Genomic DNA, 100568 nt, shown 5'->3' with positions numbered 1-100568 from the left:
CATGTGTAAGGCATGCCGCCAGCGTTCAATCTGAGCCAGGATCAAACTCTTCAGTTCAATTCCTGTTACTGTTTTCGGTTGTTTTACCAACCGGTCGCTCACTCAACGTACTGACGAATGATTAACCTGTCCAGAGACAGGAAAACCTTCCTTTCATTACTGTGTGAGACTTGATACTTTCGCTTGTCGGCAAGCTCCGAAGAACCCACCTCGCGTCGCTATCAAGCGCCCACACTTATCGGCTGTTAATTTTTAAAGATCGATTACGCACTCACCACCGAAACCGCACCAACTTCACCTACCCGGCACCGCTTCGTTCTGCGTCGCTGCATCAGCAGCAGAGAAACGAGATTATGAAGAACTTTCGCTACTTCGTCAACAGGTTTTTTCAACTTCCTGAACCTGCCCACGTCGCCGAAAGCCTTGCCACTGCTGGCTCTCCCGCTTCTCCGCGCTCCGTTTTCCGGAACGCGAAAGAACGAGATTCTAGCGAGCCGACCCTCGCCTTGCAAGCGTTATTTTGAGCATCCCATTTACCGATGCTTGAACACTGGTTTGCGCTTCTCGACGAACGCGGCCATCCCCTCTTTCTGATCCTCAGTCGCGAACAGGGAATGGAACAGTCGGCGTTCAAAGTGCACCCCTTCGGCAAGGGTCGTCTCATAAGCCCGATTCACCGACTCCTTCACCATCATCACAGCGGGCAGCGGGAACTCAGCGATCGTAGTTGCAGCAGCCACCGCTTCCTCCACTAACGACGCAGCAGGAAGCACACGTGACACGAGCCCTGCACGCTCCGCCTCGGCCGCATCCATGAAACGCGCCGTCAAACACAGATCCATCGCCTTCGCCTTCGACACCGCGCGCGGCAACCGTTGCGTACCGCCCGCACCCGGCATGATGCCGAGCTTGATTTCCGGCTGACCGAACTTGGCCGTATCCGCGGCGAAAATGATGTCGCACATCATCGCCAACTCGCAGCCACCGCCGAGCGCGAAGCCCGCAACCGCCGCAATGATGGGCTTGCGGATCGAACGCACGGTTTCCCAGTTGCGCGTGATGTAGTCGCCCTTGTACACATCCATATATGTATAGGTCGCCATCATGCCGATATCTGCACCCGCAGCGAATGCCTTTTCACTACCCGTGATGACGATCGCCCCGATCTCGTCGTCGGCGTCGAACGCCTTCAGCGCCTCGCCCAACTCGTCCATTAGCGCATCGTTAAGCGCATTCAGCGCTTTGGGACGATTCAGGGTCACAAGACCAACCCGCCCACGGGTCTCCACCAGAATATTTTCGTAAGCCATGCAGCCTCCTTTTGTATGAAGAGTGAGTAGCGCGAAAACGCTTCGCGCCGCGATCTTAATAATGCTAAAATTCCCCAACCAACCGGTCGGTCAATTATTCGACAAGGTCTCCCCTCTAACGTTCAGCTCACCTCTCGCCATGACACATCCGCTATTTTCCAAGCACGAAGCCACGCTGCAAAAGGCGCTCGCCGCCATCGAGACGCGCGGCTACTGGAGCCCGTTCGTCGAAATGCCCAGTCCGAAAGTGTACGGGGAAACAGCGAACGCCGACGGCGAAGCAGCATTCAAAGCACACCTGCATCGGACCTTCGAACTCGATCAGCCGAGCACCGGCGAAACCATTGGCGCAGAAGTCTCGCCGTTCGGCTTCCCGCTCGACATCCGCTATCCCAAGGCCGACCCGGATACACTGCTCGCCGCGGCTGCGGATGCACAACGCGCCTGGCGTGCCGCGGGTCCGAAAGCGTGGATCGGCGTAAGCCTCGAAATTCTGGCGCGCGTGAATCGTGCGAGCTTCGAGATTGGTTACAGCGTCATGCACACCACCGGCCAGGCGTTCATGATGGCGTTCCAGGCAGGTGGCCCGCACGCCCAGGACCGCGCGCTCGAGGCCGTTGTCTACGCATGGGACCAGTTGCGCCGCATCCCCGCTGACGCGCACTGGGAAAAGCCACAAGGCAAAAACCCGGCGCTCGCGATGCATAAGCGCTATACGGTCGTTCCGCGCGGCACCGGATTGGTACTGGGCTGCTGCACCTTCCCCACGTGGAACGGTTATCCGGGGCTCTTTGCCGATCTGGCAACGGGCAACACCGTCATCGTCAAGCCCCACCCCGGCGCGATCCTGCCGCTAGCGATCACCGTACGCATCGCCCGCGACGTCTTGCGCGAAGCCGGTTTCGATCCCAACGTCGTGACCCTGCTCGCCACCAACCCGAACGACGGCGCACTGGTTCAGGATCTCGCGCTGCGTCCGGACATCAAGCTGATCGACTTCACCGGCAGCACGCAAAACGGCACCTGGCTTGAGCGCCATGCACACCAGGCGCAGGTGTACACCGAGAAAGCAGGTGTCAACCAGATCGTGATCGACTCGGCCGACGACATCAAGGCCGTCGCGCGGAACATCGCTTTTTCACTGGCGCTCTATTCCGGCCAGATGTGTACCGCGCCGCAAAACATCTACGTGCCGCGCGACGGCATCCGCACCGCGGAAGGTCAGCTCAGCTTCGAAGCAGTCGCCCAGGCTATCGCCGGCGCCGTGCAGAAACTGGTTGCCGACCCAGCGCGCGCCGTCGAACTGCTCGGCGCCATCCAGAATGACGGCGTCGTCCAACGCCTCGATGAAGCAAGCAAGCTAGGCCACGTGCTGGCCGAGAGCCAATCGCTCGAACATCCGGCTTTTGCAGGCGCACGAGTGCGCACACCGCTCGTGCTGCAACTCGACGCCGCTACCGACTCGGCAAAATTCGCCAAGGAATGGTTCGGCCCGATCTCGTTCGTCATCGCCACCGATTCGACGGCGCAGTCTCTGGAACTGGCCGGCAAGCTCGCCGCGGAACACGGTGCACTGACGCTGTCGGTCTACAGCACAGACGAGGCTGTGATCGAAGCCGCTCACGAAGCCTCGATTCGCGGCGGCGTAGCCCTGTCCATCAATCTGACGGGCGGTGTGTTCGTCAACCAGTCTGCCGCGTTCTCCGATTTCCACGGCACCGGAGCAAACCCGGCCGCCAACGCCGCGCTCGCAGATGCTGCATTCGTGGCAAACCGATTCCGCGTCGTTCAAAGTCGCGTTCATGTTGAACCGAAAGCGGCGCCGGTGGCAGTCGGCTAAACGTCATAAGACGGAAAGGGTCGATGCGTCTTAGGCCGTCTGGCCGAATGGCGCACTCGACCTGCCGTCACTAACATGAGACATCGGACCGGCATTCCAGCCCGGTTCGCCATCTGCAGGAACACAGCATGAACGACGCCTTCATCTGCGACGCGATTCGCACCCCATTCGGCCGCTACGGCGGCGCCCTGAAAGATGTCCGTGCCGACGATCTGGGCGCGGTGCCTATCAAGGCACTGATCGAACGCAACCCCGGCGTGGACTGGCGCGCGCTCGACGATGTGATCTACGGCTGCGCGAACCAGGCCGGCGAGGACAATCGCAACGTCGCGCGCATGGCTGCCCTGCTCGCCGGTTTGCCCACCGATGCGCCAGGCGCCACCATCAATCGTCTGTGCGGATCGGGTATGGACGCGGTCGGCACAGCCGCGCGGGCCATCAAGGCAGGTGAAGCGCGCCTGATGATCGCGGGGGGCGTCGAGAGCATGACCCGAGCGCCGTTCGTGATGGGCAAGGCAACTACCGCGTTCTCGCGGCAAGCGGACATTTATGACACGACGATCGGCTGGCGCTTCGTCAACGCGCTGATGAAGCGCGACTTCGGCGTCGACTCGATGCCCGAAACCGCCGAGAACGTCGCGGTCGAATTCGGCGTAAGCCGCGCGGACCAGGACGCGTTCGCCATGCGCAGCCAGCAAAAGGCAGCTCAGGCGCAACGCGACGGCACTCTGGCGCAAGAGATTGTCGCAGTCGAGATAGCCCAGAAGAAAGGCGATCCGGTTCGAGTCACACTCGACGAACATCCTCGCGAGACCTCGCTCGAAGCGCTCGGCAAGCTCAAAGGCGTTGTACGCCCCGACGGTAGCGTCACCGCCGGCAACGCCTCGGGGGTCAATGACGGCGCCTGCGCGCTGCTACTCGCCAATCAGGAGGCGGCAGATCAATACGGGCTGCGCCGTCGCGCACGCGTCATCGGCATGACCACGGCCGGCGTCGAGCCGCGCATCATGGGTATCGGCCCGGCTCCTGCAGCGCAGAAGCTGCTCAAGCAGCTCGGGATGTCGTTCGAACAATTCGACGTTATCGAATTGAACGAAGCCTTCGCATCGCAGGGACTAGCGGTGCTGCGCACGCTTGGCCTGCGCGATGACGATCCGCGCGTGAACCCGAATGGTGGAGCGATCGCGCTCGGCCATCCGCTCGGCGCCTCCGGAGCGCGACTCATCACCACCGCGCTCTATCAGCTCGAACGCGTGAACGGCCGGTTCGCCCTGTGCACGATGTGCATTGGCGTCGGCCAAGGTATCGCACTTGCCATCGAGCGGGTCTGAAGCAACCGGACCCCGCTCACACGCTTTTCAATTGCCTGCAGGAGGAGACAACCGATGTCATATGAAGCGATCCGCGTCGATTTCGACGCTTCGAGCCGCGTCGCCACCCTGACGCTGAGCCGCCCCGACAAGCTCAACAGCTTCACGCGCGCAATGCATCGGGAACTGAGCGCCGCGCTCGATGAAGTGGTCCCCGCAGGCGCGCGAGCCCTTGTGCTGACCGGCGCTGGCCGTGGCTTTTGCGCGGGCCAGGATCTTGCCGACCTCGATTTCACGCCCGGCGCGATGACCGACCTCGGCGAGTTGATCGACCAGCACTTCAACCCGCTGATTCGCCGCCTGCAGGCGTTGCCCCTGCCGGTGATCGCCGCCGTGAACGGCACGGCAGCAGGTGCAGGCGCCAATCTCGCGCTTGCCTGCGATATCGTCCTCGCGGCACGCTCGGCCAGCTTCATCCAGGCATTCGTGAAAATCGGCCTGGTGCCGGATTCGGGCGGTACATGGTTCCTGCCGCAACGTGTCGGCATGGCCCGGGCGCTCGGGCTCGCCCTTACCGGCGACAAGCTCAGCGCCGAAAAAGCCGAAAACTGGGGACTCGTTTGGCAGGTTGTCGACGACGCCGACCTCGCAGCCGTGTCGGCCAAACTCGCCGCCCAGCTCGCCCAGCAACCCACGCGCGCCATCGCCGCAATCAAGCAGGCGATGCGCGCGGGCGTCATGCAAACACTCGATCAGCAGCTCGATCTGGAGCGCGATCTGCAGCGCGAGTTAGGCGAATCCCACGACTACGCAGAAGGGGTGCAAGCCTTCATCGAGAAACGCGCGCCGCGTTTCGAGGGCCGCTAAGATGTCCGCGCACCCCGAACAAGCCGCCGACATCACACCCCGGCCGGAAGGCGGCGGCGCCCTCTCGGCCAACGAACTGGCGCGCGCCACCGCCGAAGCCATGTATGCGGCCGACGCCTGCAGCCGCGCGCTAGGGATCGAACTGCTGGAGGTCCGTCCCGGCTATGCTCGTCTACGCATGGCCGTGCGCCCCGACTTCCTCAACGGCCATCAAATCTGCCACGGCGGCCTGATCTTCACGCTGGCCGATTCCAGCTTCGCGTTCGCCTGCAATAGCTACAACATCCGCACGGTGGCAGCAGGGTGCTCGATCGAGTTTCTTCGTCCGGTACAGGGCGACGACGTACTCACCGCGGAAGCTATCGAACAAACGTTGAGCGGCCGCACCGGCATTTACGACATTCGTGTCACCAATCGCGCGGACGAAACCGTGGCGATGTTTCGCGGCAAATCTGCCCAAATAAGAGGCAGTGTTATTCCAACGGAAAGCTGAACCCGCAGCGCGCACGACACCGGTCCGGTGCCGTCGCGCACGCTGCCATCCATTCTGTAGAAGCAAGGAGACATTCGATGAACACCCCGCTCCCGCTCGAGCCGATCGAAACGGCGAGCCGCGACGAACTCGCCGCACTTCAGCTTGAACGGCTGAAATGGTCGCTCACCCACGCTTATGAGAATTCGCCGGTCTATCGGCGCAAGTTCGATGAGGCTGGCGTCCATCCAGGTGAGGTGAAAACGCTCGCGGACCTGGCCCGCTTCCCGTTCACGACCAAGAGCGATCTGCGCGACAACTACCCATTCGGGATGTTCGCGGTTCCACAGGACCAGGTGTCACGGATTCACGCGTCCTCGGGTACGACCGGCAAGCCGACCGTGGTCGGCTACACGGCGCGCGATATCGACACGTGGGCCAACGTCGTCGCCCGCTCGATTCGCGCAGCCGGCGCACGGCGTGGCGACAAGGTGCACATCAGCTACGGCTACGGCCTGTTCACCGGCGGCCTGGGCGCCCACTACGGCGCAGAACGCGCCGGCCTCACCGTGATCCCCTTCGGCGGCGGCCAAACAGAAAAGCAGGTTCAGCTCATTCAGGATTTCCGCCCCGACATCATCATGGTGACGCCGAGCTACATGCTGTCGATCGCTGACGAGCTCGAACGGCAAGGGATCGACCCGGCGCAATGTTCGTTGCGTATCGGCATCTTCGGGGCCGAGCCTTGGACCAACGACATGCGCAGCGCGATCGAGAAGCGCATGGGCATCGATGCGGTCGACATTTACGGTCTCTCGGAAGTGATGGGTCCGGGCGTCGCGTCGGAATGCATCGAGACCAAAGACGGCCCGACCATCTGGGAAGATCACTTTTACCCGGAGATCATCGATCCGGAAACCGGCGAGGTACTGCCGGACGGCGAACTGGGCGAACTGGTATTCACCTCGTTGACGAAAGAAGCGCTGCCGATCATCCGTTACCGCACCCGCGATCTCACGCGCTTGCTGCCCGGAACCGCGCGCACCATGCGCCGGATGGAGAAAATCACCGGCCGCTCGGACGACATGATGATCGTGCGCGGCGTGAACGTCTTCCCGACGCAGATCGAGGAACTGCTGCTCAAGCAGCACGCCCTCGCACCGCATTATCAGATCGTGCTGACGAAAGAAGGCCCGCTCGATGTGCTGACGCTGAACGTCGAACCCTGCCCTGAAACGGCACCCGACACGACCGCGCTCGCCACAGCAAAGCAGGCGCTGTCCTACGACATCAAGGCGCTGATCGGTATCAGCGCGGTGGTGAATGTGTTGGCGGTGAACGGTATCGAGCGCTCGGTAGGAAAGGCGCGGCGCGTCGTGGACAAGCGTAGGCTGGGCGGTTGAGAAAATTGGAGACGGGGAGCGCCGGCAAGTACGGCCGGCACCGCTGCGGCCGTAGGCGGCACGGCGAGTGCTGCGCGGGTACGCACCCGTCCCCGGACTCGCCTCCTTGCCTCGCTATTCCCGCAAAGTCACGAATTCGGCAACAGCAACCACATCCGCCCGGCCTGCTTCATCTTGCCGGCCAGATCGCCGGCGTCATCGCCCAGGCCCCAGAAGTAATCCGCCCGCACCCCGCCCTTGATCGCCGACCCAGTATCCTGCGCGAATACCAGGCGGTTCATCGGCGAGTTAGTAAGCGGACGGGTTGTCTGCAGAAACACTGGCGTGCCCAGCGGGATCGACGACGGATCGACCGCGATCGAACGTTCCGGCGTCAACGGCACGCCCAACGCGCCAATCGGACCATCCGCGCCACCGCTCGGAATAGTCTCCGCGCCCGGCATCTCGCGGAAAAACACAAAACGCGGATTGGTGTCCAGCAAGTCACCGACGCGAGTCGGATTGGCGCGGGCCCACGCCTTGATCCCCTGCATGGTCGCCTGCGCCGGCGTCAGTTCACCGCGATCGAGCAGCCATCGCCCGATCGACTTGTACGGCTGATTGTTAGTCCCGCCAAAACCGAGCCGCATGACACTGCCGTCTTCCATCACGATGCGCCCCGAGCCTTGCACCTGCAGGAAAAACGCCTCGATCGGGTCGTCGACCCAAACCAGTTCGTTGCCGTTCAGCACGCCCGAGCGCTCGAGTTGCGCGCGGCTCGGCAGTTCGCCGCCAGGACGATAACCTGCCGGCCAGCGGTACAGCGCGGTTTGATACACACCGTGGCGCGTGCGCGAACCGCGCAGCAGCGGCTCGTAATAGCCGGTCACGAGACCGTCGAGCGTGCCGTCGGTATTGGCGAACTGATACGGCGTGAAATACGCTTCAAAGAAAGCGCGCGCGCTCGTCAGATCCAGATCGTCGATCTGCGCTGCCGCGGCACAGGCGCGCTGCCAGTTCGGCTGACGGGCAAGCCGCAGGCAATTCTGCCGCAGCGCCGCCGTCGCCCCGATCAGCGAATCGTCCTGCCAGCCGGGCACCTGCTGCCACGCCACCTGTGTCAGCCGCGCCGAGGCAATCTGCCCAGGGATGATCGCGGCGCCGGTTGGCGGCCCGGAAGGCCGCACCACACCGCCGCCGCCGCACGAAGCCAGCATCACAGCGACCGAAAGCGCCCCCAGCCAGCCGGCGGCGGTGCGGACAAAACGCATACAATGTTCGTTCTTGATGGAAACCGCCATGTCTGATCTGTTCGACGAATACCCGATGCTCATCTTCGCGCTGGAATCGCTAGTCGCGCTCTTCCTGCTGGTTTTCATCGTTGTCTGGACGTCGTCCGGCAAGAAGAAAGCAAACCGCGACAAACAACGCTAAAGCAGTTTAAAGACCGCGCGCAACGCCGCCGGTTCAATGCAGTGTGCGCGGCATGCGCAGCACGAACTCGGGCACCGGCGCTTCGAACCGCTCGCCGTCTTCCGCGACGCAGAAGTACTCCCCACGCATGGTGCCGACGGGCGTCGCAATCACCGCCCAACTCGTATATTCGAATTGCTCGCCCGGTTTGAGCAGCGGCTGGTGGCCGACCACGCCCAGCCCCTTCACTTCCTGCTCGTGCTTGTCGCTATCGGTAATCACCCAATGGCGCGCAATCAGTTGTGCCGGCACCTGACCGCTGTTGCGGATGGTCAGCGTGTAGGCGAACGCATACTGCCGGCGCTCTGGGTCCGACTCGTCGGGCAGGTACTGTACCTGCGCCGCTACGCTGAATTCGTACTGGCTCATCCTGATTCCGGTCTGGTGAAACGATGTCGTCAATCGCTGCGAGAGGCCCGGGCGCCCATGCGGTCAGGCGCGCCGGTAAAGGCCCTACTATGGTTAAGCATTCTGCTTCATGCAAGGCATGCCCGCAACCGGGCAATCCCATCTGGACAAGGCCTGGCGGCCCGCAAGACGGTAAAATGAGGTTTTCCGCCTACCGCCTGCCCCTGCCATGACGCAATTCCGTATTTCCCCCAGCATTCTGTCGGCCGACTTCTCGCGGCTCGGCGAAGAAGTCCGCAACGTCGTCGCTGCCGGCGCCGACTGGATCCACTTCGACGTAATGGACAATCATTACGTGCCGAACCTGACCATCGGCCCGCTGGTTTGCGAGGCGCTGCGCCCGCACGTCGACGTGCCGATCGACGTGCATCTGATGGTGCGCCCCGTCGACCGGATCGTGCCCGATTTCGCCAAAGCCGGCGCCAATGTGATCAGCTTCCATCCTGAGGGCTCGGACCATATCGACCGCACGCTGTCGCTGATCCGCGACCACGGCTGCAAGGCTGGCCTCGTGTTCAATCCGGCCACCTCGCTGAACTATCTGGATCACGTGATGGACAAGGTCGATCTGGTGCTGATCATGTCGGTGAATCCGGGTTTCGGCGGCCAGTCGTTCATTCCCGAAGCGCTCAACAAACTGCGCGAAGCACGCAAGCGCATCGACGCGTACAACGAAAAAACCGGCCGCGAGATCCATCTCGAAGTCGACGGCGGCGTGAAGATCGACAACATCGCCGAAATCGCGGCGGCGGGTGCGGACACCTTCGTGGCAGGCTCGGCGATCTTCGGCAAGCACGACTACAAGTCGGTGATCGACCAGATGCGCGCCGAACTGGCCAAAGTCGAGCAACGCGCATGACGGCAAGCGCCACGTCGCCTTCGTCCTCATACTCGTCCTTTCCGGCGCCGGTCTTCACTGGCCCGCGCCTGCTGGCAGCGATCATCGACCTCGACGGCACGATGATCGACACCGCGGACGACTTCACGGCCGGCCTGAACGGCATGCTCGCCCAGCTCGACGCGGCGGAAACGTCACGCGAGGAAGTGGTGGGTTATGTCGGCAAGGGTTCGGAACACCTGATCCGCAGTGTGCTGGCGCCGCGCTTTGAAGCGAGCCACGCGCAGGACCGTTTCGACGAGGCGCTCGCCATCTACCAGGAAGAGTACGCCAGGATCAACGGCCGCCATACGCGGCTGTACCCTGACGTCGAAGCCGGCCTGATCGCCATGCGTGACGCCGGCCTCAACCTCGCGTGCGTCACCAACAAGCCGCACCGCTTCGCCGTGGAGCTGCTCGAGCAATATGGGCTGATCGGCTATTTCAGCGTGGTGCTCGGCGGCGACAGCCTGGAAAAAAAGAAGCCCGATCCGCTGCCGATGCTGACCGCCTGCGCGCAGTTGCAGGTCGCTCCCGAGGCCGCCGTGGCAATCGGCGATTCGGAAAACGACGCGCTGGCCGGCCGCGCAGCGGGCATGGCAACCCTCACCGTCCCCTACGGCTACAACCATGGCCAGGCTATACAAACAATAAAATCGGATGGTATAGTTGCCTCGCTGCTCGAGGCCGCCAAGGCCATCGCAGCGCACCCTACATCGACCTAACAAGTCCTTCATCCTCATGTTTCTGAACAAAAAACGGAGTCTGAGCAGCATCGACCGGGGAGCCTGGCCCTGGCGTCGCTGGTCGCGCTAACCTCTCCTGAGGTACGCTGAAGCTCGTCTTCGGCACCGTTTTTTGCTTCGCTGCGCTCACGCGCCTTTCCCAGCAGTTTTCGTCGCATCGGTTCATGCGGCCGTCGTGTACCTCGAGTACCGTGGCACGCCCGTACCTTTTACATGCTTCGCGGGAAAGCTCGCGCCGGTTGGCCTAACCTTGTCTTTAAGACGACCCAGTCTCGTCTAACCGGCCACAGGCAGCGCATCGCCCCGCTTTGTCCGTCGCACGCCGCGCACGGACCTATGAACAGGATCGGAACATGACCGAACTCGAATTCCAGTCCCTCGCGAACGAGGGCTACAACCGCATCCCGCTGATCGCCGAAGCGCTCGCCGACCTCGAAACGCCGCTCTCCCTATACCTGAAGCTCGCGCAGCCCGAGCGCAATGGCGCCAACTCGTTCCTGCTGGAATCGGTGGTGGGCGGCGAACGGTTCGGCCGCTATTCGTTCATTGGCCTGCCGGCGCGCACCGTACTGCGCACCCGCAACGGCGTGTCGGAAGTGGTGCGGGACGGCAAGGTCGTCGAAACCCACGAAGGCGATCCGCTCGAATTCATCCAGCAGTTCCAGGGCCGTTTCAAGGTCGCCCAGCGCCCGGGCCTGCCACGTTTTGCGGGCGGCCTGGCCGGCTACTTCGGCTATGACGCGGTGCGCTACATCGAGAAAAAGCTCGCGCACAGCGCGCCGCCGGATGATCTGAACCTGCCCGATATCCAGTTGCTGCTGACCGAAGAAGTGGCGGTAATCGATAACCTCGCCGGCAAGCTGTATCTGGTGGTCTACGCAGACCCGACCACGCCCGAAGCTTACACCCGTGCCAAGCAGCGTCTGCGCGACCTGCGCCAGCGTCTGCGCACCACCGTTCAGCCGCCGGTGACTTCCGCCAGCGTGCGCACCGAGATCTACCGCGAATTCGCCAAAGACGATTACCTGGCCGCCGTGCGTAAGGCCAAGGAGTACATCGCCGCCGGCGAACTGATGCAGGTCCAGGTTGGCCAACGTCTGACGAAACCGTATCGCGACAATCCCCTTTCCCTGTACCGCGCGCTGCGTTCGCTGAACCCGTCGCCCTACATGTACTACTACAACTTCGGCGACTTCCACGTGGTCGGCGCGTCGCCGGAAATTCTGGTGCGCCAGGAAAAGCGCGGCGAAGACCGGATCGTCACGATCCGTCCGCTCGCCGGCACCCGCCCGCGAGGCAACACGCCGGAGCGCGATGCCGAGCTTGCCACCGAACTGCTGAACGACCCGAAGGAAATCGCCGAGCACGTCATGCTGATCGACCTCGCGCGTAACGACGTGGGCCGAATCGCGCAGATCGGCTCGGTGACCGTCACCGACAAGATGGTGATCGAGAAGTACTCGCACGTACAGCACATCGTGAGCTCGGTCGAAGGCAAGCTGAAACCCGGCACCACCAATTTCGACGTGCTGCGCGCCACCTTCCCGGCCGGCACGCTCTCGGGCGCGCCGAAGGTGCGGGCGATGGAACTGATCGACGAACTCGAACCGGTCAAGCGCGGACTGTACGGTGGTGCGGTCGGCTACCTGTCGTTCACCGGCGAAATGGATCTGGCCATCACGATCCGCACCGGCGTGATCAGCAACGGCAATCTGTATGTGCAGGCGGCAGCGGGTATCGTCGCGGATTCGGTGCCCGAATCCGAATGGCAAGAGACCGAAAACAAGGCGCGCGCTGTGCTGCGCGCCGCCGAGCAGGTGCAAGACGGCCTCGATAGCGACTTCTGACCGGAGACAGACCATGCTGCTGATGATCGACAACTACGACTCATTCACCTACAACCTGGTCCAGTACTTCGGCGAACTCGGCGAAGACGTACGGACCTATCGCAACGACGAAATCACGCTGGACGAAATCGCGAAGCTCAACCCGGCGCGGATTTGCCTGTCGCCCGGACCGAGCAACCCGCAACACGCCGGCATCACGCTCGACGTGCTGCGCGAGTTCTCCGGCAAAACGCCGATTCTCGGCGTGTGCCTCGGCCATCAGGCGATCGGCGAGGCGTTCGGCGGCCGCGTCGTGCGTGCGCAGACCATCATGCACGGCAAGGTGAGCACCATCGAAACCGACTGCAAAGGTGTCTTCGCCGACCTGCCGAAACATTTCGCCGTGACGCGTTACCACTCGCTCGCCATCGAGCGCGAATCGCTGCCCGATTGCCTCGAAGTATCCGCGTGGACCGAGGACGGCGAGATCATGGGCGTGCGTCACAAGGAACTGGCCGTCGAAGGCGTGCAGTTTCACCCGGAATCGATCCTCTCCGAACACGGCCATGCCTTGCTCGAGAATTTCGTGAAGCAGTCGAAGCTGGTGTCCGCGCGCCGCAGCGCTTGATCAACCGAGGCGAAATCATGTCGATTACCCCCCAGGAAGCGCTGCAACGCACGATCGAGCACCGCGAAATTTTCCACGACGAGATGCTGCACCTGATGCGCCTCATCATGCGCGGCGAGCTCTCGCCGGTGATGGCGGCCGCGATCATTACGGGACTGCGCGTCAAAAAAGAGACCATCGGCGAGATCACCGCGGCCGCCACGGTGATGCGCGAGTTCTCCCGGCACGTCGAAGTGCAGGACAACTCGAACTTTGTCGATATCGTCGGGACCGGCGGCGACGGTTCGCACACCTTCAATATCTCGACGGCGACCATGTTCGTGACGGCAGCAGCCGGTGCGAAAGTAGCGAAGCACGGCAATCGCGGCGTGTCGAGCAAGTCGGGTAGCGCGGATGTGCTCGAAGCGCTCGGCGTCAATATCGATCTGCAGCCCGAACAGGTGGCGGCTTCAATTGCCGAAACCGGCATGGGCTTCATGTTCGCGCCGAATCATCATCCGGCGATGAAGAACATCGCGCCGGTGCGCCGTGAACTCGGCGTGCGGACCATCTTCAACATCCTCGGACCGCTGACCAACCCGGCCAGCGCGCCGAACCAGTTGATGGGCGTATTCCACGCGGACCTCGTCGGCATCCAGGTACGCGTGATGCAGCGCCTCGGCGCCAAGCACGTGCTCGTGGTGTACGGCATGGACGGGATGGACGAAGTCTCGTTGGGCGCGGCGACGCTGGTCGGCGAATTGCGCGACGGCGAGGTGCGCGAGTACGAGATTCACCCCGAAGACTTCGGCATGCAGATGGTGTCGAACCGCACGCTGAAAGTGGCCGACGCCGGCGAATCCAAGCTGATGCTGCTCGAAGCGCTCGACAACAAGCCGGGCGTGGCGCGCGAAATCGTCACGCTGAACGCGGGCACCGCACTCTACTCCGCCAACGTCGCGGCATCGATTGCCGACGGCATCGAACTGGCGCGCGAAGCGATCGCGAGCGGCAAGGCGCGGGCAAAGGTCGACGATCTGGTTCGCTTCACCCAGCAATTCAAGCACTAAATTCTGTATCGGGACACCTATGAGCGACATTCTGGAACGCATCATCGACGTTAAGCGCCAAGAGGTCCGCGCGGCGGAACTGAGCGCACCGCTCGAAGAGCTGCGCCTCGAAGCCTCGGCGCGCGACAAGCGCGACTTTGTCGGAGCGCTGCGCGCCAAACATGCCGCGGGTCAAGCTGCGGTGATCGCCGAAGTGAAGAAGGCAAGCCCATCCAAGGGCGTGCTGCGCGAGCATTTCGTGCCCGCTGACATCGCGCGTTCGTACGCCAAGCATGGCGCGGCGTGCCTGTCCGTCCTCACCGACGTGCAATTTTTCCAGGGCAGCACTGCCTATCTGAAAGAAGCGCGCGCCGCCTGCGACCTGCCGGTGCTACGCAAAGACTTCATCATCGATCCGTACCAGATCGTCGAAGCGCGCGCGATGGGCGCCGACGCGATCCTGCTGATCGCCGTCGCGCTCGAAACCTCGCAGATGCAGGATCTCGAAGCGTTCGCGCATTCGCTGGGGCTCGCCGTGCTCGTCGAAGTGCATGACAAGAACGAGCTGATGGAAGCGCTCACCTTGAAGACACCGCTGATCGGCATCAACAACCGCAATCTGCGCACCTTCGAAACGTCGATCGACACCACAATCGACATGCTCGAGTCGATCCCCGAAGATCGCATCGTCGTGACCGAGTCGGGCATCCTCTCGCGCGTCGATGTGGAGCGCCTGCGCCAGATGGACGTGCATACCTTCCTCGTCGGCGAAGCGTTCATGCGTGCCGAAGAACCGGGCGCGGAACTTGCGCGGATGTTTTTCTAAGCTGACTGGGAAAACAGCCGCCATGGGTATCGAACGTGAAATCAAGCTGACGCTGCCGGCTGACCAGGTCAGCGCGGCGACGCAGTGGTTCATCGCACGCGCCGGCACTGCGGGACACCCGGTGGCACTCGCCAACATCTACTTCGATACGCCGGAGTTGACGCTGGCGCGCTCGAAAAGCGCGCTGCGCCTGCGCCATACGCCGGACGGCTGGCTGCAGACCTTCAAGACTGCGGGCAATGCGACGGCAGGCATGCATAGCCGGCACGAGTGGGAAATGCCGATAGCCGGTGAGGCACTGGAAATCGATACGCTGCTGCAGGCCTGTGACGAACCCACCGTGGCCGCCGCGCTGCGTGGGGCCGCGCCGGACCTGATCGAACTGTTCCGCACCGATTTCACCCGCACGCTGTGGCAAGTGGCCAGTCACGGCGCCACGATTGAAGCGGCGATCGATCAGGGCGACGTGATCGCCGAGGTCAACGGTGAGACGCGCCGCGCGCCGATTCTCGAAGTCGAACTGGAATTGAAGAGTGGTGACGAAGCGGCGCTGTATGCGCTAGCCGACGAACTCTGTGCCCAAGTGCCTGGCCTCGCGCCGGACAACGTCAGCAAGGCTCAACGCGGCTATCGGCTGCGCGAGCAATAAAAACCACGCGGCACGACAGGCGCCAGACACCAGGCGGCTGGCGCGACGCAGCAGTACGGCCTGCCGTGCGTCTTGAGCTACGCCCCGTTTGCTGCGACACTTGCGCGTCATGACCTCTGCCTCCCGAACCCGTTCCCCGTCGTCGCAAGCCTCATTGTTTAGCGACGAGTCGTCCGACCAACCCGCTGTCGTACCGCAAACGCCGTCCGCGTCAGCCACGCCGTCGACGCCAACGCCTACCCCCTCGCTCGAAGCCCAGTTCGACGCACTGCCGCCGGCATGGCGAGCGCATCTGCGACCGTTCATTGAGAGCGACGCTTACGCGCCACTGTGCCGCTTCGTCGACGGCGAACGCGCCGCAGGCAAGACGGTTTATCCCGCGGACGTATTCCGCGCGCTTCGCCTCACCAGCCCGGACGACGTCAAAGTCGTCATCCTGGGCCAGGACCCGTACCACGGCGAAGACCGCGGCACGCCGCAAGCTCACGGGTTGGCGTTTTCAGTGCCGCCGGCAGTGCGTCCGCCGCCGTCGCTGCGCAACATCTTCAAGGAAATTGCCGCCAGTCTGGGGCACCAGCCGCCGCAACACGGCTGCCTCGATGCCTGGGCCAAACAGGGTGTGCTGCTGCTGAACACAGTGCTGACCGTCGAGCGCGACGCAGCGGCGAGCCACGCCAAGCGCGGCTGGGAAAAATGCACCGACACGCTGATCCACGAACTGGCGCTGCGCCATGACGGACTGGTGTTCATGCTGTGGGGTGCACATGCGCAGGCCAAGCGGGCGCTGCTCGGCGGTAAGGCGCATTACGTGCTGGAGGCGCCGCATCCGTCGCCCCTGTCCGCGCACCGAGGCTTTCTCGGCTGCGGGCACTTCGCGCGAGCCAATGAGTATCTGACGGAGCACAAGCGTCAGCCAATCGACTGGCGCCTGCCCGACGAAGCGCAGACGCTCGCTTAGGCTTAGACGCAACGCAAAAACAAAAACGCCACGGAAGCCCATCCCGTGGCGTTTTTTCTGCTCCGCAACGCGCGGACCGCTACCGCTCGATCCTTACGCAGCAGCGATCGCTTCGCGTGCGCCAGCCAGGGCGGCGCTAGCGGCGTCCGGGCCCATGTTCAGGCCTTCAGCGTAGATGAAGTTCACGTCGGTCATGCCGAGGAAGCCGAGGAAGCTCTTCAGATACGGCGTCTGGCTATCGTTCGGGGTGCCGAGATACTTGCCGCCGCGTGCCGAAACCACGAACACCTTCTTGCCCTTCACAAGGCCTTCCGGACCGTTCGCCGTGTACTGGAACGTGATGCCAGCGCGAGCGATGAAGTCGAAGTACGTCTTCAGTTGCGACGAGATGCCGAAGTTGTACATCGGCGCGCCGATCACAACGACATCAGCGGCTTGCAGTTCGGCGATCAGCGCTTCGCTGCGTGCAGCGATGGCGGCTTGTTCCGGGGTGCGCTGGTCGGCCGGCGTGAAGAATGCGCCGAGGACTTCGTCGTCCAGATGCGGCAGCGGTTCAGCTTGCAGGTTACGGACGACGACTTGCGCGCCCGGTTGCGACTTTTGCAGCTTTTCGGTCAGTTCGTTGACGAGCAGCGTCGAGTTCGCGCCTTGCGAGCGGGCTGCCGAGTTGATTTGCAGAATCGTGGTCATGGTTGACTCCAGTTGGGGCGCGCAGTGTTGCGCGAGTGGAGCCATTGTGTTTTTTTACTGGGCCGCGAAAAAGCCATCCAGCAGCGACGGATTGTTGCAAGGGTAGAACAATCCGCCGCCGAATCTCGGGATTTAAGCGGTCCGCACCTCGATTTGACCTGCTTTAGCCTGCCAGCCAGCGCTCGCGCCAGTTGCGCGCGGCCGTGCGCTTGTCCGTGACGCTGAGCGCGTAACGGGCCACCTCAGGCCCGTCCAGCTTGACCTGGGCGGTGCGCAACTCGTCGCGACGGAACGCGTGCACTTCCACTTTCGCGCCCGGCAGGTAACGCGAGAGCAGCGAATCAAGATTCGAGCCAGTGACACGCAGGCCGTCGATCGCCACCAGCACGTCGCCCGCCGACAGGCCAGCTTTCTGCGCCGCGCTGCCATCATGCACCGCGGCGAGCGTGCAATCCGCACCGCCACGCACGCGCGCACCCAGCGATGGCTTGGCGTTCTTGTCGGCCTCGGGCGCGAGCGAAATGCCGAACGGCTCGAGCAGCGTCTCGAGTGGCAGATCGCGCGTGCTGCGCACCGCGTGTTCGAACAGCGCACCCAACTCGGCGCCGGTTGCCTCGGCAAAAATCGCCTCGACCTCATCCTCTTCAACGCCAACCGGCTTGCCGCGATAGAAATCGCGTCCGAAACGCTGCCACAGCAGACGCATCACGTCGTCGAGGGACTTGCGGTTGTTGGTCTGCGCACGAATCGTCAGATCAAACGCCAACGCGACCAGCGAGCCCTTGGTGTAGTAGCTGACAATCGCGTTCGGCGCATTCTCGTCCTGCCGGTAGTACTTGACCCAGGCATCGAACGAGCTTTCGGCGACAGTCTGCTTCAGACGGCCGCTGCCGCGCATCACACCGCCCACCACCTTGCCGAGCAGCCCGAAATACTCTTCCTGTGTGATCAGACCGCTGCGCACCAGGATCAGATCGTCGTAATACGACGTGAATCCTTCGAACAGCCACAGCAGCGAGGTGTAATTCTCGCGCGTCAGGTCGTACGGCGCGAAGGCGGCCGGCTTGATGCGCTTGACGTTCCAGGTATGGAAGTACTCATGGCTGCACAGGCCCAGGTAGGTCCGATAACCTTCCGTGGTCTGCGGGCGGCCTTCAACGGGCAGATCGGTGCGGTTGCAGATCAACGCAGTCGATGCGCGATGTTCGAGGCCGCCGTAGCCGTCGCTGACGGCCTGGGTCATGAAGACATAGCGGTCCATCGGCGCCTTCTTCGACTTCGGCTCGAACAAGGCGATCTGCGCTTCGCAGATGCGCTTCAGGTCGGCGGCGAGGCGTTCCATATCGAGTGCCACGACGCGGCCGGCGATCACGATGTCGTGCGGCACGCCATGGGCCTTGAAGGTCGCCAGCGCGAATTCACCAAGCGTGACCGGATGGTCGGCCAGTTCGTCGTAGTTCTGCGCCGTGTACTCGCCGAAGCCGTAGCGCTTGGTGCCGCGCGCCTCCGGCAGCGCCGTGGCAACGCGCCAGCTCCGGTAAGCCGGGCCGGCCGGCTTCTGGATGTCGACCACGCACTGCACCTCCTCGTGACCCACCGCGGCGAGGAACATGCTGGTGGCGTTAAAGAAGCCAGTCGTATCGTCCAGATGCGCGGCCCGCACCGACATATCCCACGCGTATACCTCGTAGCGCAGCGTCAGTGCGCCGTTGACCGGCGCGGCCTGCCACGTCTGCTTGTCGGTCTTTTCGACGCGCACCTTGCGACCCGCTTCGTTGAACGCGCGCAGCGTCACGATGTTGCGGGCAAATTCACGCACCATATAACTGCCGGGAATCCACACCGGCAGCATGAAGCGCTGACCGGACGGATCAGGATTGGCAACGGTGACGGTGACTTCAAACAGGTGAGCGGCAGGTTGCTTCGGAACGATGCTGTAGCGGATCGGCTTCATCGGCGAGGTAGGTTATAAGAATGGGGGTCCAGAAACGGCAGGAGGCGCAAAGTGCGCCTCCTGTCTGACAGTGCGGGCAGTTTAGTGCACCGCAGCGAGTTCCTTGTCCAGCCGGTCGGCTGGCACGGCGCCCGGCAGGCGGCGGCCATCGGCGAGGAACACGGTCGGCGTGCCGTCCACGTTCATGGCGTGGCCGAGGGCGAGATTCTTGTCGATGGCAGCGGTGTCGCAGGTGCCGGCGGCGGTCGGCGCCTGATGGTCCTGCATCCACGATTCCCAGGCCTTGGCGCGATCCGACGAGCACCAGATCGACTTCGACTTCACGGTCGAATCCGGCGACAACACCGGGTACAGGAAGGTGTACACGGTGACGTTGTCGATCGACTTCAGCGTGGTTTCGAGCTGCTTGCAATACGGGCAGTTCGGATCCGAAAACACCGCTATCTTGCGGCTGCCGTTGCCCTTCACCACTTTCACCGCGTTCGCGAACGGCAGGCTCGCAAAGTCGATGCGGTTGGTTTCGGCCAGGCGCGCTTCGGTCAGATTCTTGCGGGTCTTGGCATCGACGATATCGCCGAGCACCAGGTAGTCGCCGGTTGCATCGCTATAGACGATCTGCGTACCGAGATTCACCTCGTAGAGCCCCGCGATCGGCGACTTCGAAATGCTCTTGATGGTCGCGTCGTCACCGAGGCGGGCCTGCAAGGTGGCCTTGAGTTTGTCGGTAGCCTGGTCGGCCTGCGCGGAGCAGCCAAGCGTCGCGACGGCGACGGTCAAGGCGAGCGCGGCGATTCGGAGGTGCTTTTTCATACTGTATTCCCTGGTTCATTCGAATCCGCGTTACGCGTCTTCTGTCGACCGGAGTTAGCGCTTTAGCGCTTACTCCGGTCCCATGCAAAGCTCTGTGTACATCTCGGACAGGCGTGCAGCCCATCAGTTCATCATACCCGCGCCTGGCACGGCCGGATGTCTGCCGCCTAACCCAACGCCGCCGAAACGAGCCAGCGCTTGATCAGCGGCTGTGCTCCGACGAAAGCCATGCCGGTGTTGCGCAACACGCGGGCGACCGGGCCCGGGACGGAAAACAGCTTTTGCAGACCGTCGGTGGCAACCATCAGCGCGCGGATGTCTTCACGGCGCGCCCGTTCGTAGCGGCGCAGCAGCACGGTGTCGCCGAGGTCGCGGAACGCTTCCTTGCCGGCGATCGTATCGGCGAGCGCCGCCACATCGCGCAGTCCAAGGTTCATGCCTTGGCCCGCGAGCGGATGAATCAGGTGCGCGGCATCGCCCACCAGCGCGACGCGCGGCGCGACGAGCCGGTCGACGGTTTGCAGGGCGAGCGGAAAGCCCTTCGCCGGCGTCACGCAGTCGAGCGCGCCTACCTGAGCGCCGGTCACGCGTTCGACTTCCGCAGCAAGCTGCGCCGGATCGAGTGCGAGCAGTTCGTCTGCATGCTCGGTGCGCGCCGACCAGACGAGCGACACGTGTCCGTCAGGCAGCGGCAGCAGCGCGATGATCTCGCCGTCCCGGAACCACTGGTATGCCGTTTCGCCGTGCGGCTTTTCGGCCTTGAAGTTGGCGACCACGCCGGTTTGCCTGTAGTCGCGGCGGATCACCTTCGAGCCGATCTGCGCGCGCACCCACGAATGGGCGCCGTCCGCGCCGACCACCAGATCCGCTTCGAGCACCTTGCCGTTAGCAAGCCCGATCGTCGCGCCGCCCGGCTTCACATCGAGCCCCTGAGCGCGCGAGTCGACCCATTCCAGATTGGGCTGGAAGCGCAGCGCGGCGTCGAGCGCGCGCTCGATCAGCGACGATTCCGCAATCCACGCCAACTGCGGCACGGAAGCCTGAAACGCGGAGAAGTGCAACTCGGCATGGGCGTCGCCGTAAACCCGCATGTCGTAGACGGGGCCAAGGCGCGACGTGTCGAGCGCCTGCCAGACGCGCAGGCGTTCCAGCAGGGCCAGGGAACTGGAGGACAGCGCGTAGACCCGCGCGTCGAAGGCCGAGCCGGCGGGCAGCGGAGCGCACGGTTGCGCGAGCAGCGCCACGCGCAGGCCGCCCTGCGTCAACGCGAGCGCCGCAGTCTTGCCGACGAGCCCGCCGCCGATCACGGCGACGTCAAAGGTCTGGAGGTGAGCAGTCATGCTCGCATTATAGCTGCGGGGGGTGGCGGGGCCGGATCGACGCAGGCGGCTTTTGAGCTAGCGCAGGTGGCGGCTTTCGGGGCTCGATGCGCGCACGAAATCCCCGGGATCACCCGTGGCCGGGCGCCCGCGGTGACGCAGGCCCGGCGGTCGATCGAGCCAAGCGTGCGAGGGCAGCGCCGGACAGGGTTACAATTGCGGTTTCCGGTGATCCACGTCACGCACAAGACGTGCCGCCTGCGCTGCGAGATCCGGCATTGTCCCGCTCAATCCGAGGACACTGCCCGGCGCGCCAGGCCCAGCCACAGGGGCTGTCCGTGCGCCCCGGTCGAAAAAGCACGTCACCACCTGATTTCTAGAGAAACCCCATGAGCCTCAAATGCGGCATCGTCGGCCTGCCTAACGTCGGCAAGTCCACCCTGTTCAACGCGCTGACCAAGGCGGGCATTGCCGCCGAAAACTATCCGTTCTGCACGATCGAGCCGAACGTCGGCATCGTCGAAGTGCCGGACGCGCGCCTGAAGGCGCTCGCCGACATCGTCAAACCCGAGCGCATCCTGCCGGCCGTGGTGGAATTCGTCGACATCGCCGGCCTCGTCGCCGGCGCCAGCAAGGGTGAAGGGCTCGGCAACCAGTTCCTCGCCAACATCCGCGAAACCGACGCGATCACGCACGTAGTGCGCTGCTTCGAAGACGATAACGTGATTCACGTCGCCGGCAAGATCGATCCGCTGTCGGATATCGAAGTCATCAACACCGAACTGGCGCTGGCCGATCTGGCGACGGTCGAAAAATCGCTCTCGCGTTATTCGAAGGCCGCCAAGTCCGGCAACGACAAGGAAGCGATCAAGCTCGCCGCCGTGCTGGAAAAGGTCCGTGCGCAGCTCGACCAGGCTAAGCCCGTGCGCGCGCTCGACCTGTCGGACGAAGAGCAAGTGCTGCTCAAGCCGTTCTGCCTGATCACCGCCAAGCCGACCATGTATGTGGCCAACGTGAAGGAAGACGGCTTCGAGAACAACCCGCATCTGGATGCGGTGCGCAAGTTCGCGGACGCCGAGAAGGCGCCGGTCGTCGCCGTGTGCGCGGCGATCGAAGCTGAAATCGCCGATCTGGAAGACGAAGACAAGCAAGTGTTCCTCGCCGACCTGGGCATGGAAGAGCCGGGCCTGAACCGCGTGATCCGCGCCGGCTTCAAGCTACTCGGCCTGCAGACGTACTTCACGGCAGGCGTGAAGGAAGTTCGGGCCTGGACGATTCATATCGGCGACACGGCGCCGCAAGCAGCGGGCGTGATTCACACCGACTTCGAGCGTGGCTTTATTCGTGCGCAGACGATTGGCTTCAACGACTTCGTCACCTACAAGGGTGAACAAGGCGCGAAGGAAGCCGGCAAGATGCGGGCGGAAGGTAAGGAATACGTCGTGCACGACGGGGATGTGATGAACTTCTTGTTCAACGTCTAAGGGCAAACATCGGCTGGCGTGTTGCGCCACGATGTAGAAAACCCCGTAGCGCCTGGCGCGCTTACGGGGTTTTTCTATTCAGCGACTGGTCATCGATTAGTCCACCCTGCTTTCAGCCTCGGCGCCACACCGCAACGGCAAACTGATCCCCACCCGAATCGCCGTCATCTTCGCCGGCGAGTCCGACAAAACCGCATCAATCCCCAGACAAGCCGCGGCACGATAGTCATCCGCGTTGTTCACGGCAATCGCGACGACATGCACATCCGGACGTTGCCTGAAACACGCCACCGTCGAGGGCGTCCACAGCGTCGCATTCACCTCCGAGCGCCCTTCCCCGAGCGTGAATTTCTCCACCACCGTCACCGTCCGATGCAACTCGAACGCGGCCGAAGCATGTTCAGCGGGTGCATCGACACACCCCTGCTGAAGCAACACACGCACCAGCCGGGTGCGTGTGGCATCCCGCGATTCAAAAATTTTCGCCTGCGGATACGCCGCAAAGCTGCGCTGATACTCGGCCTCGGTCGAATAAAGCGTCACCCGCGACCACGCGTTTTCCTCGCTCAACACCTGCGCCACAGCCCGGGTCTGCAGCTCCGCTGGCAGCGCCTTCATATCGAGAATGACCGGCATCGACGCCGGAATGACCCGTAAAGCTTCGCGCAGCGTCGGAATCCCCACCGGCCGGCCACGATACGGATAAGCATCCGCACCCTGAGCGTCAGCCTGGTGGAAACTCCACCCGGCATTGACCCGCGCAAGCTCAACTGCCGCGCGTGCCGACACCGGCCCCTTCGCGTCGGTAAGCGCCGAAAGATCCGCCGGCCGATACAACACAGGCACCCCATCCTTGCTTAGTTGCACCGTCAACCACATTGCATCGGCATGATGCGCAACCGCGAGGCGAATCGCCTCCAGCGTGTTCTCGGGCGCGTCGCCAGTACCGCCCCGATGCGCGATGATCTGCGGCAGTACAGACGTCGAAACATCCGCAGACGCCGACAAAGGCGCAGCACAACCCGACAACAACCCACTACAGAAAGCGAACACTAAACCAGCGCAAATCAGGCGAGGCATCTGGACTCCTGAATAGAACGGACGGGACCGGAGCGACTATCTTACGGTTCGCAGATCTCAAAACAATGTAGGGCAAACCAATCAGACAAATAAGCAGCCATCGCTCAGCCTGAAATCCAAACTGGCGGCGACCTCTACAGCTTCGCTTCTGTTTAAAATTTGCCGGTGTTAAATTGCCGCTTTCGCCGCCGCAGTGGCGGCCGCTGCCAGCACGAGGAACGATCCGCAAACGGCAACCCTCGTACCCTGGACTGTCATCGACTCAAACTAAAATCGCGCAACCCTCAAGCTGCGCCCGTCCGACCAAGGAGACCATCGATGAGTTGCACCCCGCTGTTCCGTAAGCTCGCCGTCGCGGCAGTGTTTGCCCTCTGCGTCAGTCAGGCCGCCCAGGCCGCGACGGAAATCCAGTTCTGGCATGCCATGGAAGCCGCCCTCGGCGAGCGTCTGAACGACATCGCCAACGACTTCAACGCCTCGCAAACCGACTACAAGATCGTCCCGGTCTTCAAGGGCTCCTACGACCAGACACTGGCGGCCGGCATCGCCGCCTATCGCAGCGGCAACGCGCCGGCGATCCTGCAGGTCTATGAGGTCGGCACGGCCACGATGATCCAGGCGAAGAAAGCGGTGATTCCGGTCTCCGAAGTGTTCAAGCAGGCCGGCGTGCCGCTCGACGAGAAGGCTTTCGTGCCGACCATCGCCAGCTACTACAGCGACTCCAAAACCGATCAGCTCATCTCGATGCCGTTCAACAGCTCGACGCCGGTGCTGTATTACAACAAGGACGCCTTCAAGAAGGCCGGCCTGGACCCGAACCGGCCGCCGCGGACCTGGGATGAACTGCGCAAGGACGCGCAGAAGCTGAAGGCCTCGGGCATGTCGTGCGGTTACTCGTCGGGCTGGCAGAGCTGGATCCAACTCGAGAACTACAGCGCCTGGCACGGCCTGCCGTTCGCGACGGAAAACAACGGCTTCGACGGCGCCGACGCGCAACTCGAATTCAACAAGCCGCAACAGATCGCGCACATCCAGTTCCTGCAGGACATGGCGAAGGAAGGCACGTTCACCTACGTCGGCCGCAAGGACGAACCGGTGTCCAAGTTCTATAGCGGCGACTGCGGCATCATCACGAACTCCTCGGGGTCGCTTGCCAACATCAAGAAGTACGCCAAGTTCAGCTTCGGCACCGGCATGATGCCCTACGACGCCAGCGTGAAAGGCGCGCCGCAGAACGCGATCATCGGCGGCGCGAGCCTCTGGGTCCTGTCCGGCAAGGATCCGAGCGTCTACAAGGGCGTGGCGAAATTCCTCGCCTACCTCGCCTCGCCGCAGGTCGCGGCCAAATGGCACCAGGACACCGGCTATCTGCCTATCACCACCGCGGCTTATCAGTTGACCCAACAACAGGGCTTCTACGAGAAGAACCCAGGCAGCGAGACTGCGATCAAGCAAATGCTCAACAAGCCGCCGCTGCCCTTCACCAAGGGCCTGCGCCTGGGCAACATGCCGCAGATCCGCACCATCATCGACGAGGAACTCGAACAGGTTTGGGCGGAGAAGAAGACACCTAAGGATGCGCTCGACTCCGCCGTCACACGCGGCAACGAATTGCTGCGCCGCTTCGAGAAGGCCGGCAGCTAAACGCTGGCTGGCTTCAGCATGTAGCCGGGCCAACGGCCCGGCGTTTTCTTCAGAGAGCCTTCATGGAAAAGCGATCCCGCTTCGGCGTCGGCGTCCTGCCTTATCTGCTGGTTGGGCCGCAACTGGCGATCACGCTGGTGTTCTTTCTTTGGCCGGCCGGCGTCGCGCTGTGGCAGTCCACGCAAAGCCAGGACGCGTTCGGCACGTCCAGCGAATTCGTCGGCCTCGCCAACTTCAAGCAGATGTTCGCCGATCCGCTTTACCTGGCATCGTTCGAGACCACGCTGATTTTTTGCGCGCTCGTGACGATCAGCGGGCTCGTGATTTCGCTGCTGCTCGCCGTCTGCGCCGATCGCGTCACACGCGGTGCGAAGGCCTATCAGACGCTGCTCATCTGGCCGTATGCAGTCGCCCCGGCGATTGCCGCGGTGCTATGGTCGTTTCTCTTCAATCCGAGCATCGGGCTCGTGACCTATGCGCTTGCGAAGTACGGCATCGTCTGGAATCACGCACTCAACCCGGGCCAGGCGATGTTTCTCGTCGTGCTCGCCTCGGTCTGGAAACAGGTCAGCTACAACTTCCTGTTCTTCTACGCCGGCCTGCAGGCCATTCCGCGCTCGCTGATCGAGGCGGCCGCCATCGACGGCGCCGGACCGGTGCGGCGCTTCTTCGGCATCGCGCTGCCGCTGCTGTCGCCGACGAGCTTCTTCCTGCTCGTCATCAATCTGGTCTACGCGTTCTTCGACACCTTTCCGATTATCGACGCGGCCACCGGCGGCGGTCCGGGACAATCTACGCGAACGCTGATCTACCGGATCTTCGCAGAGGGCTTCCAGGGCCTCGACATCGGCAGTTCGGGCGCGCAATCCGTCGTGCTGATGGTGATTGTCATCGCGCTGACGGTAGTGCAATTCCGTTTCATCGAGCGGAGGGTCCAATACTCATGATCGAGAATCGCCGCGGTTTCGACCTGTTCTGCCACGCAGTGCTGATTATCGGCGTCGTGCTGGTGGTGTTTCCGGTGTACGTCGCGTTTTGCGCGGCCACCATGAGCGAGCATGAAATCTTCACCGTGCCGCTTTCGCTCGTGCCGAGCACGCATCTGTTCGAGAACATCGCCAACGTCTGGGTGCACGGCAGCGGCAATGCGGCGAGCCCCTTCGGCCGCATGCTGCTGAACAGCCTTGTGATGGCGCTAGTGATCTCCATCGGCAAGATCGCGATTTCGATGATCTCCGCGTACGCCATCGTGTTCTTCCGCTTTCCGTTCCGCAATCTCGCGTTCTGGCTGATCTTCGTCACGCTGATGCTGCCGGTCGAGGTGCGCATCTTCCCGACCGTGCAGGTCGTGTCGTCGATGCATCTGTCCAATACTTACGCTGGCTTGACCCTTCCGTTGATCGCTTCGGCCACCGCGACCTTCCTGTTCCGGCAGTTCTTCATGACCCTTCCCGATGAACTGATGGAAGCGGCCCGCATCGACGGTGCCGGCGCGCTGCGCTTCTTCTGGGACATCGTGTTGCCGTTGTCGAAGACCAATATCGCGGCGCTCTTCGTGATCACCTTCATTTACGGCTGGAATCAGTACTTGTGGCCGATCCTGATCACGAGCCAGCAATCGCTGACCACCGCGGTGGTGGGCATCAAAAGCATGATCGCGTCGGGCGACACGGCCACTGAATGGCATCTGGTGATGACTGCGACGCTGCTCGCGATGCTGCCGCCGCTCGCCGTGGTGCTGACGATGCAGCGGTGGTTCGTGCGCGGCCTCGTGGACTCCGAAAAGTGAGCCTGGCGAACCTGGTCGTGAAACGGCTCGTGGGTCGAGCGCCGAGCTGATCGATCCACAGGCGAATCAACCGGCTAATGAACTGAACAACTTGGCGGCAACGCATAGCCTGCAAGGCCCGCGTGACCGCAGACGCAAACAAAGGCGGATGGAATGGCTGCATTGACGCTACAGAGCGTGAAGAAAACCTACGACGGCAAACAGTTCGTGCTGCACGGCATCGACGTGCAGGTCGCTGATGGCGAATTCGTCGTGATGGTCGGTCCGTCGGGCTGTGGCAAGTCGACCTTGCTGCGCATGGTGGCAGGGCTCGAGAGCATCTCCGAGGGCTCGATCTCGATCGACGGCAAGGTGGTCAACCGGCTCGAGCCGAAGGACCGCAACATTGCGATGGTATTCCAGAACTATGCGCTCTACCCGCACATGAGCGTGGGGCAAAACATGGGCTACGCGTTGAAGATCAGCGGCGTGGACCGTGCTGCGATCGACCGGCGCGTGCAGGCCGCCGCGCAGATTCTAGAACTCGAGCCACTGCTCGAACGTAAGCCTCGCGAGCTGTCGGGCGGCCAGCGGCAACGGGTGGCGATGGGCCGCGCGATCGTGCGGGAACCCGCCGTGTTTCTGTTCGACGAGCCGCTCTCGAACCTCGACGCCCGACTGCGGGTACAGATGCGCCTCGAAATTCAGCGCCTGCACGCTCGTCTGGCCACAACCAGCCTCTATGTCACACACGACCAGATCGAAGCGATGACGCTGGCCCAGCGCGTGATCGTGATGAACCGCGGCCACGCGGAGCAGATCGGTGCGCCCACCGAGGTCTATGAGCGGCCGGCCACGGTGTTCGTCGCCAGCTTTATCGGCTCGCCGGGGATGAATCTGCTGGAAGGCCGCGTGTCGGACGACGGCGCTACCTTCGAAGTCGCCGGCAACGGTCCGAAGCTGCCGCTCGCGGGCGTGCCGTGCATCGGCCGCGAGGTGGCGGCCGGGCGCGAATGGATCGTCGGCATCCGGCCCGAGCATATGACGCCTGGGCTGCCGGACGCGGCGCATGTCACCCTGACGGTCGACTCTTGCGAACTGCTCGGCGCCGACAACCTCGTGCATGGGCGCTGGGGCAAGCACGACGTGACGGCGCGACTGCCGCATGCCCACCGTCCCGCCAATGGTGAAGCGCTGCAGGTCGCGTTCCCCGCGCAGCATCTGCATTTCTTCGACCCGGCGAGCGGCAAGCGCGCGAACTGAGCCATTGGTTGGCGGTGCGGCTGAAGGATCGCCCGTCGGCCCGCGGCCCAGCCTGCGCCATCAGGGGCGTGCCTGATAAGCTTAGGGCATAGCGAGGCGCGGCCGTACCGAACGTTAGGCCAACGGCGCCGCCCTGCACCATCTCGTCCGACTCCACCGCCGCGCCCCGAAGTACAATGACACCTCTTCCGCCACGCGTGGCGCCGCGTCGAACGCTCGGAGCGCTTCGACGCCACGCCCGCACCGGCCGGAAACCGGCGACACCGAATTCCCATCCACCCCACGACCGCCCGCCCCCAGCGCGGCCGGCGGCGTCAACGCCCTATTGCAAGCAAAATGGCCCAATACGTTTTCACCATGAACCGGGTCGGCAAGATCGTGCCGCCCAAGCGTCAAATCCTCAAAGACATCTCCCTGTCGTTCTTCCCCGGCGCGAAGATCGGCCTGCTCGGCCTGAACGGCTCGGGTAAGTCGACGCTGATTCGCATCATGGCGGGCGTCGACAAGGACATCGAAGGCGAAGCCACGCCGATGCCGAACCTGAACATCGGCTACCTGCCGCAGGAACCGCAACTCGATCCGCAAAAGACGGTGCGTGAAGCGGTCGAAGAAGGTCTCGGTGAAGTGTTCGGCGCGCAGAAGAAGCTCGACGAGATTTACGCCGCCTACGCCGAACCGGACGCGGATTTCGACGCGCTTGCTGCCGAGCAGGCCAAGTACGAAGCGATCCTCGCCACCGCCGACGGTAGCGCCGAGCAGCAGATCGAAATCGCCGCCGATGCACTGCGTCTGCCGGCGTGGGACGCCAAGATCGAGCATCTGTCGGGCGGCGAAAAGCGCCGCGTCGCACTGTGCAAGCTGCTGCTCGAAAAGCCGGACATGCTGCTGCTCGACGAACCGACCAACCACCTGGACGCCGAATCGGTAGATTGGCTCGAACAGTTCCTGACGCGTTTCCCGGGCACGGTCGTCGCCGTGACCCACGATCGCTACTTCCTCGACAACGCCGCCGAGTGGATTCTCGAACTCGACCGCGGCCACGGCATTCCCTGGAAGGGCAACTACAGCAGCTGGCTCGACCAGAAGGAAGAGCGCCTGAAGCAGGAAGAAGCGTCGGAATCGGCACGCCAGAAGGCCATCAAGAAGGAACTGGAGTGGGTGCGCCAGAACCCGAAGGGCCGTCAGGCGAAGTCGAAGGCGCGTATTGCCCGCTTCGAGGAACTGAACAGCCAGGACTACCAGAAGCGCAACGAAACCTCGGAAATCTTCATTCCGGTGGGCGAGCGCCTCGGCAACGAAGTGATCGAGTTCAAGAACGTCTCGAAGGCATACGGCGACCGTCTGCTGCTCGACGACGTCAGCTTCAAGATTCCGGCGGGTGCGATCGTCGGCATCATCGGCCCGAACGGCGCCGGTAAGTCGACGCTGTTCCGCATGCTGACCGGCAAGGAACAGCCGGATTCGGGCGAAATCGTGCAAGGGCCGACGGTCAAGCTCGCGTACGTGGACCAAAGCCGCGACGCGCTCAACGGTTCGAAGACGGTGTTCGAAGAAATTTCCGGCGGCGCCGACGTGCTGACGGTGGGCCGTTATGAAACGCCGTCGCGTGCCTACATTGGCCGCTTCAACTTCAAGGGTGGCGATCAGCAGAAGATCGTCTCGAACCTGTCGGGCGGTGAACGCGGCCGTCTGCACCTGGCCAAGACGCTGATCGCGGGCGGCAACGTCCTGCTGCTGGACGAACCGTCAAACGACCTCGACGTCGAAACGCTGCGCGCGCTCGAAGACGCGCTGCTCGAATTCGCCGGCTCGGTGATGGTGATCTCGCACGATCGCTGGTTCCTCGACCGTATCGCCACGCACATCATTGCGTTCGAAGGCGATTCGCAAGTGACGTTCTTCGACGGCAACTACCAGGAATATGAAGCGGACAAGCGCAACCGCCTGGGTGAAGAAGCTGCCCGGCCGAAGCGTCTGCGCTACAAGCCGATCGCGCGCTAAACGCGCCTGACCGGGAGGCCGCGCCGCATCTGGCGCGGCTCGCCCGGCAGCCAGCTGTGCGGCACGGGGCTTGCTCCGCTGTCAACGGCCAGTCGCGCCTCGCGCGGCTACGAGGAGGCAAGCATGGCGATGTCGACTGGAAGACGCGTAGCCATTGCCGTCGCCGGCATTGTGCTGGTGCTGGTCGCTGTCGCCCTCGGCGGGCTTTACTTCGCGCAATACGAAGTCAAACAGCGGGTGATCGCCGCCCTCGGGCCGCTCGGCAGCGCGGAGAGCATCGACGTCGGCTTCACCTCCGTGCGTCTTACCCACGTTCGCCTCAAAGGCCCGCCTGGCTGGCCCGCCCCCGACGCGTTACGCGCCGATCAGATCACGATCATCCCCGACGTTCGCGACCTGCTGCAAAAACGTGTGCATATCCGCTCGGTCGTGGTGAACGGTTTCGACCTCTCGGTCGTGCGCCGTGCGGATGGCACCCTCAATCTGCTACCCAATCTCAAGGAATCGCTGAACCGGCCGGATACCGGCGCGAATGCTGGCGAGACGCCCCTGCCGCGAGAAAAGCGCGTCGATCACATCGCCTTCGAGCGTGGCACCTTCGAGTTCTACGATTACACCGTCAGCAAGCCGGCCTATAAGGTGGCGGTGACCCAGGCCAGTGGCAGCGTCGACAACCTGCATTTGCCCGCGCTCACCGACCCGACGAGCGTCGCGGCCAACGGTTCGATCGTCGGTCCGGCGCATACCGGCACCGTCTCCTTCGGCGGCTGGATCAAGATTGCCAGCAAGGATTCGCAGACCACCAGCACGCTGCGCGGTGTCGACGCCGCCATGCTCGATCCCTATCTGCTCAGGAAGGCGGGCGTCAAAACGCAGATCGCAGGCGGCACAGTCGACATGACGGTCGAATCGACGGTGCGCAACTATCACCTGCACGCGCCGGGCACACTGACCCTGCACCACCTGCAACTCGCCGATAACGGCAACCCGCTCGACACCTTTCTGTCGATTCCCACCAAGGCAGCGGTTGCGGCGCTGAAGACGCGCAACGGCGACATCACCGTGCACTTCGTGCTTGACGGTAATTTGCGTGACCCGAAATTCTCGGTGAACGAGAACCTGCTGAACAAGCTTGGGACCGGCTTCGCGCAGGCGATGGGCGTGAGCGTCGAAGGCGTGGCGAAAGGCGCGGGGGAAACGGTGAAGGGCTTGGGCAACGCGCTCAAGAATCTGCTCGGGCAATAGGGCGTTACTATGGGGCGTAAGTTCGGTTCGTCACTACGCCTTGACACGTCGCAAGGAAAGTTCGAAATCGGAGGAGACAACCCATGCAGGCAAAGACACCGCGCTTACGGCGCATCCAGTGGGTCGCGCTGGCGTTCCTGACGCTCGCCGGCATCGTCAATTATCTCGATCGCAGCACGCTGTCGATCGCGAATCATTCGGTCAGCGGCGAACTGGGGCTCTCCGCGTCGCAGATGGGTCTGCTGCTGTCCGCGTTCTCATTTTCATACGCGTTCTCGCAATTGCCGATGGGCGCGCTACTCGATCGCTTCGGCGCACGCCTGATGCTGGGGCTCGGCATGTTCGTCTGGTCGGTGGCGCAGTTGTTTGGCGGCTTCGTACAGAACCTCCAGCAGTTCCTGGTTGCGCGGATCTGCCTCGGCATCGGCGAAGCGCCGCAATTCCCAGCCGGCGCGAAAGTCGTCAGCGAATGGTACTCACTGCGTGAGCGCGGCCGGCCGACCGGCATTTTCACCACCTCGTCGACCATCGGCCCCGCCCTCGCACCGCCCATTCTCACTGGCCTGCTGCTCGCGTTCGGCTGGCGCTGGATGTTCATCGCGATGGGGGTGATGGGTATTGCGGTGTCGATCGGCTGGTACCTCGTCTATCGCAACCGGCGCGAAGTCGTGCTCGAAGCGGACGAAGTCACGCATCTGACCGAGGAGGAGCCGCACACACGCGCCGAGCGCCGCATGACGGGGGCCGAATGGCGCGGCCTGTTCGCCTCGCGGACCACGTGGGGCATGATCTTCGGCTTCATGGGCGTGATCTACATGGTCTGGCTGTATCTGACGTGGCTGCCCGCCTACCTCGAGCACGAACGGCATCTGTCGATTGCGAGGACCGGCTGGATCGTTTCGATTCCCTATCTGTTCGGCACGCTGGGCATGCTGTCGAGCGGCTTTGTCGCCGATGGATTGATGGCGCGCGGCGTCGCCCCGATCCGCAGCCGCAAGTGGCCGATCTGCACGGGACTGATTTTTGCAGCCGCGTTCACCGTGCCCGCGGCCTACACGCCGAATACCACGCTCGCCATCGTCTATCTATCGCTGGCGATGTACTTCATCAACATGGCAAGCGGCGGAGCATGGGCGCTCGTCAGCGTCGCCGCGCCACGGCACCTGGTGGCGTCGCTCGGCAGCATCCAGAACTTCGGCGGTTACTTCGGGGGTTCGTTCGCGCCATTCATCACGGGCGTGGTGGTCGAGCAGACCCACTCGTTCGTCGACGCCTTCCTGATCAGCGCGGGCGTATCGTTCGCCGCGGCACTCGTTTATATGTTCGTGGTGCGCGCGCCGATCGCCGAGCGCGCCGAAACCGCAGCAGCCGCAACGCTGGCCTGAGCGCCCCGGCTCTGTCAGACCGGCAAACCCAACTCGCGCAGCCTGGCTTCGGTTTGCGCCGCGCAGGTGTGATGCACGCCGTGCCAGCCGAGCGCGGTGGCGGCCTGGGCGTTCTTGAGGTTATCGTCGATAAAGACGAGTTCATGCGCTTCGATGCCGGGCAGCTGCACCTCGATGCGCTGGCGCATTTCAGCGAAGATCGCCGGGTCCGGCTTCACCAGTTTGACGCGGCCCGACACGACGATGTCGCGAAAGCGCCGCAGCACCGGGAAGTGCTCCCACGCATACGGAAACGTCTCGTCCGACCAGTTGGTGAGACCGAACAGCGGCACGCCCGCCGCGTCGAGCTTGTCGAGCGTCGCCACACCATCCTCGAGCACACCGCCGATCATCTCGTGCCAGCGCTCATAGAACGCGCGGATCAGCGCCTCGTGATCGGGAAACTGCGCGACCAGTTCGCCGGTACCCTCGGCGATCGTCTGACCGCCGTCCTGACGGATCACCCAGTCCATCGAGCAGACATGCGTGAGAAACCAGCGGCGCTCAGTCTCGTCGGGAATCAGTTGGCGGAACAGATAGTCGGGGCTCCAGTCGATCAGCACCCCGCCGAAATCGAACACCACGGCCTTGATGCTCATGCGAACTCCGTTGCCAGGACGTCGGCGAGCGAACGCACCGAGACCCGGTTGCCCGACATGGAGGAGTGCGCCCACACGCGATTGTGATGCGCGACGATCTGCTCGGGCGAGAGATGCGAGGTCTGCTGCGTGGTGTGGAGATCGGAGACGACCGTGGTCCGATAGCCGAGCAAAGCGGCACGGCGCGCGCCGGTGTCGACGCAAAATTCGGTCGCGTAACCGCAGATCAGCAGGCGCTCGATGTCGAGCCGGTCAAGCTGCGCTTTAAGCGGCGTGTCGTGAAACGAGTCGCCGACCGATTTGCGCACGAGGATATCTTCGCCGGTGCGCACGAGCGATGCGGGAAGTTGCCAACCCTCGCTGCCGTACTCGACTTCCGGGTCGCCCGCTTCATCATGCTGGACGATGAACACCGGCGCCCCTGCCGCTCTCGCCGCCGCGGTCAGGCGGTTGATGCCGTCGATCACCTCAGCGCCTCGATAAGAGGCGTTTGGGCCGCTGAAAAAAGCCTGCTGCACATCGATCACCACCACTGCCACGCCAGCCATACGCCGCTCTCCTTAGTCGCTCATTGCGGCAGAGGCGCCGTCGGAACCTCGCCGCTCCGGTTACTGACCGCCGCCTCAAACAGCCTGCGTCCGCGTCTCCAGCCACGCCTTCGCCTCACCGGACACATGCGGCGCAATCCGCGTGCGCACCATCTCGTGGTACGCGTTCAGCCATGCACGCTCGTCCTCGCGCAGCATCGACAGGTCGAAGCAGCGTGTATCGATCGGGCACAGCGTCAGGGTCTCGAACTGGAGGAAATCGCCGAACTCGGTCTTCTGCGCCGGGCGGTTCAACACCAGGTTCTCGATCCGCACGCCCCACTTGCCCGGCCGGTAGATACCCGGCTCGACCGAGGTGATCATGCCCTCTTCCATCGCCGTCCATGGCTCGGCCGGCGCGTAGTGCGAAATGATCTGCGGGCCCTCGTGCACGTTCAGGAAATAGCCGACGCCATGACCTGTGCCGTGACCGTAATCGGCCCCGGCTTCCCAGATCGGCGCGCGCGCGATCGAGTCGAGCATCGGTGAACGGATGCCGCGCGGAAACTTCGCCCGCGAGAGCGCCATCATGCCCTTCAACACCACCGTGCAATCGCGCCGCTGCGCATCGCTCAGCGTGCCGATCGGCAAGACGCGCGTGATGTCCGTCGTGCCGGTCAGATACTGGGCGCCCGAGTCGATCAGCAGCAGCCCGTCGCCTTCGATGATCGAATGCGCTGCGGCGGTCGCGCGGTAGTGCGGCATCGCACCGTTGGCGTTGAAACCGGCGATGGTCGCAAAGCTCAGCGAGATGTAGTCCGGACGCCGTGCACGGGCGGCCGTCAGCCGTTCGTCGACGGTCAGTTCCGTGATCTTCTCGCGGCCCAGCGCGCCTTCGAACCATGCGAAAAATTCGGCCAGCGCCGCACCGTCCTGCTCCATCGTCGCCCGCACGTGTTCGGCGTCCGCCTCGGTCTTGCGCGACTTGAGGAAGGTCGACGGGTTCACCGCTTCGACGATCTTCACCGTCGACGGTACCGATTGCAGCAGGCCAAACGTGATCCGGCGCGGATCGATCAGCAAGGTCGATCCACCTGGCAGTACGGCGAGCGCCTCGGCCGCTTTGCCATACGATTCGACGTGGATGCCATCGCGCGCCAGCGCTTCGACCAGCGTCTGCGGCACCTTGCCGTCGGCCACGAAGAGCGACACGCGCTCAAGCCCGATCAGCGCATGGGCGACGAACACCGGGTTATAGCTGACGTCGGCGCCGCGCAGATTCAGCAGCCATGCGAGATCGTCGAGCGTCGAGACGAAGTGCCACTGCGCGCCCTTTTCCTGCATCGCGCGGCGGATCTGGTCGAGCTTGTCGGTACGCGGCATCGTTGCGTGCGGCGCGCTGTGTTCGAAGACGGTTTCAGTCGGCAACGACGGACGCTGGGGCCAGATCGAATCGAACAGATCGAGGTCGGTACGCAGTTTCACCCCGTGGGCGCTCAACACCTGACTAAGCGAGCGGGCAGCCGCAAGACCCAGCACCGCACCGTCGACGCCGACGGTGCCGCCGGCAGGCACGTTCTGCGCCATCCAGTCGAAATGCGGCTGCGACTGCTGGCCGCCCATCATCTTCATCAATTGGACACCGGTGCCGGCCAGTTGCGCGTCGGCCTGCTCCCAGTAACGGCTGTCGGTCCATAGGCCGGCAAAGCCGTCCGTGACCACCAGCGTGCCGGCCGAGCCAGTAAAGCCGGAGAGCCATTGGCGCCCTTGCCAGCGGCCGGGCAGATATTCGGAAAGATGCGGATCGGCGGACGGGACCAGATAGGCCGCGAGGCCTTCGCGCTTCATTGCGCCGCGCAGGTGAGCGATACGCTCAGGAATAGAGGAGGTTTCGGGAAGTCGGGCATTCATCGGATTCACCTGCAAATGTTCAGCGACGGGACAACAAGCCGACCGTCACGGCAACGGCAATCAGCGCAAGAGCCGTACATACCGGCCATTCGAGCGTATCACCATCATGGAAGAGACCGGTCACGTTGCCGGCCATGCGGGCGACCGCAGCGCCCAGCACACCAGCCAGCAGCGCGACCCAGAAACGTGTGCGGCTTGCGCGCCGCAGCGGATGCAGCCACCAGCCCGCGAGGCCGATTACTGCGCCCAGCAACACGATACCGGGCCAACCCATCAGTAGGGGACCTCACTCACTTTCGGACTCTTCTCATAGGCGTAAAGCGTTCGGGCAGCTAGCATTTTTGTCTCGTTAACTATAAAGGTCAGCACGGCGCTTTCCGCGTAGCGGTTGAGTTTAGGGGCCGGGGTCACATTTAGGCAAGCCGTAAGGTTTCGCCGCCCACGCCTGCCACGCTGAAAGCGCGTCCTATGCGAATCGCCCTCATCGAGCCTGACCTCCGCCACGCGGAACTCGTGGACAGGCTAATCTTCGCCGGCGGCCATGGCTGTCGCCATTTCATCGCCAGCGCGCCGTTTCTCGCGAGCGCATACGACGAGTTCTTCGATCTCCTGCTGACCGATAGTTGGGCCGGCGACCGCCCGGCCGAAGACGTGATTCCTCGTGCCCGCAGTATCCTGCCCAGCCTGCCAGTCATCATGTTGATGTCGGCGCCGCGCGAAAGTGAGATTGTCGCAGCATTGCACGCCGGCGCGGATGATTGTCTGATCAAACCGGTTCACGGCCCCGAAATGCTGGCCCGCGTCGACGCCCTGCTGCGGCGTGCCGGCCTGCGCCGCCCGCCCAACCGCAGGCTCGACGTGTTCGGCGGTTACGTATTCGACGCCGCGCACTTTACCGTGACATTCCACGGTCAGACAGTGGCACTAACCCCCAAAGAATTCCGTTTCGCGCTGCTACTGTTCAACAATGTTTCGCGGCCGGTGTCGCGCGCGCATATTCTCGAAACAGTCTGGACCCGGCGGCGCGACGTAAGGTCGCGCACGCTCGACACGCATGCGTCGCGGGTGCGCACCAAATTACAGCTGCGACCCGAGCACGGCTATTGCCTGACGCCGCTTTACGGCTTCGGCTACCAGCTCGACGCGGTCGCCCCCGAGGGCGGCGCGCTCGCCTAAAGGTCCACCCGGACTGAAAGAATTGCGGAAACGCTATAATATTGGGCTAAACCATAGCGCCCCACCATAGCGCCCCCTATGCAGCTTCTAACGATCGGAATCAATCACCACACCGCGCCCGTCGCCTTGCGCGAACGCGTGGCGTTTCCGCTCGAACAGATCAAACCTGCATTAGCGACCTTCAAGGACATCTGGCTCGGCCCCGCAGCCAGGAGCGCGCCTGAAGCGGCGATCCTGTCCACCTGCAATCGCACCGAACTCTACTGCGCGACCGACGACCATGCGGCCCGCGAAGCCGCGATCCAGTGGTTTTCGCGGTATCACAACCTGCCGGTCAGCGAACTCGCGCCGCATGTGTACGCACTGCCGCAGTCGGAAGCCGTGCGCCACGCATTCCGGGTAGCATCAGGGCTCGATTCGATGGTGCTGGGCGAGACGCAGATCGTCGGGCAAATGAAAGATGCGGTGCGCACGGCCTCGGAGGCCGGCGCCCTCGGTACTTACCTGAACCAGTTGTTCCAGCGCACCTTCGCGGTGGCCAAGGAAGTGCGTACTACTACGGAGATCGGTGCGCAATCCGTTTCGATGGCCGCGGCGGCAGTGCGTCTCGCGCAGCGCATCTTCGACAAGGTGGCGAACCAGCGTGTGCTGTTTATCGGCGCGGGCGAAATGATCGAGCTATGCGCGACCCACTTCGCTGCACAACAGCCGCGCGAACTGGTGGTGGCGAACCGTACCGCCGAGCGCGGCACACGGCTCGCCGAGCGCTTCAATGGCCGCGCCATCCCACTATCTGATCTTCCCACCCGGATGCACGAGTTCGACATCATCGTCTCGTGCACGGCATCCACCTTGCCGATCATCGGTCTGGGCGCTGTCGAACGTGCGGTGAAAGCGCGCCGCCACCGGCCGATCTTCATGGTCGATCTCGCCGTGCCGCGCGATATCGAACCCGAAGTCGGCCAGCTCGAAGACGTGTTCCTGTATACCGTCGACGATCTCGGCGCGATCGTGCGCGAAGGCAACGCTTCGCGCCAGGCGGCTGTTGCGCAAGCCGAAGCGATCATCGAAACGCGGGTGCAGAATTTCATGCAGTGGCTCGACGCGCGCAGCATCGTGCCGGTGATCCGCCATATGCACACCCAGGCCGACCTGTTGCGCCGTGCCGAAGTCGAACGCGCGCAAAAGGCGCTCGCTCGCGGCGACGATCCCGCTGCCGTGATCGAGGCGCTCTCGCAAGCGCTGACCAATAAGCTGATTCATGGTCCGACGCATGCGCTCAATCGCGCCAGCAGCGAAAATCGAGATAAGCTCATCGAACTGATGGGCGGTTTCTACAAACATTCCGGTTCTTCGGAACGTTAGCGGCGCTGCCGCCACGCGCCGCCTGGCCACGTATTCCGGCAGGCCGGCGCCCACCTCCAGGGCTTGCGCCCGCTTCCCCAGTTACGCCGTCCTTTCCGGAGCCCGCTCCGTTACCGTCCGATGAAAACGAGCATGCAAAGCAAGCTCGACCAGCTCACTACCCGGCTGGCCGAACTGAACGACCTGTTGAGCCGCGAGGACATTACCTCGAATCTCGACCAATACCGCAAGCTCACGCGTGAGCACGCCGAGCTTGGGCCAGTGGTCGAGCATTACGGGCTGTGGCGCCAGGCCAGCAACGACGCGGCCACCGCGCAGGAACTGCTGACCGATCCGGGAATGCGCGACTTCGCCGAAGAAGAGATTCGCGCCGCCCGTGAGCGGATGGATAAGCTCGGCGCCGAACTGCAGAAAATGCTGCTGCCGAAAGACCCCAACGACGACCGCAACATCTTCCTCGAAATCCGCGCGGGCACGGGCGGCGACGAGTCGGCGCTGTTCGCAGGCGACCTGCTGCGCATGTATCTGCGCTTCGCCGAACGCAACCGTTGGCAGATCGAAATGATGTCGGCCAGCGAGTCGGACCTGGGCGGCTATAAGGAAGTGATCGTGCGGATCGCCGGTGAAGCAGCGTACTCGAAGCTCAAGTTCGAGTCCGGCGGCCATCGCGTGCAGCGCGTGCCGGCCACGGAAACCCAGGGCCGCATCCATACCTCGGCCTGTACGGTCGCGGTGATGCCGGAAGCGGATGAAATCGGCGAAGTCGAGATCAATCCGGCGGATCTGCGCATCGATACCTTCCGCGCCTCCGGCGCCGGCGGTCAGCACATCAACAAGACCGATTCGGCCGTGCGGGTGACTCACTTGCCCACGGGCATCGTGGTCGAATGCCAGGACGACCGCTCGCAGCACAAGAACAAGGACCGCGCGCTGAAGGTGCTCGCCGCGCGTATCAAGGACAAGCAGTATCACGAGCAGCACGCCAAGGAAGCCGCGACCCGCAAGAGCCTGATCGGCTCGGGTGACCGCTCAGAGCGCATCCGCACCTACAACTTCCCGCAAGGGCGTCTCACCGATCACCGCATCAACCTGACGCTGTACCGCCTCGAATCGATCATGGATGGCGATCTCGACGAACTGATCGCCGCGCTGGTGAGCGAGCATCAGGCCGAGTTGCTGGCGTCGCTCGGCGATGCGGACTAAGCCTGACCGAACATACGGGACGCACCGGCTCCATGAATAACGCCGCCGCCCTGCTGCGCGCCTCGCCGCTGCCGCCGCTCGAAGCACGCATCCTGCTAGGGCACGTGCTCGGCTGGCGCCGTACCGAGTTGATCACGCGTAGCGACGAGCCGCTCGATGCCGAGCGGGTGGGACGTTTTCAGGCGCTCGAGGCGCGGCGGGTAGCGGGTGAACCGGTGGCGCAGCTAATCGGCGCGCGGGAGTTCTTCGGGCTCGATTTCGAAGTGACGCCGGATGTGCTGATCCCCCGGCCGGAAACCGAATTGCTGGTCGAAACCGCGTTGGCGGCGCTCGAGGGGATCGCGCGCCCGCGTGTGCTCGATCTTGGCGCCGGCACCGGCGCGATCGCGATCGCGATCGCCTCGGTCAGACCCGATGCGCAGGTCTGGGCCGTCGACCGCTCGAGCGAAGCACTGGCTGTGGCCACCCGTAACGCCGCCCGCCTGCTCGATGCAACACGCCCCGGCGGCGCGGTGCAGCTTGTGCAAAGCGACTGGTACGAGGCGCTCGATCCCACCCTGCGCTTCGACGTGATCGTCAGCAATCCGCCGTACATCGCGAGCGGCGACCCGCATCTGTCGGAAGGCGATCTGCGCTTTGAACCGCGCGGCGCGCTGACCGACGAGGCCGATGGCCTGAGCGCCATCCGCAGCATCGTCGCCGGCGCGCCTGCACGCTTCACCGCGAGCGGCGGCGTGCTATGGCTCGAACACGGCTACGATCAGGCAGTTGCGGTACGCGCGCTGCTCAACGAGGCAGGTTTCTCAGCGGTGCGCTCGGAATGCGACCTCGCCGGTATCGAGCGCATTAGCGGCGGCAAGTGGCAAGCAGGTGAATAACGCCGCACTCCGGCAACGCCGTGGCAACTTCACGGCAACCCCGCCGCAAGACCGCCGCCCGCCTGTCGCAACGAAATCCGCTATCATTTCAATCTATCTCCACCACATTCCGGAACCGCAAGGTCAGTCATGGATACGCAACAACGCATCAAGCAAATCGTCGACGAAAACGCCGTCGTGCTCTTCATGAAGGGCACGGCCCAGTTTCCGATGTGCGGCTTTTCGGGCCGCGCCATCCAGATCCTGAAGGCATGCGGCGTCGACTCGCCCAAGACCGTCAACGTCCTCGAGGACGACGAAGTGCGCCAGGGCATCAAGGAATTCTCCAACTGGCCGACCATTCCGCAGCTCTACGTGAAGGGCGAATTCATCGGCGGCTCGGACATCATGATGGAGATGTACCAGAACGGCGAACTGCAACAGTTGTTCGCCGCGGCCTGAGCGCCGCCTGACGCTTCACAAGCCGAACCCCAGGTGCCGCTTGCCATGGAAACACGCGCTGCGGCGCCTCGCCGGCTGATTATCGCGATCACCGGCGCGACCGGCGCCATCTACGGCATCCGCCTGCTTGAAACACTACGCAGGCTGGGTGGCGTGGAAACCCATTTGCTGATCTCCAGCGCCGGTTGGCTCAATATCCAGCACGAACTCCAGTTGGGCAAAGAAGACGTGCATCCGCTCGCGGATGTCGTCCACTCGGTGCGCGACGTGGGCGCGAGCATCGCGTCCGGCTCGTTTGCGACCGACGGCATGATCGTCGCGCCCTGCTCCATGAAGACCCTCGCGAGCGTCGCCCACGGCCTGTCGGACAATCTGATCACCCGCGCCGCCGACGTCACGCTCAAGGAACGCCGCCGCCTCGTGCTGATGGTGCGCGAAACACCGTTCAATCTCGCGCATCTGCGCAATATGACCGCCGTCACCGAAATGGGCGGCATAGTCTTTCCACCCTTGCCGGCCTTCTACAACCAGCCCGCTTCGATCGACGAGATGGTCGATCACACGGTCGCCCGCGTGCTGGATCTGTTTGCGCTCGGCCCGGCGCTCTCACCCGCGTGGCCGGGGCTGCGCGACGCGTCGGCGGAATAGGCCAACGGCGCTGCATACAGCACACGCGCCGATTCACAACACCTGCGACGCAATCAAATCCAGTTTGGACCGTTTATCAAACGGCAGTACGACCTTATATTGGTAGCAACCCAACCTACCTGGCGCATTTGCTGCGCACTTCGCTGCCATGACCCGTTTGCCGTCGCTTTTCCTGTCCCACGGCGCCCCGACGCTGCCGATCGACCCTGCGATGCCGTCCGCCGAATTCGGCGCGCTTGCGGCCCACTTGCCGCGTCCGGAAGCGATTCTGATGTTGTCGGCCCACTGGGGTACTGCCGAGCCGCTCGCGAGCACCGCTGAACGCCCGGAGACCATCCACGATTTCTACGGCTTTCCACGCCAGTTGTACGAGATCCAGTACCCCGCTCCAGGTGCACCGGATGTCGCACGACGGGCCGCCGTGCTGCTCAACGACCACGGGCTGCTCGCCGACACCCAACCGCACGGACTCGATCACGGCGCGTGGGTGCCGATGCTGCTGATGTTCCCGCACGCCGACGTGCCGGTCGCCCAGTTGTCGATCCAGCCGCATCAGGACGCCGCCCACCACTTCCGCGTGGGCCGCGCGCTGCGGGCGCTGAAAGACGACGGCGTGATGGTGATCGGCTCCGGCCAGATCACCCACAATCTGCGCGCCGCCGATTTTTCGGCGCGCCCGGAAGACGCCGACCCGCGCGTCACGGAATTCACCGACTGGTTCGAAGCCAGGCTGGCGGCGCACGATATCGACGCGCTGCTCGACTATCGCCGTCAGGCGCCGCACGCGGTGCTGATGCACCCGACCGACGAGCATCTGCTGCCGGTGTTCGCGGCGCTCGGCGCGGCGGACGACGACTACACGCTGGCGATCCAGTCCTTGGGGACATACCAGAAGTCGCTGGCGATGACGAACTACGTATTCGGCACCGCATAAACGAGCCGAATAGGCGGCCCGCCCAGGAGAGCCGCCCCGCGCACATAACAAAAAGGCCCGCCTGAGCAACTCAGGCGGGCCTTTTAACGTCCCGGACCGACAACAGCAACGTCCGGGTCAGGATTCAGCAGCGCGACCGGTTAGTGCGCGCCCATTCCTTCGAGCACTTCGTCGTGAACATCACGTTCATCGAGGTATTCGCTGCGATAACCGGAATTCACACCCCAGTAGTAGAAAACCAGCGAGAAGACGGCCACCGTCAGCATGTCCCAGCCGTACGGCAGGATGCCATGGCCACCGAACTGCTTGCTGCCGATCAGCGAGAGGATCGCCATAATCGGCAGGTAGGCCACCAGCCACCATGCCGCCTTCAGGTCGCGGCCCCAGCCGCTGAAGCCCGACTTTGCCTGGAAGTAGAAGTACACCGGCAGCGCGACGATCATCAGGAGGATGATCTCGCCGGTCAGCGGCCACTTCGCCCAGAACAGCACCATCGACGCACAAACGAATGCGAACGGCGCAATGATCTTCATGCCCGGAATGTGCAACGGACGCTCCAGATCGGTAGCCGCACGGCGCAGCGCCATCAGGCTGATCGGGCCCGTCAGGTACGAAATCACGGTCGCGACCGAAATCACCGCAGCAAGCGAGCTCCAGCCGCGGAAGAAGAACAGGAAGATGAACGAAACCAGCAGGTTGAACCACATCGCCTGACGCGGCACGCCGTAGATCGGGTGCACGTTGCCGAACATCTTCGGCATCGTGTTGTTGCGTTCCATCGCGTAGATCATGCGGCTCGTGGTCGCCATATAGGTCGTACCCGTGCCGCTCGGGCTAACGAACGCGTCGACGTACAGCAGGAACGCCAGCCAGTTCAGGTTCAGTGCGAGCGCCAGTTCAGCGAACGGCGAAGCAAAGCTGAAGTGGCTCCAGCCCTTCATCACGTCAGCCGGGTTCACCGCGCCGATATACGCGATCTGCAGCAGCACGTAGATCACCAGCGCCAGCAGGATCGAGCCGATCACCGCGAACGGCACGCTCTTCGCGGGGTTACGCGCTTCGCCAGCCAGGTTGATCGGGCTCTGGAAGCCGTTGAACGCAAACACGATACCGCTCGTCGCCACAGCCGTGAAGACCGCCGACCAGCCATACGGCGCGAACGTGCTCGCCTCGCCGAAGTTCTCGTGGTGAAAACCGGTGGCCATCAGACCAGCGATCGTCGCAGCGGGAATCAGAAACTTGAAGACCGTGATTGTCGTATTGGCGCGCGCGAACAACTTCACGCCCCAGTAGTTGAGCATGAAATAGATAATGACCAGGACCGCCGAGAGTAATAACCCGTTTGTGGTTAATGACCCGTTGACGAACAAGGCATGCGCCCATGGATACGGCCAGGTGCTCATGTATTGAATCGAAGCTTCTGCTTCGATCGGAATCACCGAGACGATGGCGATCCAGTTGGCCCACGCGCTGATGAAGCCCACCAGCGCGCCGTGCGAATAGCGCGCGTAGCGCACCATGCCGCCCGACTCAGGGAACATCGCGCCGAGCTCCGCATAGGTGAGCGCAATCGCCAGAATCACCACCGCGCCGATTACCCAGGCGCAAATGGCTGCGGGACCTGCAATTTTTGCTGCCTTCCACGCACCGAACAGCCAGCCCGATCCGATGATCGAACCGAGACCGGTCAGCAACAGCGCGAACGGGCCGATGTTCCGTTGAATAGAACTTTTCACGTCTTCTCCTGTGTCGACCGAAGTTAGCGCTTTAGTTGTGGAGCAGAGTTCGCGCTTCAGCTGTCGGACGGAGTTCGCGCTTTAGCGCGTTACTCTGTCCCCATGCAAAGCTCGTTACTCTGGTCCCATGCAAAGCACTTACTCCGGTCCCATGCAAGCTGCATCTCAAAAACATGGCGGCACCGCGGCAATGCTTATGACGCAGGAGACGGGGTGACGGCCATGATGGGCTAGGGCTTATAGTCTGAATCAGGTGCAACCCTAGCGCGGCGCGTAGTTTAACGGTTGCACCGAAAGAATGCAGTGAAGCTAGGGTTATCCCTAGCAAGAAATTAAAGGGTCCGCAAGTTTTGTAGGCTCCTACTTCGCCTGACCCCAAAAAGCTTGTAAAGATTTGCTGAGACAGTTGACCTTCTCTCGAAATCGCCGTATAACGTTCGGGCAGGATTTCAAGCGGCGAGTGAATTGGTCTTTCGTAGTTCGCCCATCAACGGTACTCCGGTTGGTCCCATTACCCCCTTCCTTGATTTTCATGCACCCAACGGGCTTCGGCCTTATTTACCATCTTTAGGAACAAGTAATATGGAAACCGGTACCGTCAAGTGGTTCAATGACGCAAAGGGCTTTGGCTTCATCACTCCCGACGGCGGCGGTGAAGATCTGTTCGCGCATTTCTCGGAAATCCGCACGGAAGGCTTCAAGACGCTGCAAGAAAACCAAAAGGTTACGTTTGAAGTGAAGACGGGCCCGAAGGGCAAGCAAGCAGCTAACATCAAGCCGGTGTAAGCGCACGCTTCCTTCTGGACGCAAAGAAAAACCCCGCCAAGGCGGGGTTTTTTTACGTCTGATGAAAATGCCGGTGGATGGGTTGGCGGCAAGCGCGGTCCGGCAACCATCCGCGGGCGAGCACAAACACCCGCACGCAGATAGATACGCCGTCAGCCGCCTGGTTGTTTAGCCGAACAGACGCCGCGCGTGAATGCCAAGACCGGTGGCCACGCTGGCGAGACGATCGCCGAATACAGGCCGCGCGTCCGGAAACGCCGCCGACAAGGCGCCGGACAGAAACGCGAGCCCGGTTGAGCCGCCGGTGAAGTAAATCGCGCCCACGTCGCGGGGCGCTACGCCGGCAGCCTGCACCGTATCCCGCGCCGCCTGCACGATGCGCAGGGTCTCATCGTGCCCGGCCTTGATCAGTTGGGCTTCGTCGAAGGCGAGGCGCAAGTGCTCTTCCACCAGCTCCAGATCGATCACCGTCTCGCCGCCTGCCGCGACACCGATCTTCGCCTCTTCCGCGTGCGCGGCCAGCGCATGCCCCAGGCGCCGGTCAACGACCCGCATCAGGCGGTCGTGGTGCTTCACGTTGGTAAACAGGTGCCGCATTAGCGCCAGTTCGCTGACCCGCTTGGGGCCGTAGACGGTATTGATCAAGTGCCAGGTAGCGAGGTCGAAATAGACCCGGTTCGGAATCTCGCGCCCTTCCGGATCCAGCGCCTGGTAGCCCAGCTCGCGCAGGATCGTCGCGAGTTCCACGCGGCGGTCGAAGTCCGTACCGGCGACGTGCACGCCGTGGTGCGCGAGCACGTCGTCCTTGCGTTCGACCCGCTTCATCCGCTCCGGCCCGACCCGCACCAGTGAGAAGTCCGACGTACCGCCGCCAATGTCGGCCACCAGCACGAGCCCTTCTTCGCTCAGATGCGACTCGTAGTCGAACGCCGCGGCGATCGGTTCGTACTGGAAGTGAATCTCGCGCAAGCCCACGGAACGCGCCGCGGCTTCCAGCTGCTGTTGCGCAAGCTGGTCGGCGCGCGGATCATCGTCCACAAAGAACACCGGGCGGCCCAGCACCGCGCGGCTGATCGGGCCGCCGGCGCTCGCTTCGGCCGAGCGCTTCAGGTGATCGACGAAAATCGCGATCACGTCGGTGTACTTGATCGCCGAGCCGTCGCCGAGGTCGGTCGAATTTTCCGCCAGCGGTGAGCCGAGAATGCTCTTCATCGAGCGCATCAGACGGCCATCAAAGCCGTCGATATACGCCTCGAGCGCCGCACGGCCGTAGTCGCGGGTGTTTTCGTCGGTGTTGAAAAAGACTGCGGTGGGCAGCGTCGTGTAGGCACCTTCGACCGGCGCAAGCCGCAGCGCCGCGCCGTCGGGCACGGCGACGGCAGAGTTCGATGTGCCAAAGTCAATCGCGCAATAGGTCATGGCAATAAATCGCCGCTCACGGCTGGCGCGGACAGAAAGTGGACCGGCTTTGTATCACGAAAGCGCGGCGGGTATCAACTGAAGTTCCGGCAACGGATCGCCTGATGCCAGGCGATCCGAAAGAAACGAGAAAACCTGCGCTGACTTGGGGGAACGGAAATTGCTCATCCGCACAGGATACGCCATTCAAATTTCCCCACATAAGGAGACTTGCCGCAATGTCCGAGCCCGCCACCACAGCAGTACAGGAAAAACCGCGTACCGTGATCGAAACCGATCTGCCTACGCGGCTCGACCGCCTGCCGTGGGGACGGTTTCATTCGCTGATCGTCGTCGCACTCGGCGTGACCTGGCTCCTCGACGGCCTAGAGGTGACGCTGGCGGGCGCCGTCGCCAGCGCGCTGAAAGCGAGCCCGACGCTGCACTTCAGCAATACCGAGGTCGGCCTGACCGGCAGCGCCTACATCGCCGGAGCGGTGCTCGGCGCGCTCGGCTTCGGCTGGCTCACCGACCGGCTAGGCCGCCGCAAGCTTTTCTTCATCACGCTGACGCTCTATCTGGCAGCCACTGCGGCCACCGCGCTGTCTTGGAATCTGGCGAGCTTTCTATTGTTCCGCTTCCTGACTGGTGCAGGCATCGGCGGCGAGTATACGGCGATCAATTCCACGATCCAGGAATTCACCCCGGCGCGCGTGCGCGGCTGGACCGATCTTGGTATCAACGGCACGTTCTGGGTCGGTGCCGGGATCGGCGCAGCCGGCTCGCTGGTGCTGCTCGATCCGCACCTGCTGCCCGCCGACTGGGGCTGGCGGGCGTGCTTCTTCATCGGCGCGGTGCTCGCGCTAGCGATCCTGCCGATGCGCGCCTGGGTGCCTGAAAGTCCGCGCTGGCTCCTGACGCACGGCGGCGCACACGAGGCGACTACCATCGTCGAACGGATCGAAGCGCGGTTTCGCGACACCGGCCATCGTTTAACGGATGATTCATTGCGGCGCCTGCGTCTGCGTACCCGTGACCACACGCCGCTTGGTGAAGTGTTCCACGCGATCTTCATCTTGCACCGGCGCCGCGCAATGGTGGGCCTGTCGCTGATGACCGCGCAGGCGTTCTTCTACAACGCGATCTTCTTCACCTACGCGCTGGTACTCACCGATTTCTATCACGTACCGGGCGATCATATCGGCTGGTATCTGCTGCCGTTCGCGTTGGGAAATTTTCTTGGGCCACTACTGCTGGGGCGTCTGTTCGACGTAGTCGGCCGACGCCGGATGATTGCCGCCACGTACGCCCTATCCGGCATTTTGCTCACCATCAGCGGCTATCTGTTCGAACAGAATCTACTCGACGTCACCACCCAGACCATTGCGTGGATGGTGATTTTCTTCTTCGCTTCGGCGGCTGCCAGCTCTGCGTATCTGACGGTAAGCGAATCGTTCCCGCTGGAAATCCGCGCGCTGGCGATCGCCGTGTTCTACGCGTTCGGCACGGCGCTCGGCGGCATCGCTGGACCGGCGTTTTTCGGTCGTCTGATCGACACGCATCAGCGCAGCGAGGTGTTCACCGGCTATCTGGTCGGCTCGGCACTGATGGTCGGAGCGGCGTTAGTTGCCGCGATCTGGGGCGTCGACGCGGAGCGAAAATCGCTCGAAAGCGTCGCCGCGCCCCTCTCGGCGCTGGCACAGGACGAGTGAACTCGAGGCGGCGGTGATCTGCACCCGCTGGTGAAGGTCCGGTCGCGTGAACATCAGTCATCCTTATCGCTTTTGATTGCGTGCAGGGCCTGCACTGTCCTGCCGTCAAGGACACAGCATTGCGATTTTCGCGGGTACACGCCTTGCGCGATTGCAGATACTGTTGATCCTAATCTGAGACCGTTCCCAAACCGATCAACCCGTACCGCTATGATGTCTTACCAGCAACTGCTAGACCAGCGCGCCCAGCTCGAAGCCGATATCGCCGCCGCACGCGCCGCCGAGCGACGGGCCGCAATCGCACAGATTCGCCGCCTCATGAGCGAACACCACATTGCCTCACATGAAATATTGCCGCGGCGCGCGGCCCGGCGGGCTCGACTGCTGGAAGGAGAGGTGCTGTACCAGGACCCGGTCAGCGGCGCCACGTGGGCGGGACGGGGCCGACCGCCGCGCTGGCTGGCCGGCAGGGAGCGTGAGCTATATCGGGTGAATCTCGAATCGCAAGACAGTAGAGAGGGCCGCTAGTCCCGCGCCTCATGGTTGCCGCGAACGGCGTAGCGGATTCGGACGGCGGCACGGGTCAAGCGCAATAAAAAACGCGCGGCCTTCGCGGACCGCGCGTTGTTATCCAGCCGGCGAGGCCGCTGGCCGATGCGCCAGCGGATCAGTCGCCCGCCTATCCCAAGAACGGCTTCTTCCACGCACCGCTGAAGGCGATCTCGCCGAGCGGCAAACGCGTGCGCACCGACTTCTCGCGCTCGCGCAGCACCGGGTCGAGCTTGTCGACCTCGCCATAGTGGCCAATCGAAATCATGGCGATCACTTCGACGTCGTCGGGAATCGCAAACGCTTTGCGGAATGCATTGATATCCACGCCGCTCATCTGGTGCGCAGCGAGCCCCAGCGCGTGGGCCTGCAACACCAGCGCCATCGCGGCCGCACCTGCATCGTAAGACGCACAGCGGTTCACTTCACCCTTGCTGGTGAGCGTGTGCGTGGTGACGGCGATCAACACCGGCGCCGGCGCATTCCAGCCCTGATTGAACGGCACAAGCGTAGCGAAAGCGCGCTTGAACGAAATCTCGTCGCTGCTGCGATCGAACACGACAAAACGCCACGGCTGGCCGTTGTACGACGAAGGCGCCCAGCGGGCCGCTTCAAGAACCGCATGCAGGTGTTCGCGGCTGACCGGCTCGCTCGAATACGCGCGCGGGCTCCAGCGGCCTGCAATCAGTTCGTGAATGGGAACTGCGGTTGGGGCGGGTTTGTTGGTCATGCGCTTCTCTCAGTCGAAATTCATGATCGGCGGGCGGCTGCCCGGGGCACATAGCATAACCGGGCTTCGCCGCGCGCGCTGCGAAAGAGACGCATAAACACATTCGCCTAGACCGTCTGCGGCGCGACCGTCCGCTCGCCGCGGTTGATACGCAGCACGATCACCGAAGCGACGAGGCACAAGCCGCCCGAGATCATCGACGCCACCGTATAGGTGCCGAGGCTCGCGCGCAGCATGCCCGCCCCCAATGCCGCGAAAGCCGCGCCGAGCTGGTGCCCGGCGACCACCCAGCCGAATACGACCGGCGCGGCTTCCTTGCCGTAGACATCAGTGGCGAGACGCACGGTGGGCGGCACGGTGGCGATCCAGTCGAGCCCGTAGAACACCGCGAACAGCGGCAGCCCGAAGAAGTCGATGCCGAACGCATGCGGCAAGTACATCAACGAGAGGCCTCGCAGCCCGTAGTACCAGAACAGCAATACGCGGCTATTGAAGCGGTCCGACAGCCAGCCCGACAAGGTCGTGCCGAACAGGTCGAAGATGCCCATGGCGGCCAGCAACGACGCGCCCTGCACTTCGCTCATGCCGTAGTCACCGCACATGGCGATCAGGTGCGTGCCGACATAGCCGTTGGTGCTCGCGCCGCAAATAAAGAAGCTAAAAAACAGCAGCCAGAAATCGCGTGTCTTGCTGGCCATGGCCAGCGTGCCGAATGCGATGGCCAGAGGATTCTGCTTCGTGACCGCGCGGTGGAGCGGCGAGTCGGAGGGTTCGCCGTACGGACGCAGCGTCAGATCGGCAGGACGCTCGGGCAGCAGGAACGCCACCAGTGGCAGAACGATCGCCGCCGCACCCGCCACGACCCAGACCACCGGGCGCCAGCCATGATGCTCGGCAATCGCCGCTAGCAACGGCAGGAATACGAGCTGGCCGGTCGCCGAACTGGCGGTGAGAATGCCCATCACCAGGCCACGATGCGTGGTGAACCAGCGATTCACCACCGTCGCCGACAGCGACAGCGCCGCCACCCCGGTCGAGCCCCCCACCATGACGCCCCAGATCAGGATCATCTGCCACGGGTGCGTCATCAGCGACGACAGCGCCACACCGCCCGCCATCGTGCCGAGTGCGATCAGCACGGTCGGGCGCACCCCGAAGCGCTGCATCGCCGCCGCGGCAAACGGCCCCATCAGGCCGTAGAGCGCGATATTCACCGAGATGGCAAGCGAGATCGTCGCCCGGCTCCAGCCGAACTGATGTTCAAGCGGCACCATCATCACGCTCGGCGTAGCGCGCGTGCCCGCCGCTGCCAGCAATACCAGGAACACCACCGCTACGGTCAGCCAGCCGTAGTGGAAACGACCGCCGATTATTCTCGCTGCCCAGTTCATTGGATCTCCAGTCGGCGCCCGTCCGTCAGACGGCGCTGCTTCGGTTTGTTACGCGTTTGGTAAAGGACTTGTGACAGATCTGTCACAATGGTGTTGCGATGTTAGTGACTGACCGGTAACATGTCAAGCATCGACAATCGAACGTGGGACCACCATGTCACAAAGCGACACAGCCAAGCCGGCCGCACCCGGCCGCCGCAGCCGCACGCAGACCGCCGGGCCACAAGCCCAGGAGCATCTGCTGCAGGCCGCGGGCGAACTGTTCTACCGCGAAGGCGTGCGGGCCGTGGGAGTGGACGCCGTCGTCGAGCGGGCGGGCGTCAACAAGATGAGCCTGTACCGGCAGTTTTCGTCGAAAGACGACCTCGTACTGGCGTATCTGGAGCGCAAGGACACGCAATTTTTCGGCTACGTCGAAAAGAGCTTCGCAAAGCACCCTGGCGAGCCCGCCAAACAGCTTTTGCAGTACTTCGAGGATCTGGCCGAGCGCGCCTCGGCCAAGGACTATCGCGGTTGTCCGTTTGTGAATGTCGCGGTGGAGTTTCCCGATGCCTCGCATGCGGCACGGCAGTTTGTGTTCGGCAACAAGGCTCGCCTGATCGAGCGAATCACGGCGCTCGCCACGCAGGCCGGCGCCGATGATCCGGTCGCCTTGGCCAACGCGCTCGGGTTGTTGATCGAAGGCGTGTACGCCGCGAGCCAGACCTGCGGTCCAGGTTGCGGCCCAATTCTGGCCGCACCGCGGGTAGCCGCGCAATTGATTGCTGCAGCCTGCGCGAAGACCGCGGCCGGCGCCTAAGCGCCCTTCATGGCCGCAGCGGCGCCGGACCAGCACCGCGCCGCTTTCTGGTCAGAGAAGCGTGTGAACATCAACCGCGGGTCACACCGGCGCCCGTAAAATGGCGCTTTCGGTCCCTTGCCCTGCCATGCCGCCGTCCACCGATTCCCACGCCACTATCCTCTCGTCGACCCGCCACTGGCTGACCCGTGCGGTCATCGGCCTGAACCTCTGCCCGTTCGCCAAGGCCGTGCACGTGAAGGGGCAGATCCGCTACGCGATCAGCGAGGCGACCGATCTGGAAGGCGTGCTGATGGATCTCGAGACGGAATTGAAAACGCTCGAGCAGGCCGACCCGGCCGAGATCGACACCACACTGCTGATCCTGCCGCACGCGCTCGCCGACTTCCTCGAATACAACGACTGTCTGTTTTTCGCAGACCGCATGCTCGCGCAATTGCGTCTTGAAGGCGAATTGCAGATCGCGAGCTTTCATCCGCAGTACCGGTTCGAAGGCAGCGAGGCGGACGACATCGAGAACTACACGAATCGCGCCCCGTATCCGATCCTGCATTTACTGCGCGAGGCGAGCATCGAGCGCGCGGTGGAGGCGTTTCCCGACGCCGAGGATATCTACGAGCGCAATCAGGAAACGCTGCGCCGGCTGGGGTTAGCCGGCTGGCAGAAGTGGATGAGCGCGCCAACCGAAGAATGATGCACGGTGGCGACTTTCGTCATTCCACCTGACACAAACCCTCAAGCCTCCACAAAGAAGCGCTCGCGCAACTCAGCAATCCCGAGCGTCTCCATCACCTCATTGAGCCGTTCCGCCGGACGGCGGCGCGGCAGATCCTTGTATTGGGCAATGATGAGTTCGTTCTTCATCGAATGCTCCCAGCCCACCAGTTCTGTCACGCTCACCTGATAGCCGTGCGCCTCGAGCTGCAGACAGCGCAGCACGTTGGTGATCTGGCTGCCGAATTCCCGCGTGTGCAGCGGGTGGCGCCAGATCTCCGTCAACGCATTGCCAAGCGACTTGCTCTTGTTCTGGCGCAGCACCCCGGCCACCTCGGCCTGACAGCACGGCACCACCACGATGTACTTCGCATGCTTTTGCAGGGCGAAGCGAATCGCGTCGTCGGTCGCGGTATTGCACGCGTGCAGCGCGGTGACGATATCGATCTTCGCCGGCAAACGGTCTGACGAAATCGACTCCGCCACCGACAGATTCAGAAACGACATCCCCTTGAAGCCCAGCCGCGCCGCCAGCGCCTCCGAACTCGTCACGAGCTCTTCGCGCGTCTCGATACCGTAGATGTGCGATTTATCCTGCTGCTCCTTGAAAAACAGGTCATACAGGATAAAACCAAGATAAGACTTGCCGGCGCCGTGGTCGACAAGAGTCAGGTCGCCTTGGCTTTCTTTCAGATCTTTCAGCAACGGCTCGATGAACTGGAACAGGTGATAGACCTGCTTCAGCTTGCGGCGGCTGTCCTGATTCATCTTGCCGTCGCGCGTGAGGATATGGAGTTCCTTCAGCAGTTCGACCGATTGATTGGGGCGAATTTCGTGAGTTTTGCTGGACATCGTACGGACCGCCATCGATTGCACGGCGAACGTGCGACAGGCGACGGAAAAAGAGAAAAGTTGCTGCCAGTTTACCCAAAGCGCGGCACAAGTACCGATTCATTGCCGCCGACGACGCGCGAATCGCGCTTTCCTGGAACGCTTCCTGCTCTGAAATTAGTGCGCGAAGCGAAGCAAAACGGGACGAGACACGCGCAGCAAGCGAGGCATGCAGCCCGAGCCCCTGTGGCAGGCCGCATGGAGAACAAAGACACACTGCCGGCTACCAGGTCGATCAGGCCAACCGCAAGCGTGTGGGGAGGTCGGACCGGAACACGGGTCCGAACGTTACGTAACCTGCAGTGCGCCGCGATCTTAACTGGAAGCGCGCTCAGAAGAACATGAGGCGGCAATGGATACGATACCCAACGGCAACGCCGAACAGAAGTTTCAGGAACTGTTGACCAAGCTGATGGCCACGCCCGCGTGGACCGAAAAACAGCAACTCGAGCTGGAAATGGCGCGCGACATCTCCGTCGAGATGCTGCGCCTTGCCGAGCTGATGCGCGACGGCAGCATCGACCTCGAGACCTGTCTCACGATGCTCAAGTATGCGAAGGTACTCGACTTCGTGATGACCACGCTCGCCTCGCGGCGCGATATCAAGCCGCAAACGCTGCGCGTGATCTTCAAGCTCGCCGGGCTCAAGGTCGACGAGGAGTATCCGGGCTGACGCTCTAGCGCTCAGGAAGCGACGCGTGGTCACGTCGCTTCCGCCACGGCCGCACGGCGTACCGATACTACCGGTGCGTCACGCGTGCGGCGCTTCGACCGGCGGCGTCCCATCGCGGAACAGCGTCTTCAACTGTGAACGCAGTTCCGGAGAGTCCGCGTGTTTGTGAACCGTAACGGCGTGCTGCACAGCCGCCTCGAGCAGCTCGCCTTCGGAGTCGGCTGACAGCGCAACCGAGCAACCCATTTCGCTCGGGAACTCTCGGCAGTCGATGTACTTGCGAGTCATGACAGTCTCCTCAGATCAATGGCAACAATGAAAGCGCGCAAACCGCCAGCGTCGAACATGGTGCCGATCGACGGGTGTGCATGAGGGTCCGGAGGAATGTGCGCGGCGAAAGGACGCTAGGACACGTCCATTGGAAGGGATTCGAAAAGTATAGGTCGCGCATGTGGATTGCATAGCGCGATTGCGGCTGATAAGTGCAGGTGTGACCCGCACCGGACCGCACGCCACACCCAGCAGACCATCCGGGTTTGCCGCACAGCGCCGTGCGGTGTGAAAATAGCGGGCTTTGCGCCGCCGGCCGTGGCAATCTGGCCGCGAACGCCGCTGTTCTCCCGCTCACGCCCTCACTCGAATACACCGCATGCCCACCCTGCCTGATTCCGCTTGCGTCGCCGTAATCGGCGGCGGCCCCGCCGGCCTGATGGCCGCCGAGGCGCTGGCCGCCCGGCACGGCTTGCGCGTCGACGTCTACGACGCCATGCCGTCGGTCGGACGCAAATTTCTGATGGCCGGCAAAGGCGGCATGAACATCACGCATTCGGAACCACTTGAGCCGTTCCTCGGCCGCTACGGCGCGCGGTGCGAGCAGATTGCGCCGCTGCTCGACGCGTTCGGCCCGGATGCGTTGCGAGCGTGGCTGCAGGACTTGGGCGTCGAGACCTTCGTCGGCAGTTCAGGCCGTGTGTTCCCCACCGACATGAAAGCGGCGCCGATGCTGCGTGCCTGGCTGCATCGGCTGAAGGAAGCCGGCGTGCGCTTTCACATGCGGCACAGATGGGTGGGCTGGGACGGCGGGGATGCGACGAACGCCGCGAACGGAGGGGACCAAAAGGACGAAGGCGCCGCTCGACACCCCGCGCAGCAGGCACTGCGTTTCATGACGCCCAATGGCGAGCAGCAGGTGCACGCCGACGCCGTGGTGTTCGCGCTGGGTGGTGGAAGCTGGCCGCGCCTCGGGTCAGACGCAGCATGGGTGCCGTTGATGAGCGAGCGCGACGTGCCGGTTGCGCCGCTCGTCCCGGCGAACTGCGGGTTCGACGCGAACTGGAGCGACTATTTCCGCGAGCGCTTCGCCGGACAACCGGTGAAGCCGGTGGCAATCGCCTTGACCGCTAAAGACGGCGGCGTGCAGCACCGGCAAGGTGAGTTTGTCGTCACCGAATCGGGTATCGAGGGAAGTCTGGTGTATGCGCTGTCGGCGCCGATTCGCGAGCGGATCCTGGCAGACGGCGAGGCCACGATCACGCTCGACCTGGCGCCCGGGCTCACGGTGCAACGCGTGCTGGACGAAGTCACCCGGCCCCGCGGCTCACGCTCGATGTCGAGCCATCTGCAAAGCCGCATCAGCCTTGGTGGGGTGAAGCTCGGGTTGCTGCACGAAGCGCTCTCGAAAGCGGCGTTTGCCGATGCGACGCTGCTCGCACAAACGATCAAGGCGCTGCCTTTGAAACTCCTGCGCACGCGGCCAATTGAAGAAGCGATCAGTAGCGCAGGCGGCGTTCCCTTCGAGACGCTTGATGCGAGCCTGATGATCGAGCATCTGCCTGGCGTGTTCTGCGCTGGCGAAATGCTCGATTGGGAAGCGCCGACCGGAGGGTATCTGCTAACCGCGTGCTTTGCGAGCGGGCTGGTCGCCGGGCGCGGGGCGCTGGCCTGGCTAGCCGAAACTGCCGGACGCTGAGCGCCCGTTCGCCGTCAGACCATCATGGAGGCCCTCAGCGCGCCTTCAGGCGCCACAACGACGTCACTTCAGCGACGCGCGCGGCATGCAGCGGATCGGTTTCATCCGACGACTTCGGATGGCGCGGACGAATATCTTCGCGACCGACCACCGTAAGCCCGGCCTTCTCAATCGCGTCGAGCAGAAACTGACGGGTGCGCAAACCCAGATGCTCAGCGAAATCCGACAGGATCAACCAGCCTTCGCCACCCGGCGACAGATGCTCCGCGAGCCCGTTCAGGAAGCCGAGCAGCATGCGGCTGTCGTTGTCGTAGATGGCGTATTCGATCGGCGACGCCGGCCGCGCCGGCACCCACGGCGGGTTACAGACCACGAGCGGCGCGCGGCCTTCCGGGAACAGATCGGCCTCGACGACATCAACCTGCTGGGCGAAGCCGAGACGCTCGAGATTCTCGCGCGCACAAGCCAGCGCACGCGGATCCTGGTCGGACGCGACGATTTTCTTCACGCCGCGTTTGGCCAGCAAGGCAGCGAGCACGCCCGTGCCGGTGCCGATATCGAAGGCCTTGTTCAGCGACGGCAGCGGCGTGCGCGCGACCAGATCGACATACTCGCCGCGCACTGGCGAGAACACGCCGTAGTGCGGGTGAATGCGCTCGCCGAGCACGGGAATCTCCACGCCCTTCTTGCGCCACTCATGAGCGCCGATCAGACCAAGCAGTTCGCGCAACGACACCACCGACACCTCGTCGGACGGCGGACCGTACGTCTCCGCGCAAGCCTCTGCCACTTCCGGCGCGCGGCGCAACGGGATTGCGTAGGCAGCGTCGAGCGGGATCAGGATCATACCCAGCGTACGGGCACGCTGCGACTGCGCCTGGCGATGGAAATTGAAGGCATCGATCAGCGTCTCGGCCTGCTTGCGCGGCTTGCGTTCGACGCGGCGCGTCACTGCCTGCAACAGCTGGCGGGCGTTCTGGAAGTCGCCCTGCCACAAGAGCGCCGTGCCTTCACAGGCGAGGCGATAGGCGGTATCGGCCGTGGTGCGGTCATCGGCCACGATCACTCGCTTGGGCGGCGGCACCGCCGCTTCGGAGCGCCAGCGCGCGGTGCGCGGGCCGTCGGCCTCGGGCCAGGTAATGGTCGGCGCCTGAGTGGGGTGTTGCGTAGGGTGTTGGGTCATTGAGCGAGGTGGGGATTCGATATGACAGGGATATCGAATAGACGTACATGGTAACTGATGGGGCCGCCCAGGTGCGGGCAGCTAGTAGCAGTATGGTTCTTCTTGGCTTATAATAGCGCGCTGCTTTCGCCCCCTTAGCTCATTTGGTAGAGCACTTGACTTGTAATCATGAGGTGGTCTGTTCGAATCAGACAGGGGGCACCAGAAATACGACGGGCTACGTGATGTTTGCGTAGCCCGTTTTCTTTTTGCATCGGACCAAAAGCCAAAGCTTAGGCGCGCACGGAAATAAAAAACGGGCTACGCAACCATCGCGTAACCCGCTTCATCCCACTGGCGTTAGCTTGCAGCCTCAAGTCACTTGACGACCTTCAAGTGCCCGCGACCGCCGCCCTTCGACCCATCGTCATCCGGAGGCGGCGTCTCATCCGCATCCTCAGCCTTCGCGGCGGCAACAGGCTCAGCCTCAACCGCCCTCGGCCCAGTGCCGCCGGCCTTCACCGGCGCGACCGGTTCATCCACGGCATCCGCCCCGGAATCCGTCGCCTCGCCGCCCGCCGATTCGACCGGGAACGCCATCCCCTGGCCATTCTCACGCGCGTAGATCGCCAGTACATTGGCGACCGGCACTTCGATCTTGTGCGACTTGCCCGAAAACCGTGCGCTGAACTCGACCCACTCGTTGCCCATCTGTAACTGGCTGGTCGCCTCGAAACTGATGTTCAACACGATTTCGTTGTCCCGCACGAACTGGCGAGGCACCCGCGTCTGATTGTCGACCCGTACCGCGATGTGCGGCGTATAACCGTTATCCGTGCACCACTCGTACAGCGCGCGCAGCAGGTAAGGCTTCGTGGAAATCTCTTGCATCAACAGTCCTCTTACTGGGCAAGACGCCGCGCAGCGGCGCGCAAACACTCACGAGCCGCGCCCGACGCCCTCACCCTCAAGCCAAACTCAACGACGCATCACCTTTTCCGACGGCGTCAGCGCTTCGATATAGGCCGGGCGGCTGAAAATCCGCTCGGCATACTTCATCAGCGGCGCGGCGTTCTTCGACAGTTCGATGCCGTAGTGATCCAGACGCCACAGGAGCGGCGCGATCGCCACGTCGAGCATCGAGAACTCTTCGCCGAGCATGTACTTGTTCTTCAGGAAGATCGGCGCGAGTTGCGTCAGGCGATCGCGGATCGCGAGGCGCGCTTTCTCGTGATTCTTCTCGGCCGCCTTGCCCTTCTCGTTTTCGAGCGTGCCGACGTGCACGAACAGTTCCTTCTCGAAGTTGAGCAGGAACAGGCGCGCGCGGGCGCGTTGCACCGGGTCGGCCGGCATCAGTTGCGGATGCGGGAAGCGTTCGTCGATGTACTCGTTGATGATGTTCGATTCGTACAGAATCAGATCCCGTTCGACGAGAATCGGCACCTGACCATACGGATTCATCACAGCGATGTCTTCCGGTTTGTTGAACAGGTCGACGTCGCGGATCTCGAAGTCCATGCCCTTTTCGAACAGCACCAGCCGGCAACGCTGGGAGAACGGGCAAGTTGTGCCGGAATACAGAACCATCATGTTTACGTTTCCTCAAAAAGCTGAAGGGCCAGCACGCGGAAAAACCGTCCAGCAGGTCTTTCCTTGCGCCGGCCCCACGCCAGTTATGGCGTGATTATTTGATATCTTTCCAGTACGCAGCGTTCAATCGCCAGGCGAAAAAGCTCAGGATGCCGAGGAACAGCAGCACCCACACGCCAAGCCGGTGACGGGTTTGCTGAGTCGGTTCGGACATCCAGGACAGGTACGACACGAGGTCGGCCACATCCGAATCATAATCCACCGGCGACAAGGTCCCCGGCGTGATCTGCTGGAAACCGACGAATTTATGGACTTTTTCCCCGGTCCTTTCGTCGACATCGTCTTCGAACTTCGCGCTACGTTCTCCCTGAAGCTGCCACAACACGTGAGGCATGCTCACGTTTTCATACACCAGATTGTTCCAGCCGGTTGGCCGCGTATCGTCGCGATAGAAACTGCGCAGATACGTGTACAGCCAGTCGCGGCCGCGCGCCCGTGCTTCCACCGACAAATCCGGCGGCGCAGTGCCGAACCACGCTTTCGCGTCGTCGGGCTTCATTGCCACCGACATCGTGTTGCCGATTTTATCGGTCGTAAAAAGCAGATTTACCTGAATTTCCTGCGGCGAAATACCCAAACTGGTCAATGCGCTGTAGCGCATCAGGTTCGCACTGTGGCAATTCAGGCAGTAGTTTACAAACAATTTGGCGCCGTGCTGCAAAGAAGCAAAATTGTCCGCGTTATCGGGCGCGCGGTCGAGCGGGAAATTGTCGTCCGCGTAAGCCGGCGCGGCCAGCAACGCCAAGGCAAGCGTCAGCGATGCGGCCCCGATCACCGCGAGCCTCGAAAGCATTTTTCTCATCTTCGTGTCTCCTTGGCCTGCGATTAGTGAGGCTTGAAGTGCACCCGCTCGGGTGGCTGCTTGAACTTGCCAAGCGGCGTCCAGAACGGCATGCCAAGGAAAAACGCGAAGTAGACCAGCGCACAAATCTGCGCGATCAGGGTCGCGGCGGGCGACGGCGGCTTGGTTCCGAGGAACGCCAGCGTCAGAAAAGCCAGCACGAAGATGCCGTAAAACACCTTGTGGAAAAACGGCCGGTAGCGGATCGACTTCACCGGCGAGCGGTCCAGCCACGGCAGGAAGAACAGCGAAACCACCGCGCTGCCCATCACCACCACGCCCCAGAACTTCGATTCGGTGAAGAACATCGCCAGCAGCACCAGCACGGCCAGCACCGGCAGCCCCACCTTCCACTTGCCGCGCGCCCGTACCAGCGCGAACAGCCCGAGCAGCGCGATCACGATCATCAGGACGATCTTGAACGGGTCGGTGGTGGCGCGCAGCATCGCATAGAACGCCGTGAAGTACCACACCGGCGCGATTTCCGGCGGCGTCTGCAGCGGATTGGCCGGGATGAAGTTGTTCGACTCCAGGAAGTAGCCGCCCATCTCCGGTGCGAAGAAGATGATCGCCGCGAAGATCAGCAAGAACACGCTGACGCCCATGAAGTCATGCACGGAGTAGTACGGGTGGAACGGGATGCCGTCGAGCGGAATGCCGTTCGCGTCCTTCTTCGCCTTGATCTCGATGCCATCCGGGTTGTTCGAACCCACTTCGTGCAGCGCCACGATGTGCGCCACCACCAGGCCGATCAGCACCAGCGGAATCGCAATCACGTGGAACGCGAAAAAGCGGTTCAGCGTGACGTCCGACACCACGTAGTCACCGCGAATCCACAGCGACAGGTCCGGCCCGATGAAGGGAATCGCCGAGAACAGGTTCACGATCACCTGGGCGCCCCAGAACGACATCTGGCCCCACGGCAGCAGGTAGCCAAAGAACGCCTCGGCCATCAGGCACAGGAAGATCGCGCAGCCAAACACCCACACCAGTTCGCGCGGCTTGCGGTATGACCCGTATAGCAGTCCGCGGAACATATGCAGATAGACCACCACGAAGAACATCGACGCGCCCGTCGAGTGCATATAGCGGATCAGCCAGCCCCATGGCACCTCGCGCATGATGTACTCGACCGAGGCGAACGCGAGCGTCGAATCGGGCTTGTAGTTCATGGTGAGGAAGATGCCGGTCACGATCTGATTGACCAGCACCAGCAACGCCAGCGAGCCGAAGAAATACCAGAAGTTGAAGTTTTTCGGCGCGTAGTACTCGGAAACGTGCTTTTTCCACGTCGCCGTCATCGGAAAGCGGCGGTCGATCCAGCCGACCAGCCCGGTCGTCTCCACTTCGTGATCGATCGCCATTTACGCTTCTCCTTTCTCGTCCTTGCCGATCACGAGCTGGGTAGCCGACGTGAACATGTAGCGAGGGATATCCAGGTTCTGCGGTGCCGGTTTGTTCTTGAAGACGCGCCCGGCGAGATCATAGGTGGAGCCGTGACAGGGGCACAGGAAGCCGCCGGGCCAGTCGTCCGGCAGATTCGGCTGCGGGCCTTCCTGGAAGCGCGGCGTCGGTGTGCAGCCCAGATGGGTGCACACGGCAACGGTAACCAACAGGTTCTTGTGATCGGGCCGTGAGCGGAATTCGTTGTTGCAGTAATCCGGCAACGGCATCGAGAAGGGATGCTCGGTATGGGGATCGGCTACTTCGTTATCGGCTTTCTGGACGTCGGCGAGCATCCGGTCGGTGCGGTTGAGGATCCAGACCGGCTTGCCACGCCAGGCAACAGTCATCATGTCGCCGGGCTTCAGATTGCTGATATCGGCCTCGACCGGCGCGCCGGCTGCCTTGGCTTTTTCAGATGGTGCAAACGAACTAACAAAGGGTACGACAGTGGCAACGCCTCCAATGCCACCTGCTACGGTCGTCGCTATCAGCCACGTACGCCGGCCGCCGTCGACGAGCTCATCTTCTTTGTCTCGCATCACACGCCCCACTTCTGAGTTGGATTTTTCCTTCACGTCGCTTCTACCGACGCTAGTTTGCTCGAATGGAGTCGCCATTTACAAGGCCCGAATGCCAAAAACCATGCGAAGTCTTTGATATCCAAGGGTTTCCCCCCACCAATAAGAAACTTTTTTGTATCCCGTTTTAAGTGGGCCCTGTGTATTTCGTGCGTTTTAGTTCACTAATCAGACGGGATTGTGGATATCAATAAAAAGATGCTCGATATCGAACGATTCCGCCAGATGCGCGCCGAGTGCCTGCACGCCGAAACGCTCGGTGGCATGGTGGCCGGCGGCCAGAAACGCGACGCCGCTTTCGAGCGAGGTATGCATGGTGGATTCGGACACTTCACCGGTGAGATACACGTCTGCGCCGGCTTCGATCGCCGCGTCGAAATAGCCTTGGGCCGCCCCCGTGCACCATGCGACGCGCCGTATCGCGACATCGGGGTCGCCGAATACGAGCGGCGTGCGGCCAAGCGTCTGCTCGACCTGTGCGGTGAAATGCTCGAGGGTGATAGGCATGGGCAGCGTGGTCATCCAGCCCAGATCGTTCTCGCCAAACCGCACGTCGCCGATCCAGCCCATCTTCTCGCCCAGTTGGGCGTTGTTGCCATACTCAGGATGATCGTCGAGCGGCAGGTGGTAGGCGAACAGGTTCAGGTCGTTGGCCAGCAGCAGCTTCAGGCGGCCGTATTTGCGGCCGGTGATCTGCGGCGCTTCGTTACGCCAGAAGTAGCCGTGATGCACCAGCACCGCATCTGCCCCCCAATCGAGCGCGGCTTCGAGGAAAGCCAATGAAGCGGTCACTCCAGTCGCCAGTTTGTTGACCCGGCGGCGCCCCTCCACCTGCAGGCCGTTCGGGCAGTAGTCCTTGAAGCGCGCGGTTTCAAGGAGTTTGTTCAAGTACAATTCAAGTTCGATCCGATCCATATAAACCTCTATTCTTCAGATGCTTAGACGCTTTTGGCTGTTCTTTGCCCAAGCGGTGACCGTGCTGTTGGCGCTGATGTTCATCATTGCGACCCTAAAACCGCAATGGCTGCAGCGACAAGGGCAATTCGGCAAGCAGCTCTCCGAGCCGATCGTCGCACTGCGGGAGGTGGCGCCAGGCATCGGTAGCGGTCCCGCACAGGCTTCCTATGCCGACGCCGCGCAGAAGGCCTCCCCTGCGGTCGTCAATGTGTTCTCGAGCAAGGACGGATCGTTGCCGCCCGACCCTCGGGCCAAAGATCCGCTGTTTCGTTACTTCTTCGGCGACAAGAACAACAACCGCAGACAGCAGGAGCAACCCGCATCCAATCTGGGCTCGGGTGTCATAGTGAGTTCGGAAGGTTACATTCTAACGAACCAACACGTTGTCGACGGTGCGGATCAGATCGAAATCGCGCTCGCCGACGGCCGCACCACCACCGCCAAGGTGATCGGCGTCGACCCGGAGACCGATCTGGCGGTCCTCAAGGTCAATCTGACCAACCTGCCTACCATTACGCTCGGCCGCATGGACCAGACGCGCGTGGGCGACGTGGTGCTGGCGATCGGCAACCCGTTCGGCGTGGGTCAGACGGTGACCATGGGGATTGTCAGCGCGCTCGGCCGTAATCACCTGGGCATCAACACCTTCGAAAACTTCATCCAGACCGACGCGGCGATCAATCCCGGCAACTCGGGCGGCGCGCTGGTCGACGTGAACGGCAATCTGCTGGGCATCAATACGGCGATCTACTCGCGCTCGGGGGGCTCGCTCGGGATCGGTTTTGCGATTCCGGTGTCGACGGCGCGCAGCGTGCTGGAGAGCATCATCACCACTGGCTCGGTCACGCGCGGCTGGATCGGCGTGGAACCGCAGGACGTGACGCCTGAGATCGCCGAATCGTTCGGGCTCGACCAGAAATCCGGCGCGATCGTGGCCGGCGTGCTGAAGAACGGGCCGGCCGACCGCGCCGGCATCAAGCCGGGCGACATTCTCGTGAGTGTGGACGGCCAGGACATCACCGATACCACGCGCCTCTTGAACCTGATCGCGCAGATCAAGCCGGGCACGAACGCGAAGATCCATCTGGTGCGCAAGAATCACGAGATGGATCTGGATGTGATGATCGGCAAACGGCCTCCGCCGCCCAAGCAGCCCGCCGACGACAGCGACGATCAGAACGACGACGGCGGTTAAGCGAAAGCACCAAGCTGGCACGCAGACGCCAAACTAAAAAGGGCAGTCCACGAATGGACTGCCCTTTTTGCATCTTCAACCGGTAATGAGGTGTGCGGTATGCCGCAAACGCCCGTTGAGCGATGCTCAGCTCGCCGCATGCTCCTCTTCGTCGGCCACGTCCACCTGCTTGCCGACAATCAGGCGCGCCGCGATGATCCCCGCCTCATAGAGCACGATCAGCGGCACGGCCAGAATCAGCTGCGAAAAGACGTCAGGCGGGGTCACCACCGCGGAGACGATGAACGCCCCGACGATCACATACGGACGGATCTGACGCAGCTTCTTGACCGTCAGGAGGCCCATGCGGACCAGCAGCACCACGACGATCGGCACCTCGAAGGTCACCCCGAACGCGATGAACATGGTCAGCACGAAACTCAGGTAATTGTCGATATCCGTGTTCATCGCCGCGCCAAGCGGCGCATTGTAGTGCGCCATGACGCGGAAGATGGTCGGAAACACCACGAAGTACGCGAACGCCATGCCGCACAGAAACAGGATGTAGCTGCTGCCCACCAGCGGCACGACCAGCTTCTTTTCATGCTGGTACAGCCCCGGCGCGACAAACGCCCAGATCTGGTACAGCACGATGGGCAACGCAATCACGAAGGCCACCATCATGGTCACCTTCATCGGCACGAAGAACGAGCCGGTGACGTCGGTAACGATCAGCTTGCCGTCCTTCGGCAGGTTCATCATCAAGGGCCGCGCGAGCAGCTTGAAGATATCTGGCGCCCAGTAGACGAGCCCGATAAACACCACGATGACGGCAATCCCGGCGCGGATGATGCGGTCGCGCAGTTCAACGAGATGCGAGATGAAGGTCTCTTCAGTGCCTTCGGTTTGGCTTTGCTGGGGGTCGCTCACGCCGGCCCTCGGTAGGAGATTAACGCTAGGGTCATCAGAAGAAGCGCGTCGGCCGGCGCAGGCTCACCGGCGTATGACGCGCCACGCGCGCTGCGCCCGACTGCACCCGCGTACGGCGGGCAGTGGCACGCTTGTACCACGTGGGCATCGCCGTCTGCTTGACGCGCCAGTTCCTGCGCTTGGGCGCCGCGGCGGGCGTGCTGTGCCAGGACGTCGCCATGGTCGAAGAATTACCGGCAGCGCTCTCGAGCGAGCCGCCGGCGATGCTTGGGCTCACGGACGAGCCCGAATTCCACGCATCGTTCAACTCGGTCTCGTGCTTGCGCATGGTGTCGTGGACCGTGTTTTCGACATTGCTCGCGGCGGCTTCGAACTCGGTCTTCATGCGACGCAATTCGTCGAGTTCGATTTCACGCGTGACTTCGGCCTTCACGTCGTTGATATAACGTTGTGCGCGGCCGAACAGCGCCCCCGCGGTGCGGGCGACGCGCGGCAGCCGCTCCGGCCCGAGTACGACCAGTGCGACGACGCCGATCAGCGCCATCTTGGTTAGACCGAGGTCCAGCATGAATGGTGGTTCCCGTCAGTACGCGGTTGGACCGCGGCTTAGCGGTAGTCGCCCGAGCGCGGCGTTTTTTCTTTTGCGTCGACGTCGACCGTCTCGCTGCGCGGCAGTTCACGCTGTTGCGTGTCGCCCGCGGGTGTCTCCGCTTCTTTCATGCCTTCCTTGAAGCCCTTCACGGCGCCGCCAAGGTCGGTGCCGATGTTGCGCAGCTTCTTCGTGCCGAACACCAGTGCAACGATCAGCAGAACGATAAGCCAGTGCCAAATGCTAAACGAACCCATGACTACTCTCCTTAACCCCGACATCGCCGACGTCACGTTTGCACGCGGCGGCTATCTGCGCCTTACGGCCCGAATCGAGACGCGTACGCCTCATCTTTACGTTGCCGCCGCTGCGTCAGCTGCCGCCAGCGGCTTTGCGCATGATTGTGTCTAACGAATCGCGACGGCGTCATTACAGTGCAGCAGAAAACGCCCTCGCCTAACTGTCCTTCACGACGCAGCACCCAACCGGCCGGCGGAACCTTGGCGCAGCGACAGCGTTCGCGGCGCCTTGGCGCTTAACCCATGCGTTGCCACGGACGCGGCCCCGCCAGAATATGAGCATGCAGGTGGTACACCTCCTGCCCGCCGCCCGGCCCGGTGTTGATCACCGTGCGAAAGCCGGTCTCGCCGCCCTTGTAGGCCACGCCGAGCTGCTGCGCCAGACGCGCCACCAATACGAGCATTCTACCAAGCAGCGGTGCATCGCTTTCGCTGCAGTTCGACAGCGTTTCGATGTGCTTGCGCGGAATCACCAGCACATGGGTCTCGGCCGCCGGACGGATGTCGCGGAAGGCGACGAACTCTTCGTCCTCGTGGACTTTGGTTGACGGAATCTCGCCTGAAGCGATCCTGCAGAAAAGGCAATTTGAATCGTGGCTCATGGGTTTCCTGAAGCGCAAACGTGCAAGGCGGCCCAACCGAACGTCAGAACCAACCCCGCGGATTCAGCAGCGGCTTGTTATCGTACAGATACAGCCAGCCCTTGATGATACGGTACAACATCCAGATGCCGACAGCCCACAGGATCGGAATTCCGATCAGGGCAAAAATCAGTACGCCGCCGATCGCGTAGCCGAGGATGCTCCACCAGAAGGTGCGGATCTGCCACTGGAAGTGCACCTCGTACGGCGTGCCGACCACATCGGGGCGCTTCACGTAGTTGATGATGATGGCGATCAGCACTGAGATGCCACCTGTCAGCCAATAGACCGCGTAAAGCGCATACAGCACATGCGTAAGCGTGCGCAGGCTGCGCTCGCGCTCCGACTCAAGGCCGTTGCGGTAAGGCGGCGTAGGCGGTGGGTAGGCGCCTTGCGACTGTTCCATGTTTGCGTCCTCCTTCCTGATGGTACGGGGTGCAACCAGATGGGTATGCCAGCAGATTATGGCAGGCCGGACGCCTCATGGGGCTCGCCCGAACCCGCCGTGCGCAGTGCTGCTCTCAATTGGAGCCTGGTTGGCGCTCAGTCGCCGTTCTGCTCGCGCTCGCGGCTTTTGCGCAGCGCTTTCTCTTCGATGCCGGAGGTGCCTTCGCGGCGCTCGAGTTCGGCGAGCACGTCGGCGGGGCTCAGGTCGAAGTGCGACAGCATCACGAGGCAGTGAAACCACAGATCGGCCACTTCGCCGACCAGCGCAGTGGGCGCGCCGCCCTGGCGCACGTCTTTGGCGGCCAGCACGACTTCGGTCGCTTCTTCGCCGATTTTCTTCAGGACCGCGTCATCGCCTTTATGGAACAGGCGCGAGACATACGAGACGTCCGGATCGCCGCCCTTGCGGCTGTCGATAATCGCGGCGAGCCGCAGCAGAGTGTCTTGCGAGATTTGCGTCATTTGTAGATGTGTTCGGGGTCTTTCAGGACAGGATCGACCGCGATCCAGTCGCCGTCGTCGACCGTCCCTTCGAATTTCTGGAAAAAGCACGAGTGGCGGCCGGTGTGGCAGGCAATGCCCGACACCTGTTCGACCTTCAGCAGCACGACGTCTTCGTCGCAATCGAGCCGCACTTCATGCACATGCTGCACATGGCCGGACTCTTCGCCCTTGAACCACAGGCGCTGGCGCGAACGCGAGAAGTACACCGCGCGGCCAGTCTCGATCGTCTTGGCGAGCGCCTCGCGGTTCATCCACGCGAACATCAGCACGTCGTTGCTCGACGCTTCCTGCGCGATCACCGGCACGAGGCCGTTCGCGTCCCACTTCACCTTGTCGAGCCAATCCACAGCAGTAGGGTTCACCACGTCACAACCTCACCGAAATGCCTTGCTCGGCCATAAAGCGCTTGGCTTCGCCGACCGTGTGTTCGCCGTAGTGGAAGATGCTCGCGGCCAGCACGGCGTCTGCGTGACCCTGTTTGATACCGTCTGCCAGATGCTGCAGCGAGCCGACGCCTCCCGAGGCGATCACCGGAATCGACACGGCGTCCGAGACGGCGCGCGTGAGCGCCAGATCGAAGCCGCTCTTGGTGCCATCGCGGTCCATGCTGGTGAGCAGGATTTCGCCGGCGCCGAGTTCGGCCATCTTGCGCGCCCATTCGACCGCTTCCAGCCCGGTCGCCTTGCGCCCGCCATGCGTGAAGACTTCCCAGCGCGGCGCTTCGCCGCCGGCCGAGACGCGCTTGGCGTCGATCGCCACCACGATGCACTGCGAGCCGTATTTATCGGTCGCGTCGCGCACCAGTTGCGGGTTCGCCACCGCCGACGAGTTCATGCCGATCTTGTCCGCGCCGGCGTTCAACAGGCGCCGCACGTCTTCGACCGCGCGCACGCCGCCGCCGACAGTCAGCGGAATGAACACCTGCGAGGCGACCGCTTCGATGATCGGCAGGATCAGGTCGCGCCCGTCCGACGTGGCGGTGATGTCGAGGAAAGTGAGTTCGTCGGCGCCCTGCTCGTCGTAACGACGGGCAATTTCGACGGGGTCGCCCGCATCGCGCAGTTCGACGAAGTTGACGCCCTTGACCACGCGTCCAGCCGTGACGTCGAGACAAGGGATGATGCGTTTAGCTAGAGCCATGATCGTGCAAATTCTTGCCAATACCGCTGATGAGGCCGCTCTCAGGCGAGCGGCGCAATGCCGGCGCGGGTTGCCGTGGCAGCGGGGTTGCGTGGAAGGTGGCACTCACCTTCCGTGCGCACGCCGCTTCCAGCGCGGAGCCAGAATCCGCGCCAGGCCGCCTGACGCGCGCGCCGCCGCCTTCAGGCGTCGTCCGACTCGCGCAGCTTGTCGGCGAGCGTCTGCGCAGCCGCGAAATCGAGGTCGCCCGAATAGATGGCGCGACCGCAGATCACACCTTCGATGCCTTCCACTTCGACTTCGCACAGCGCTTCGATGTCGGCCATGTTCGACAGGCCGCCGCTCGCGATCACCGGGATCTTCACCGCGCGCGCCAGGCGCACCGTAGCGTCGATGTTGATGCCTTGCAGCATGCCGTCGCGGCCGATGTCGGTGTAGATGATCGACTCGCAGCCGTAGTCTTCGAACTTGCGCGCGAGGTCGGCGACTTCGTGGCCGGTCAGCTTGCTCCAGCCGTCCGTGGCGACTTTGCCGTCTTTCGCGTCCAGCCCGACGATGATATGGCCGCCGAACGCCGTGCAGGCGTCCTGCAGGAAGCCAGGATTCTTCACCGCCGCGGTACCGATGATCACATACGACAGGCCGTCGTCCAGATAGCGCTCGATCGTGTTCAGGTCGCGGATCCCGCCGCCCAGCTGGACGGGAATCTCACCACCGACTTCTTCGATGATCGCGCGGATGGCGTCTTCGTTCTTCGGCTTACCGGCAAACGCTCCATTGAGGTCGACGAGGTGTAGGCGCCGGGCGCCGCGGTCGACCCAATGTCGGGCCATAGCCGCCGGTTCCTCGGAAAAAATCGTCGCCTGGTCCATGTCGCCCTGTTTGAGGCGTACACACTGACCATCTTTCAGGTCGATGGCGGGAATCAGCAGCATAGCAATCGGGTGTTGTCAGGGAAGAAGGTTTAAAGTCGGACGGCGCAGAGCGGCGGGATAAGCCGGCTCGCGCACCGTTTCGCTAGTTTAGTACAACTCTTTCAGGAGCCCGGCGCACGTGCATCGGGCACAAGGACGCAGCTCCGGCCGCCGCCCCGGCATGGGGTACGCGACGCGCAGTAGAACAAAAGAAGAGACGGTAGGCGCTCACGGGTTCCAGTGCACGAAGTTTCGATACACGCGCAGGCCCGCTTCGGCGCTCTTTTCCGGGTGGAATTGGGTCGCGAAGATGTTATCCCGCGCCACCGCCGAGGTAAAGGGCACGCCGTACACGGTCTCGCCCGAGGTATGCGCCGCATTGTCCGGCTGCACGTAGTAGCTGTGCACGAAGTAGAAGAAGCTGCCGTCCGCGACGCCATCCCACAGCGGGTGCGGCACGGTCTGGCGGACGCGGTTCCAGCCCATCTGCGGCACCTTGAAGCGCGAGCCGTCGTCCTGCACCTGGCCTTCCAGATCGAAGCGCAGCACCTTGCCGGGCAGCAGGCCGAGGCCAGGCGTGTCGCCCTCGGCGCTCCAGTCGAACAGCATCTGTTCGCCCACGCATACGCCCATCAGCGGCTTGCTGCGCGACGCCTCGATGACCGCCTCCTGCAGGCCGGATGCGCCGAGACAGCGCATGCAGTCGGGCATCGCGCCCTGCCCCGGCAGCACGACGCGGTCGGCCGCGCGGATCGCTTCCGGCTGGTCGACGATCGCCACCTCCGCTTCCGGTGCGGCCTTCCTCAATGCCTGGGCGACCGAACGCAGGTTGCCCATTCCGTAATCCACAATCGCAATCGAAGTTTTCATTTCAAGTTAGGCAGTAACGCCTTCAGACCGTCGACGATGAATTCCACCGCCAGCGCCGACAACATCAAACCCATCAGCCGCGTGCCGATATTGATACCGGTTTGCCCCACCCAGCGGGCGATCGGTCCGGCGAGCCGGAGCGCAAAAAAGCAGATCGCCGCCAGCACGGCGCCGATAACGACAAGACTAATCCGGTCGTACCAATGAGGCGAGTGCGCCGCATAGATAATTACCGTGCTGATGGCGCCCGGGCCCGTCAACAGGGGAATCGCGAGCGGCACCACGGCGACGTTGTTCTTCTGCTCGGCCTCGTGGCGCTCTTCCGGCGTCGAACGGCTGTTGCCGATCTGCGCATTCAGCATATTGATCGCCATCAGCAGCATGATGATGCCGCCGCCCACCTGCAGCGAGCCGACCGAAATGCCAAAGAAGCTGATGATCTGCTGCCCAAGCAGCGTCGTCACCGCAATCACGAAGAACACCGACACCGCGGCAATCCGGATCGTGCGGTGCCGCTCGCCGTCCGACTGCTGCGCCGTCAGGCTCATAAAGAACGGAATCGCGCCCACTGGATTGATCAGCGCCAAGAGCGAGATGAACGACTTGAGGATATCCATCGCAAGCCGGGGCCACGCAAGGCGCGCGCCCGGTCCGGTTAGTCTGCTTCAAAAAGAAAACGCCGGGCCACCTTGGGGCCTGGCGCGACGCGGCAGGCCCTCGGGGGGCGCTGCTTACAGGCTACCTTTGGTCGACGGAATCTGCCCCGCCGCACGTTCGTCCAGTTCCGTCGCCATGCGCAAGGCACGCCCGAACGCCTTGAACACCGTTTCCATCTGATGGTGGGCATTCAGGCCGCGCAGGTTGTCGATATGGAGCGTCACGCCGGCATGATTCACAAAGCCGCGGAAAAATTCGATAGAAAGATCGACGTCGAACGTACCGATGCGCGCACGCGTGAACGGCACGTGGAACTCGAGGCCAGGCCGTCCGGAAAAGTCGATCACGACGCGCGACAGGGCTTCGTCCAGCGGCACGTAAGAATGACCGTAGCGACGGATGCCCTTCTTGTCGCCGACCGCCTTCGCGACCGCCTGCCCCAGCGTGATGCCGACGTCTTCGACCGTATGGTGGTCGTCGATATGCGTGTCGCCATGCGCCTCGATGTCGAGATCGATCAATCCATGCCGCGCGATCTGGTCGAGCATGTGGTCGAGGAACGGCACACCGGTGGCGAGCTTTTGCTTGCCGGTGCCGTCCAGATTGATCTTGATACGGATCTGCGTTTCGCTAGTGTCGCGAACGACTTCCGTCTGGCGCATGGTAATTCCTCGAATCTGACTATGAAAGAAAGGGTGTTGGGGGAACGCCGAATGCCGCGCCCGCTGTGCGGTGCGCGGCGCGACGGCACGCCATTTAATGCAGCACGAGTTTCAGTGCGGCCAGCAGTTGCGCGTTTTCTTCAGGGGAACCGACCGTCAGGCGCACGCAATTCGCCAGCAATGGATGCATTTTACTCACGTTTTTGATCAAAACCCGTGCAGTAAGCAGCGTTTCGAACATAACGGATGCGTCAGGTACCCGCACCAGCAGGAAGTTGCCCGCGCTCGGGAACACTTCCGCGCCCGGCAACTGGCCCACGGCGTGCGCCAGTTTCGTGCGTTCCTCGCGCAGTTGCGCGGCTTGCGCGTCCAGCACGTCGAGGTGATCGAGCAGGAAATCGGCCGTGGCCTGCGTCAACACATTGGTGTTGTACGGCGGGCGCACCTTGTCGAATTCGGTCAGCCAGGCGGCGCGCCCGACCAGATAGCCAAGCCGGATACCCGCGAGGCCGAGCTTCGAAACGGTACGCATCACGACCACATTGTCGAACGCGTCGGCGCGCGGCAGCCAGCTTTGCTGGGCGAACGGCTGATAAGCCTCGTCGATCACCACCAGGCTCTTGTCCGCGGCGGCGATGATGCGCTCCATCTCGGCGTCGTCATAGAGCGTGCCGGTCGGATTGTTGGGGTAAGCCAGATAGACGATAGCCGGCTGATGCTCGGCGATGGCGGCGAGCATCGCCTCGGTGTCGAGCGTGAAATCCGCCTTCAGCGGCACACCAACGAATTCCAGGTTCGCCAGTTTGGCCGACATCTGATACATCACGAAGCCCGGTACCGGCGCGAGCACCTTGGCACCCGGTCTGGCGCAGGCCATCGAGATCATGCTGATGATCTCGTCCGAGCCGTTACCGAGCAACACCTCGCAGTTGGCCGGCACCCTCATCACGCGCTTGATCTTTTCGAGCAGCGCCTCCGGACGCGGCGCCGGATAACGGTTCAGCGCGACACCGGCGAGACGCTCGCCGAGTTGCGCCGCAAGCGCCGCCGGCAAGGGGAACGGGTTCTCCATGGCGTCGAGCTTGATGAAGCCCGTGGCGTCGGGAACCGGATAGCTCGTCATCGCGAGCACGTCGCGGCGAATGATGTCTTGAGGTGTCGTCATGAATGGGCGGACCGGCCCACGGACGGGCAGGTCATACAGGGACGGCGCGAGAGCCGCCCCAGTTGGTCAATGTTATGGCGAGGCGCCGGTTGTTTTACGCGGGGCGCGCTCAGCCGTTCTGCTTCATGCGGTACTCGGCGCTACGGGCATGCGCGGGCAGTCCCTCACCATACGCCAGCTCCGCTGCGATCTCACCCAGCGTCTGGGCGCCTTCCGCGCTGACTTCGATCACACTCGAGCGCTTGAAGAAATCATAGACGCCCAGCGGCGACGAAAACCGTGCGGTGCGCGACGTAGGCAGCACGTGATTCGGCCCAGCGCAGTAGTCGCCGAGACTTTCGCTGGTGTAGCGGCCGAGGAAGATGGCGCCGGCGTGGCGGATCAGCTTGCCCCATTGATGCGGGTCGAGCGCGGAAATTTCGAGGTGTTCCGGGGCGATGTCGTTGGCGATCGCACAGGCTTCGGCCATGTCGCGCACCTTGATCAGCGCGCCGCGCCCTTCCAGCGAGGCGCGAATCACGTCCTGGCGCGGCATGGTGGGCAGCAGTTCGTTGATCGCGTCATGCACGCGGGCGATGAAAGCATCGTCCGGGCACAGCAGGATGGATTGCGCGAGTTCGTCGTGCTCGGCCTGCGAGAACAGGTCCATCGCGACCCAGCGCGGGTCGGTGGTGCCGTCGCACAATACGAGGATTTCCGACGGGCCAGCGATCATGTCGATACCGACCGTGCCGAACACGCGGCGCTTGGCCGACGCCACATATGCGTTGCCCGGGCCGCAGATCTTATCGACCGCCGGCACGGTCGCCGTGCCGTAAGCCAGCGCGCCGACCGCCTGCGCACCGCCAATGGTGAACACGCGGTCAACCCCGCCCAGCAAGGCGGCCGCCAGCACCAGCGGATTCTTCACGCCATCGGGCGTCGGCACGACCATGACGATTTCGCGCACCCCGGCCACCCGCGCCGGAATCGCGTTCATCAACACCGACGACGGATAGGCGGCCTTGCCGCCCGGCACGTAGATGCCGGCGCGGTCGAGAGGCGTGACCTTCTGGCCCAGCAAGGTGCCGTCGGGTTCGGTGTATTGCCAGCTATGGCTGCCGCATTCGATCTTCTGCTTCTCGTGATAGCCGCGCACCCGTCCGGCAGCCGCTTCAAGCGCCGCCCGGCGGCGCGGGTCGAGCCCTTCCAGCGCGGCTTCGAGTTCCGCCATCGGCAGTTCGAGCGCAGCCACGCTCGGCGCCGACAGACGATCGAAGCGGTTGGTGTACTCGAGCACTGCCGCATCACCGCGAGCCTTCACGTCGGCCAGAATCTGCGCAACCGAGCGCTCGATCGCTTCGTCCTCGCTCGCCTCGAACGCGAGCACCGCGTGCAGCGCCTTCTGGAATTCAGGAGCGCTGGAGTCGAGTTTGCGAATCTTGATAGACATGCTGGTATCCGTTTCGGTAAGGCGCACCTGAGGCCCCTTCAAACAACATTAAACATAGGCAACCTCAGGCGGCATCAGGCATCATCAGGCGCTATCGGGCACCCTCAGGCCGCCGCATCGGCGCGCCGCGACGCGCGTTCGAACGCGTCGAGGAACGGCCGCAGCGCAGCGCGCTTCAACTTGAGCGCCGCCTGGTTCACGACGAGGCGCGACGAGATCTGCATGATCTCCTCCACCTCGACAAGATTGTTGGCCCGCAAGGTGCCGCCCGAACTGACCAGGTCGACGATCGCGTCGGCCAGACCCACCAGCGGCGCGAGCTCCATCGAACCGTAGAGCTTGATCAGGTCGACGTGCACGCCCTTCGCGGCGAAATGCTCGCGGGCGGTTTCCACATATTTGGTGGCCACGCGCAGCCGCGCGCCCTGGCGCACGGCGTTCTCATAATCGAAGCCCGCCGCAACGGCGACCGACATCCGGCAACGTGCGATGTCGAGGTCCACCGGCTGGTACAGGCCGCTGCCGCCGTGTTCCAGCAGCACGTCCTTGCCCGCCACGCCGAAGTCGGCCGCGCCGTATTCGACGTAGGTCGGCACATCGGTGGCGCGCACGATGATGACACGCAGGTTGGCGTCGGTCGTCGGCAGGATCAGCTTGCGCGAGGTTTCCGGATCTTCGGCAACCTGCACGCCGGCGGCTGCCAGAAGCGGCAAGGTCTCTTCGAAGATACGCCCTTTCGACAGCGCGAGCGTGAGCGGCGCGCTCACTGCCGGGGACGACGAGGTTTGTGCAACCGAGCTCATGCCTGGCTCCCCGGAATGCGGCGCACCTTCGCACCGACGGCCGTCAGCTTCGATTCCATCCGGTCGTAGCCGCGATCCAGGTGATAGATGCGGTCGATCAGCGTCTCACCGTCGGCGCACAGGCCGGCGATCACGAGGCTAGCCGAGGCACGCAAATCGGTGGCCATCACCTTCGCGCCGGACAGCTTGTCGACGCCGCTCACGAGCGCCGTGTTGCCGTCGATCGTGATGTTGGCGCCGAGGCGGTTCAGCTCCTGCACATGCATGAAGCGGTTTTCGAAAATCGTTTCGACGACTTGCGCGGTGCCGTTGGCGATCGTGTTGAGCGCCATGAACTGCGCCTGCATGTCAGTCGGGAAAGCCGGGTACTCGGAGGTACGCACACCTACCGCATGCGGACGCTGGTCCATGCGCACGCGCATCCAGTCGTCACCTTCTTCGATCGTCACACCGGCTTCGCGCAGCTTTTCCGTCACGGCTTCGAGGATCAGCGGCCGTACCTTGCGCAAGATCACGTCGCCGCCCGCCGCCGCAACGGCGCACAGGAACGTGCCGGCTTCGATCCGGTCGGGAATCACCGTGTGGTTCGCGCCGTGCAGCTTGTCGACGCCCTGGATCACGAGGCGGTCGGTACCGATGCCATCGATCTGCGCGCCCATCGCCACCAGCAGGTGCGCCAGATCGCCGACTTCCGGCTCACGCGCGGCGTTCTCGATCACGGTCTCGCCATCGGCCAGCACCGCTGCCATCAGCAGGTTTTCGGTGCCAGTGACCGTGATCATGTCGGTCACGATGCGCGCGCCCTTCAAGCGCTTCGCGCGGGCTTCGATAAAGCCGTGTTCGATGGTGATTTCCGCGCCCATCGCCTGCAGACCCTTGATGTGCTGGTCGACCGGCCGCGCGCCGATGGCACAGCCGCCCGGCAGCGACACCTTCGCCTCGCCGAAGCGCGCGAGCAGCGGCCCGAGCACGAGGATCGACGCGCGCATGGTCTTCACCAGTTCATAAGGCGCCACGAGGTTGTCGACCTTCGAGGCGTCGAGCAACACATGCCCCGCGCTCGATTCGGTCCGCACACCCATCTGGTTGAGCAGCTTCAGCGTGGTGCGCACGTCCTGCAGGTCCGGCACGTTCTCGAGATGAACCGGCTCCGCGCTCAGCAAACCGGCGCACAGGATCGGCAAGGCGGCGTTCTTCGCCCCCGACACGACGATCTCACCGGCCAGCCGCTGGCCGCCTTCAATGACGAGTTTGTCCATACCTGTCGTCTCCTGATCGATCCGGCTTACCGCCGGGGCTGCATTGCTTACTGTGGCGGCGCCGCTACCGGCATCGCGCCTATCTTGTGTAATTCGCACTAACGTTCCAGATTACGCGTTTTGCCATTCGGCGGGCGTCAGCGTTTTCATGCTGAGCGCGTGGATTTCTTCGCGCATACGGTCGCCAAGCGCCGCGTATACGAGTTGATGACGCTGGATCAGGCGCTTGCCTTCGAAGCTCGGAGAGACGATGGTCGCAAAGAAATGCTGACCGTCGCCTTCGACTTCGAGATGGTCGCAAGCGAGTCCAACTGCAATGTATTGCTTGACCTGTTCGGGAGTCGGCAACATGAGAAAGCTCCTCGTCAGTGGCGCAGTTTGTAGCCGGAGGCGAGCATGCGCATCGCCACCACGGCCAGCACCACAAAGAAACCGGCGACGATGGCCAGGCTCACGAGCGGATCGATATCCGAGACCCCGAAGAAACCGTAGCGAAAGCCGTCGATCATGTAGAAAAAAGGATTGAGCCGCGACACTTCGCGCCACACCGGCGGCAGCGTGTGCGTGGAGTAGAACACGCCCGAAAGGAACGTGAGCGGCATGATCAGAAAATTCTGGAAGGCGGCGAGCTGGTCGAACTTCTCGGCCCAGATGCCGGCGATCAGACCGAGCGTGCCGAGAATCCCGGCGCCCAGCACGGCAAAGGCGATGATGATCAACGGCGCGCTGAAGCTGAGCGGCACGAACCAGATTGTCACGATAAACACACCGAACCCGACCGCGAGACCCCGCACCACGGAAGCCAGCACATACGCGCAGTACATCTCATAGTGGGACAGCGGCGGCAGTAGCACGAACACCAGGTTGCCGGTGATTTTCGACTGGATCAGCGAGGACGAGCTGTTGGCGAACGCGTTCTGCAACACGCTCATCATCACGAGGCCCGGGATCAGGAAGCTGGTGTACTCGACGCCCGGGTAGACCTGCACGTGGCCGCGCAGCGCGTGACCGAAAATCGTCAGGTACAACAGCGCGGTGATGACCGGAGCCAGGACCGTCTGGAACGCGACCTTCCAGAAGCGCAGAATTTCCTTGTAAAACAGCGTGCGAAATCCACTAAAGCCGCTCATGCAAGCCCCTCGATCACTTCCGGACCGTTCATCACCTGAACAAATACGTCTTCGAGGTCGGCCTTGCGCACCTCGACTTCTTCCAGCTTGCAACCCGCGTTGCGGCATTGCGCGAGAATCCGCTCGACGTCGTCGTAGCTCGCCAGACGCAGCAGATGTTGCCGGCCGTTGCCATTGCCCGCGCCGGACTCGACTTCCAGCGGCCGCAATTCGACAGGCAGCACGCCCTCGGTAAACCGCAGGAACAGTTGCATGCCGGCAAAGCGCTGCAGCAGCGTGCTGGTGCGTTCGAGCGCCACCACTTCGCCGCGCCGCAACATGGCGATGCGGTCGCACAGCGACTCGGCCTCTTCCAGATAGTGCGTGGTCAGGACGATCGTGTGCCCCTCGCGATTCAGTCGCGAGATGAATTTCCACAAGGTTTGCCGCAGTTCGACGTCCACGCCCGCGGTCGGCTCGTCGAGCACGATGACCGGCGGCCGGTGCACGAGCGCCTGCGCGACCAGCACGCGGCGCTTCATCCCGCCCGACAGCGCGCGCATATTGGCGTCGGCTTTTTCGGTGAGATCGAGGTTGGCCATCACTTCGTCGATCCACGCATCGTTGTTGCGCAGGCCGTAGTAGCCGGACTGGATGCGCAAGGTCTCGCGCACCGTGAAGAACGGGTCGAACACGAGCTCCTGCGGCACGACGCCGAGCGCCCGGCGGGCGTCGCGGAAATCGCTGACCACGTCGTGACCGCGCACCGCGATGCTGCCTTCATCGGCGCGCGCGAGACCGGCGAGGATGCTGATCAGCGTCGTCTTGCCCGCGCCGTTCGGACCGAGCAGTCCGAAAAACTCGCCTTCTTCCACCGTGAGGCTGACGCCCTTGAGCGCCTGAAGATCTTTGTAGCGCTTCTTGACGTTACGAATTTCTATGGCTGGCATGACTGTGCGCCGCTTTGGATCACGGCGCCTGAAAGGTGCGCAAAGTGCAGGGAGGACCGGAATTGGGGACGGCTTAAAGCCTGAAATGAGCCCCAAAAAACGGTTGATTATAGGGCAAAGTCGGGAGGCCCGACTTGACCTGAGAAGACTGGGGAGGTGACGCCTGACGCGTCAGTGGAGCGTCAATGTCGCGCTGTGAGAAGCGTATCGACGCCGTAGGCTTGCGCGAGGCTGGCGAGACCAGCCGGCAGATTGACGATTTCGAGCGCGGCGCCGCGCGCCTGAGCCGCCCGTTGCCATGCGATCAGCACGGCGAGCGCCGACGAGTCGAACTGCGCGAGCGGCGCGCAATCGACGCTGCCCGCACCCGCCGCGATCCGCTGCAGACCCGCGGCGAGCGCAGCCTTCGCGCTCGCGTGGGTCAGCGTCGTGCCGGTTTCGAAGCGACCGGCGACGGAGCGAACTTCGACGTTCACCGCTGTGCTCACGACTGCTTGCCCGCAGCGAGTTGCTGATTACGCTGCGTCAGGAACTGGATCAGGCCGTCCACGCCGTGCTGCTGGATCTGCTCGTTGAACTGTTGCTGATACGCCTGGATCAGCCACGCGCCGAGCACGTTGATGTCATAGACGCGCCAGCCTTGCGGCGTCTTGTACAGGCGATAGTCCAGTTCCACCGGCGAGCCGTTGTTCATCACGACCGAGCGCACCACGGTGTCGGTGTCGTCCGGGTTCATGCGGAACGGCTTGTACTGGATCTGCTGGTCCTTGACCTGCGCCAGGGCGCCCGAGTACGTACGGATCAGCAGCATCTTGAACTGCTCGACCACAGCGTTTTGCTGGTCGGGCGTGGCGGCGCGCCAGTTACGGCCCATCGCCAGTTGCGTCGTACGGCGGAAGTCCGTGTAAGGCAGGATCTTCTCGTTGACGAGCTGGGTGATGTGGGAAATATCGCCCTGCTGGATCGACTTGTCGTTGCGGACGGCGTCGACCACCTGCTGAGTCACCGTCTTGATCAGGCCATCGGGCGAGTTGCTATCGACTGTTTGCGCAAATGCGGCGCTACCAAACGAAAACAACGCAGCGAAAAACGGAACGAGGAAGAATTTTTTCATATCAAGCCTGGCAAAAAGAATAATGCAGTGCACACCTTGGAGCCGACAATAGCATGCGAGTTCATCCGCGATCCACGTGCAAACTGCTAGAGTCGTTTCGAGGTGTTACGGCTGCACCCTCAACGTAATTTGAACGTCGGGAAGTTAAGCCGCGGCGGCACGACCTGGTCGGCAGGAATCTGGTCGTTTTCCGGTCCGCCATTCATATCGAGCGGCGGCGACACGGACGTGCCCGAAGCCGGTGCCGCACCTGCTGCCGTAGCGGCAGTCGCGCCTGAGGCGCCGGCGGGCGCCGTGGCGGGCACCGTTGCCGCCGCCGGCGCAGAAGCCGCGCCCGGGGCCGAAGCAGCACCGGCGGCCGGCGCAGCTGCGCTGCCGTCCACGTCGTCATACTTCGGCAATGCGGCATTGTCGCCGTAATCAGGCAGTGAAGCGTTGCCGCCCTTACCCTGCGTCAGCAGGTAGTTACGGCGTTGCAGGTACGCGTTACGCACAAACGAATACTTGTCGAGCGCCGCACCTTCCAGCACGTCGCTCGCGCTCAGCAGGTTGGCCCGCGTGTTGACGATGTTCAAGCCGTAGAGCGCCCAGCTCAGGCCGTCCGGGTGAATGTAAGACAACGGGTTGACATAGTACTCGCCAATCGAGCCCACCGCGTCGCGCACCGTGCTCGGCCCAAACAGCGGCAGCACCAGGTACGGGCCCGGCGGCACGCCATAGTGACCGAGCGTGAGACCGAGGTCGTTGTCGTGCTTCGGCAGCTTCGCGAGCGTCGCCACGTCGAACAGGCCGCCAACACCGAAGGTGGTGTTGATGACGATCCGCATGATGTCCTCGACACCGTCGGTCACCTTCAATTGCAGCAGGTTGTTGGCCGCAATGTAGACGTCGCCAATGTTCGAGAAAAAGTTCGTCACGCTGTCGCGCACCGGCTGCGGCGTGATGTACACATAGCCCTTGGCAACGGGCTTCAGCGCGTACTGGTCGACCTTGTCGTTGAACTTGAAGACGGTGCGGTTCAGACCCTCGAGCGGATCGCCCTTGGTGGGGGTCTGGACGGTCGCACAGCCGGCGAGCGTCACCGCAGCGAAGGCCAGCGTCGTGATACGGACGCGCGTGGTCTGCATTCTTGTTCTCCTTATTGACCGGCCGCGCCCGAGGCGGGCGTTGCCGGCGCCGGTGCTGCCGGCGCGGGGGCTGCAGCGGGTGCGCCCGGCTTGGATGCGCCCGAGTCCGCCGCCTTGCTATAGAGGAATTGTCCGATCAGGTTCTCGAGCACGATGGCCGACTGGGTCATCGAAATCGTGTCGCCTGCTTTCAACATTTCAGTGTCGCCGCCCGGCTCCAGACCGATGTACTGCTCACCGAGCAGGCCCGAGGTCAGAATCTTGGCGGAGGTGTCCTTCGGAAACTGGTATTGCTTGTCGAGATCGATCGTCACCAAGGCCTGATACGAATTGGTGTCGAAGTTGATCGAGTCGACCCGGCCGACCGTCACACCCGCGCTCTTCACCGGCGCGCGCGCCTTCAGGCCGCCGATATTGTCGAACTTGAGTTTGACCGGGTAGGTTGCCTGAAACGACAACGAGCTCATGTTGCCGGCCTTCAGCGCCAGGAACAGCAACGCTACGAAACCCAACACCACAAACAGGCCGACCCAGAAGTCGAGAGCAGTCTTTTTCATCGTCATCCCAAAGAGAATCCGTCGCGCTGACCACACCTTCCGCACCGCGCGGGCAAGTGCATGCCCGCGGCGCAAAGCGTGTCGCGCGGTTTTTTAGCTGAACATCAATGCGGTCAGCAGGAAATCGAGGCCAAGCACAGCCAGCGAGCCGTACACCACCGTCTTGGTCGTGGCACGTGAAACACCTTCCGGGGTCGGTTTGGCTTCGTAGCCCTGGTAGAGGGCGATGAACGTCACCGCGAAGCCGAACACAATACTCTTGACCACCCCGTTGCCGACGTCAGCCCACACGTCGACGCCGCCCTGCATCTGCGACCAGAACGAGCCGGCATCCACGCCGATCATCAGCACGCCGACCACATAGCCGCCGCCGATCCCGACCGCGCTGAAGATGGCGGCGAGAATCGGCATCGAGATAATGCCGGCCCACAGACGCGGCGCGACCACGATCTTGATCGGATCGACCGCCATCATTTCCATCGCCGTCAGTTGCTCGCCGGCTTTCATCAGGCCGATTTCGGCCGTGAGCGAGGTGCCGGCGCGGCCCGCGAACAGCAGCGCCGTGACCACGGGCCCAAGCTCGCGCACCAGCGAAAGCGCCACCAGCAGCCCGAGCGCCTGCTCGGAGCCGTAACGGTTCAACGTGTTGTAGCCCTGCAAGCCCAGCACGAAGCCGACGAACAGACCCGACACCGCGATGATCACCAGCGAATAATTACCCACGAAGTGGATCTGCTTCGTGACAAGACGCGGACGGCGCAGCAACGGGAAGAATTCGAGCACCAGACGGAAGAAGAGCCGGGTGGCGTAGCCGGCGGTCTCGAGTCCGCCGATCACCGAACGTCCGATCGTACTGATCATGCCTGTCCCCCGCCGATGCCGAAGTCTGCCGCAAGCGGCGTGTTGCTGGGATAGTGGAATTTGAACGGACCGTCTGGCGCACCGTCGATGAACTGGCGCACCGTGGGGTCGGTCGAGGCCCGCAACTGCTCAGGCGTGCCCTCGGCGTGAACCCCGCCGTTGGCCAGAAAATACACGTAGTCGGCGATCGCGAACGATTCCGGCACGTCGTGCGTCACCAGAATGGAGGTGGCGCCGAGCGCCTGGTTCAGCGTACGGATCAGGTTCGCTGTGATGCCAAGCGAGATCGGATCGAGACCGGCGAACGGCTCGTCGTACATCATCAGCTCGGGGTCGAGCGCAATCGCCCGGGCCAGCGCCACGCGCCGTGACATCCCGCCGGAAATCTCCGCGGGCGAGAGGTCGCGCGCGCCGCGCAGGCCGACCGCGTTGAGCTTCATCAGCACCAGGTCGCGGATCAGTTCTTCCGGCAGATCGGTGTGCTCGCGTAGCGTGAACGCCACATTTTCGAACACCGACATGTCGGTAAACAACGCGCCGAACTGGAACAGCATGCCCATCTTGCGGCGTAGCGCATACAGGCCGTCGCGCGTTTGCGCGCCGATATCCTGTCCCTGAAACAGGATCTGCCCGCGCTGGGCACGGACGAGGCCGCCGATCAGCCGCAGCACGGTGGTCTTGCCGCACCCCGAGCCGCCCATGACCGCGACGACCTGACCGCGCTTGAAGCGCAGGTTCAGGTTCGACAGGACGAGCCGGTCGCCATAACCGAAGTCGACGTCGCGAAGCTCGAGAAGGGTCTCGGGGGAGGAAGACACGAAGCTGACAATCCTTTTACACAGAACGCCGAATTATAGGGCCATCGTGCAAAAGCTGCCGTGACGCGCCCCGTCCCCGAAAGCGCGGACTTCGCGATTATGGCGTAAACCCTCGTTGCATTGCAGAGACGGCAGCAGCCGGGTCGGCTGCCTCGGTGACAGCCCGCACCACGGCCGCGCTGCCGACGCCGATCGCCAGCACCTGCGGCAGGACTTGCTGGTCGATCCCGCCGATCGCCACCAGCGGCAGCACGCCGTCGAGCAGCCGCACGTAACGGGCAAGACGCGCGAGGCCCTGCGGCGCGGTGGGCATCGCTTTGGTGGTGGTCGGGAAGACCGCGCCAACCGCGATGTAACTCGGCCGGAAATGCAGCGCGATCAGGATTTCGTAGTAGCCGTGCGTCGACAGGCCGAGGCGCACGCCTGCTGCGGCAAGCTGTGCGAGATCCGCGCGGTCCGCCTTGTGCAGGTCTTCCTGGCCGAGGTGGACGCCGTACGCGCCGGCTTCCAGCGCAAGCTGCCAGTGATCGTTGATGAACACCTGCGCATCGTGCGCGCGGCCCACGGCGACGCAGCGCGCGATTTCCTGCGCCAGCTCGCGAGGCTCGGCGCTCTTGCGCCGCAACTGGACCGTCTTCACACCGTAGCCCACCACCCGCTCCACCCACTCTGCATCAGGCAGCACCGGGTAGAGACCGAGGCGCGCCGGGCAGCGCGCGAACGGCTGCTCCGGTGCGGCGGGCAAACCGGGCACGCGGGGGAAGCGCGTCAGGTCCGACGGCCATGCGTCGTCGGCGGCGGCTTCGTCACCGTCGCGCCACGCCAGCGCCAGCACCAGCGCGTCGTGCGGGTCGAAGCCGCAATCGAGGAAGGCCGCCAGTGCAGGGATCCAGTCTTCGGCCAGATGCCCTGCCAGCGGATAACGCTCGCCGCCGAGATGCAACGTCGCCCGGCCCGCGGCGGCTTCGATCACGCCTGCGCCCTGCAGTTGCCAGCGCGCCACCTGTTCGCCGTGTTGCTGGGCGTCGGCGACGATAATCAGATCGCCGCCGTTCGCGTCGTCCGGGGCCGTCAGGCAGATGCGCCACGGCGCGTGAGTGGGCGGCCAGTCGCCGAGCCGGGCACGGATGCGCTCCGCCGCTTCGCTCAGTTCGTCGGCCGGCGGCCAGAACAGCTCGCGGCCGGCGAGTGTGGAAAGCGAGGAAGTCTGCCTCGGGGTCCCGGCAGCGGGCTGAATCATGTCGCGCTCCCATCCTGATGCCAGAACGGCATGCCGACCACCGGCGTGCTCGCATGAGCGGTTTCGCGTTCGGCCATCGGACCAGCGAGGTAGGCCTGGCGGCCCGCTTCGACGCCCAGCGCGAAGGCGCGGGCCATCGCGTCGGGATGGGTCGCCTGCGACACCGCCGTATTCAGCAGCACGCCGTCGAAGCCCCACTCCATCACTTGGGCAGCGTGCGACGGCACGCCCAGCCCCGCGTCGACGATCAGCGGCACGTCCGGCAGCCGCTCGCGCAATACGCGCAAGCCGTATGGATTGATCACGCCTTTGCCGGTGCCGATCGGCGCGCCCCACGGCATCAACGCCTCGCAGCCGGCATCGAGCAGGCGCCGGCCAATCACCAGATCCTCGGTGCAGTACGGCAACACCTTGAAGCCGTCCTTCACCAGCCGCGCGGCGGCTTCGATCAGGCCGACCGGATCGGGCTGCAGCGTGTAGTCGTCGCCGATCAGTTCCAGCTTGATCCAGTCGGTTTCGAACACTTCACGCGCCATATGCGCCGTCGTGACCGCCTCGCCGACGCTCTGGCAGCCGGCCGTATTCGGCAACAGCGGCACTCCATGGCGTTTGAGCAGATCGAAGAAGCCGGCTTCGGCTCCGCCTTCGTTCATCTGCCGGCGCAGCGCGACCGTGATCATGCCGGGCCTGGCGGCGTCGATCGAGTCCGACAGCGACTGCAGCGACGGATAGCGCGAGGTGCCGAGCAGCACCCGGCTTGCGAAGGTTTCGCCGTACAGCGTGAGCGCGTCGGCGGGAGTGGGAGAAGTCATGTGTAAATCCTTGTCTCTGGCGATACGCGGCCGCTTTTAGCCGCCGGCGGCCACTGCTTAGCCGCCGGCGACAGGTTGCACGACGTCGAGCTTGTCGCCCGCCTGCAGCGCGCGCGCCGCGTGCTGGCCACGCGCCACGAAGTCGCCGTTCAGCGCAACCGCAAACGGCGGGCGCGCGCCGAAGGCGGCGAGCGCGTCGGCGACGGTCGCCCCCTCGGGGAGCGACAACGGCTTCTGATTGATATGAATGTCCATGGTGTTCAGATACGGTTCAATCGATGTCCCAGGCAACTGGCCCGGCGCTCGCTGCGGCAGTGGCCGCAACGCTCACGCCGGCTCCTGCGAGCAATCCTGTGGGTCGAGCCGGGCAAGCTGAAACAGCTCGCTCCAGCGGGCATCGCGCCGCCAGTCGGCAAAGGCGTCGGCATCGCCGATGCGTCCATCGAGCAGCGCGGCGGCAAAACGTGCGGCTTCGTCCGCGACTTCGGGCACGATCATGTAACCGTGCCGGTACAGGCCGTTCACGCGCAAGGTCTGCGCGCCATCCCACACGAGTGCCGGACGGTGGTCCGGCAAGGTCGGGCGGCACTGCGAGTTCAATTCGAGTATGCGCGCCTCGCCGAAACCCGGATGGACCGAGAACGCCGCACTCAGCAATTCCAGCGCAGAGCGCACGCTGACAGGTGACATGTCCTCGCCTTCCACCTCGGTGGCGCCGATCACGTAAAGGTCGTCCTGCTTCGGCGCGATATACAGCGGGTAGCGCGGATGCAGCAGGCGCACCGGGCGCGTGAGGTGAATGCCGGGGGCGTGGACGCGGGCGACTTCGCCGCGAATGCCGCGCAAAGTGGGCATGACCGCTTTCGCGCCGAGGCCGCGGCAATCGATCGTTACGCGCGCGGACGGCATGGCGCGCTCGTCGACCGGCGTATTCCAGTGCGTTTCCACACCGCGCTCGGCCAGGCCCGCCGCCAGGGCGCTAAGGACCTGGCGATTGTCGAGTTGGCCTTCATGCGGCAGCAGCCAGCCTTGCGTGAAGCGGCCGGCGAGCGCGGGCTCGGTGGTACCTAGCTCACCAGCCGATAACCTGACGAAGCCGCCTTCAAGCAGATCCGCCGGCGCGTTCGAACGCACCCGGCGTTCGAACAGCGGCGCTTCCGTGCGGTCGGCGTGATGCCAGACGACCAGCGTGCCATTGCGTTGAAAGAACACCGGTTCGGGCAGCTCCGCCAGCACTTGCGGCCAGGTGTCGAGCGAGGTCGCGCCAAGCCGCGTGATCAGCACCTCAGCGCTGGCCGCTTCTGCGAGCGGCGCAAGCATCGCGGCAGCCACCCACGCCGCCGCCTGCGAGCCGGCGGCATCGCCGCGTTCGTATAACGCCACCCGATGTCCGGCGCCGGCAAGACGCCATGCGACCAGCCGGCCGCACAGGCCGCCGCCGATCACGGCGAAATCGGGTTGAGTGTGAGCGAGTGCGTTCATCGCCGTCCCGCGAGCGCGTGCAGAGGCGCATGGAACGTGCGAGAACGAACCAGGCGAACGAAGCAATCAACTGAAGAATGAGCGGTCATCGTATCCTTTCCGTACGGCAACAAGCGCACGTACCCAAGGACGAAACCGGCGGGCGAGGCCGGCCGGGCAAAAGGCACATCCAGTGACGGACGCTGCCCGGCGGGGAATGGAAGAATGGCTTTACTTCCGGAAACTTCCCGCGCCGGTATTACCCGGATCGGGTGCAAAGGGTCTCTCTCAGCCTCACGGCGGCGTACGGCCCGCGCGCAAAGCACCCCTGTTTCGTCGAAGGTCATTAGACCATAAAAGGCGCGACGGCCGCAAACCGCGGGAGCGGCCCATTGACAGGGGGCAAATGAAATGTGGTCGTAAGGAGGGGGCTGGCACAATGGGAAAAACGGGTGCCTGCGCCGGTGGCGCGGTTTCTTGCATCACCGGCGGTTAATTTTCGCTTAAGGCACTCGCGCCAGAATCGGTCGGTCGCTTGACGGGCTTGTCGTCCGGGCAACGCTCGCAATACCGCCGTGGGTCTGCCCACTATGCTTCATCAGGATGCTCATGACTCCCAAGACCTCTCCCACCAGCGCGCTAGAACCCGACGAGAAAATCTCCGCGTGGAGCCTGATCAAGCCCTACTGGGTCTCTGAAGAATGGAAAATCGCATGGGGGCTGCTCGTCACGATCATCGCGATCAACCTCATCAACGTCTGGATCAACGTCAAGTTCAACACCTGGAGCGGCGAGTTCTTCAACATGCTGCAAGCCAAGGATGTTAAGGACTTCCCGCACCTGATGATAGTTTGGGCCGTGCTCGTGGCCGCGTTGATCGTGCTTTTTGTCTACGATCGCTACCTGCGACAGATGCTAGGCTTCCGCTGGCGCCAGTGGCTCACAACCCGCTACCTCGAAGAATGGCTCGGTGACGGCGCCTTCTACCGAATCGAGCGCGACCGGCTCGCTGACAACCCCGATCAGCGGATCAGCGACGACCTGCAGTCATTCGCGACCAGCACCCTCTCGCTGACGCTCGACCTGCTTTCAACGGTCGTCACACTCGTTACGTTCGTCACCATCCTCTGGACCTTGGCTGGGGCGTTGACTGTGACACTGGGTGGCATGCCGATCGTCATTCCAGGCTACATGGTATGGGTCGCCGCGCTCTACGCGCTGGGTGGCTCATACATGATCTACAAGCTCGGCCGTCCGCTCGTTTCGATTACCTACCAGCAGCAAAAAGTTGAGGCAGATTTTCGCTTCGGCCTGATCCGCGTGCGCGAAAACGCCGAACAAATCGCGTTTTACGATGGCGAGGAGACTGAAAGGGCCACCGCGGGCAATGTCTTTCAGCGCATTCGCGACAACTGGTGGCGCGTGATGAAGTACACGAAGCGCCTGAGCTTCGTGATGAGCTTCTACAGCAATATCGCGTTCATTTTTCCGCTAATTGTCGCCGCGCCCAAGTACTTCACGGGCGCTCTCACAATGGGCATGCTGATGCAGATCCGGAACTCGTTCGGTACCGTCAGCGACTCGTTCTCGTGGTTCATCAACAGTTACGGCAGCCTCGTCGATTGGCGCGCTACGGTGAATCGTCTGCGTGAATTCAAACGCGTCACACACGCGTCGCACTTCAAGGAAACCGTCTCGCCAGCCACCGCGCATGGCGGGATCAACCTGCACTACGTCGACGAAGACCGGCTCACCACGAACGGTCTGTCGCTCGCCCTGCCGAACGGCAGCCCGCTCTCGCAGATCCGCGATATCGCGATCATGCCCGGCTCGCACTGGCTCGTGCGGGGACCATCTGGCTCAGGAAAGAGCACCTTGATGCGTGCGCTCGCCGGACTATGGCCGTTCGGCGACGGCTCGATCGACGCGCCGGTCAACGCACGCATGATGTTCATTCCGCAGCAGAGCTACATGCCGATCGGCAAGTTGAAAGCGGCGCTCACCTACCCGTCGTCCGCCGAAACCTACACCGACGACGAGTGCCGCGAAGCGCTGCGCAACTGCCGCCTCGAAGACTATGTGGACCGGCTCGATGAATCGGGGCACTGGGCCCGTATGATGTCGCCGGGCGAGCAGCAGCGTCTCGCTGCTGCTCGTGTGCTGCTGCACAAGCCCGATTACCTGTTCCTCGACGAGGCCACCAGCGCCCTCGATTCCGACAACGAAGCGCGCGTCTATCGTCTCTTCATGGAGCGCCTGCCCAAGGCCGCGATCGTCAGCGTCGCGCATCGCGAATCGCTCGCGGCGTTCCACGAAGAAACGCTCGATGTCGAGCGTGCGGGCGAAGCAATCGCCGCATGAGCCCGCCGTCATTCGACCGCGTGGTGCTGATCACCGGTGCCGGCTCCGGCATCGGTGCAGCCTTGGCCCGGCGCCTTGCCGCGCCGCGCACCGCCTTGATGCTGCACGCGCGTGGCGCCGATACGGCATCGCGTGAACGCCTCGCTGCCGTCGGCGCCGAGTGCTCGGCACACGGCGCCGACTGTGCCACCGTCCACGGCGACCTGGCCGAGCGCGGTGCCGCCGAACACCTCGTCCATACGACGCTTGCGCACTTCGGCGCACTCGATCAACTGGTCGCCAATGCGGGCCATGCGCAGCGTCAGACACTCGGCACGCTCGACCCCGACACCTTCAACGAAGCCTTCGCCGCGATGCCGGGTGCCTTTGCCGCGCTCGTCAAACGCGCCTCCGCCGCCCTCGAGACGTCGCCGCGCGGCCGCATCGTCGCCATCAGTTCATTCGTCGCTCATCGCTATCGGGCCGACGCTCCTTTCGCGGCAACGGCCGCGGTCAAGGCCGCCGTCGAGTCGCTCGCCAGGACCGCCGCGGCCGAACTGGCGCCGCACGGCGTCACCGTCAATTGCGTCGCACCGGGTTATACGCGCAAGGACCGCGGCCCCAGCGCCGACAACGCCGCCGTCTGGACCCATGCCGCCGCTGCCACACCGCTTGGCCGCGTGGCCGAGCCTGCCGATGTCGCCGCGCTGATCGCCTTCCTGCTCTCCGATGAAGCGCGCCACATCACCGGCCAGGTGATCCACATCGACGGTGGACTCACGCTGGGCTGAGCGGCGCTCTGCAACATCCTGAAATACCCGACAACAGTTCGAAAGCATTTGCGAACCGCTCAGGTTGTTCCGTGCTTTGAAAGTACCGCACAGCGGCGACGATTGTCGTGCGGGCCGACTACCCTGCGGCCCGCACGCCACTCACCGTTACCGGACTTCCCGCCCATGTCATTCGATCGCCGCCTCCGTCCTTTGACCCAACGACTCACGCGGATGAGCCGTTACCCCTTCACGCACGCTGCGGCCCTTGGCGCCGCGGCGTTGCTGCTGTCGCTCGGCGCCCAGGCTGTGCAGGTGACGCCGTCCGCCGAGCCAGCCGATGTCTGTCCCGCACTGAAGCACATCGTCGACGCGCCCGACTTCAAGCAGCTGCATAACGAACCAGCCGCGCAGTTGCCCGGCCTCGCCAGCGCCGACGATTGCCGCGCCAATAGCCATAGCTACGACTGCCATTGGCGCGCGCATTGGCAAGCCGACGGCGTCGTCGCGGACCCGCTCGAAGAACTCGGCGCGGATATTGCCGCCTGTTTTCCGAACGTCGTGCATGACCTCAACACGCCGACGCGCCAGCATTTCGTCGTGACCGCAGGCGAGCGCCGCATCAACGTCACGGCCAGCGTGCAGGGGCCCAGCGAGCTGCGCCTGCGCGTGGCTCGCTAAGCGTGCCCGCCCCGCGTTCCGCTTTCGACCCGACACGCCGAGGTATTGCATCGTGACCGGCTTGCGCTCATCGCGACTTCCCGCTGTTCTGTGGACCGTCCGCTTGCCGTGGTCCATCGGACGGCGGTCCTGCGTATGGGCCGCGACCACCGCCATGCTTTGCGTCGGGCTGAACGGCTGCGCGTGGACGCTGATCACCGCAGCCGATGCCACCGGCTCGGTGATCCAGGCGGGTTATGCCATCGCGTCGAACTACTCGTCGCCGACCTTCGTGAACGGCCGGCCCGCGTCCATCAGCGCGGTGTGCATCGAAGTGAACCAGATGGTGTCCGTTGGCGATTTCGTCCCGGCTTTGCAGCTCGCCCTCAACCGGCGCGGCATCCGCTCGGACGTCTACAACCCGGGCACCTCCCCCGCCAGCTGCGAGGCTCGCCTCGTCTACAGCGCGTCGGTCGATTACGGCCGGCGCTCATTCAGCGACAATCCGATCCAGTATCTTTCGGTGATCGACCTGACACTTCTGCAGCAAGGCCGCATTCTCGTCACCGCCCGCTATCAGACGGGCGAACTCGGCATGGACCGCTTCTCGAACGCGTCGGTCAAGTTGAGCGGCATGATCGACAAGATGGTGATCGACCGGACCGAGTTACGGCCGCCCACTCTTCAGACCTCGCAGATCAACTGAGGCCGGCTCAGGCGCGCCGCATGCACGCATCGCCGGCAGCCCCTGCGCAGACGCTTGCTTCGCGTTACCCCGGAAAGGTTTCGAAAGCATTACGCGCTATCTGCACCCCGGCGTATCTCTTAAGATTGACCGAATGAACCAATCCATTCTGGTCGTCGACGACGATCCCGTCGTGCGCGATCTCGTGCGCGAATATCTGCAGGGACGCGGCTACTCGGTAGCCGTGCTCGAGCACGGCATGGCCCTGCAACGCAAGCTGCAAACCGAACGGCCCGCACTCGTCGTACTCGACATCATGATGCCGGAGCTGGACGGCATCAGTGCGCTGCGCGCGCTGCGTCTGGCCGGCGACGACATTCCGGTAATCCTGCTGACGGCGCGCGCCGATGTGATCGACCGCGTGATCGGTCTCGAACTCGGCGCGGACGACTACCTCGGCAAGCCCTTCGAACCGAGCGAACTGGTCGCACGGATTCGCACCGTCTTGCGCCGGCGCGGCGCGATTGCGCCTGGCGCGCCGGAGAACCGTGCACCCTATCGCTTCGGCCGTTTCGAGGTGAACTTCCCGGCGCGCGAACTGCGCCGCGACGGCGAACGCATTCCGCTGCGCTCGAGCGAATTTGCCATGCTCAAGGTGTTCGTCACGCACGCCATGACGGTCCTCACCCGTGCGCAGCTGCTCGAGAAGCTGCACGGCAACAGCGAGGCGCACCGCAACCGCAGCCTCGACGTGTCGATCTGGCGCTTGCGGCGTCTGATCGAAGTCGACCCGTCGGAGCCGCGTTATGTGCAGACGGTGTGGGGACGCGGCTACGTGTTCGTCCCGGATGGGGAAATCGGCGCAGCCGAGCGCTGCGCGCCGTTTGCCGACGCGTAGCGGTGCGAACCGAGGCCGCCGCTTGCAGCGGCTGCATTAGAACGTCAGCACGCTCAGGAACATCCGCTGCAGCCAGCCCACAGTGGTCGAATCGCTGACAATGCCCTGGCCGGCCTGTTCGATCTTCGCATTCGCCACCTTGCTGGACGATACATAGTTGCCTGCTTCGATGTCCTTCGGATTGACGATACCGGACAGTCTCAAGCGGTCGTGATTGCCGTTCATCGCAATCAGCTTCTCACCCGACACCAGCAGATTGCCGGTCGGCATCGTGCCGATCACGGTCACGGCCAGCGTGCCCGTCATGCCGCTGACGTCGGTCATCGCCCCCTGCCCCTTGAAGTCCGTCGCCGCCGAGCCGATGTTGAAGAGCCGCGCGAGCCGTGCAGCGGCGCTGGTCGATTGATCGGCGGCCGTCGCGGTGATGTCGCTGGTGCGGCTCGCCGTCGTGTTGGCACTGCTGTTGCCGCTATAGGACTCGGACAGACGGATCGTCAGCACATCGCCCACGTGCTGCGCACGCGGTGTTTCGTATAGCAGCAGCGAGGAGCCTGCCTGATAGATCGCCCCTTGGGTATTGACGTTGAGCGGCGCGCTGACCAGCGGCGGCAGCATCGGCGTATCGACGATCGAATCCGGGTGGCTCGCGCAAGCGGCTACAGCAAGCGCCGCGTTGAGCACGGCCATGAGGCGTAGCGTGGTCATAGAGGTTCCTCCGCCGGAGGGAAAGGGGTGCAAATAAGTGGCACAAGTAAGCGGAGCAAATCGGTGTTGGCACCCATACAGCGCTTCAACCCGCTTCGGGACTGCTCGCCTGCCATTGGCGTACCAGCGACTTCACCCACGCGTCCGGGTCTTTCAGCAAGTAGGTCAACGTGCCGTTGTGGGTGGACGGCAAAAAGCACAAGGTGATCGAACTGACCGCGTTCTCCCAGACGTACACCGGGAGCGCGCCGCCTGCCGCCGAGCTGGTCCGCGTGACGAGGCGCGGCGCCCCGTAGCGATCCGCGAGTGCCCCGCGCAGATCGCCGGCCGTGACGTCGTCGACCACGAAGGAGATCTCGTAGAGACGCAACGCCGTCTGGCCGTCGACCCGCGCGAAACGCAATACATGGTCCTGGGCTGGCGCGCCATCCACCACGGCCTGCGACACCCGCCAGCCGTCGGCCGAGCGATGCGCCCAGCGGCACGCCACGGTCAGGCTCTCGCTCGTCTTCAGGCTCATGCCGAGCGAGCCAGCCAGCATGTCCGTCTCGCAGACCGGCACGCTGCCGACCGGCGTCGCCCGCACGGTCGAGCCCGCCCGAAATTCGTCGAGCGTGATGCCAAGCGGAATGCCGCGGAACGCGTATGGCGCATCGGGGGCGCGCTTGCGCTCGTCGGCGGCGCTGCTGCGCTTCACTGAGGACGCTGACGAGGGCACGGCGCGCGCCGCGGAATCCGCGTGTGCGGCGCGCACCGTCGCGCCGACCAGCAGCGCAACCGACAACGGCGCCAATACTGCGAGACGCCTGCGGGCAGACAGTCGGGAGGTCATGGCTCAGTCGATCGCCGATGCACACGCGTTGAACGGCGTGGCCGCGGCGTGGCCGACCACGGGCAGAATATCGAGCGTCGCGGCCGTCAGGCGGCAAGGCAGCGCGGCAACCCCACAGCCGTCGAGCGGCAGTAGCATCGCCCCTAGCGCCAGCCAGCTTGCGGCTCGCACGCAGCGCTTGAAAACAGTCAGAGTCGACACAGGCAGCCTCGTTACGTCAGGCTGTCGTGTTGACATGGTTGCCGATCAAGCCGCCGGGCAAGGACGGCGCAGGAGGTTCGGCCGGCAGCGCCTCCGGTTTGGCGGTGCTGTCCGGCGTCGGCGTCGGCCGCTCGCGCGGCACAGGCGGAAAGGTGGTCGAGCGGAGATTGTTGGTGACGGTCATGGTCTGCCTCGCTTATCGCTGGGGTGCGGATTCGGTTGCCGCACTGACGCAGGTACTGAGGGAGAACTGACCTTCAGGCCAACGAAGCGCGGCGGCGGTGGACTACAGGCCGAATCATCACGCTGCGAAGCGACGCACAATGCATGAAGGAACGCACGCTTTTCCACGGTTCTTACGACCCGTTTCGACTCGGCGCCAATCCTTTCCCCGGAGCGAATCCGGTAAGCAAAACCGGCTTGATGCGTCCCTCAATCTATAATTTATATTGCCAACCTTAGCGCCGGAATTCGATCGTTTAGCCTTATGCGACAAGGCTTCCAAAGGGGGCCAGAGGGACTTCCGCCCGGCCGGACGCGGGCTGGTAAGTGTTGGTAAGAAAACAGTCGGCCGTTTGCCGCGCACGCCAGTCTAAAATTTCGAGATGAATCCACAGGTCCTCATCGTCGACGACGACCCGGTCGTACGCGATCTGCTTTGCCGCTTTTTGCAATCGAACGGGTTCGACGCCTCCGTGCTCCACGACGGCACGCATTTGCAACGCCGCCTCGAAAGAGAGCGGCCATCGGTCGTTGTGCTCGACATCATGATGCCGAACACCGACGGCCTGCGCGCGCTGACGGCGCTGCGCGCCGCCGGCGACGACATTCCGGTGATCTTCGTGACGGCGCGCGGCACCGTGGCGGATCGCATCGTGGGCCTGTCGCTCGGCGCCGACGACTATCTGACCAAGCCGTTCGACCCGCGCGAATTGCTGGCCCGCATCCAGACGGTGCTGCGCCGGCGCGGGCCGTCGACCACCAGCGCGCCGGAAGCCCGCAAGCCGTATCACTTCGGGCCGTTCGAACTCGACTTCGCGACCCGCACGCTGTCGCGCGACAACACCCGGCTCGCGCTACGCGACAGTGAGTTCGCGCTGCTGAAGATCTTCGTCAACAATCCGTACAAAGTGCTGTCGCGCGTGCTGATTCACGATCTGGTGCATCGCGACAACCTCGCCTTTCGCGACCGCAGCCTCGATGTGCCGATCTGGCGCCTGCGCCGCGTGATCGAAGACGACCCGTCGAGCCCGTGCTACGTCCAGACCGTGCGCGGCAAGGGCTACGTCTTCGTGCCTGACGCCGATGGGACGCCCTTCTCGATCGAGGCCGCGGCAGACTCATGAAAAACCCGTTGAACACGCTATTCGGCAGAATGGCGTTGCTCTCGACGGCGGTATTGTTGGCAATTCAGGCCGGCTGGTTCGTACTGGTTGTAATGCAGCCGCCGCACCATGAGGTGGACGGCTTCGCACGCGGCATCCTGCTGATGCTGCAGGCGGCCAACGGCGAACCCGTGCAGGGCGCCGACCTCGCACCGGCAATGCGCGTGCATCTGGTGCCCACTTGGAACATGCCCTCCACGATCCATTTGCGGCCACCGACCGAACGGCAGTTCGTCGAGCTAAGCCAGCACTTGCGAGCCCGCTTGCCGCTCGGCACCCAGATCGAAGTGGACGATGCGCGGCCCCCGCGCCTGTGGATTCGCTATCCGGGCAAATCGATGTGGGTGGTCGTGCCGGTGGATATTCCGCCACGCCCGCGCTTTATCATCGAAACCGTCTCGATGCTGGTGGCGGCGCTGATCCTGTCGCTGCTCGCCGTGTGGCAGATGCAGCGGCCGCTCTCGCGGGTCGCGACGGCGGCGCGAGCCTTCGGCGCCGGCGGCCGGCCCGAGCCGGTGAATGTGCAGGGGCCGCGCGAATTGCGCGACCTGATCGGCTCGTTTAACGACATGATGAGGCGGCTCAACGAGGCCGGCGACGACCAGGCCGTGATGCTGGCCGGCGTCGCGCACGACCTGAAGGCGCCGCTCACGCGGCTCAAGCTGCGCGCCAGCGTGCTGGTGGCGGAGAACGAACGGGCCGGGCTGATTCGCGATGTCGATTCGCTGACCAATATCGTGCAGCAGTTTCTGGAATTCGCCGGCCAAGCCGCCGACGCCGGGCCGCCGGTCGAAGTCGAAGCGTTCCTGCGCGAACAGTTTTCCAGCACCGATATCGTCGATAGTGTCGAAATCGCGGATTGTGGCGATGACGCGCTCGAAACGGGCCCAGCCGAAAGCCCGCTTTTCAGCCTCGACTTGCGAGCAGGGCCACACTTCACGCTACCGCGCACGCTGCTCGACCGGCTGGTGACGAATCTGGTCGACAACGCGCTCGAGCACGGTGCACCGCCCGTTGAAATCGCAACGGCGCGCAACGATCGGCATTGGCTGGTGGCCGTACGTGATCACGGACCAGGAATCCCCGACGACCGGATCGCGGCCGCGATGAAGCCGTTCGTGCGGCTCGACGCCGCGCGCGGCGGCGAAGGTCATTGCGGGTTAGGGCTCGCGATTGTGGCGCGCCTCGCGCACGATCGCGGCGGGCGCTGCGATGTGTTCAACCACCCGAACGGCGGCTTGTGCGTGCGCATTGCGCTGCCGATCGAGCAGTCGAACGCCTGATGCTGGGGCTGCGCTTACACGGTCTTACCGGGCAGCTTCGCTGGAGCCTCCCGCACGTATAGTCTGCGCGGGCACCCTCGATAGCCCCCTGTTCGGTCCGCCCTGCTGTTGCCCGGGCGGGCCGCTTTTTCTCAGACCACCAACCGGTCGTGCAAGGTATCGATGGTTGCCTGCGACAGGCCCAGTCCGACAGTCAAATAGCTGGACATGGTGCCGTAGCTCGCCTGCACCTGATCGAAGCCGGCCTGCAAAAAGCTCTCCTGTACGCTGTAGAGCGGTGCATCCTGCGCGAGCGCTGCCGCGCCGCTTTGAGTCTGCACCGCCGCGACTTGTGCGCCGATAGAGACGGCCGAATAAGTATTCGTCAGAAGATAATCCTGCATGATCACGTCGAGCGGTACGTTCGCAATGCTGAGCAACAGCGCCGCAACCCAGCCGGTGCGGTCCTTGCCCGCGGTGGAATGCACCAGTTGCACGCCCGGTGTGTCCGCCAGTTGGCTCAGCACCGCGCCGTAGCCTGCCCGTTGCGCCGCGCCGGTGACGTAGGCGCGTTCCGCGCTCTCCATCCACGCGATCGCGCCGCCCGGCATCTGGGGGGGCGGCATGGGGTTGTCGCTCTCGCCGGTGACGTTGATGTTCACATAGGCCGCCCCGGCGGGCATCACGTCGGCGCTCCGGGCGACCTCCCCTGGCGTGCGCAGGTCGTAGACGCTGCCGATATTGAGCGTATCGATCACCGCCTTGTCAGCCGTACTCAAGGTCAGCGCATTCGACCGATAAAACACGCCGCGCCGCACCTGCCTGCCGTCCACGGTCGGATAGCCACCGCCCGCGCCGCCGATGTCGCGGAAATTGTCGACCGAGGCGAGCCGCGGCGTGTCCGGCAGATCGGAGGACGACACCCCGCCGCCGCCGCACGCCGCCAGCAGTGAGCTGCCGAACCCCGACACCAGCAGCACGCTCGCCGAGCCCTTCAGGAACGCTCGGCGCGCCGCAAGCTCACCATTCGGTACAAAGCCTGGCGGCCGAACGTTGCCGGAGCGGGTCGCACGTAGGCGAGCTTTCGCAGTGAAATCCATTGAATGTATTGGTAAGGGGCGCTTGCGCGGCAGGACGGATGGACGGCGTAAAACACGAAGCGCCGGGCCGGAGTGTACCGGGCGAAAATACCGCGCGGGTTACAAAGTAGGAGTCGGTAAGGTTCTGAAATTCGCCCCAGTACCGTTGCAGCGCCCGTGTCGCGAACACGTTCGCAGGCCGTAGCGGTTTTTTGTCCGGACTGGTCCGCTTGCGGTTCTGCGCCGTAAAATAGGGGCGCACCGGGGTGCGGGCGCACGCACCGCATGCCACAAATCAGGGGCTCAGGAGACGGGATGGCGTCATTTCAGTGGTTCACGGAGTTGACGACGCGCGAGCGCCGCACGCTCTACGCGGGCTTCGGCGGTTACGCAGTCGATGCGTTCGACTTCATGATCTACTCGTTCCTGATCCCAACCTTGATCGCCACCTGGGGGATGAGCAAGAGCGAAGCTGGGCTGATCGCGACCAGCTCGCTGATTTCCTCGGCCATCGGCGGCTGGCTCGCCGGCATTCTCGCCGATCGCTACGGACGGGTGCGCGTGCTGCAATGGACCATCGCAACCTTTGCGCTCTTCACTTGCCTGTCGGGCTTCACCCATTCGTTCTGGCAATTGCTGACCACTCGTACGCTGCAAGGCATTGGCTTTGGCGGGGAATGGTCGGTGGTGACGGTCATGATGGCCGAGACGATCCGCTCGCCGCAGCATCGTGCGAAGGCGGTTGGCACCGTGCAGAGCAGCTGGTCGTTCGGCTGGGCCGCGGCGGCCATCATCTACTGGGCCTCGTTTGCACTCCTGCCGGAACAGGTAGCGTGGCGCGCCTGCTTCTGGGTTGGCATCCTGCCGGCCTTGTGGATCGTCTACGTGCGCCGCAACGTGAGCGACCCCGAGATCTTTCTCGCCACCCGCCGCGCCCGAGACAGCGGCTTCGATACCTCCCACTTCCTGCAGATCTTCGCCTTTCCCCATCTAAGAACCACGCTGCTCGGCAGCGCCTTGTGCACCGGCATGCTGGGCGGCTACTACGCGATTACGACCTGGCTGCCCACCTATCTGAAGACCGTGCGGCATCTGTCGGTGTTCAACACGAGCGGCTATCTGATCGTGCTGATCATCGGCTCGTTCACCGGGTATATCGTCGGAGCGATCCTGTGCGACAAGATCGGCCGGCGCGCCTCGTTCATTCTGTTTGCGATCGGCTCGTTCGTGCTCGGCATGGTCTACACGATGTTGCCCATCACCAATGGCACGATGCTGTTGCTCAGCTTTCCACTCGGCGTGGTCGTGCAGGGGATTTTTGCCGGAGTGGGCGCCTATCTCTCCGAGCTGTATCCGAATGAAATCCGCGGTTCGGGTCAAGGCTTTTGCTACAACCTCGGACGCGGCCTCGGCTCGTTCTTCCCGATTCTCGTCGGTACGCTTTCGCAATCGATGACGCTCGTCAACGCGATGGGTCTCGTCGCGGGCTCTGGCTATCTGCTGGTGATCGCAGCTGCGTTGTGTCTGCCTGAAACCAAGGGCAAGGCGCTGGCGGCCGCGAGCGCGACGTCCTGATGTGCATTCCTCACACATGAAAACGATTGTTCTTGGCGGCGGCGTGATCGGTGTCGCTACCGCCTTCTATCTGGCCACGCAGGGTTGCGAGGTCACCGTAATCGAACGCGAGCCGGATGTGGCGCTCGCCACCAGTTTCGGCAATGCCGGCGTGATCGCGCCGGGCTATGTGACACCTTGGGCTGCGCCGGGGATGCCGGCGAAGATCCTCAAATACCTGTTCAAACCGGCCTCGCCGCTGATCTTCCGGCCGACTTTCGATCCGGCGCAGTGGCGCTGGATTGCACGCTGGTTGCGCGAGTGCGATCTCGAGCGGTTTCGCGTGAACAAGCAGCGTATGCAGCGGGTGGCTTATTACAGCCGCGCTTGTCTGCAGGAATTTCGTGGGCGCTATCCGTTTGATTACGGGCGTAGTCAGGGGTATCTGCAGTTGTTTCGCAGCGAGTATGACGTGGAGTTGGCGCAGCCGGCTCTTGCCGTGTTGCGGGATGCCGGGATTGCGTATCGCGAAGTGAGTGCCGCACAGTGCGTCGAGATTGAGCCGGGGTTGCGGTGGGCTCGTGAGACGCCACTATCGGGGCTTTATTTGCCGGATAATGAGGCTGGGGATTGTGCTCGGTTTACGCGTGAGTTGCGGTCTATCTGTGAGGGTAATGGAGTTCGGTTTTGCTTTGATACCCGCGTGACCGGGCTCGATGTTCAGGGTGGTGCGGTGCGCGGTGTGCGGGTGGATAGCGAGCGCGGTGCTGAGGTGCTGCATGCGGATGTGGTTGTCGTCGCGCTCGGGGTGGGTAGTGCGCAGTTGCTCGCGCCGCTTGGGGTTAAGGTGCCGCTTTATCCCGTTAAGGGGTATTCGGCTACTTTGCCTGTTATCGATGATGAGAAAGCACCGCGCGCTGCGTTGATGGATGAGTCGTTGAAAACCGCTATTACGCGGTTTGGGCGGAATTTGCGGGTTGCGGGGACTGCTGAGCTTGGGGATCGGCGCTCTACTTTGCGTGAGCAGGCTCTGGAGACTCTGCTTAAGGTTCTTGATGATTGGTTTCCTCATGCTGCCAAGCCTAGTTCGGCGCATTTTTGGGTCGGGCGCAGGCCTATGACGCCGGATGGGGCTCCCCTACTCGGTCCGTCCGGAGTTGAAGGGCTTTGGATCAATGTCGGGCATGGGTCCACCGGGTGGGCTATGGCTATGGGGTCCGGGAAAGTCGTTGCCGATCTTGTTACGCTGCGCGTGCCGGAGATTTCTTTGGACGGGCTTACTTTGGAAAGGTATTTGAGGTAGCTGTTTTTTTGTCCGCGTAGCGGGATTTTTTGGTGTTCTTAGGGTGTTGGCTTCTCCTTGATTTGATGTTGGACTACTAGCGTTGCCCCTGTGCGGGGCGGCACCTGTGAACGGCGGTCGAAATCCGACGTTAAACGGCGGCGTCAGTCAGGAATTCGGAATGTTTTCTAGTCTTCCGGGCTAATCCGAGATGACTGATACGGGTGGCGCTGAGGTTATGGGACGCATCGAAAGGAGCCCGTAGGGCGAGAGCAGATGCGTCCCGGCGGGAGCCGGTTCAGGAAGGGGTGACGCAGCAGGCCTGATGCGGTAAAAGAGGATTTACCGCCGAAGAAACAGGCCCGACACCGGCGCAAACCGCCAAGTTCAATCCGGTGTCGAGCCCAGCACGCGCACGACAGGGTGCGGGTGTG

At 63.3% G+C, this 100568-nt stretch carries 105 protein-coding genes, 1 tRNA gene and 1 riboswitch; of the genes, 47 read left to right on the top strand and 59 right to left on the bottom strand.

Going from position 1 to position 100568, the window contains the following annotated elements; translation table 11 throughout:
• Positions 1–533 precede the first annotated feature (533 nt).
• Positions 534–1310, bottom strand: coding sequence for an enoyl-CoA hydratase (locus BLQ92_RS34530; RefSeq protein WP_090693842.1), 777 nt, complete (start codon positions 1308–1310; stop codon positions 534–536).
• Between the two features lie 139 nt (positions 1311–1449).
• Between BLQ92_RS34530 and paaN the strand changes: the two genes are divergently transcribed.
• The 5 genes from paaN (at position 1450) to paaK (ending at position 7202) form a co-directional block, all read left to right on the top strand.
• Positions 1450–3150 carry a phenylacetic acid degradation protein PaaN gene (gene paaN / locus BLQ92_RS34525; RefSeq protein WP_090693840.1) on the top strand — a complete coding sequence of 567 codons (1701 nt, stop codon included), beginning with the start codon at positions 1450–1452 and terminating at the stop codon, positions 3148–3150.
• Positions 3151–3278: 128 nt separating this feature from the next.
• Positions 3279–4481: a 3-oxoadipyl-CoA thiolase gene (pcaF, locus tag BLQ92_RS34520; protein ID WP_090693836.1), complete on the top strand. Its 1203-nt coding sequence runs from the start codon at positions 3279–3281 to the stop codon at positions 4479–4481.
• A gap of 54 nt (positions 4482–4535) precedes the next feature.
• Positions 4536–5327: a 2-(1,2-epoxy-1,2-dihydrophenyl)acetyl-CoA isomerase PaaG gene (gene paaG, locus BLQ92_RS34515; protein ID WP_090693833.1), complete on the top strand. Its 792-nt coding sequence runs from the start codon at positions 4536–4538 to the stop codon at positions 5325–5327.
• 1 nt (position 5328) lies between these two features.
• Positions 5329–5820, top strand: a complete 492-nt coding sequence (gene paaI, locus BLQ92_RS34510) for a hydroxyphenylacetyl-CoA thioesterase PaaI (protein ID WP_090693829.1) — start codon at positions 5329–5331, stop codon at positions 5818–5820.
• Positions 5821–5897: 77 nt separating this feature from the next.
• The gene (gene paaK / locus BLQ92_RS34505; RefSeq protein ID WP_090693825.1) at positions 5898–7202 is read left to right on the top strand and encodes a phenylacetate--CoA ligase PaaK; all 1305 of its coding nucleotides are present in this window, start codon (positions 5898–5900) and stop codon (positions 7200–7202) included.
• Between the two features lie 128 nt (positions 7203–7330).
• On the opposite strand, the gene mltA is transcribed toward paaK, so the two are convergent.
• Positions 7331–8560 carry a murein transglycosylase A gene (gene mltA / locus BLQ92_RS34500; RefSeq protein WP_090693867.1) on the bottom strand — a complete coding sequence of 410 codons (1230 nt, stop codon included), beginning with the start codon at positions 8558–8560 and terminating at the stop codon, positions 7331–7333.
• 88 nt (positions 8561–8648) lie between these two features.
• Complete coding sequence (apaG, locus tag BLQ92_RS34495) at positions 8649–9023, bottom strand: Co2+/Mg2+ efflux protein ApaG (protein ID WP_074262575.1); 375 nt, start codon at positions 9021–9023, stop codon at positions 8649–8651.
• A 208-nt stretch (positions 9024–9231) separates the two neighbouring features.
• Between apaG and rpe the strand changes: the two genes are divergently transcribed.
• The 8 genes from rpe (at position 9232) to BLQ92_RS34455 (ending at position 16600) form a co-directional block, all read left to right on the top strand.
• On the top strand, positions 9232–9921 hold the full coding sequence (gene rpe / locus BLQ92_RS34490) for a ribulose-phosphate 3-epimerase (protein ID WP_090693821.1): 690 nt from the start codon (positions 9232–9234) through the stop codon (positions 9919–9921).
• Positions 9918–10664, top strand: coding sequence for a phosphoglycolate phosphatase (locus tag BLQ92_RS34485; RefSeq protein ID WP_090693818.1), 747 nt, complete (start codon positions 9918–9920; stop codon positions 10662–10664). Before rpe ends, BLQ92_RS34485 begins: the two co-directional genes overlap by 4 nt.
• Positions 10665–11038: 374 nt before the next feature.
• A complete protein-coding gene (trpE, locus tag BLQ92_RS34480; protein WP_090693815.1) occupies positions 11039–12532 on the top strand; it encodes an anthranilate synthase component I in 1494 nt (497 codons plus the stop codon).
• A gap of 13 nt (positions 12533–12545) precedes the next feature.
• Positions 12546–13139 (top strand): aminodeoxychorismate/anthranilate synthase component II, encoded by a 594-nt coding sequence (locus BLQ92_RS34475; RefSeq protein ID WP_090693810.1) that lies wholly within the window; start codon positions 12546–12548, stop codon positions 13137–13139.
• Between the two features lie 17 nt (positions 13140–13156).
• On the top strand, positions 13157–14188 hold the full coding sequence (gene trpD, locus BLQ92_RS34470; RefSeq protein ID WP_090693805.1) for an anthranilate phosphoribosyltransferase: 1032 nt from the start codon (positions 13157–13159) through the stop codon (positions 14186–14188).
• 19 nt (positions 14189–14207) lie between these two features.
• Complete coding sequence (gene trpC, locus BLQ92_RS34465; protein ID WP_090693800.1) at positions 14208–14993, top strand: indole-3-glycerol phosphate synthase TrpC; 786 nt, start codon at positions 14208–14210, stop codon at positions 14991–14993.
• A gap of 22 nt (positions 14994–15015) precedes the next feature.
• Complete coding sequence (locus BLQ92_RS34460; protein WP_090693797.1) at positions 15016–15642, top strand: CYTH domain-containing protein; 627 nt, start codon at positions 15016–15018, stop codon at positions 15640–15642.
• Between the two features lie 109 nt (positions 15643–15751).
• Complete coding sequence (locus tag BLQ92_RS34455; RefSeq protein WP_090693793.1) at positions 15752–16600, top strand: uracil-DNA glycosylase; 849 nt, start codon at positions 15752–15754, stop codon at positions 16598–16600.
• A 93-nt stretch (positions 16601–16693) separates the two neighbouring features.
• On the opposite strand, the gene BLQ92_RS34450 is transcribed toward BLQ92_RS34455, so the two are convergent.
• The 4 genes from BLQ92_RS34450 to BLQ92_RS34435 all read right to left on the bottom strand — a co-directional run bounded on the left by BLQ92_RS34450 (position 16694) and on the right by BLQ92_RS34435 (position 21394).
• On the bottom strand, positions 16694–17290 hold the full coding sequence (locus BLQ92_RS34450; RefSeq protein WP_090693788.1) for an FMN-dependent NADH-azoreductase: 597 nt from the start codon (positions 17288–17290) through the stop codon (positions 16694–16696).
• A gap of 163 nt (positions 17291–17453) precedes the next feature.
• Positions 17454–19244: a M61 family metallopeptidase gene (locus BLQ92_RS34445; protein WP_090693785.1), complete on the bottom strand. Its 1791-nt coding sequence runs from the start codon at positions 19242–19244 to the stop codon at positions 17454–17456.
• A gap of 81 nt (positions 19245–19325) precedes the next feature.
• Positions 19326–20054, bottom strand: a complete 729-nt coding sequence (locus BLQ92_RS34440; protein WP_090693780.1) for a DsbC family protein — start codon at positions 20052–20054, stop codon at positions 19326–19328.
• A 167-nt stretch (positions 20055–20221) separates the two neighbouring features.
• Positions 20222–21394, bottom strand: coding sequence for a UbiH/UbiF family hydroxylase (locus BLQ92_RS34435; protein ID WP_090693777.1), 1173 nt, complete (start codon positions 21392–21394; stop codon positions 20222–20224).
• 368 nt (positions 21395–21762) lie between these two features.
• Here BLQ92_RS34435 and ychF point away from each other — a divergent pair, with 368 nt between their 5' ends.
• On the top strand, positions 21763–22857 hold the full coding sequence (ychF, locus tag BLQ92_RS34430; protein ID WP_090693774.1) for a redox-regulated ATPase YchF: 1095 nt from the start codon (positions 21763–21765) through the stop codon (positions 22855–22857).
• Positions 22858–22953: 96 nt separating this feature from the next.
• Here the strand turns inward: ychF and BLQ92_RS34425 are convergent, their stop codons facing one another.
• The gene (locus tag BLQ92_RS34425; RefSeq protein WP_090693770.1) at positions 22954–23937 is read right to left on the bottom strand and encodes a glycerophosphodiester phosphodiesterase family protein; all 984 of its coding nucleotides are present in this window, start codon (positions 23935–23937) and stop codon (positions 22954–22956) included.
• Positions 23938–24255: 318 nt separating this feature from the next.
• Between BLQ92_RS34425 and ugpB the strand changes: the two genes are divergently transcribed.
• The 7 genes from ugpB to BLQ92_RS34390 all read left to right on the top strand — a co-directional run bounded on the left by ugpB (position 24256) and on the right by BLQ92_RS34390 (position 33243).
• Complete coding sequence (gene ugpB / locus BLQ92_RS34420) at positions 24256–25581, top strand: sn-glycerol-3-phosphate ABC transporter substrate-binding protein UgpB (RefSeq protein WP_090693765.1); 1326 nt, start codon at positions 24256–24258, stop codon at positions 25579–25581.
• Positions 25582–25643: 62 nt separating this feature from the next.
• Positions 25644–26528 (top strand): sn-glycerol-3-phosphate ABC transporter permease UgpA, encoded by an 885-nt coding sequence (gene ugpA / locus BLQ92_RS34415; protein WP_090693762.1) that lies wholly within the window; start codon positions 25644–25646, stop codon positions 26526–26528.
• On the top strand, positions 26525–27370 hold the full coding sequence (gene ugpE, locus BLQ92_RS34410; protein ID WP_090693759.1) for a sn-glycerol-3-phosphate ABC transporter permease UgpE: 846 nt from the start codon (positions 26525–26527) through the stop codon (positions 27368–27370). Before ugpA ends, ugpE begins: the two co-directional genes overlap by 4 nt.
• Positions 27371–27523: 153 nt before the next feature.
• Positions 27524–28612: a sn-glycerol-3-phosphate import ATP-binding protein UgpC gene (locus BLQ92_RS34405; protein ID WP_090693755.1), complete on the top strand. Its 1089-nt coding sequence runs from the start codon at positions 27524–27526 to the stop codon at positions 28610–28612.
• 336 nt (positions 28613–28948) lie between these two features.
• Positions 28949–30613 carry an energy-dependent translational throttle protein EttA gene (gene ettA / locus BLQ92_RS34400; protein WP_090693750.1) on the top strand — a complete coding sequence of 555 codons (1665 nt, stop codon included), beginning with the start codon at positions 28949–28951 and terminating at the stop codon, positions 30611–30613.
• A 123-nt stretch (positions 30614–30736) separates the two neighbouring features.
• Complete coding sequence (locus BLQ92_RS34395) at positions 30737–31858, top strand: DUF748 domain-containing protein (RefSeq protein ID WP_090693746.1); 1122 nt, start codon at positions 30737–30739, stop codon at positions 31856–31858.
• Positions 31859–31941: 83 nt separating this feature from the next.
• A complete protein-coding gene (locus BLQ92_RS34390) occupies positions 31942–33243 on the top strand; it encodes an MFS transporter (RefSeq protein WP_090693742.1) in 1302 nt (433 codons plus the stop codon).
• Positions 33244–33257: 14 nt separating this feature from the next.
• Here BLQ92_RS34390 and BLQ92_RS34385 read toward each other — a convergent pair whose 3' ends face one another.
• From BLQ92_RS34385 to BLQ92_RS34370, 4 genes are all read right to left on the bottom strand, one after another.
• On the bottom strand, positions 33258–33881 hold the full coding sequence (locus tag BLQ92_RS34385) for an HAD family hydrolase (protein ID WP_090693739.1): 624 nt from the start codon (positions 33879–33881) through the stop codon (positions 33258–33260).
• Positions 33878–34429 (bottom strand): isochorismatase family protein, encoded by a 552-nt coding sequence (locus BLQ92_RS34380; RefSeq protein ID WP_090693735.1) that lies wholly within the window; start codon positions 34427–34429, stop codon positions 33878–33880. The genes BLQ92_RS34385 and BLQ92_RS34380 overlap by 4 nt, the downstream gene beginning before the upstream one ends.
• Positions 34430–34504: 75 nt before the next feature.
• Complete coding sequence (locus BLQ92_RS34375; RefSeq protein ID WP_090693864.1) at positions 34505–36319, bottom strand: aminopeptidase P family protein; 1815 nt, start codon at positions 36317–36319, stop codon at positions 34505–34507.
• 19 nt (positions 36320–36338) lie between these two features.
• The gene (locus tag BLQ92_RS34370) at positions 36339–36593 is read right to left on the bottom strand and encodes a hypothetical protein (protein ID WP_090693730.1); all 255 of its coding nucleotides are present in this window, start codon (positions 36591–36593) and stop codon (positions 36339–36341) included.
• 194 nt (positions 36594–36787) lie between these two features.
• Here BLQ92_RS34370 and BLQ92_RS34365 point away from each other — a divergent pair, with 194 nt between their 5' ends.
• The 7 genes from BLQ92_RS34365 (at position 36788) to BLQ92_RS34335 (ending at position 42964) form a co-directional block, all read left to right on the top strand.
• On the top strand, positions 36788–37495 hold the full coding sequence (locus BLQ92_RS34365) for a response regulator transcription factor (protein WP_090693726.1): 708 nt from the start codon (positions 36788–36790) through the stop codon (positions 37493–37495).
• 78 nt (positions 37496–37573) lie between these two features.
• On the top strand, positions 37574–38860 hold the full coding sequence (gene hemA, locus BLQ92_RS34360; RefSeq protein WP_090693722.1) for a glutamyl-tRNA reductase: 1287 nt from the start codon (positions 37574–37576) through the stop codon (positions 38858–38860).
• Positions 38861–38980: 120 nt separating this feature from the next.
• Positions 38981–40063: a peptide chain release factor 1 gene (gene prfA / locus BLQ92_RS34355; RefSeq protein ID WP_090693719.1), complete on the top strand. Its 1083-nt coding sequence runs from the start codon at positions 38981–38983 to the stop codon at positions 40061–40063.
• Between the two features lie 32 nt (positions 40064–40095).
• The gene (prmC, locus tag BLQ92_RS34350; protein ID WP_090693715.1) at positions 40096–40941 is read left to right on the top strand and encodes a peptide chain release factor N(5)-glutamine methyltransferase; all 846 of its coding nucleotides are present in this window, start codon (positions 40096–40098) and stop codon (positions 40939–40941) included.
• A 129-nt stretch (positions 40942–41070) separates the two neighbouring features.
• Entirely contained in the window at positions 41071–41382 is a 312-nt protein-coding gene (gene grxD, locus BLQ92_RS34345; protein WP_090693711.1) for a Grx4 family monothiol glutaredoxin, read from the top strand.
• Positions 41383–41427: 45 nt separating this feature from the next.
• A complete protein-coding gene (locus BLQ92_RS34340; protein ID WP_090693707.1) occupies positions 41428–42030 on the top strand; it encodes a UbiX family flavin prenyltransferase in 603 nt (200 codons plus the stop codon).
• Between the two features lie 148 nt (positions 42031–42178).
• Complete coding sequence (locus BLQ92_RS34335; protein WP_090693704.1) at positions 42179–42964, top strand: DODA-type extradiol aromatic ring-opening family dioxygenase; 786 nt, start codon at positions 42179–42181, stop codon at positions 42962–42964.
• Positions 42965–43104: 140 nt separating this feature from the next.
• Here the strand turns inward: BLQ92_RS34335 and BLQ92_RS34330 are convergent, their stop codons facing one another.
• Positions 43105–44700 carry an APC family permease gene (locus tag BLQ92_RS34330; RefSeq protein ID WP_090693700.1) on the bottom strand — a complete coding sequence of 532 codons (1596 nt, stop codon included), beginning with the start codon at positions 44698–44700 and terminating at the stop codon, positions 43105–43107.
• A 582-nt stretch (positions 44701–45282) separates the two neighbouring features.
• Between BLQ92_RS34330 and BLQ92_RS34325 the strand changes: the two genes are divergently transcribed.
• Positions 45283–45486 carry a cold-shock protein gene (locus BLQ92_RS34325; RefSeq protein WP_007180251.1) on the top strand — a complete coding sequence of 68 codons (204 nt, stop codon included), beginning with the start codon at positions 45283–45285 and terminating at the stop codon, positions 45484–45486.
• A gap of 168 nt (positions 45487–45654) precedes the next feature.
• Here the strand turns inward: BLQ92_RS34325 and BLQ92_RS34320 are convergent, their stop codons facing one another.
• A complete protein-coding gene (locus tag BLQ92_RS34320) occupies positions 45655–46905 on the bottom strand; it encodes an Hsp70 family protein (protein WP_090693696.1) in 1251 nt (416 codons plus the stop codon).
• Positions 46906–47123: 218 nt separating this feature from the next.
• Here BLQ92_RS34320 and BLQ92_RS34315 point away from each other — a divergent pair, with 218 nt between their 5' ends.
• Together BLQ92_RS34315 and BLQ92_RS34310 are read left to right on the top strand one after the other, a co-directional pair.
• Positions 47124–48596: an MFS transporter gene (locus BLQ92_RS34315; protein ID WP_090693692.1), complete on the top strand. Its 1473-nt coding sequence runs from the start codon at positions 47124–47126 to the stop codon at positions 48594–48596.
• A gap of 210 nt (positions 48597–48806) precedes the next feature.
• Positions 48807–49124: an H-NS family nucleoid-associated regulatory protein gene (locus BLQ92_RS34310; RefSeq protein WP_090693688.1), complete on the top strand. Its 318-nt coding sequence runs from the start codon at positions 48807–48809 to the stop codon at positions 49122–49124.
• 151 nt (positions 49125–49275) lie between these two features.
• Here BLQ92_RS34310 and BLQ92_RS34305 read toward each other — a convergent pair whose 3' ends face one another.
• The gene (locus tag BLQ92_RS34305) at positions 49276–49875 is read right to left on the bottom strand and encodes a nitroreductase family protein (protein WP_090693685.1); all 600 of its coding nucleotides are present in this window, start codon (positions 49873–49875) and stop codon (positions 49276–49278) included.
• A 107-nt stretch (positions 49876–49982) separates the two neighbouring features.
• Positions 49983–51266 (bottom strand): MFS transporter, encoded by a 1284-nt coding sequence (locus BLQ92_RS34300; RefSeq protein ID WP_090693680.1) that lies wholly within the window; start codon positions 51264–51266, stop codon positions 49983–49985.
• 154 nt (positions 51267–51420) lie between these two features.
• Between BLQ92_RS34300 and BLQ92_RS34295 the strand changes: the two genes are divergently transcribed.
• Positions 51421–52065 carry a TetR/AcrR family transcriptional regulator gene (locus tag BLQ92_RS34295; RefSeq protein ID WP_090693677.1) on the top strand — a complete coding sequence of 215 codons (645 nt, stop codon included), beginning with the start codon at positions 51421–51423 and terminating at the stop codon, positions 52063–52065.
• 127 nt (positions 52066–52192) lie between these two features.
• Positions 52193–52759 carry a DUF1415 domain-containing protein gene (locus BLQ92_RS34290; protein WP_090693672.1) on the top strand — a complete coding sequence of 189 codons (567 nt, stop codon included), beginning with the start codon at positions 52193–52195 and terminating at the stop codon, positions 52757–52759.
• 41 nt (positions 52760–52800) lie between these two features.
• On the opposite strand, the gene BLQ92_RS34285 is transcribed toward BLQ92_RS34290, so the two are convergent.
• Entirely contained in the window at positions 52801–53631 is an 831-nt protein-coding gene (locus BLQ92_RS34285) for a class I SAM-dependent methyltransferase (RefSeq protein WP_090693668.1), read from the bottom strand.
• Between the two features lie 391 nt (positions 53632–54022).
• Between BLQ92_RS34285 and BLQ92_RS34280 the strand changes: the two genes are divergently transcribed.
• Complete coding sequence (locus BLQ92_RS34280; RefSeq protein WP_090693664.1) at positions 54023–54343, top strand: type II toxin-antitoxin system HicA family toxin; 321 nt, start codon at positions 54023–54025, stop codon at positions 54341–54343.
• Positions 54344–54421: 78 nt separating this feature from the next.
• On the opposite strand, the gene BLQ92_RS34275 is transcribed toward BLQ92_RS34280, so the two are convergent.
• Entirely contained in the window at positions 54422–54631 is a 210-nt protein-coding gene (locus BLQ92_RS34275) for a DUF1059 domain-containing protein (protein ID WP_090693660.1), read from the bottom strand.
• Positions 54632–54992: 361 nt separating this feature from the next.
• Between BLQ92_RS34275 and BLQ92_RS34270 the strand changes: the two genes are divergently transcribed.
• Entirely contained in the window at positions 54993–56312 is a 1320-nt protein-coding gene (locus BLQ92_RS34270; protein ID WP_090693655.1) for a TIGR03862 family flavoprotein, read from the top strand.
• Between the two features lie 34 nt (positions 56313–56346).
• Here BLQ92_RS34270 and BLQ92_RS34265 read toward each other — a convergent pair whose 3' ends face one another.
• A complete protein-coding gene (locus BLQ92_RS34265) occupies positions 56347–57495 on the bottom strand; it encodes a methyltransferase (protein ID WP_090693651.1) in 1149 nt (382 codons plus the stop codon).
• A 128-nt stretch (positions 57496–57623) separates the two neighbouring features.
• On the opposite strand from BLQ92_RS34265, the gene BLQ92_RS34260 reads away from it, so the two are divergent.
• Positions 57624–57699 (top strand) — tRNA-Thr (locus BLQ92_RS34260).
• A gap of 153 nt (positions 57700–57852) precedes the next feature.
• Here BLQ92_RS34260 and BLQ92_RS34255 read toward each other — a convergent pair.
• The 6 genes from BLQ92_RS34255 to BLQ92_RS34230 form a co-directional block, all read right to left on the bottom strand.
• Entirely contained in the window at positions 57853–58365 is a 513-nt protein-coding gene (locus tag BLQ92_RS34255) for a ClpXP protease specificity-enhancing factor (RefSeq protein ID WP_090693647.1), read from the bottom strand.
• Positions 58366–58452: 87 nt separating this feature from the next.
• On the bottom strand, positions 58453–59064 hold the full coding sequence (locus BLQ92_RS34250) for a glutathione S-transferase N-terminal domain-containing protein (RefSeq protein WP_006052302.1): 612 nt from the start codon (positions 59062–59064) through the stop codon (positions 58453–58455).
• A 94-nt stretch (positions 59065–59158) separates the two neighbouring features.
• Positions 59159–59926 carry a cytochrome c1 gene (locus BLQ92_RS34245; RefSeq protein ID WP_090693644.1) on the bottom strand — a complete coding sequence of 256 codons (768 nt, stop codon included), beginning with the start codon at positions 59924–59926 and terminating at the stop codon, positions 59159–59161.
• A gap of 23 nt (positions 59927–59949) precedes the next feature.
• Positions 59950–61329, bottom strand: a complete 1380-nt coding sequence (locus BLQ92_RS34240) for a cytochrome b (protein ID WP_090693639.1) — start codon at positions 61327–61329, stop codon at positions 59950–59952.
• On the bottom strand, positions 61330–61950 hold the full coding sequence (gene petA / locus BLQ92_RS34235; RefSeq protein ID WP_090693635.1) for a ubiquinol-cytochrome c reductase iron-sulfur subunit: 621 nt from the start codon (positions 61948–61950) through the stop codon (positions 61330–61332). It lies immediately after the preceding gene.
• 207 nt (positions 61951–62157) lie between these two features.
• Positions 62158–62904 (bottom strand): Nif3-like dinuclear metal center hexameric protein, encoded by a 747-nt coding sequence (locus BLQ92_RS34230; RefSeq protein ID WP_090693632.1) that lies wholly within the window; start codon positions 62902–62904, stop codon positions 62158–62160.
• A 19-nt stretch (positions 62905–62923) separates the two neighbouring features.
• Between BLQ92_RS34230 and BLQ92_RS34225 the strand changes: the two genes are divergently transcribed.
• On the top strand, positions 62924–64141 hold the full coding sequence (locus BLQ92_RS34225; protein WP_090693628.1) for a Do family serine endopeptidase: 1218 nt from the start codon (positions 62924–62926) through the stop codon (positions 64139–64141).
• Between the two features lie 126 nt (positions 64142–64267).
• Here BLQ92_RS34225 and tatC read toward each other — a convergent pair whose 3' ends face one another.
• Genes tatC through tatA form a run of 3 tightly spaced genes read right to left on the bottom strand, consistent with a single transcriptional unit; the run spans position 64268 to position 65896 of the window.
• On the bottom strand, positions 64268–65050 hold the full coding sequence (gene tatC / locus BLQ92_RS34220) for a twin-arginine translocase subunit TatC (RefSeq protein WP_090693625.1): 783 nt from the start codon (positions 65048–65050) through the stop codon (positions 64268–64270).
• 34 nt (positions 65051–65084) lie between these two features.
• Positions 65085–65618, bottom strand: coding sequence for a Sec-independent protein translocase protein TatB (gene tatB / locus BLQ92_RS34215; RefSeq protein ID WP_090693622.1), 534 nt, complete (start codon positions 65616–65618; stop codon positions 65085–65087).
• A 38-nt stretch (positions 65619–65656) separates the two neighbouring features.
• Positions 65657–65896: a Sec-independent protein translocase subunit TatA gene (tatA, locus tag BLQ92_RS34210; RefSeq protein ID WP_090693618.1), complete on the bottom strand. Its 240-nt coding sequence runs from the start codon at positions 65894–65896 to the stop codon at positions 65657–65659.
• Here tatA and BLQ92_RS40315 point away from each other — a divergent pair.
• Positions 65895–66050: a hypothetical protein gene (locus BLQ92_RS40315; RefSeq protein ID WP_175772738.1), complete on the top strand. Its 156-nt coding sequence runs from the start codon at positions 65895–65897 to the stop codon at positions 66048–66050. The genes tatA and BLQ92_RS40315 overlap by 2 nt on opposite strands.
• Positions 66051–66174: 124 nt before the next feature.
• On the opposite strand, the gene BLQ92_RS34205 is transcribed toward BLQ92_RS40315, so the two are convergent.
• The 26 genes from BLQ92_RS34205 to BLQ92_RS34080 all read right to left on the bottom strand — a co-directional run bounded on the left by BLQ92_RS34205 (position 66175) and on the right by BLQ92_RS34080 (position 86502).
• Positions 66175–66540, bottom strand: coding sequence for a histidine triad nucleotide-binding protein (locus BLQ92_RS34205; RefSeq protein WP_090693614.1), 366 nt, complete (start codon positions 66538–66540; stop codon positions 66175–66177).
• A 43-nt stretch (positions 66541–66583) separates the two neighbouring features.
• The gene (locus tag BLQ92_RS34200; protein WP_090693611.1) at positions 66584–66985 is read right to left on the bottom strand and encodes a DUF4870 family protein; all 402 of its coding nucleotides are present in this window, start codon (positions 66983–66985) and stop codon (positions 66584–66586) included.
• Between the two features lie 137 nt (positions 66986–67122).
• A complete protein-coding gene (locus BLQ92_RS34195; RefSeq protein WP_090693607.1) occupies positions 67123–67488 on the bottom strand; it encodes a phosphoribosyl-ATP diphosphatase in 366 nt (121 codons plus the stop codon).
• Positions 67485–67895, bottom strand: coding sequence for a phosphoribosyl-AMP cyclohydrolase (gene hisI / locus BLQ92_RS34190; protein ID WP_175772737.1), 411 nt, complete (start codon positions 67893–67895; stop codon positions 67485–67487). Before hisI ends, BLQ92_RS34195 begins: the two co-directional genes overlap by 4 nt.
• A 1-nt stretch (position 67896) precedes the next feature.
• On the bottom strand, positions 67897–68670 hold the full coding sequence (hisF, locus tag BLQ92_RS34185) for an imidazole glycerol phosphate synthase subunit HisF (protein WP_090693603.1): 774 nt from the start codon (positions 68668–68670) through the stop codon (positions 67897–67899).
• Positions 68671–68852: 182 nt separating this feature from the next.
• Positions 68853–69605 (bottom strand): 1-(5-phosphoribosyl)-5-[(5-phosphoribosylamino)methylideneamino]imidazole-4-carboxamide isomerase, encoded by a 753-nt coding sequence (hisA, locus tag BLQ92_RS34180; protein ID WP_090693599.1) that lies wholly within the window; start codon positions 69603–69605, stop codon positions 68853–68855.
• Between the two features lie 207 nt (positions 69606–69812).
• Positions 69813–70454 (bottom strand): imidazole glycerol phosphate synthase subunit HisH, encoded by a 642-nt coding sequence (gene hisH, locus BLQ92_RS34175; protein ID WP_090693595.1) that lies wholly within the window; start codon positions 70452–70454, stop codon positions 69813–69815.
• Positions 70451–71071 carry a MarC family protein gene (locus BLQ92_RS34170; protein ID WP_090693590.1) on the bottom strand — a complete coding sequence of 207 codons (621 nt, stop codon included), beginning with the start codon at positions 71069–71071 and terminating at the stop codon, positions 70451–70453. The genes hisH and BLQ92_RS34170 overlap by 4 nt, the downstream gene beginning before the upstream one ends.
• Before the next feature lie 114 nt (positions 71072–71185).
• On the bottom strand, positions 71186–71773 hold the full coding sequence (gene hisB, locus BLQ92_RS34165) for an imidazoleglycerol-phosphate dehydratase HisB (RefSeq protein WP_090693586.1): 588 nt from the start codon (positions 71771–71773) through the stop codon (positions 71186–71188).
• Between the two features lie 94 nt (positions 71774–71867).
• Positions 71868–72938, bottom strand: a complete 1071-nt coding sequence (hisC, locus tag BLQ92_RS34160; protein ID WP_090693581.1) for a histidinol-phosphate transaminase — start codon at positions 72936–72938, stop codon at positions 71868–71870.
• 109 nt (positions 72939–73047) lie between these two features.
• Positions 73048–74370 (bottom strand): histidinol dehydrogenase, encoded by a 1323-nt coding sequence (gene hisD / locus BLQ92_RS34155; protein ID WP_090693577.1) that lies wholly within the window; start codon positions 74368–74370, stop codon positions 73048–73050.
• 104 nt (positions 74371–74474) lie between these two features.
• Positions 74475–75173 (bottom strand): ATP phosphoribosyltransferase, encoded by a 699-nt coding sequence (gene hisG, locus BLQ92_RS34150; protein ID WP_090693572.1) that lies wholly within the window; start codon positions 75171–75173, stop codon positions 74475–74477.
• Complete coding sequence (gene murA / locus BLQ92_RS34145) at positions 75170–76432, bottom strand: UDP-N-acetylglucosamine 1-carboxyvinyltransferase (RefSeq protein WP_090693569.1); 1263 nt, start codon at positions 76430–76432, stop codon at positions 75170–75172. The genes hisG and murA overlap by 4 nt, the downstream gene beginning before the upstream one ends.
• A 111-nt stretch (positions 76433–76543) precedes the next feature.
• A complete protein-coding gene (locus BLQ92_RS34140) occupies positions 76544–76783 on the bottom strand; it encodes a BolA family protein (protein WP_090693566.1) in 240 nt (79 codons plus the stop codon).
• A 14-nt stretch (positions 76784–76797) separates the two neighbouring features.
• Positions 76798–77562 carry an ABC transporter permease gene (locus BLQ92_RS34135; RefSeq protein WP_090693562.1) on the bottom strand — a complete coding sequence of 255 codons (765 nt, stop codon included), beginning with the start codon at positions 77560–77562 and terminating at the stop codon, positions 76798–76800.
• The gene (locus BLQ92_RS34130; RefSeq protein WP_090693558.1) at positions 77559–78491 is read right to left on the bottom strand and encodes an ABC transporter ATP-binding protein; all 933 of its coding nucleotides are present in this window, start codon (positions 78489–78491) and stop codon (positions 77559–77561) included. The genes BLQ92_RS34135 and BLQ92_RS34130 overlap by 4 nt, the downstream gene beginning before the upstream one ends.
• Before the next feature lie 182 nt (positions 78492–78673).
• Entirely contained in the window at positions 78674–78967 is a 294-nt protein-coding gene (locus BLQ92_RS34125) for an STAS domain-containing protein (RefSeq protein ID WP_090693856.1), read from the bottom strand.
• Positions 78968–78975: 8 nt separating this feature from the next.
• On the bottom strand, positions 78976–79605 hold the full coding sequence (locus tag BLQ92_RS34120; protein ID WP_090693554.1) for an MlaC/ttg2D family ABC transporter substrate-binding protein: 630 nt from the start codon (positions 79603–79605) through the stop codon (positions 78976–78978).
• Positions 79606–79724: 119 nt separating this feature from the next.
• Positions 79725–80732 carry an MlaA family lipoprotein gene (locus BLQ92_RS34115; RefSeq protein ID WP_090693550.1) on the bottom strand — a complete coding sequence of 336 codons (1008 nt, stop codon included), beginning with the start codon at positions 80730–80732 and terminating at the stop codon, positions 79725–79727.
• Positions 80733–80743: 11 nt separating this feature from the next.
• Positions 80744–81289 carry an outer membrane lipid asymmetry maintenance protein MlaD gene (gene mlaD / locus BLQ92_RS34110; protein ID WP_090693850.1) on the bottom strand — a complete coding sequence of 182 codons (546 nt, stop codon included), beginning with the start codon at positions 81287–81289 and terminating at the stop codon, positions 80744–80746.
• Between the two features lie 93 nt (positions 81290–81382).
• A complete protein-coding gene (mlaE, locus tag BLQ92_RS34105; RefSeq protein WP_090693547.1) occupies positions 81383–82150 on the bottom strand; it encodes a lipid asymmetry maintenance ABC transporter permease subunit MlaE in 768 nt (255 codons plus the stop codon).
• Entirely contained in the window at positions 82147–82968 is an 822-nt protein-coding gene (locus BLQ92_RS34100; RefSeq protein ID WP_090693545.1) for an ABC transporter ATP-binding protein, read from the bottom strand. Before BLQ92_RS34100 ends, mlaE begins: the two co-directional genes overlap by 4 nt.
• A gap of 97 nt (positions 82969–83065) precedes the next feature.
• Positions 83066–84208 (bottom strand): thiamine phosphate synthase, encoded by a 1143-nt coding sequence (gene thiE, locus BLQ92_RS34095; protein ID WP_090693541.1) that lies wholly within the window; start codon positions 84206–84208, stop codon positions 83066–83068.
• Positions 84205–85020, bottom strand: a complete 816-nt coding sequence (locus BLQ92_RS34090) for a thiazole synthase (RefSeq protein WP_090693536.1) — start codon at positions 85018–85020, stop codon at positions 84205–84207. The genes thiE and BLQ92_RS34090 overlap by 4 nt, the downstream gene beginning before the upstream one ends.
• A 57-nt stretch (positions 85021–85077) precedes the next feature.
• Positions 85078–85275, bottom strand: coding sequence for a sulfur carrier protein ThiS (gene thiS / locus BLQ92_RS34085; protein WP_090693533.1), 198 nt, complete (start codon positions 85273–85275; stop codon positions 85078–85080).
• A 72-nt stretch (positions 85276–85347) separates the two neighbouring features.
• A complete protein-coding gene (locus BLQ92_RS34080; RefSeq protein WP_090693529.1) occupies positions 85348–86502 on the bottom strand; it encodes an FAD-dependent oxidoreductase in 1155 nt (384 codons plus the stop codon).
• Positions 86503–86709: 207 nt separating this feature from the next.
• Positions 86710–86821, bottom strand: a riboswitch (TPP riboswitch).
• Between the two features lie 269 nt (positions 86822–87090).
• Here BLQ92_RS34080 and BLQ92_RS34075 point away from each other — a divergent pair.
• From BLQ92_RS34075 to BLQ92_RS34055, 5 genes are all read left to right on the top strand, one after another.
• On the top strand, positions 87091–88842 hold the full coding sequence (locus BLQ92_RS34075; RefSeq protein ID WP_090693525.1) for an ABC transporter ATP-binding protein/permease: 1752 nt from the start codon (positions 87091–87093) through the stop codon (positions 88840–88842).
• Positions 88839–89612: an SDR family NAD(P)-dependent oxidoreductase gene (locus BLQ92_RS34070; RefSeq protein ID WP_090693522.1), complete on the top strand. Its 774-nt coding sequence runs from the start codon at positions 88839–88841 to the stop codon at positions 89610–89612. Before BLQ92_RS34075 ends, BLQ92_RS34070 begins: the two co-directional genes overlap by 4 nt.
• Before the next feature lie 165 nt (positions 89613–89777).
• Positions 89778–90272, top strand: coding sequence for a hypothetical protein (locus BLQ92_RS34065; RefSeq protein WP_090693518.1), 495 nt, complete (start codon positions 89778–89780; stop codon positions 90270–90272).
• A gap of 154 nt (positions 90273–90426) precedes the next feature.
• Entirely contained in the window at positions 90427–90957 is a 531-nt protein-coding gene (locus BLQ92_RS34060) for a hypothetical protein (protein ID WP_244106395.1), read from the top strand.
• A gap of 133 nt (positions 90958–91090) precedes the next feature.
• Positions 91091–91834 carry a response regulator gene (locus tag BLQ92_RS34055; RefSeq protein ID WP_090693508.1) on the top strand — a complete coding sequence of 248 codons (744 nt, stop codon included), beginning with the start codon at positions 91091–91093 and terminating at the stop codon, positions 91832–91834.
• Between the two features lie 36 nt (positions 91835–91870).
• Here BLQ92_RS34055 and BLQ92_RS34050 read toward each other — a convergent pair whose 3' ends face one another.
• The 4 genes from BLQ92_RS34050 to BLQ92_RS40310 form a co-directional block, all read right to left on the bottom strand.
• A complete protein-coding gene (locus tag BLQ92_RS34050; RefSeq protein ID WP_090693504.1) occupies positions 91871–92539 on the bottom strand; it encodes a flagellar basal body L-ring protein FlgH in 669 nt (222 codons plus the stop codon).
• A gap of 85 nt (positions 92540–92624) precedes the next feature.
• Positions 92625–93371 (bottom strand): hypothetical protein, encoded by a 747-nt coding sequence (locus BLQ92_RS34045; RefSeq protein WP_090693500.1) that lies wholly within the window; start codon positions 93369–93371, stop codon positions 92625–92627.
• A gap of 3 nt (positions 93372–93374) precedes the next feature.
• The gene (locus tag BLQ92_RS34040; protein WP_090693496.1) at positions 93375–93572 is read right to left on the bottom strand and encodes a DUF6726 family protein; all 198 of its coding nucleotides are present in this window, start codon (positions 93570–93572) and stop codon (positions 93375–93377) included.
• 16 nt (positions 93573–93588) lie between these two features.
• A complete protein-coding gene (locus BLQ92_RS40310; RefSeq protein WP_175772735.1) occupies positions 93589–93756 on the bottom strand; it encodes a hypothetical protein in 168 nt (55 codons plus the stop codon).
• 421 nt (positions 93757–94177) lie between these two features.
• On the opposite strand from BLQ92_RS40310, the gene BLQ92_RS34035 reads away from it, so the two are divergent.
• Positions 94178–94918, top strand: coding sequence for a response regulator (locus tag BLQ92_RS34035; RefSeq protein WP_090693493.1), 741 nt, complete (start codon positions 94178–94180; stop codon positions 94916–94918).
• Positions 94915–96240 (top strand): ATP-binding protein, encoded by a 1326-nt coding sequence (locus BLQ92_RS34030; RefSeq protein WP_090693490.1) that lies wholly within the window; start codon positions 94915–94917, stop codon positions 96238–96240. The genes BLQ92_RS34035 and BLQ92_RS34030 overlap by 4 nt, the downstream gene beginning before the upstream one ends.
• Positions 96241–96371: 131 nt before the next feature.
• Here the strand turns inward: BLQ92_RS34030 and BLQ92_RS34025 are convergent, their stop codons facing one another.
• The gene (locus tag BLQ92_RS34025; RefSeq protein WP_090693486.1) at positions 96372–97319 is read right to left on the bottom strand and encodes a tyrosine-protein phosphatase; all 948 of its coding nucleotides are present in this window, start codon (positions 97317–97319) and stop codon (positions 96372–96374) included.
• A gap of 294 nt (positions 97320–97613) precedes the next feature.
• Between BLQ92_RS34025 and BLQ92_RS34020 the strand changes: the two genes are divergently transcribed.
• The gene (locus tag BLQ92_RS34020) at positions 97614–98873 is read left to right on the top strand and encodes an MFS transporter (protein ID WP_090693482.1); all 1260 of its coding nucleotides are present in this window, start codon (positions 97614–97616) and stop codon (positions 98871–98873) included.
• 16 nt (positions 98874–98889) lie between these two features.
• Entirely contained in the window at positions 98890–100155 is a 1266-nt protein-coding gene (locus BLQ92_RS34015) for a D-amino acid dehydrogenase (protein ID WP_090693846.1), read from the top strand.
• Positions 100156–100568: the final 413 nt, after the last annotated feature.

It is taken from the genome of Paraburkholderia phenazinium (genome assembly GCF_900100735.1).
Taxonomy (GTDB): domain Bacteria; phylum Pseudomonadota; class Gammaproteobacteria; order Burkholderiales; family Burkholderiaceae; genus Paraburkholderia; species Paraburkholderia phenazinia.
This window is presented reverse-complemented; position numbering and strand designations above follow the sequence as displayed.

Excerpts from the sequence above, each read along its gene's own strand:
- BLQ92_RS34050 (WP_090693504.1), bottom strand. The coding sequence starts at position 92,539 with ATGACCACGCTACGCCTCATGGCCGTGCTCAACGCGGCGCTTGCTGTA.
- BLQ92_RS34395 (WP_090693746.1), top strand. The coding sequence starts at position 30,737 with ATGGCGATGTCGACTGGAAGACGCGTAGCCATTGCCGTCGCCGGCATT.
- BLQ92_RS34445 (WP_090693785.1), bottom strand. The coding sequence starts at position 19,244 with ATGAAGCCGATCCGCTACAGCATCGTTCCGAAGCAACCTGCCGCTCAC.
- paaN (WP_090693840.1), top strand. The coding sequence starts at position 1,450 with ATGACACATCCGCTATTTTCCAAGCACGAAGCCACGCTGCAAAAGGCG.
- prmC (WP_090693715.1), top strand. The coding sequence starts at position 40,096 with ATGAATAACGCCGCCGCCCTGCTGCGCGCCTCGCCGCTGCCGCCGCTC.
- thiS (WP_090693533.1), bottom strand. The coding sequence starts at position 85,275 with ATGGACATTCATATCAATCAGAAGCCGTTGTCGCTCCCCGAGGGGGCG.
- BLQ92_RS34025 (WP_090693486.1), bottom strand. The coding sequence starts at position 97,319 with ATGGATTTCACTGCGAAAGCTCGCCTACGTGCGACCCGCTCCGGCAAC.
- BLQ92_RS34115 (WP_090693550.1), bottom strand. The coding sequence starts at position 80,732 with ATGCAGACCACGCGCGTCCGTATCACGACGCTGGCCTTCGCTGCGGTG.
- BLQ92_RS34370 (WP_090693730.1), bottom strand. The coding sequence starts at position 36,593 with ATGGGTTGGCCCGGTATCGTGTTGCTGGGCGCAGTAATCGGCCTCGCG.
- trpD (WP_090693805.1), top strand. The coding sequence starts at position 13,157 with ATGTCGATTACCCCCCAGGAAGCGCTGCAACGCACGATCGAGCACCGC.
- BLQ92_RS34440 (WP_090693780.1), bottom strand. The coding sequence starts at position 20,054 with ATGAAAAAGCACCTCCGAATCGCCGCGCTCGCCTTGACCGTCGCCGTC.
- BLQ92_RS34290 (WP_090693672.1), top strand. The coding sequence starts at position 52,193 with ATGCCGCCGTCCACCGATTCCCACGCCACTATCCTCTCGTCGACCCGC.
- BLQ92_RS34265 (WP_090693651.1), bottom strand. The coding sequence starts at position 57,495 with ATGACCCAACACCCTACGCAACACCCCACTCAGGCGCCGACCATTACC.
- BLQ92_RS34195 (WP_090693607.1), bottom strand. The coding sequence starts at position 67,488 with ATGACGCAAATCTCGCAAGACACTCTGCTGCGGCTCGCCGCGATTATC.
- BLQ92_RS34320 (WP_090693696.1), bottom strand. The coding sequence starts at position 46,905 with ATGACCTATTGCGCGATTGACTTTGGCACATCGAACTCTGCCGTCGCC.
- apaG (WP_074262575.1), bottom strand. The coding sequence starts at position 9,023 with ATGAGCCAGTACGAATTCAGCGTAGCGGCGCAGGTACAGTACCTGCCC.
- BLQ92_RS34310 (WP_090693688.1), top strand. The coding sequence starts at position 48,807 with ATGATGTCTTACCAGCAACTGCTAGACCAGCGCGCCCAGCTCGAAGCC.
- BLQ92_RS40315 (WP_175772738.1), top strand. The coding sequence starts at position 65,895 with ATGACTACTCTCCTTAACCCCGACATCGCCGACGTCACGTTTGCACGC.
- hemA (WP_090693722.1), top strand. The coding sequence starts at position 37,574 with ATGCAGCTTCTAACGATCGGAATCAATCACCACACCGCGCCCGTCGCC.
- ugpA (WP_090693762.1), top strand. The coding sequence starts at position 25,644 with ATGGAAAAGCGATCCCGCTTCGGCGTCGGCGTCCTGCCTTATCTGCTG.
- mlaE (WP_090693547.1), bottom strand. The coding sequence starts at position 82,150 with ATGATCAGTACGATCGGACGTTCGGTGATCGGCGGACTCGAGACCGCC.
- BLQ92_RS34240 (WP_090693639.1), bottom strand. The coding sequence starts at position 61,329 with ATGGCGATCGATCACGAAGTGGAGACGACCGGGCTGGTCGGCTGGATC.
- BLQ92_RS34250 (WP_006052302.1), bottom strand. The coding sequence starts at position 59,064 with ATGATGGTTCTGTATTCCGGCACAACTTGCCCGTTCTCCCAGCGTTGC.
- petA (WP_090693635.1), bottom strand. The coding sequence starts at position 61,950 with ATGCGAGACAAAGAAGATGAGCTCGTCGACGGCGGCCGGCGTACGTGG.
- BLQ92_RS34080 (WP_090693529.1), bottom strand. The coding sequence starts at position 86,502 with ATGAACGCACTCGCTCACACTCAACCCGATTTCGCCGTGATCGGCGGC.
- BLQ92_RS34335 (WP_090693704.1), top strand. The coding sequence starts at position 42,179 with ATGACCCGTTTGCCGTCGCTTTTCCTGTCCCACGGCGCCCCGACGCTG.
- BLQ92_RS34200 (WP_090693611.1), bottom strand. The coding sequence starts at position 66,985 with ATGGAACAGTCGCAAGGCGCCTACCCACCGCCTACGCCGCCTTACCGC.
- BLQ92_RS34475 (WP_090693810.1), top strand. The coding sequence starts at position 12,546 with ATGCTGCTGATGATCGACAACTACGACTCATTCACCTACAACCTGGTC.
- BLQ92_RS34135 (WP_090693562.1), bottom strand. The coding sequence starts at position 77,562 with ATGAGCGGCTTTAGTGGATTTCGCACGCTGTTTTACAAGGAAATTCTG.
- BLQ92_RS34455 (WP_090693793.1), top strand. The coding sequence starts at position 15,752 with ATGACCTCTGCCTCCCGAACCCGTTCCCCGTCGTCGCAAGCCTCATTG.
- ugpB (WP_090693765.1), top strand. The coding sequence starts at position 24,256 with ATGAGTTGCACCCCGCTGTTCCGTAAGCTCGCCGTCGCGGCAGTGTTT.
- hisG (WP_090693572.1), bottom strand. The coding sequence starts at position 75,173 with ATGAGCTCGGTTGCACAAACCTCGTCGTCCCCGGCAGTGAGCGCGCCG.
- paaG (WP_090693833.1), top strand. The coding sequence starts at position 4,536 with ATGTCATATGAAGCGATCCGCGTCGATTTCGACGCTTCGAGCCGCGTC.
- hisB (WP_090693586.1), bottom strand. The coding sequence starts at position 71,773 with ATGCGCCAGACGGAAGTCGTTCGCGACACTAGCGAAACGCAGATCCGT.
- hisD (WP_090693577.1), bottom strand. The coding sequence starts at position 74,370 with ATGTCTATCAAGATTCGCAAACTCGACTCCAGCGCTCCTGAATTCCAG.
- BLQ92_RS34030 (WP_090693490.1), top strand. The coding sequence starts at position 94,915 with ATGAAAAACCCGTTGAACACGCTATTCGGCAGAATGGCGTTGCTCTCG.
- BLQ92_RS34255 (WP_090693647.1), bottom strand. The coding sequence starts at position 58,365 with ATGCAAGAGATTTCCACGAAGCCTTACCTGCTGCGCGCGCTGTACGAG.
- prfA (WP_090693719.1), top strand. The coding sequence starts at position 38,981 with ATGAAAACGAGCATGCAAAGCAAGCTCGACCAGCTCACTACCCGGCTG.
- BLQ92_RS34305 (WP_090693685.1), bottom strand. The coding sequence starts at position 49,875 with ATGACCAACAAACCCGCCCCAACCGCAGTTCCCATTCACGAACTGATT.
- BLQ92_RS34020 (WP_090693482.1), top strand. The coding sequence starts at position 97,614 with ATGGCGTCATTTCAGTGGTTCACGGAGTTGACGACGCGCGAGCGCCGC.
- tatB (WP_090693622.1), bottom strand. The coding sequence starts at position 65,618 with ATGCTGGACCTCGGTCTAACCAAGATGGCGCTGATCGGCGTCGTCGCA.
- BLQ92_RS34485 (WP_090693818.1), top strand. The coding sequence starts at position 9,918 with ATGACGGCAAGCGCCACGTCGCCTTCGTCCTCATACTCGTCCTTTCCG.
- BLQ92_RS34390 (WP_090693742.1), top strand. The coding sequence starts at position 31,942 with ATGCAGGCAAAGACACCGCGCTTACGGCGCATCCAGTGGGTCGCGCTG.
- grxD (WP_090693711.1), top strand. The coding sequence starts at position 41,071 with ATGGATACGCAACAACGCATCAAGCAAATCGTCGACGAAAACGCCGTC.
- BLQ92_RS34280 (WP_090693664.1), top strand. The coding sequence starts at position 54,023 with ATGGATACGATACCCAACGGCAACGCCGAACAGAAGTTTCAGGAACTG.
- hisC (WP_090693581.1), bottom strand. The coding sequence starts at position 72,938 with ATGACGACACCTCAAGACATCATTCGCCGCGACGTGCTCGCGATGACG.
- BLQ92_RS34435 (WP_090693777.1), bottom strand. The coding sequence starts at position 21,394 with ATGACTGCTCACCTCCAGACCTTTGACGTCGCCGTGATCGGCGGCGGG.
- BLQ92_RS34120 (WP_090693554.1), bottom strand. The coding sequence starts at position 79,605 with ATGAAAAAATTCTTCCTCGTTCCGTTTTTCGCTGCGTTGTTTTCGTTT.
- trpC (WP_090693800.1), top strand. The coding sequence starts at position 14,208 with ATGAGCGACATTCTGGAACGCATCATCGACGTTAAGCGCCAAGAGGTC.
- ettA (WP_090693750.1), top strand. The coding sequence starts at position 28,949 with ATGGCCCAATACGTTTTCACCATGAACCGGGTCGGCAAGATCGTGCCG.
- BLQ92_RS34405 (WP_090693755.1), top strand. The coding sequence starts at position 27,524 with ATGGCTGCATTGACGCTACAGAGCGTGAAGAAAACCTACGACGGCAAA.
- rpe (WP_090693821.1), top strand. The coding sequence starts at position 9,232 with ATGACGCAATTCCGTATTTCCCCCAGCATTCTGTCGGCCGACTTCTCG.
- BLQ92_RS34275 (WP_090693660.1), bottom strand. The coding sequence starts at position 54,631 with ATGACTCGCAAGTACATCGACTGCCGAGAGTTCCCGAGCGAAATGGGT.
- murA (WP_090693569.1), bottom strand. The coding sequence starts at position 76,432 with ATGGACAAACTCGTCATTGAAGGCGGCCAGCGGCTGGCCGGTGAGATC.
- BLQ92_RS34170 (WP_090693590.1), bottom strand. The coding sequence starts at position 71,071 with ATGGATATCCTCAAGTCGTTCATCTCGCTCTTGGCGCTGATCAATCCA.
- BLQ92_RS34340 (WP_090693707.1), top strand. The coding sequence starts at position 41,428 with ATGGAAACACGCGCTGCGGCGCCTCGCCGGCTGATTATCGCGATCACC.
- ugpE (WP_090693759.1), top strand. The coding sequence starts at position 26,525 with ATGATCGAGAATCGCCGCGGTTTCGACCTGTTCTGCCACGCAGTGCTG.
- pcaF (WP_090693836.1), top strand. The coding sequence starts at position 3,279 with ATGAACGACGCCTTCATCTGCGACGCGATTCGCACCCCATTCGGCCGC.
- trpE (WP_090693815.1), top strand. The coding sequence starts at position 11,039 with ATGACCGAACTCGAATTCCAGTCCCTCGCGAACGAGGGCTACAACCGC.
- BLQ92_RS40310 (WP_175772735.1), bottom strand. The coding sequence starts at position 93,756 with ATGACCGTCACCAACAATCTCCGCTCGACCACCTTTCCGCCTGTGCCG.
- hisF (WP_090693603.1), bottom strand. The coding sequence starts at position 68,670 with ATGGCTCTAGCTAAACGCATCATCCCTTGTCTCGACGTCACGGCTGGA.
- BLQ92_RS34130 (WP_090693558.1), bottom strand. The coding sequence starts at position 78,491 with ATGCCAGCCATAGAAATTCGTAACGTCAAGAAGCGCTACAAAGATCTT.
- BLQ92_RS34450 (WP_090693788.1), bottom strand. The coding sequence starts at position 17,290 with ATGACCACGATTCTGCAAATCAACTCGGCAGCCCGCTCGCAAGGCGCG.
- BLQ92_RS34315 (WP_090693692.1), top strand. The coding sequence starts at position 47,124 with ATGTCCGAGCCCGCCACCACAGCAGTACAGGAAAAACCGCGTACCGTG.
- BLQ92_RS34300 (WP_090693680.1), bottom strand. The coding sequence starts at position 51,266 with ATGAACTGGGCAGCGAGAATAATCGGCGGTCGTTTCCACTACGGCTGG.
- BLQ92_RS34035 (WP_090693493.1), top strand. The coding sequence starts at position 94,178 with ATGAATCCACAGGTCCTCATCGTCGACGACGACCCGGTCGTACGCGAT.
- BLQ92_RS34365 (WP_090693726.1), top strand. The coding sequence starts at position 36,788 with ATGCGAATCGCCCTCATCGAGCCTGACCTCCGCCACGCGGAACTCGTG.
- BLQ92_RS34045 (WP_090693500.1), bottom strand. The coding sequence starts at position 93,371 with ATGACCTCCCGACTGTCTGCCCGCAGGCGTCTCGCAGTATTGGCGCCG.
- BLQ92_RS34205 (WP_090693614.1), bottom strand. The coding sequence starts at position 66,540 with ATGAGCCACGATTCAAATTGCCTTTTCTGCAGGATCGCTTCAGGCGAG.
- paaK (WP_090693825.1), top strand. The coding sequence starts at position 5,898 with ATGAACACCCCGCTCCCGCTCGAGCCGATCGAAACGGCGAGCCGCGAC.
- thiE (WP_090693541.1), bottom strand. The coding sequence starts at position 84,208 with ATGATTCAGCCCGCTGCCGGGACCCCGAGGCAGACTTCCTCGCTTTCC.
- hisH (WP_090693595.1), bottom strand. The coding sequence starts at position 70,454 with ATGAAAACTTCGATTGCGATTGTGGATTACGGAATGGGCAACCTGCGT.
- BLQ92_RS34070 (WP_090693522.1), top strand. The coding sequence starts at position 88,839 with ATGAGCCCGCCGTCATTCGACCGCGTGGTGCTGATCACCGGTGCCGGC.
- BLQ92_RS34060 (WP_244106395.1), top strand. The coding sequence starts at position 90,427 with ATGCTTTGCGTCGGGCTGAACGGCTGCGCGTGGACGCTGATCACCGCA.
- BLQ92_RS34285 (WP_090693668.1), bottom strand. The coding sequence starts at position 53,631 with ATGTCCAGCAAAACTCACGAAATTCGCCCCAATCAATCGGTCGAACTG.
- BLQ92_RS34380 (WP_090693735.1), bottom strand. The coding sequence starts at position 34,429 with ATGGCTGGCGTGGCAGTGGTGGTGATCGATGTGCAGCAGGCTTTTTTC.
- BLQ92_RS34055 (WP_090693508.1), top strand. The coding sequence starts at position 91,091 with ATGAACCAATCCATTCTGGTCGTCGACGACGATCCCGTCGTGCGCGAT.
- ychF (WP_090693774.1), top strand. The coding sequence starts at position 21,763 with ATGAGCCTCAAATGCGGCATCGTCGGCCTGCCTAACGTCGGCAAGTCC.
- BLQ92_RS34460 (WP_090693797.1), top strand. The coding sequence starts at position 15,016 with ATGGGTATCGAACGTGAAATCAAGCTGACGCTGCCGGCTGACCAGGTC.
- BLQ92_RS34270 (WP_090693655.1), top strand. The coding sequence starts at position 54,993 with ATGCCCACCCTGCCTGATTCCGCTTGCGTCGCCGTAATCGGCGGCGGC.
- BLQ92_RS34530 (WP_090693842.1), bottom strand. The coding sequence starts at position 1,310 with ATGGCTTACGAAAATATTCTGGTGGAGACCCGTGGGCGGGTTGGTCTT.
- BLQ92_RS34245 (WP_090693644.1), bottom strand. The coding sequence starts at position 59,926 with ATGAGAAAAATGCTTTCGAGGCTCGCGGTGATCGGGGCCGCATCGCTG.
- BLQ92_RS34385 (WP_090693739.1), bottom strand. The coding sequence starts at position 33,881 with ATGAGCATCAAGGCCGTGGTGTTCGATTTCGGCGGGGTGCTGATCGAC.
- BLQ92_RS34140 (WP_090693566.1), bottom strand. The coding sequence starts at position 76,783 with ATGTTGCCGACTCCCGAACAGGTCAAGCAATACATTGCAGTTGGACTC.
- BLQ92_RS34425 (WP_090693770.1), bottom strand. The coding sequence starts at position 23,937 with ATGCCTCGCCTGATTTGCGCTGGTTTAGTGTTCGCTTTCTGTAGTGGG.
- mltA (WP_090693867.1), bottom strand. The coding sequence starts at position 8,560 with ATGAAAACCAGCAGGAAGAGCGCGACTAGCGATTCCAGCGCGAAGATG.
- BLQ92_RS34295 (WP_090693677.1), top strand. The coding sequence starts at position 51,421 with ATGTCACAAAGCGACACAGCCAAGCCGGCCGCACCCGGCCGCCGCAGC.
- BLQ92_RS34075 (WP_090693525.1), top strand. The coding sequence starts at position 87,091 with ATGACTCCCAAGACCTCTCCCACCAGCGCGCTAGAACCCGACGAGAAA.
- tatA (WP_090693618.1), bottom strand. The coding sequence starts at position 65,896 with ATGGGTTCGTTTAGCATTTGGCACTGGCTTATCGTTCTGCTGATCGTT.
- paaI (WP_090693829.1), top strand. The coding sequence starts at position 5,329 with ATGTCCGCGCACCCCGAACAAGCCGCCGACATCACACCCCGGCCGGAA.
- BLQ92_RS34015 (WP_090693846.1), top strand. The coding sequence starts at position 98,890 with ATGAAAACGATTGTTCTTGGCGGCGGCGTGATCGGTGTCGCTACCGCC.
- BLQ92_RS34090 (WP_090693536.1), bottom strand. The coding sequence starts at position 85,020 with ATGACTTCTCCCACTCCCGCCGACGCGCTCACGCTGTACGGCGAAACC.
- hisA (WP_090693599.1), bottom strand. The coding sequence starts at position 69,605 with ATGCTGCTGATTCCCGCCATCGACCTGAAAGATGGTCAGTGTGTACGC.
- BLQ92_RS34065 (WP_090693518.1), top strand. The coding sequence starts at position 89,778 with ATGTCATTCGATCGCCGCCTCCGTCCTTTGACCCAACGACTCACGCGG.
- BLQ92_RS34325 (WP_007180251.1), top strand. The coding sequence starts at position 45,283 with ATGGAAACCGGTACCGTCAAGTGGTTCAATGACGCAAAGGGCTTTGGC.
- BLQ92_RS34225 (WP_090693628.1), top strand. The coding sequence starts at position 62,924 with ATGCTTAGACGCTTTTGGCTGTTCTTTGCCCAAGCGGTGACCGTGCTG.
- BLQ92_RS34375 (WP_090693864.1), bottom strand. The coding sequence starts at position 36,319 with ATGAATGCCCGACTTCCCGAAACCTCCTCTATTCCTGAGCGTATCGCT.
- mlaD (WP_090693850.1), bottom strand. The coding sequence starts at position 81,289 with ATGAAAAAGACTGCTCTCGACTTCTGGGTCGGCCTGTTTGTGGTGTTG.
- BLQ92_RS34230 (WP_090693632.1), bottom strand. The coding sequence starts at position 62,904 with ATGGATCGGATCGAACTTGAATTGTACTTGAACAAACTCCTTGAAACC.